The sequence below is a fragment of the Halocynthiibacter namhaensis genome, from assembly GCF_000812685.1.
Taxonomy (GTDB): Bacteria; Pseudomonadota; Alphaproteobacteria; order Rhodobacterales; family Rhodobacteraceae; genus Halocynthiibacter; species Halocynthiibacter namhaensis.
The window spans coordinates 401,847-517,189 of the sequence record NZ_JWIF01000056.1 but is presented as its reverse complement, the minus strand read 5'-3'; the positions used below and the strand labels follow the sequence as shown (position 1 = coordinate 517,189).

The window sequence follows — 115,343 nt, the reverse complement described above, 5'->3', positions numbered from 1 at the left end:
CAGACCATTAACTGTTGAAGACAGCCAAAATGATCAACACAACAATGCTGGCAATTGCCACGCGTGTGCTAGCAGTAATGAAACCTGCGTATGCTTGTTCTTGAACAGATGTGTCCATAGAGCCGTGTTCATGTTTAGCCATTATTTTCGTCCTATTGAATAACGTTTGTGACGGTTTAGACGATTTCACAGGCGCTGTCACCACCTGGGAATCTCACAATCCGAAGGAATTTACCCTTTGGAAGTTTCGTCTTTCACATCGTCGTCCAATTCGGCAGCCAAACGGAAACCAATACGATTGGGTTCGGCTTGATCAACTTCTTTTGGCAGGGCGCGCAGCATCACATTCAGCTGGCTCACATGCTGTACCAATTGGGTCTTGGCACCAGATTGATCCGTCCCGTGATAGGTGATGATGTCAGGGTCAAAATAACCAAGACCTTCAATGCGCATCACGCCCGCTTCCCCACCGGCAAATCCCATGGCCGCTTCGTGCTCGTTGTCCAACTGCTTTTCAAAATTTTGGATATATAGAATCACACGTTCATAGGCCCATTGCGCCGGGCTTTTCTTGGCCACAGACGCTTTTGCAACTTTCGCAGGCAAGGCTTCTTCACCAGATGAAATAGACCCATCCGGATTGCAGCGCGCATTGTAAAGACGCGGCAATACATCGTTTTCAGACGCTTCTGCCGAAGTTTCAATTGGCTCAGCCATGTTTGCGCTTTTCTCAGACATCACGTTTCCCACCTGTTAACTCGTTTGGAAAACATAGGCCCCATCTTCGCACATTTCGCAAGAGGCTTCACCCAAATGCCAGAGATGTGATGTATGCGCCATGGCCTCAACCAAGGCCAAACCATACTCAGCAGCCCCAATTTTTCGTTTAAACAACGGGGGGAAACACTCATGTGCCGTGCGCGGCGTTTTCAGGTAATCCCGCAAACGCTCAAGCCCGCCGTGGTGGTTTTCAACCAGCTGACGCATCCGCGTGGGCAGCCCCGTGAACGGCAACTTATGCCCCGCCAATACAAAATGATCTTCGCGTGCAAGCCCGCGCAAACGTTCACAGCTTTCCAACCATTCGCCAAGCGGATCTGCCAAAGGTTCCGTGGCATACAGCCCAACATTAGGCGAAATCGAAGCAATAATCTGATCGCCTGCAATCACCAGATTATCATCCCGGGACCAAAGGGTTGCGTGACTTGGCGCATGACCATTACCAATATGCACGTCCCATTCCCGGCCACCAATGGTCACCACTTCGCCCGCACGGATGCGCCTATATCCCAAGGGCAATGGTGAACAGACATCCGCGAAATTGAAGGGACGCTCATTCAAACGCCGATCCAGCGTTTCTGCATCCATCCCACAACTTTTCCAGAAGGTGACGGTCTCCGCGCTTGGGCGATCTTGCGCATCTAACGTCAGCATCCTGGCGGTCAGCCAGGCGGTGCGGGTCATCCAGAGATCCGCGCCAAAACGATCCATCAGCCAACCCGCAAGCCCCACGTGATCGGGGTGGTGGTGTGTCACAATGATCCGACTGATGGGTTTACCTTCCAGTGGACCTGCCAGTAAATCTTCCCATTGGGCACGCGCTTTGGATGTATCAAAACCAGTGTCTATTACAGTCCAACTGTCGCCTTCATCAAAGGCATAGACATTCACATGATCCAGGCGCATGGGCAGGGGCAGACGCATCCAAAGCACGCCGGGTGCGACAGTGATCGCCTCGCCAGCCGCGGGTGGGGTTTCATGCGGATAGCGAAGCGGTTCGGTCATGCTGAAAGGTCTTCCACAGTCAAAGCGTAAAGGTCAGTGGCACCCGCACGGGCCTCGGCCAAGGCGGATTCATATTCGGGCAACATACGCGTGATGTAGAAACGTGCAAGGCGTGTACGGGTATGATCAGGCCCCGTCACCATGGCGGCACGTAAATGCGCACATCCGCCCAACACACGCGCAAAGGCAAACAGGAAGGGCACAGCGCCAGCAAACCGGTCATTCATATCGGTCTGCGCCACCATCCATTCCGTGGCTTCGCGCATGCTTTCCGCCGCAGACCAAACCGCGCCCGCCATTTTTGGATAGGTCGCGCGGGCCTCTTCTGCGCATTGTTCGACTTCCTCCAAGATACGGAAGGCCATCTCACCGCCGTCCATCATCTTGCGGGCAACAAAATCCATCGCCTGGATACCATTGGTTCCCTCATAGATCTGGGTCACACGCACATCGCGCACGAATTGGGCCGCACCTGTTTCTTCAATAAAGCCCATTCCCCCATGCACTTGCAGGCCAAGATTGGCAACATTACTGCCCGTATCCGTGCCAAAGGCCTTGGTGATTGGCGTCAAGAAAGCAGCGCGAGAAACCTGTGCAACATCGCCCGTGGCCTTGGCAAGATCTAGCGCCACAGCCGTCGCCATTTCAATGGATCGCGCGACAAAAATCTCAGCTTTCATCCGGCTTAACATCCGACGCACATCAGCGTGATCCGCGATTGTACCTGTGCCACCTTCAATAGGACTGCGACCTTGTTTGCGATCCAGCGCATATTCCAACGCCTTTTGATATGCGGCCTCAGCCACACCAACACCCTGGGTGCCAACCCCAAGGCGTGCGTTGTTCATCATGGTAAACATAGCCTTCATGCCGCCGTGTTTTTCACCAACGATCCAGCCCGTCGCACCGTCAAAATCCATCACAGCCGTAGGCGATCCATGCAGGCCAAGTTTGTGTTCCAAGGACACGGGGCCAAGGGTGTTGCGCTTACCTGGATTGCCATCCGCATCCGGAATGAACTTTGGCACAAGAAACAGGCTGATCCCTTTGGTTCCCGGCGCAGCATCCGGCAAACGGGCCAGAACCAGGTGGCAAATATTTTCGGAAAAATCATTATCCGCCCAGGAAATAAACACCTTCTGGCCCGTGACCGCATAGGTGCCATCGCCATTGTCCGTCGCCTTAGAGGCCAGCGCACCCACGTCTGATCCAGCATGCGCTTCGGTCAGGTTCATCGTGCCACACCATTCACCCGAGGCCAATTTTGGCAAATAAAGCGCCTTCATCGCATCAGAGGCGTGATGTTCCAACGCTTCGATCTGTCCCTGGCTCATCAAGGGGTTCAACTGCAGTGACAAACACGCACCTGACATCATGTCATTGACCGCCGTCGACAATGTCACGGGCAAGCCCATACCGCCGAATTCCTCAGATCCAGACATGGAAACCCAACCGCCTTCAGCCAGCGCCTTAAACCCATCCGCAAATCCAGGACTTGTCCGCACAACGCCGTTCTCAAGCACAGCCGGTTCCAGATCACCTCCGCGCTGTAGGGGGGCCAGGACTTCATCGCAAATTTTTGCAGCTTCGGTTAGGATCGCGTCGGTCACATCCCCATCCGCATGCGCAAACATTTCGGTCTCACTCACATCGCTGTAAGTTACAATATGATCACAAATAAAGCGAAATTCGTCCGAAGGGGCACGGTAAGGCATGGCGGCTTCCTTAATATGTTGGCGCAAAGCTGGCGTCGATCACCGGATCGGCGTACAGAATGTATAAACCACAAACAAGCGTGGATGTTGTCCCAGAGTTATCCCTCTGTTAGGACCCTGCAACTGAAACGCAACGTCACCAGATACAGTAACCCTACGGTAAGTCCAATGTCCCTGCCTCGCCCCGATCTGACAACTGAACGCCTGCACCCTGATGACGCGGGAATTGCGCGTGGTGCTGAGATATTGCGCGCAGGCGGGCTTGTGTCTTTTCCAACGGAAACGGTTTACGGGCTTGGCGGCGACGCCTGTTCTGAAACAGCGGTGGCGTCGATTTTCGCCGCAAAAGATCGCCCGTCGTTCAACCCCCTGATTGCCCATGTATCAGACTTGGAAATGGCGCGGGCCTATGCGCATTTTTCCGACTTGGCCCTGCGTTTGGCGATGGCGTTTTGGCCGGGACCACTGACGATCGTTCTACCGTTGCGCAAAACATCTAAACTGGCTGAGCTCACGACATCAGGCTTGCAAACCGTCGGCATGCGCATGCCCGACCATACCACTGCGCGTCGCCTCATTTCGGCTTTCGGCGGCCCTGTCGCCGCCCCATCGGCGAACCCTTCCGGACGGATCAGCCCGACCACGGCGGATCATGTGATTGATGGCCTAGACGGGCGCATTGATGCGGTGATTGATGATGGGAATTGCCCTGTTGGGGTCGAAAGCACGATTGTTGGGTTTGACGGCGATGATGTGATCTTACTGCGCCCTGGCGGTCTGCCGATTGAGAATATTGAACGCTGCCTTGCACGCAAATTGAAACACCCAACCTTCGCCATGCAGGAAGGGGATCAACCGATTGCACCGGGGCAATTGACCTCGCATTACGCGCCGCAAGCCACCGTCCGTTTGAACGCGGACCACGCCCTACCCCATGAAGTTCTGTTGGGTTTCGGCCCCGTCAAAAACGCCGCTGAGAACCTATCACAAAACGCGGACCTGCAAGAAGCCGCAGCGAATCTATTCACGATGCTGCGCCGTTTGGACGCCACGCGCAAAGCAATCGCCGTGTCGCCCATTCCAGATCATGGCCTGGGGCGTGCGATCAATGACCGTCTGAACCGCGCGGCAGCCCCTCGGGGTTAAGCTTGGTCGTGTAAGATCGTCTCTTGGCCGTTTGCCAGTCGATACACACAGCCCTGCACGGTAGGCAACACCGCCAGTCCCTCCATGCTAAGACCCAACCAAAGTCCACGCAAAACAACCGATGTCACCCCATGTGTCACAATGATCGCTGGACCCGTTAGGTCATCCATGAACGCCCGCACACGCGATGCCATATCGGCAAAACTTTCACCACCAGGGCTTTGAAAAAACCATTGATGGTCATCAAAATCACCGGTGATTTGGGTCTTGATATAACTGCGTGTCATGCCTTCCCAATCGCCAAAAGCAACTTCCGCCAAACGAACATCCTGCGCGACTTCAGATTGGCCCAAAGCGATTTTTGCTGTTTCATATGCCCGGGTTTGCGGGCTTGAAAAATGATCCGGGAAATTTCCGCCATGCACGGATAAAATACTGTTTTGTTGCCGCGCTTGCGCACGACCAAGTTCTGTCAAATCTGAATTTTGCCGCCCCTGAAAGCGCCCGGCAAGGTTCCATTCAGTTTGACCATGGCGCAGGACAAGTAGATCGGGCCAATTATGGGTCATGCATGTCCCGCACTGACAGAAAGCATCATGGGGTCGACACCAAGGCTGTGCAGCGCCGCGACCCATTGATCTTCGGGCGTCGTATTAAACACAAGATCCGGGGTCGCATCGCATGTCAGCCAACCATTCGCTAGGATCTCGTTCTCAAGTTGCCCCTCACCCCAGCCAGAATATCCCAACGCGAGGATTGATTTTTCGGGGCCCGTTCCAGCGGCGATATCGCGCAGAACATCCAAAGTCGCCGACATAGAAAAATCATCATCCACCGCAATCATTCCGTCATCGGCGTGATATTCAGGCGAATGAAGCACAAAACCGCGACCCATCTCAACGGGGCCACCAAAGTGCACTGCAGGTTCGTGGTCGCGCGAAATATGAGTGATCTTTAGCTGCTTTAGCAGTTGCGTAAACTTCACCGCATCCGAAGGCTTGTTCAGGATAAGCCCCATCGACCCTTCCTGGCCATGCGCACACATGTAGATCACTGATTTCTCAAAGCGCGGATCCTCCATACTGGGCATCGCAATCAACAATTTACCACACAGATCGGCGGAGGTTTCTTCGGAAATACTATCTTTTTCTGAATGCGTCATAGTTAAGATATGACTTTGCACAGCACCTGGTGCAAGGGGCGATTGGCAGAAAACTGTTGGCTTTCGCTGCTCGCTTGAATGTGAGTTCCCTTTGCGGTCATCTTGGCTATGGTGTCCTCATGAAAAAGCCAAGTTTCCATACCCTTGCCGCCGTCGCCGCTCTGGCGATCAACATGTGTTCTCCGATCAGCGCACAGGCGCAAAATTTTGAAAGCGTAAAAGATTCTTCCGTGTTGGAAGGTTGGCGCACAAGTTCCGGCACCCAGATGGCAGCATTTCGGATCGAGTTGAATGATGGCTGGAAGACTTATTGGCGTGCCCCTGGCGAAACTGGAATTCCTCCCCAGTTTGATTGGTCCAGGTCGCACAATGTCGCTTCGGTTCAATTTCATTGGCCGCGTCCGGGTCTCCATGACAACGCCGGGGTCCGCACAATTGGATATAAAGATGAACTGGTGCTGCCCGTCGAAATCACTCCCGTTGATCCAAAACAACCGGTTCAACTTGACGTGCAAATGCGCCTTGGGGTTTGCGAAACCGTTTGCATCCCACTGACCTTAAATTTCGACGCAAATCTGGACGAAAACGCTGGTCCCGCGCAGGCACAACAGCACATACGCAAAGCCTTGGCCCAACAGCCGCAATCCGGCCAAAGCCTTGGTATCACCAGCGTGCGTTGTGAGGCCAAGCCAATCGCAGATGGTGTCAGCTTGACCACATCCCTGCCCGCCGGGCGGATCGGCAACAATGATGTGGTGGTGTTTGAGCTGTCCAATACGGAAATCTGGGTAAGCTCAGCGCAAATACGCCGTGAAGGTGGCCTTGTTTTGGCACAGGTAGATATGGTCCCCCCTTCGGCAACGCCGTTTGCCTTGGACCGTTCAGACGTGCGCATCACCGTGATTGGCGATGACCGCGCAATCAACATTCAAGGCTGTCACGGCTGACGTCGCCCCAGACGACACCCCAAGCACCAATGGTCGTCACAGTGCTTGCAAGCATGAACAGCGCGAATGCCCCGACAGCCGGTGAAGAACCAACTCTGGGCAGAAATACAGGTAAATCGCCCGTAAAAGCGACCCATCCAAACGTCAGGCCAAAAACCACCGCCAGTATGCCAACGCAGCTCAGCAGGATGGGGTGCAAGCGTGTTCCTGGCTTACCCAAGCCACGACGCAGGGCCGTGAATTGACGTTTCAGGTCAAGTTGCACGGTCAAAAGCGCCGGCACCATGATCAGCACAAGCACCATCCCAAAGCCCAAACCATAGACCAATGTGATCACGGTTGGCTTCAAGAATTCTGCCTGTACGGACCCTTCAAACAACAACGGTGCCAGCCCCAAAACCGTGGTTAATGTGGTCAGCATAACCGCCCGCAAACGATCACATGTGGCTTCTATAATCGCGCTGATGCGATCCCGCGTCAGTGAATATTCCTCAACCGTGGTCACCAGCACAATGGAATCATTGATGATAATCCCCGTCATCCCAATCAGCCCCACAACCGAGAACATCGACAAAGGTACCTCGTGAAATGCATGGCCAAAAATCGTGCCGATCAGCCCAAAGGGCACAATCGCCAAAACCACCACCGGGCGCATCCAGCTTGAGAAAATCCAAGCCAATGTCAGATAGATCCCGATCATACACAGGCTAAATCCCAAAAGAGCATCAGACAGAAACTCTTGTTCTTGCTCTGCCAATCCGGCGATGCGGAATGCCACCTGATATTCGCTTTCAATTCTCGGCAATATTTCAGTGCGCAACGTGTCATTGATCAGGGCGGCCCTGGCGGGGTCATCTTCTGAGATATCTCCCTTAACCGCGATCAAGCGAATACCGTTTTCGCGACGGACTGTCGAAAACCCTTTGCGATGCTGGACGGTCACGATGTCCGCCAGCGGCACATATTGTCCGGCATTCGTGCGCATCAAGGAACGTTCTAGGAAATCCGCCGTAAGTTCACCGGTTGGCAACTCGACACGGATGGAGGCAGAACGCGGGCCATCAGGATATGTCGCCGCCTCAATTCCACCAAGCCGATTGCGCAGAACACGCCCCATTTCATCAATGGTAAAGCCAAGAGCCTGGCCCTGTGGCGTCAATTCTAAGATCAATTCTTCCTTGTCATAGGCAAGTGAATCTTCCACGGCGGACACTTCTGAGAACGGCAAAAGCGCGATTTTCAAGGCTTCTGCAGCGGCTTTCAGGCCTTCAGGTTCTGCACCGAAGAACTCAACATGTAGTGAATCACCGCCTGGCCCAGAACTAGACCGTCGGAAACTCACCGTTTCTGCCCGGGGGTGATTGCGGACTTCTTCTTGAATATCGGCGACAAATTTATATGCCGACCACGGACGTAAATCGGCGTCGACCAATTCAATCGCAATCGCACCCAACTGATCCGGCGTCTTGGTATCCGTCCCAGAAAGACCACGGCCCGTGTTTCCGCCGATCTCTGCCAGGACGTAATCCATCGGCCAAGCACCGTATTCCACCTCGTAGCGGCGACCAACCGTATCTGCTGCACGCTGTAGTTCGCGCATCATCTCAAGGCTGTCTTCGCGCGAGGCCCCAGCAGCCATTGCAAAATTCCCCGAGACAGAAGACCGCTCAGGGGCATTGAAAAATCGCCATTGCACGTCGCCACGCAAAAAGACTGCGACTTGGCTGGCCAACAGAAAAATCACACCTGCCAAGACAGCGTATCGCGCTTTGACAACGATATGCATCAAGGGACGAAACCCTGCCTCGCGCACCCATCGAAAGCCTTTATTCACCTGCCGATTGGGCCAATCATACCAATGCTCTTTGGCCGTGTGAGCCAATGCATGGGCCATGTGGTTGGGCAGAATCAAAAAACATTCGATCAATGACGCAGTCAACACCGCAACCACGGTAAAGGGGATATCGGCAATCAAATTGCCAAAACGCCCCCCGACGGCGACCAAGCCAAAAAAGGCAATAATTGTGGTAATCGTCGCAGAAAACACAGGCGCAGACATACGGATCGCGGCATTTTCCGCCGCCAACATCGGATTCTCAGACAGGCGACGCGCGCGAAAATCCGCGTGTTCCCCAACAACAATCGCGTCGTCCACAACGATGCCCAGGGTGATGATCAACGCAAACAATGAGATCATGTTGATCGTCAAACCAAAGGCATACATCAAAGCAATCGTCGCCAACATCGCGACGGGGATACCGGCCGCGACCCAGAACGCTATGCGCGCGTTAAGGAACAAAAACAGCAACAACAAAACCAACCCAAGCCCCATCAGGCCGTTGTCCATCAGGATATTCAAACGGCCTGAGATTGCCTCGGCGCGGGTGCGGATCAGGTCAACTGAAACGTTTTGGGGTAAGACTTCGCGCAGCTCTGCCACCACCCGTTCGACGTCGCGCTGAATTTCAATGGCATCCCCCTGTGCCGAACGATCAACACGCAGGGAAATTGCTGGGTTTTCGCCCGAAAAATAGGCGCGCTCCCGATCCACGCCTTCCCGCGAGATATGGGCAACATCGCCAATTTTTAGACGTGACCCATCGTCATTCACTCGCAAGACGATGGCTTCGATGTCTTCGACAGATCGGGTGGCCGTGCCGGTGCGCACACGTGTGTTCGTCCCTGTTACATCCCCCGCGGGGTCAGAATTCACCTCGCCCGCGATTGCCGCCGCGACTTGCGCCATTGTGATGTCATAGCGGATCATCGCCGCCATCGGCAATTCAACCACGGTTTCGGCGGCGGCGACCCCGCGTATGGTCGTTCTGGTCACGCCGACGGTAAACAAGCGCGTTGCCAGCTCGTCTGCGAAACGCCCTAACTGCGCCACATCTACGGGGCCCGCGATTACAACATCGGTGACACGGTCACTCCAGCTGGCGCGGCGTACGTTCACGTCTTCTGCGTCCTCGGGCAAAGTCGTGATCGCGTCGACCGCCAGTTGTACATCATCAGCTGCGCGCGCCATATCGTGACCGGGTTCAAATTCCAACCAAATGCTGGCGCCCCCTTCGCGCGAGGTCGCATCAGACGAGATCACCCCGTCCACAGCCAAAAGCACAGGCTCCAAGATCTGGACAATCGCACCATCGACGTCCTCCGCACCTGCACCTTTCCAAGTCGCCGAAACAGAGATGCTGTCCACGATGACATCCGGGAAAAACTGTGCGCGCATTTTTGGCAAAGCAGACAAGCCTAAGGCAATCATCATCACCAAAAGTAAATTCGCAGCGGTTTTATGGCGGGTGAAATAGGATAGGATCCCGGCTGGTTTAGGACCCATCGCTTAGCCCCCCATCCGGGCTTCGATACGTTCAACAACACGCGCGGGCACACGGGGTTCTGCAAGTTGGCTCAAAACACGATCGCGCGCGTCCTTGGGCATACGTGTGTTGGCTTCAACAAAGGCGACCAAAGCCGCACGCCGCACGTCTGTAAGCTCGATCAGTTCTTCGGATTCCGCTTGATTTGAACCATCGTCTGACACCAATTTCACCTGAATACCCGCCCCCAAAAGCGGCGAGCGTTCCGCAACAATCTGACGCGCTGCAATCCCATCTGCTGTCAAAATGACATCATTTCCCTGACGCCGCAAAAGATCCGCCGAGATGGCTTCAAGCCGGTTCTCGCTGTCGACCGCCAGAACGTTCCCCACAGCATCCCAAGCCGTGGAAGGCAAGCGAACCACATTGTGCAACACCGGTTCTTCTACTTTCACGGTTACAAAATCATCAGGCCTAAACCCGGCAGGTGTTTCAAGGCGGGCAAACAACAAACGTCCGGTTTGCCCGGTGCCAACAGTGCCGCTTTCACGCGTCACCACCCCGGTCGAGATCAGATCAATGCCCAGAACATCCAAGGTCACTTTCACTGGGGAATTACGCAATGCACCTTCACTGTTCAGCAGACGCGTATATTGTGCTGTTGAGACACGAAAGGACACTTCCAGCTGACTTGGGTCCGTGAGAATCGCAAGGCGCTCATTCGTCGACAAGAGCCCACCCTTCACGATGCTAACGTCGCCCAAAGTGCCATCGAATTCCGCGTATATTTCAGTGTCTTTAAGTCGACGTTGCGCATCCGATACCGCTAAGTTCTGACGGGTCAAGCCGGTGGTGGCTTGATCAAGCTTTGCTTCCGCCTGAGCCAGAGATTGGCGACGCGCGACAACCGCTTGATCTGCTTGCGAGGCCGCAAGCTCTGCCGTTTCCACACTGGCCGCTGTCCCAACACCACGACGTCGCAAATCTTGCTGCCGTTCCAGCGCCGTTTTGCGTAAGTCACGCTGCACCTCGGACGCGGCAAGATCTTCCTGCGCCAATACAAGCCCACGTTCGGAATCACGCAAATTCGCTTGCGCTTCCGCTTGCGTGTTGATGGCACTCTCTAACGCAGACCGCGCTTCAGCCGGATCAATTTGGACCAAAAGCTGTCCCACCGCGACTGCGCCACCGTCAACAAAATTGTCGGAAATTTCAATCACTCGACCAGATGTGGCCGCCCGCAAATCCAAACTGCGGCGCGCACGCACTTGACCGAAAACGGTAAGTTCCGGGCGCAGGTTTTCGGCCTCGGCGGTGATCACATTCACCGAAAACACCCGTTCCCGACCGCCAGCCCCGTACCGTTCCCCACCGCCGCGCGATTGCAGCGCAGACAGAATTGTCAGCCCAGCCATCGCCAGAAACCCAAGGGTCAACGCAAGCATAAAAAGTCCCGTGAGACTACGTGTGAGAAATCGCATTGCGATCCTTCCGGCGTGGCTGGTCCCTGACACATCAGGGAATTTCAAACATGTTCCGGGATGATACGGTCGCCGGATTTATTTCCGTCGCTCAGTTTCGGTCAGGCGTGGAAAAATTTCCACAAAATTGCAAGGCATATGGCGATAATCCAACTGCGCTTCCAAAATTTCATCCCAACCGTCTTTACATGCCCCCGGACTTCCCGGAAGTGCGAACAAATAGGTGCCGTTACAAACACCGCCCGTTGCCCGACTTTGCACCGCAGATGTGCCGATTTTCTTGATCGACACAATGGTGAACAAAGTGCCGAACGCTTCGATCTCTTTTTCATAGATGTCGCGATGCGCTTCCACGGTCACGTCACGCCCCGTTAAGCCGGTGCCACCAGTTGATATCACCACATCGATTTCAGGATCATCACACCAGGATTTCAATTTCGCAGCAATATCAGCACGATCATCTGGAATGATGTCACGCGCGGCCAAAACATGACCGGCTTTCTCCAAACGTTTCACCAAAGTGTCGCCCGAACGGTCATCCGCCAAAGAACGGCTATCAGACACGGTTAAAACTGCGATGCGCACGGGGATAAATTCACGATCAGACATAGGCCCTCACTTCAATTCGTTTAGCTTTTCTTGAATATTCAACAGGTCGTTCCACGCGTCACGCTTTCCTTCGGGTCTGCGCAGCAAATCGCTGGGGTGCAACATCGGCATCACGGGCGTGGAAAACGCATCCCCCCAAGTGCCGCGCATGCGTGTGATGCCACGTTTCCCCAGCAAAGCGTCGCAAGCCACGTTGCCCATCGCAATGATGATATCTGGTTGAACCAGTTCAATATGACGCTGAACAAAGGGGCGCATCATCGCGATTTCAGAGGCCTGTGGAACATGGCTTTGCGGCGGCCTCCAAGGTAGGACGTTGGTCACGTAAACCGCTTGTTGTGTATCTGTGGCATCACGCGCCATATCGATCGCCGCCAACATGTTGTCCAACAACTGCCCGACCGCCCCAACAAAGGGCTTGCCTTGACGATCTTCGTCGCGATCAGGGGCTTCACCGATCACCATCACGCGTGCGTTCGGATTGCCATCACCAAAGACCAGATTGCGCGCACCACGCTTCAATTCACAATGTTCATACATCGCAAGCGCACGCTCCAAACCAGCAAGATCCTGTGCTTGATTGGCGGCGGCTTTGGCCTCGGCTGCGGGGTCTGGCCCAATCACTTCAACGATCGCAGCAGGTTCAGCCACTTTTTTTGACTTTACAGCCGCAGCAGGTTTCGCGGGCATTTCATAGCGATTGACCGGCGCATCCAAAAGCGTTTCATCCGCCCCCAGTTCGACCTGCCATTCAAGGGCCGCGCGCAATTGCCAATGATCCATAGATTCGAGCTTCATAGCCCAAAGTTACGCCACCCCCGCGCGGAAGGGAACCAGCCATTTCGCCCCAAATCTGCAACTGTTGATCCCTCACGGGTCCACACCCCCTTGCCCCAAACCACATGACGCCCTTATAAGCGGGAAAATCCTGATGGAGAGACCATGACCATCCGTGCAAAACACCTGCTGGGGATCGAAAATCTCGCCCCTGATGAAATCACCACCATCCTTGATTTGGCGGATCAATATGTTGATCTGAACCGTCGCCAACAAAAGCATTCAGATGCGTTGGCGGGGCTGACCCAAATCAACATGTTCTTTGAAAACTCCACCCGCACGCAAGCCAGTTTTGAAATCGCAGGCAAACGCCTTGGGGCAGATGTGATGAATATGGCGATGCAAGCGAGTTCGATCAAAAAGGGCGAAACCCTGATTGATACAGCGCTTACGCTTAACGCCATGCACCCAGATATTCTGGTCGTCCGCCACCCCCATTCGGGTGCTGTGAACCTGCTGGCGTCAAAAGTGAACTGCGCTGTTTTGAATGCCGGTGACGGCAAACATGAACACCCAACACAAGCCCTACTTGACGCTTTGACCATTCGCCGCAAAAAGGGCCGTCTGCATCGCCTTTCCATCGCGATTTGTGGCGATATTGCGCATTCCCGTGTGGCGCGATCAAATATTCTATTGCTTGGGAAAATGGAAAATCGCGTGCGCTTGATTGGCCCACCGACCCTAATGCCATCCGAGATCAAGGAACTTGGGGTCGAGGTCTATGACGACATGCGCGAAGGTCTGAAAGACGTCGATGTCGTGATGATGTTGCGCTTGCAGCGTGAACGTATGGATGGCGGCTTTATTCCATCGGAACGTGAATATTACCATCGCTACGGCTTGGATGCGGAAAAACTGTCTTACGCAAAAGACGACGCGATTGTCATGCACCCAGGTCCGATGAACCGAGGTGTTGAAATTGACGGCACCATCGCGGATGACATCAACAGATCCGTGATCCAAGAGCAGGTCGAAATGGGTGTTGCCGTGCGCATGGCCGCGATGGATCTGTTGGCACGCAATCTGAAGTCAGGGTCTGGTGATGACGCAGCAATATACGCCTGAACTGCCCGCAGATGAACCCATCATTCGGCTTATTCGTCCCAGCGTTACCGCATATTTGCCGCGCTACATCATCTGGCTGATCGCTGTCATATTTTTGTATCACATGGGTACGTTGGGCGAAACGGCACCCGAAATCCTTCTCAAACTGATCGGCTCGCTGATTGTTTTTCTCGGGATCGAAGCTTGGCTGTTAGGGGAACCCTTTTATTGGTTCATCGCCCTGCGGAAACGTTGGTACCTCACACCATATCGCATCCATCTGGGCACCCCTAAGGTGCAAGAGGTAATCGATTTATACGACGTGGACAGCATCAAAATCTGGATGGTTTGGGGCATTCGCGTCTATTGCGATGACGGGATTGTGCATAAGCTGGATTACATTTGGAACCCTTGGGACATCCGTAGTCTCATCTTAAACGCTCGTGATCAAATGGAAAGACTTGAATGAACTCCTTTTACCGCAGCCTCACACCCACGGCCACATTGAATAAAGATGAGACCGTGATCACAAGCTTCACCGGCAATAAAAGAACCTATATCCGTGACCATATTTGGCTCGCGGGTTTCGCAATGCTGTTTGGCATGGCGGCGCTTTGGTTGTTTGGAAATGCCCATATCTGGACCGGCGCGGTTGGTGGTTTTTTCGCAATAGCCATACGTGGATTTTATCTGGCATCGGATGATCTGAAAGCGCGTTGGGACCTCACAAATCAGCGCATTATGGGCCCTCAAGAACGCATCGCCGATCTGACAGAAATCGTGGAAATGAAGGTGATCATCAGTTCCGTTCAACTGATCACCCAATCTGGTCTAAAACACCTGATCCGCTTTCAGGTCGATCCCCAAGACACAATCGCACAGATTGAAAAAGTCAAAGTGCAACAAGGAGCAACCCGATGAAAATATGCCTCACGGATGCCCGCCTCATTGATCCCGAACTGGGAACTGAAACCCGTGGGTCGCTCATAATCGAAGACGGGGTGATCATCGCAGTTGGTGCCGATATTGATACACAGACTGCCGATGAGATCATTGATTGTCGCGGCAAATGCCTGGCACCTGGTATCATCGATATTGGTGTAAAGATCGGCGAACCAGGCGAACGTCACAAGGAAAGCTTCCGCACGGCCGGGTTGGCCGCCGCAGCCGGTGGCGTGACCACAATCATCACGCGTCCAGACACGACCCCCGCGATGGATACACCCGAGGCGCTTAGTTTTGCCAGCCGCCGTGCATCTGATGTAACGCCCATCAATGTGTTGCCTATGTCCGCACTGACCAAAGGGCGCGAAGGACGTGAAATGGTCGAGATGGGCTTCATGAAAGATGCGGGCGCCGTGGGCTTCACCGATTGTGACCATGTCGTGCGTGACCCCAAAGTGTTTTCCCGTGCGATGACCTATGCAAGATCGCTCGGCGCCTTGGTCATGGCCCATCCGCAGGAACCCGATTTGTCCAAGGGTGCCGCAGTGACCAGCGGAAAATTTGCGTCGCTGCGTGGTCTTCCAAGCGTATCACCGATGGCGGAACGCATGGGGCTTGAACGCGATCTGGCCTTGGTCGAAATGAGTCGGGTACGATATCATGCGGATTGCTTGTCATCCGGGGCCGCTTTGCCCGCTTTGCAACGTGCCAAAGACGCGGGCCTTGATGTGACGGCGGGGACCTCGATCCATCACCTCACTCTGAATGAATTTGACGTCGATGATTACCGCACCTTCTTTAAGCTGAAGCCTCCGCTGCGGTCTGAAGATGATCGTCAAGCGATGATCGCCGCCGTGGCCAGTGGTTTGATCGACACGTTATCGTCCTTTCACACACCTCAGGATGAGGAAAGCAAACGCCTTCCCTTTGAGGAGGCCGCGGCCGGCGCAGTTGGGCTTGAAACCCTACTGCCCGCCGCAATGCGCCTGTATCATGCAGGGGATTTGACCTTGCCCCAACTGTGGCGCGCTATGGCTTTGGCCCCCGCAAAACGCCTTGGGCTTGCGGCGGGTCGTCTGTCTGTGTCCGCCCCTGCTGATCTTGTGCTGTTCGACCCAGAAGCCCCCTTTGTGATGGATCGCTTCAAGTTACATTCAAAAAGCAAAAATACCCCCTTTGATGGCGCGCGTATGCAGGGCAAAGTACTGATGACTTTGGTCGCCGGACGACCCGTGTTTCAGAAAAATTGTTTTCCAAAAGGACTGCCCTAAATGCCCTATATTGAAACATCTCAATCTATGTTGCTGCTGGTTGCAGTCCTGTCATACCTTCTGGGATCCGTGCCCTTTGGCATGGTGGTCACGCGGATGATGAACCTTGGAAATCTACGCGACATCGGGTCGGGCAATATTGGCACCACCAACGTCCTGCGCACTGGAAATAAAAAAGCGGCAGCCCTGACGCTGATCTTTGACGCTGGGAAAGGCGCCTTGGCGGTTTTGATCGCCCGCGCATTATTTGCCGAGGACGCCGCCCAACTTGCCGGTCTCAGCGCGTTCCTCGGGCATCTCTTCCCAATCTGGCTAAAGCTTCACGGCGGTAAGGGCGTCGCCACATTCCTAGGTCTCATGCTGGCTTTGAATTTTTGGATTGGTTTGCTGTGTTGCGCCACTTGGTTGGTCGTCGCGGCCATTCTACGGATTTCGTCCATGGCAGCACTGGTCAGTGTCGCCACATCCCCCATATGGATGATCATGCTTCAAGACGGGGGCATGCTGATTTTGAGCCTAATCCTAACGATCTTGATTTACGCGAAACATTGGCCCAATGTTCGACGTTTACGTGCGGGCACAGAACCCAAAATCGGCGCGAAATAATCTAATTGGGAGAGACCCATGAATTTTACAGACGCGGTCAAAACCTGCTTTAAGAAATACTTCACCTTTTCCGGGCGCGCCGCTCGGTCAGAATTCTGGTGGTGGGTCCTGTTTATATATGCCGCCGGTGTTATTCTTAGTCTTATCGACTATGGTCTTTTTGGAATTCCCTTTCGCGGGCTCCTGCAAATCTCATTCAACTTAGACTTCAGCTCTATCTCCAACGTCTTCTCAATCCTTGTATTTATTCCCAGCATTGCGGTTTCCGTGCGCCGCCTGCACGACTCCAATCGCACCGGGCTTTGGCTGTTAGGGTGGATCCCCGCCATTGCGCTTGCGTTCGTCGTTGTCGCCCTTGGTGTGATTCTGTTGTTGGTTGGTGCAGTGGCCTTACTCATTTGGTACTGCCTTCCAGGAACCTCCGGTGCCAATAAATACGGACCTGATCCACTTGGTGGGCCCGCAAATGACGTCTCCGTTTTCGAATGAAATAGCGATTTACGCACCCCCCAAATGCAGCACATAAACTTCTAGGATATCGCGCTATACATTGGGGCATTTCTGCGGCATTAGTCGCCTCAGAAATTAATTTTCAAAAAGGAAATAGTCATGACTTTTGGTCAATCCGTCAAATCAGTCTATTCAAAATACGTCACATTCTCTGGACGCGCTCCCCGTTCTGAATACTGGTGGTTCATGCTGTTCTTTAATATCATCTATCTAGGCCTATACGCAGTGATGATGGTAGTCACTTTCACCCTGTACGCCTCAAACCCAACTGGATCGCCAAGCATGGCACCCATCATTTTATCTTCCAGTTTGCTGACTGTTTTCGTACTTGGGTCTCTTCTACCCTCCATATCAGTCATGGTGCGTCGCCTACACGACGTTAACCGTTCTGGCTGGTGGTATTGGATCGCTTTGGTCCCATTGGTTGGTATCATTTTGCTGCTTGTTTGGTTCTGCACCAAAGGTACTGATGGACCGAATGATTTCGGATCTGATCCCCTTGGCGGTGGAAACGCAGACGTTTTCGAATAAAAGTTCACTCAATAAAACTGACATAAGGCGGTGCATTTGCGCCGCCTTTTTTGTTGCGCCCGGGGCCTATTCTTCCGTCAGGCGCCCTAGATATCGCGCGAATTTGCTCATGTCGTATGGATATTTGCACATACACATTTAGTTGTCTTGTAAGTGAACCGATCTGTAACGAAATTCAATTCATGAAACGGCACATCCCTGTTCGTCTCACTCAAAGTTCCAGCTCACCCCTACGGGTTCAACCAAAGAAAGTTACAACATGAATATCTTCAAAAGCGCCCTAAGCGGCATCGTAGCCTCTGTCGCAATCGCCACCTCCGTATTCGCAGCGGGCAACGACGTAAATGCAACCCCAACTGGCTTGGCCCTTCAAGGCTATGACCCAGTTGCATATTTCACTGACGGCGAGCCCACAAAAGGCGACTGGGACATCAGTTCTGAATACAATGGCGCGACATACCGTTTCGCAAGCGAAGCTCACAAAGCCACCTTTGACGCTGACCCAGAAGCATACGCACCAGCATACGGCGGCTACTGCGCATTCGGTACTGCGATGGGCTTCAAATTCGACGGCGACCCAACACTTTGGAAAATCGTAGACGACACATTGTACCTGAACCTGTCCCCTGCCGTGCAAGAACGCTGGTCAGAAGACATCCCAGGTTTCATTGAAAATGCGGACACCAACTGGACCGACATCGTAGACGCGGACCCTGCCGTTCTACTGGCGAACTAAGCCAACCTAAGACTGGAAAACGGCGATGTGTCTTTCATCGCCGTTTTTTCTTGCATTGCGAGGCGGTTTCATTTATTTCTGCCATAACAGAAATTAAAGGAATCATCATGCAACTGACCCCTTCCATGCAAAACTTCATCCTTCACTGGGGTGAGATGGGCTCAAAGTGGGGCGTGAACCGTTCCGTTGCACAAATCCATGCGCTTCTGCATATTGCGCCTGATCCCATGACCGCTGACGAGATCTGCGAAACCCTCAACCTTGCGCGTTCCAATGTCTCCAACGGTATCAAGGAATTGCAAAGCTGGAAGCTGGTCCAATCCAGTCGCAAGCTTGGCGACCGTCGGGATCATTTCACATCAATCCGCGACATGTTTGACCTTGTGGATATGGTGATAAAGCAGCGCCGCGAGCGCGAGTTTGCGCCCACGATTGTAGCACTTGAAGCCGTCATGAATGAAGCAGATCAAGATAACACCCCCCCCAAAGTCCGCGAACGCATGGGCGAAATGTTGCGTGTTATGAAAATGTTTGACGACTGGTATCTAGATTTCTCATGCCTACCCCGTTCCGTACATATGGCCGTATTGAAACTGGGTTCCAAACTTGCCCGCTTCATCCCAGGTGGACGTTCCGCCGACTAACACACCTTAGCGTCAAAAAAATTTGCGAGGTAATTTCTCAAATGACGGAAACAACAGTAATTAGTGGATCGCCACTATTCCCCACACCAAAGGACGTTCGATACATCGTTGATCCTGTCGCGTTTACAATTGCCATGGTCGGGGGGCCGATCTTGGTTGGCATCCTTGGTAGCCCCCTTCTAGCACCCATTTTTGCAACTGCACTTGGCGGGCCCCTCTACCTTATTCTCGGCGTTCCTGTGATGTTGTACAGATTACGCATAACAGCTGGATCGCCGAAATCATTTGCCGCTGCCGCCTTTTGCACAAACGCTATCGTATTGGCCGCGGTGCTTCTCTACCGGTCGCTCGTAGCCACACCTGAACTTTGGAAGCACTATGACTTACATGTTACATTTTTGGCCATTGGATTGATTTTCGCGCCCTTATGGGGAGCAGTCAGCGGTTGGATCTACACAGGTCTGCGCAAACCCTTCTACGCATCTTCACACAATATTTAGGAAAGGATCAGACAATGATCATCACCATGTCCACCTACTTCGCCCTCGCACTTATTCTGACATTCGCCCTGTCTTACATGATTATGAAAATCGGGACTCTGTTGGGAAACTGCCCCGCTAGCGGGCAAGCCACGCGCGCCGCAGCGGTCACAATCGCGACCGGATATTGCGCAATCGGATTTGGCGGCGTAATTTTGGTCGGGGCGTTATTCGTTGGATCTAACACTATCGGGTTAGCCGGGTTATTCGGCGCACTGGGCTTTGTCTCACTCTGCCTTGGTCTTGGCTTCACCCACGCAATTGGCACCCTGCGTGCGGTCGTCGCCCAAGCTGTCCCGCCCACTCAAATGAACGCAATCCCAGCTTAAACGAAAACGGGGCGCAACTTGCGCCCCACTCCAATTAATAACTATGCGCCTCGTAGATCTTTGTCAGATTCCCATCCCACTCGCCGTGATATTGCTCAAGCAACTCATCGGCAGGGGTTTTTCCGGTTTCAAGACTGTCTTTCAACGCGTTCAGGAAATGCGTTTCATCGGGGACCATGCCGCCAGCGCCGGAACGGGCGCGGGCTTTTAGGCCGGCTTCGGAGATGCCAACCACTTCACGCGCCAAGTCATGCATATTGATGCCGTCAACCTTGGCCTGAAGCCCATCAACCGACGCCGCAACGCGCAAAGCTTCGCGTTGTTCCGCAGACCAGCCCTTGACCAGATCCCAAGCCGCATCCAATGCCGATTGATCATACATCATACCAACCCAGAACGCGGGCAGCGCACAAAGGCGACGCCAAGGGCCACCATCGGCACCGCGCATTTCCATGTATTTCTTGATACGTGCCTCGGGGAAAGCGGTGGTCAGGTGATCGGCCCAGTCAGACAGAGTTGCGATCTCGCCCGGCAAAGCTGGCAGTTTACCAACCATAAAATCACGGAAGGACATGCCAAGCGCGTCGATATATTTACCGTCGCGATAGACAAAATACATTGGTACATCCAAGGCATAGTCGACCCATTTCTCGAACCCCATGCCGTCCTCAAACACCCAAGGCAACATGCCCGTACGTGCCGGATCAAGATCACGCCAAATGCGCGAACGCCAGGATTTATGACCGTTTGGTTTACCTTCAAAGAAAGGTGAATTGGCAAAAAGCGCGGTCGCAACAGGTTGCAATGCAAGCGCAACACGCAGCTTTTGAACCATGTCGGCTTCGGATGCGAAATCAAGGTTCACCTGAACCGTGCAGGTCCGGCGCATCATGGAACGTCCCATGGTGCCGACCTCGCCCATATAGGCGTCCATCAATTTGTAACGCCCCTTCGGCATCAATGGCACATCGTCATGCTGCCAAATCGGCGCGGCCCCAAGACCGATGAACCCCACACCAATTTCATCCGCGATATCTTTGACTTCGCGCAGGTGAACATTCACCTCGTCGCAGGTCTCATGAATGGTTTCCAAAGGCGCGCCGGACAATTCAAGCGCCCCACCTGGTTCAAGCGAGACATTGGCCCCGTCTTTTTCCAAGCCGATCAGATGGTCGCCCTCACGCACTTCATTCCAAGCATGGCGATCACGCAGACCTTCCAACACTGCAACGATAGAGCGTTTACCTTCAAACGGCAGAGCCTTCAGGCTGTCTTTGCAATAGCCGAATTTCTCGTGCTCGGTGCCAATGCGCCAATCTTCTTTCGGCTTACAACCGGATGACAGATATTCAGCAAGCTGATCGCGATGTTCGATCATTCCTCCGCCGGACTGGGGGATAGACATAGGCATTTCCTTTCCTGCGGGCGCGTAGGTTCTTGCGCGGATCATAAGCACTTAATCGGTAACGATGAAATTACCAGTGTTCAATCGCGTTTTTGCCATATCAGAAAGCGATCACAGATGGTTGATGACGACGCTTTAATGACGTTTTCGTAGTCCGCATCGGGAAAACCGGCCAGTAAATCAACGATAGACGCGCCTTTTGCGGCCGAACCCCCAACTTCATGGCAGCTGCCATCCACCAACGTGAAATACCAAAATAGATCTTCCGCAACAGGCCCTTGGTCATTGGTTTCAATTTCGACCTTTACCACGTCATCAAGTGAAAACCGTGTGCCGCCATCCGCCGTAAGCCAACTGAATTCACGTTCAACCACTTCCACAACACCCGCGCCACCTTCGCGCCGAACGATCCGGGCCAATTTGATTTGGAACCATAGAAAATACCCGCTGGCCACACTGCCGATCCCGCCGACCATCATCCAAACGACGTTCCCTGAGAACAGCAAACGCAGGAAAAACATCAAAAGCAAACCAAGCATCGCCGGCGCCAACCACCGTATCAAAAGCGACGCGACTTCGGGCCGGATGAAGCTCATCCCCAATCGCCCAATTGCGTTTGCCATAGGGTTAATGCGGCAATCGCGGCCGTGTCCGCGCGTAAAATGCGGGGGCCAAGGGAAATCGCATGTGTGTTTGGATGGGCGCGCAGTAGGTCGCGCTCCGCCTCAGAAAACCCACCTTCGGGGCCGATCAGAACGGCCCAAGATGCATCTTTGTCCACGGGAAGATCTTTCAAAGATGTCGCCTCGCCAACCTTGCTTTCATCACAAAACAAGATCTGACGTTCAGCCGGCCAATTGGCCAGAACATCCGATAGTTTTTCCATCATCTCGATACCCGGCACATAGGTGCCGCCGCATTGCTCAGCTGCTTCGACCGCTTGCAAATCCATTTTATCCCAACGGATGCGGTCAAAGTGTGTGTAATCGGTCATCACCGGGACAATTTCACGCACGCCCATCTCAGTGGCTTTTTCCACGATAAACGCGGTGCGGTCCTTTTTCACTGGCGCAAACATCAGCCACAGGTCTGGCGGTAAAAGCAATGGCTTCACCTGATCTTGGCAAACCAAAATACCGTTTTTCTTATTCGCCACCACAATATCCGCCAAATATTCGCCGTCACGACTGTTGATCAGCGACACCTGTGTGCCCGCTTCCAACCGCATTACGGCAAAAAGATAGTTTGATTGCTCTCGCGTCAGCGCAATGGATTGCCCCGAGGCCAGATCATGGTCTACATAAAGTCTGATTTTTGAACCTGTCATAAGGCGGAACATATGTCCGGGAACGACGGAATGCCAGAGGGCACAGAGACTGAAGGTCAAGTTGCCGACGCTTACACCGGAAATTGGGTTGATTCCTATGCCCCCGCATGGACGCGACCCTATCTTCGTTTGTCACGCGCAGACCGCCCCATTGGCACCTGGCTTTTGCTGTTGCCCTGCTGGTGGGGTTTGACCTTGGCAGGTGCCATGGATGGGTTTGTCCTGTTTGATCTTTGGATCGCTATTGGTTGCGGCATTGGTGCGTTCTTCATGCGCGGCGCGGGCTGCACCTGGAATGACATCACGGATCGCAATTACGACGGCAAAGTGGAACGCACGAAATCACGCCCGATCCCTTCAGGCCAAGTCAGTGTGAAACAGGCCCTTGTTTGGATGTTTTTGCAGATGGTGATCGGGGGATTGGTTCTGATCACCTTCAACGTCACTACGATTATTCTTGCGATTTCATCCCTTGTGCTGGTCGCGATTTATCCCTTCGCAAAACGTTTCACCTGGTGGCCGCAAATGTTCCTTGGGCTTGCATTCAACTGGGGTGTGCTTGTCGCCTGGACCGCACATCGCGGCACGCTTGAAGCACCTGCCATCCTGCTTTACATCGCGGGCATCATCTGGACCCTATTTTACGACACGATCTATGCCCATCAGGACAAAGAAGACGACGCAATGATCGGCGTTAAGTCCACTGCGCGCCTGTTCGGCGAAAACACCGCCAGTTGGTTGCGCAGGTTCTTGATGCTATCGGTCACCATAATGGCGCTTGCAGTGATTGGCGCCTTGCTGCCCAAGGGGAATATTTTATCGTTGGTCATCGCCTTGGGCGGACCATGGGCGTTCGGAATGCACCTGATGACACAAATTCGTCGCCTCAATATCAACGATCCAGACGCGTGTCTTAACCTTTTCCGCGAAAACCGGAACACAGGCGTCATCCCTGCGCTGTTTTTCGCCGTTTCAGCCATGCTTTGATTGAACCCAAGGCCGCGCAGGCGTAAGCAGAGATGAAGCAAGAGAGAGATCGGATGCAGCTTAAGTCCATCGTAGCCATTTTTTCCATTTTTACCGGCGCCGCCGCAGTGTCATTGTTGGCTGCAAATCTGTCCGTTGATCGCATTGAACGCAGCTCCGAAGAAGGGGTGCGCAGCGCCTTATTGCTGCAAGGCGAAGATTGGGCCCAAGTCGAAGCGGAAGGTTTACACCTGCGCCTAACCGGCATTGCCCCCCGCGAATCTGCACGCTTTCACGCGCTAACCATTGCTGGTGAAGTCGTGGATTCATATCGCATCCGCGATGATATGCAGGTTGAGGCAAGTGCGGCGTTTATCCCCCCTGATTTCTCGATTGAAATCTTGCGCAACGATGATCAGGTGTCCTTGATCGGCCTCATTCCGACATCAACCGACCGCAGCCAGATCGCAGACACCATCGCCGATCTCACCGGTGACACAAGCGTCTCTGACATGCTGGAAGCGGCTGATTATGACGCCCCCCAAGGCTGGAACATCGCGATGGCCTATGCCGTAAATGCGCTGGCCACTCTGCCGCACAGCAAAATTTCCGTACATCCTGGCCGCGTGATCATCGAGGCCAATAGCGCCAGTACAGACGACCGCAGTCGGCTAAAACGCGAACTGGCGCGCACGGCACCAGACGGGCTGGACGTACAACTTGATATCTCTGCCCCGCGTGCCGTTGTTTCCCCATTTACCTTGCGGTTTTTGCGTGAAGACGGGGAAGGTCGTTTTGACGCCTGCTTCACGGACACCGACGACAGCCGGATCGAAATTCTTCTTGCCGCTGAACAGGCTGGGCATAACGGGCCTGCCAATTGCTCAATCGCGCTTGGCAACCCATCGCCCAAATGGGGCGAAGCGGTTAGCTTGGCTTTGAAAGCATTGGCCAAAATTGGCGATGGATCGGTCACCTTCTCTGATGCAGATATCACCCTTATTGCCGCAGAAGGCAGCGACGCGGATATATTCGAAACCGCCACCGCTGAACTGGAAGCCGACCTGCCCGATGTGTTTTCCTTGCACAGCGTTTTCCCGGTTATCGCAACAGAAACTGAACAGCAGCCACCAGAATTTACAGTCACATTAAGCCCTGAAGGCCAGGTCCAAATGCGTGGACGAATGACGGATGAGCGCACAAAAACTGCCGTCGAAAGCTATGCAGCTGCCCGCTTTGGGGAAGAACAAGTTTACGCTGCAACCCGCCTTGATTCCGAACTGCCCGAAGGTTGGCCCATTCGCGTATTGTCTGGCATCGAAGCTCTGGCTATTCTCGAAAGCGGATCGGTCTTAATCGAAGAAAACCACGTCTCTATCCGCGGAAAAACAGGCAACCCGGACGCCAACGCTGACATTGCACGCGTGTTGTCAGAAAAGCTTGGCACATCAGAAGATTTCGCAATTGAAGTCGAATATATCGAGGCCCTTGATCCCAATTCAGACCTGCCAACACCAGAAGAATGTGTCAGCAACATTAATGCCATATTGGGGGCGACAAAACTTGCTTTCTCACCTGGATCCGCAAATATTGCAGCCGGAAGTGGCGATACTTTGCGGACAATTGCAGAGATCGTGAACACCTGTTCTCACGTAAAAATGGAGATCTCGGGTCATACAGACAGCCAAGGTCGCGAAGCGATGAACTTACAGCTTAGCCAATCGCGCGCGGATGCTGTTTTGAACGCATTGATGGCACGCCGCATTCTGACAGCGGGCCTAACCGCCAAAGGCTACGGCGAGGAAAACCCGATCGCCAGCAACGACACTGACGCAGGGCGTGAAGCCAACCGACGCATCGAATTTATCCTGATTGAAGAACTTCCCGTGGAAGACACAGCCGAAGGTGAAACACCTACGGACCCACCGGCAGAGAACACCGAGGAAAGCAATGAATAACCGTACCGAACTGATCCTTATCATCGCAGTGATCCTCTTTGTGACCTTCCTATTGGGCTGGTTCGCACATTGGTTGGTCAACAAATTCACACGCGTATCCCAAGGCGATTTGGGCGAACTCGATCAAATGGCCCAATCTCTACACGACGCAGAAGAGACCCGCGATCAGGCCATCACATGGGCCCATCAGCGCGAAGCCGAAGTCACAAGCCAATTGTCCCAAACCGAGGCTGAATTGGCGGCAGCAATGGACGGTCTAAGGGCCGCACGCCAGGAAGCCGAAGAATTGCGCAGTTGGATCGAACGCCAGAATCAAGGTTGATATGAACGGGCCAGTCACCAGAAAAAAGCAGACCCGTTTTCTGTTTGGCCTGTTTTGCGTTTTTCTAATTTCGGTGGCGGTACTCACTTTTTCCACCTCAGCGTTTTGGAAGGCGTTCGGGTCTGGGCTGGGCTTTCCCGGGGCTGGTTTTTTGTTATCTGTGTTTGATGACGGCGGGTTACGGTGTTTCGGTCTTCCAGCATGGATGGGTCATCTCGCCGCCTTCCTTGTGACACTCGCGATCTTCGGTGCATCAATCGTGTTCTGGTTCGGTGCTGGGAATATCATTCTTCCACCTTTTATCTGGGTGGCCTCAGCGTATATTTCCGCATGGCTTAGCCCCACAGCATACTTGGATTTGGGCCCAATTCAGACGTTCTCCGGCCCGATTTTATTGATCGGCTTTGCGTTGCTTCCAATCTGCAAACGTTCCGTCAATTCGCCAATGTCACCACCACCGGCCTTTACCTCCCCCAAAGAAAATCCACACGAACCACTGACCGATGAAACGCTTGCCCTGACCCGGTTCGCATTGGATCGCGCATTGCAACCCGTCGAAAAATTTGATGGCTTTCAGTTTGTTGACCAGTTTCAAACCGCCGCCACCCGCTATCAGATTGCGCAAACAGGCTATGCGTTATCACTGCTGAACGCGCGCCTTCCTGCCTTTCGAGGGTACCTACGCTCAGCTCAGGAAAACTTAATCCTAAAACAAACAGATCCACGCATTTGGCGATACTGGCAATTCGAAAATGCTTGGGGAAATTTTGACCTGAACTCAGACCCAATCGCGCGTGACAATATCATGTATACGGGGTTCCTTGCGGCCCAGATTGCGATGTTTCAGGCCGCGACAGGTGACATGCAATTCAGCACGGAACACGCCCTAATATTAGACAACGGAAAACGGCGGTTCACCTATGATCACCCGAGCTTGATCAACGCCCTGTATCGAGGGTGGAACCAGTCAGAATTCACCCTTATGCCATGCGAGCCCAACTGGATATACCCGTTGTGTAATGCCATCGGCGCAAGCGCCGCGATTGCACATGACCGCAAAAATGGAACCTCAGCTTGGGCGGAAATTCAAGGATCCTTTCGCGCCTCTATTGATCATGAATTCACAGCAGCCGATGGGCGTATCCTTCCGTTCCGCTCTTCTCGTGCAGGCATCCCATCACCCCATGTCGGTGGTGCGGTTGCCGAAGCCTATCCGTCTCTGTGGTGGAACACATCTTTCCCCGATATCGCGCAACAGCAATGGGCAATCGCCAGACACAAATCCATTGAAGGCGGTCAGCTTAGACTGTCTCATTTCTGGAAAATCGACACGGGCGACTATCGTTTTTCGCGCGCTGCAAGTCTTTCGGGCTTTGCCGCGGCCGCCGCAGAGATGGGGGATCGCGAAGCGTGTGAACTCGCACTCCAAATGCTTGAAAATGAGTGCCCATCCACGCTCAACGGGGCCACATTGATGCGCAAACAGGCCTCGGTTTTTGCACATATGACGGAATTGATCGCCCGCCTAAATCAAGGGAATGCCCTACGGCACCTCATGCTTCATCCCCTTGCCGCCCACAGACAACTGACCTTGGAAACCAGCGAATATGCACACCTAAATGTCAGCAAGGCAGAACACGCCGATGGGTATCTTCAGGTGTGTCTACACCCTGTCGCACCTTGGAAGGGCGATCTACCCGTCAACATCGGAAATGCGCAACCCCATGCGGCCATCACCTGGCTTGGGGACAGCTCTGGCACGTCAACAGCAGATCACGCTGGCATGGCCCACATCCCATTATCGCCAAGCTTAGCAACGAAAGCGTCTATCACACTCAGGATTAAGGAAACCCCATGACCTGTTGTATTTTTCTCGCCGCATTTCTCGGTGGCCTTCCCGGTGTAATACGATATCGAAGCCGCAAATCGGCGCTGGCAATTTCTTGGACTTTGCAGAAAAAGGTAAATGCATGACACTCATCACCCAGTTCATCCTTAGTCGCCTGCGCAGCATTCGGTTTGCGCTAGATGGGTTGTGTTTCATGCTGAGAACCCAGCACAACGCACGGGTACATTTGGCCTTAGCCGTGATCACCGTTATTCTGGGCCTGGCCAGCGGCATCGCGCGCGGCGACTGGCTATGGATTTTCCTGATGATCGGATTGGTCTGGTTCGCAGAGGCAATGAACACTGCTTTTGAGCACCTATGCGATGTCGTTTCGCCTCAATTTTCCGAAGACGTACAGCGCGCAAAAGATGTGGCCGCTGGCGCAGTTTTTATCTGCGCGTGCCTTGCTGTCATCACCGGTCTGATGATTTTTCTACCTTATTGGATGTGATCCCAGCGACTTAACGCATCTTCATCCTCGGGTTTGCTTTCAACCCAAGATGTGTTGTCTGCTGTGATTTCACGCTTCCAGAATGGGGCGCGGGATTTCAGAAAATCCATCAAAAATTCCGCGGCTTCAAACGCATCTTTACGATGCTTGGAAGCGGTTGCAACCATCATAATCTGATCGCCGGGACGCATCGCACCAAAACGGTGAATGATCAGACTGCCTGACAATTCCCACTGTTTTGACGCATCTTGAGCAATTTTTGCAAGCGCCCGTTCCGTCATGCCGGGGTAATGTTCGATCTCCATTACATCCAGCGGGGTTCCGGGCAAATCGCGCACGAGCCCTGTGAACGTCACAATCGCGCCCGCACCGTCCTGCGCATCGGAAAAAGCTTGGGCCTCGGTGCCGAAATGAAACGGCTCTTCTTGAACGCGGATGTCCATGTCAGCCGCCTGTCATGGGTGGGAAAAACGCAACTTCGCGCGCGCCCTTCAGCGACGCGGTGAAGTCTGTCAATTCTTGATCTATGGCCACGCGTAAGGATGACATGTCAGCAAATGCCAGGGCATATCGTTCGTCTTTAGCCACCAGTTCAGCGACGAGATCCGCGACTGTTTCAACGTTGGTTTCAACAACTTCCCGTGGTTCGCCAACGCGTTCCCGCAGCCATGCAAAATATAGAATATCAAGCGTCATCATCGTTTTCTTTCAAAAAAGGACGTGCCTTTGCGAAGTAATCCCAGCCGGTGATTAAGGTCAGTAAACCCGCGCCCCACAGCAATGCGACGCCCGCATGCCAAGTGACAAATTCGCCCCAATAAGCACGGACGATGTTGAAATCATCTTCGATTTCGCCTGCAAAAATCTGATCAACAAGTGCCGCATCCATACCAGCCACGCCAGACACAAGAGAATGTTCAAACATACCGCTTGCGAACAACACTGCAATCGCCACCATCTGCACCGTGGTCTTCCATTTCGCCAGCTTTGTAACCTTCAAAAGCCCCGCTTTGGCACCCAAAAACTCGCGCAAACCCGACACAAAGACTTCGCGAAAAATGATGATAGTCGCGGGCAGCAAGATCAAAGGGTTCATCCCGGAAAACCCTGTGATCACCAAAAGTGCGATCACCACCATCGCCTTATCCGCGATCGGATCAAGCATCGCGCCGAACTTGGTTTCCTGCGCCCAAGCGCGCGCCAGATAGCCATCGACGAAATCGGTGATCGCAGCCGCTGAGAACAGCAAAAGCGCGAACCAATCCGCCCAAGGGCGGTTAAAGTACAAAAACATCACGGCAACCCCAGGGGCTGCAAAGAGACGCATAACGGTCAAAATATTTGGTATGTTCCAGATCATAGGGTCTTTGTACTCGCTTCATAAACCGGGGGAAAGGTCACAATAATACGCAGTCCCCGCAGACTTCCGTCGTAGCATAACAGGGTTAACGCGCGGGTCAGCCTTTTTCGTGGAAATGCCCATAAATCACCTCGGCCAAAGCGCTGGAAATGCCATCCACCGCTTTCAGATCCTCAAGCCCGGCTCTGCTGACTGCCTTCGCAGATCCAAAATGGGCCAGCAATGCACGTTTTCGTGTGGCTCCGACGCCTGCGACTTCATCCAATGGGGTGGCACCGATGGCTTTTGATCGTTTTGCACGGTGGGTGCCGATGGCAAAACGGTGAACTTCATCGCGCATCCGTTGAATGAAATATAAAACAGGATCATTGCGCTGCAGGGCAAAGGGCCGCTTTCCCGTGCGGTAAAATTCTTCCTTGCCGTGATCCCGGTCAAGGCCCTTAGCCACCCCCACCATCGCAATATCTTCCACGCCATATTCGCGCATGATCTCACGTACTGCTGACACCTGACCAGCCCCGCCATCAATCAACAGCAGATCCGGCCAAGCCTCAGTTTCGCGATTTGGGTCTTCCTTTTGCAAGCGCTTAAAGCGTCGTGTCATGACCTCTTTCATCATGCCAAAGTCATCGCCTGGTGTCAGGTCTTCGCCCTTGATGTTGAACTTGCGATACTGGCTTTTCACATAGCCTTCAGGCCCCGCAACGATCATCGCACCAACCGCATGCGCGCCCTGGATATGCGAGTTATCGTAGGCCTCAATGCGTTTGGGGGGCGCTTTCAAATCAAAGGCTTGTGCCACACCGCGCAACAATTTCGCTTGGGTCGCGGTTTCGGCCATTTTACGCGCGAGACTTTCGCGCGCATTGCGCATGGCATTGTCGACCAGATCCGCGCGTTCCCCCCGCTGCGGCACGGAAATCTCGACTTTTCGGCTGGCTTTCTGCGTCAGCGCCTCAGCTACCAGATCGGGGTCATCCACTGCGTTCGAAATCAACACCAACCGTGGAGGTTCGCGATTGTCGTAAAATTGCGTCACAAAAGCTTGCAGCACTTCGCTTGGATCCGCACCCTCATTGCCTTCACCACCTTGACCCGTGCGCGGATAGAAATCCTTATTGCCCCAGTTCTGATTGGCGCGAATGAAGAACACCTGAACACAGGCCTGGCCGCCTTCCATATGAAGGGCGATGATATCGGCTTCTGCCACGTTTTGCGGATTGATCCCCTGTGCTTGCTGCACCTGTGTCAACGCGTTGATCCGATCCCGAAAGGCGGCTGCGCGTTCAAATTCCATGGCGTCACTGGCGGTCTGCATTTCCTTCGCCAAATTGGCCTGAATACCACTGGTACGCCCCCGCAGAAAATCCCGCGCATCCGCAACACTGGCTGCGTAATCCTGTTCAGTCACCTTACCAGTGCACGGGCCGCTACACCGCTTAATCTGGTATTGCAGGCAAGGTCGCGTGCGACTGTTAAACATGCTGTCGGAACAATCGCGTAACATGAAAACACGTTGTAATTGGTTCAGGGTTCGGTTCACCGCCTGCCCGGACGCGAACGGCCCAAAATAGTCACCCTTGGCCTTGCGCGACCCACGGTGTTTCTTGATCTGCGGATAATCGTGATGCCCGGTCAGCATGATCATCGGAAAGCTTTTATCATCACGCAGAAGCACGTTGAAATGCGGCTTTAACTGCTTGATGAGGTTCTGCTCCAACAACAGCGCCTCGGTCTCGGTGCGGGTTGTTAAAAACATCATCCGCCGGGTCTGGGAAATCATACGCAGAATACGAGGCGTATGGCCGTTGGGGTTGGCATAATTGGACACGCGTTTCTTTAGGCTGCGTGCCTTGCCCACATATAGAATTTTCCCCTGCTCATCCAACATACGATATACGCCAGGCGAGTTATCCAACGTCTTTAAATAGCTATGAACACAGGCATGGCCGACAAGGGCGGTTCCGGTCTCATCGACGGGGAAATCTGTATTTTCAGGCTCTGTCATTGGGCTTTTCGTGATTCTCTATTGGCTGCAATCTTATCAACCCTGTGACAAGAAGAAACATATCAACCGTTTCTGTGGATAACTACGTGGGTAACTTTCTTAGGGCAGGGCCCCAGCGAAGAAAATAACGGCTTTCACCAAGTTGCCTGTTTTTTAGGCACTTTTGCAAGGTATTGATTTTAAATGGAATTTTAACAACGCCCAGCAACCCCCTGATAACATTAGTATTTTAGTTACACTTTTGTAACGGCTTTGCGAGCAAGTGCACAAGTTCTCAAAATACCTCCGTGCAATGCCTAAGTTTACAAAGGATTTTGCCCAAGATTGGGAACAAACGCGGCGACTCAGATCAGGATAGAACCGATATAGGCCGCATATAACCCACATAGGACAAAGCCCCAGCCCCGCGTGATATTCCATCGCAAAAAGACGAAAGGCGCGAGGATCAAAGATGCCCCCAACATCACCCAAAGGTCGAACCGTAGGAATTGCTGATCGACCGGGATATCTCCAATGATAGAAGCCACACCGATGATCGCCAGCAAGTTAAACATGTTAGAGCCTATGACATTGCCCAGCGCCACATCTGCTTGACGACGCAATGCAGCCATCACGGTTGTCGCAAGTTCAGGCAAGGATGTTCCAACAGCGACCAACGTCAGGCCGATCACCGCTTCACTGATACCAAATGTCCGCGCGATATTCACAGCCCCATCAACCAGTAAACTTGCGCCAAGGGGAAGCCCAATCAGGCCCAACATCAAGTAAAGGCCAATCTTCCATCCCTGCATATCCGCGTCAGCGCCCTCGACGTCTTCAACATCCGCATCAGAGCAACAGGGCATACAACTTTGCCCAGATTTACGATGACGCAGAACCTCGCGTGCCTGATCAGTTAGGACATATGCCAAAACAATCAACAGGCCGACACCATGCACCCAAGTCAACGGGCCAGCAAAACTGGCGCCAATGAAGATGAACGTCGCAAGGATCATGTAGATGTATGTTTTACGAATATTACATTCGCTGGACTTCAGCCCTGTCATGATCGCAGGCACACCTAGAACCAGCAAGATATTGGCCGTATTTGACCCCACAACATTGCCCATCGCAATGCCCGGCGCTTGATCGGCAATCGCCTCAATCGCAATCAAAAGTTCAGGTGCTGAGGTTCCGAAGGCCACAATCGTCAAGCTGACAATCAACGCGGGAATACCCAAACGCAGTGACAGGTTTACAGCACCTTTTACAAGTACATCACCCGCCAATAGCAAGATAATCAGGCCAAGCCCCGCATAGATCCAATCCATCAGTCGTCAGCCCTTTGTCTTTTCACATGCACATGGTCCACGACCAATGCGAAAGCGCCCGCAACGCGGACATTTCTGTTTCTCGATTGCCGCCTGCCCTGGAAAACGCAGCTTGCCAAACATGGCCAGCACCATCATTCCCACCAGAAATAAGACAACAACCTTAACAATCATTCATCACAGCCCATAGCGCGTGAATTCAACACGTTCCTCGACCGCACCGATCATTCCGTCGGCAGCACTGGCACCAAAACGGCTTAAAAGCCCACGTTTTGCACCATAGTTTCGGAAGTTACATTTTTCGCCAAACCGCTCTTTCATAACGGTTTTCATATGTCCAAGGCCGTCGGCAAGCCCGGCTTCAACAGCCTTGGCACCAACCCGGACCTCGCCGTTAAACAAGTCTTGGGCTTCGTCCAATTTTCCGGAACGGCGCACCTTCACATGATCAATAAAAACCTCGTGAATTTGCTCCAAAATGCCCTTCAAACGATCTACATCTTCGGGGTTCTCAGCTTTAAACGGATCCAACATCGATTTCGATGTACCCGCCGTGTAAACACGACGGTTAACACCATGACGCTGAATGAAATCTTCCAGTCCAAATCCGGCAGAGATCACACCAATTGATCCCAACACCGAACTTTGGTCGGCATAGATCTCGTCCGCAGCTGCGGCCAACCAATATCCGCCGGATGCAGCGACATCTTCCACAAAAGCGAAAACCGGAATACCTTTTTCATCGGACAAACGACGAATACGCGCCCCAATCAACGAGGACTGCACAGGCGATCCCCCAGGCGAATTGATCACCAATGCCACAGCAGCAGGCTTGCCTTTGGTGAACGCGCGTTCAAGCACAGGGCCGATCTTTTCATCAGACAAGCCCCGGCCACCCGCTGCGATCACACCAGACAGGCGCACCACGGCAACGGTTTTCTCAGTTTTTAAAAAAGGGATCCAGCGTTTCATTCCTTCCATGTAGGCTGGGCCGCGCTTCGGAACAAGGTTCTTTGCCATTCGTCTGCGTCAATATGTGGCGGCTTCGCCACGCCAAGCCATAATTTCACGATGAACCATTTGGTTTCGCCATCCAGCCTTCCCAAGCTTCGGGGGTGTCAAGATCCACCACAGCACCCTCGCCAAATGTTGTGACATACTCTATACACCGTTGTTCTTGCTTCAAAATATCCCGCGCACCCTGATCACCCTTGGCCTGGCATAACCTTTCGAACCATCCGCTCCCAAACAGCACAGGATGCCCAACCTGCCCCGCATCCGTGACGGCACGTAAGATCTGATAGTTTTTTTCACCCCGCGCCGTGGCATTGAAGCGTTCCATCAACCTGCGATAGTGCTCCGCCCCTATGTCGGGCATATCCGCAAGCGTAACAATCACCGCCGCCGCATCATCTGGCAACCCAGAGACACCCGCCCGCAACGAAGCCCCCATTCCCTCTGCACACTCTTCGCAGACGGTTATCGATACGTTCATATCCGCCAAACAGTCTGCCCGAGGGCCATCCCGCGACGGCAAAACCACATGCACCCCATCGGCTCCGCTTTGAACAGCGCGGCACACGGAACGCTCCAACAACGAGACGCCCTGGATTTCACGCAACAGCTTGTCCTCGCCGCGCATCCGACGTGACGCGCCTGCTGCCAACATCAACACATAAATGCCGCGCGTCACTTTGACGAACTCGGGTTTGTCCGACGACGCGGCTCTCCGCGTTCTGGCACGTCCTTTAACAATCCCCCAACGCCCATGGCTGCAAGATCCACGTCGTCAATAGAGATATCGGCTGCGATCCGTTCCAGGATCCAATCCGCACCGTTTAGTGCCAAAGATCGCGCACACCCCGGCAAGCCAATTACCGGACGCCCGTCCAATTCCCCAAGAAACAACAGGTTCCCAGGATCTACGGGCAGCCCAAATCGCGTCACCCGCCCCCCACAGCGCGCCACCCCAGAGGGTGCGACATCCGCCCGATCCGACGTGGCAGAGCCCGTCAATATCAAGATGACATCCGTGGTCTTATCCCCGCTCAAACCGCTTAAAGCGCGCGCCAATGGGCCTTCCCGATGATCCACCGTTTCGACCGAAACCAATGTGCCGCCAAGCCGTTCAACCCGACGACGTGTCGCGGCCTCTGCCTTCGTCAACAGGCTGTCTTTCATGCCTTCAACCTGCGTTAGAACCAGGCCCCAGCGCAAAGCCCGAAAGGGGGATAACGATAATAAAGGCGGGGTTGCTTGTTCGATCTCAGAAATAGTTTTTCCTGCAACGAAATACGGGATCATTTTCGCGGTCGCCACCAATGTGCCCGCCGAAACACGGCTAAAAGGTTGCAACGTTGCCAATGTCACAGCCTCATCCACTAAATTTAACGCCGTCACACCTGACGTGTCCACGCGCAAGACACCGTCCGCCGTTGCCACCAGGTTCACGCGGCCATGTATCGGGGCCAAGTTTTTAAGCCCGGCGCCAGAAATCGCCTGCGCCACACGCGCCGCAGCTTGATCTTCACCAACATCACCATCATCCGGTTGCGCAACCGGCAGCTCTGTCACGCCAGCGTCAGACAGGGCCACGATGTCTTGATTTCGCAAAACCGATCCTTTTTTCAACAGCCCCCCTGAGACCTTCAAGCCGTGCCCCAAAATCGCGCCCTCTGCTTCAGCAACAGGAATATTTCCAAATTTCATGAACGCCCCCTCTAGAAATCGCCACTTGCTAAACGAGACAGCAGTTCCGTTACATTTCTGACCTGAAGTTTTTTCAACAAACGCGCCCTTACATCCTCTATTGTGCGCGGTGACAGCCCCAACACCAAGGCAATTTCCTTGCTGGTCTTGCCCTGACTTAAAAACACGACGACCTCTCGTTCACGCGGGGTTAAACGCACGCCTGAAGATACATCCGAGATCGCCGCATAGGTCATCACAACACGCGCCAACGGATCAGCCGGGGTCAGTGTACGGGCGCGAAAACGACACCACGTCGCCACCCCGCCTTGCTTCGCCAACAAGCGTTCATCTGAATAGGTTTCACCACGTTGCAAAGCTGCCATGCCGATGTCGCGAAAGTCATCAAACTCGCGTGGACTGTCATAAAGCTCACGAAACGACAGACCCTGCAATGCGTCCTTACGACGTCCAGTCAGTCCGGCGAACACATCATTCACGACGCGAATTACGCGCTGTTCCGTCAGTACAATTCCAATCGGAGCCATGTCGAACGCCACAGAATTTAGATCCGCAAACTCAACCATTTCACCCTCATTTGATTGCGCCGTATTGATACGGTATTGATACCGTATCACTTCTGCGGCAGCCTGCAAGTCCCAACCGCTACGACAGGACCGATCCCTTGACCACAGCTCTTTCCCCAGACACATCCGCCCAGCTTTCTCGGGAAATCGAACGTCGTCGTGAGGAACTCATCGCACTCACCCAAGACCTGATCCGCATCCCAACGCTCAATCCCCCCGGCGAGAATTACCTGCTGATCTGCGAATATCTCGAGACCCGCCTCAAACGCCAAGGCTTCCACGTTGAGATGATCCGCGCCCATGGCACCCCAGGCGACAGCGACAAATATCCGCGCTGGAATATGGTTGCCCGGTATGAAGGGAAATATCCTGGGGAATGCGTACATTTCAACAGTCACACTGACGTGGTTGAAGTCGGAAAGGGTTGGACATTTGATCCGTTCGGCGCGGAACTGCATGACGGAAAAATCTATGGGCGTGGCGCATGTGACATGAAAGGCGGGCTTGCCTGTTCCATCATCGCAGCCGAAGCTTTCATTTCGGTTTTCCCGGACTTCGCCGGCGCGATTGAAATCTCAGGCACCGCCGATGAAGAAAGCGGTGGTTTTGGTGGCGTGGCTTATTTGGCTGAAAAAGGCTTCTTCAGCCCACAACGCGTCCAGCACGTCATCATCCCCGAGCCCTTGCAAAAAGACCGTATTTGCCTGGGCCATCGCGGCGTTTGGTGGGCGGAAATCGAAACCCACGGTGAAATCGCGCATGGTTCCATGCCCTTCCTTGGCGACTGCGCAGTACGCCATATGGGCGCCGTGGTGAATGAAATGGAACAAAGCCTATTTCCCGCCCTCGCCCAAAAACGCACGGATATGCCCGTGGTTCCTGTCGGGGCACGCCAGTCGACCATGAACATCAACTCTATTCACGGCGGCCAAGTCGAACAGGATGCCGATTTCACGGGCCTCCCCAGCCCCTGCGTGCCCGACAGCTGCAAAATGATCGTAGATCGCCGTTTTCTGATTGAAGAAGACATCAATGATGTTCAGCGTGAAATCACCGATGTTTTGGACAAGGTCCAAGGTGAACGTGACAACTTCAGCTATGACATTCGTGAGATGCACCGCGTCTTGCCGACCATGACCGAGAAATCCGCACCTGTCGTTGCAACCGTCGCGCGTGCGATTTCAGATGTGATGGGCAAGGACGCGGAATATGTTGTCTCGCCCGGCACCTATGACCAGAAACATATCGACCGGATCGGCAAGCTGAAAAACTGCATTGCATACGGCCCGGGCATTCTGGAACTCGCCCATAAACCGGATGAATATATCGGCGTCGATGACATGGTCGAAAGTGCGCGCGTCATGGCGCAATCGCTGGCGGAACTTCTGCCAAGACCTGACGCCGGTTAACCTATGCGCGCCCGATCACCCTTGCACCGGCACCTCTATATTGTCGATCAACCGCACCCCCGCCATCCAGGCGGCGGCAAACAAACGTGCGGGGCGCGTCGCGGTATCAAGCAGGGTGAAATCATCGCGGGCACGCATTTCAAAATATTCAACCTCAGTGAAATCCGCAGCCTGCAACCGCGCCATCGCGCGGGCCTGCAAGGTCGCAAAATCCGCGCCCATCGCCAGGGCACCTACCGTGTCGGTCATCACCTCATGCAGGGTCGCAGCTTTCAACGCCGCACGATCAGACAGCAACAGATTGCGCGACGACATGGCAAGACCCGTCTCTTCACGGATGGTCGGGCAACCCACAACATCGATATCAATATCCAGGTCACGCGCCATGCGAGTCACGATCATCAGCTGCTGAAAATCTTTCTCCCCGAAGAACGCCTGATCCGCTTTGGTTTGCAAAAACAGTTTCGCAACCACCGTGGCAACCCCATCAAAGTGACCCGGACGATGCGCGCCTTCCATCACATCGGTAAGCCCACCGACGGACACATTCGTCGTGAAATCAGTGGGATACATCTGTTCCCCACCGGGAACCCAGATCAAATCGGCACCAATGGGCGCCAGCTTGCCCGCATCTTCAACTTCGGTTCGGGGATAATTGGCAAGGTCTTCGGGGTTGTTGAACTGTTTTGGGTTCACAAAGATCGTCACGATCACCCGGTCACACCTGTTCCGCGCCGCCTGCGCCAGCGACAGATGTCCATCGTGCAGCGCACCCATGGTTGGCACAACGCCAATGGTTTCGCCTGCACGTTTCCAAGCACGGGTGATCTCGCGCAGCTCAGCCAGCGTTCGGATGATTTGGGGAGGGGGCGTTGATGTCATATCCGTCATTTCTTTCCAGGGGCTTGATCAGCGAAGATATGTTCTTGTGCCGGGAAATCACGGGCGCGAACTTCACGCGCGTATTGCGCGATTGCGGCTTCACCCGAGACGCCCAAGTCAGCATACCGCTTCACAAATTTCGCCTTAAACGCCGTGAACAGACCCAGCATGTCATCCACCACCAGGATCTGTCCGTCACAGCCGGAAGATGCGCCAATGCCAATCGTCGGGATCGCGATCTCTGCGGTGATTTGATCCGCGAGACTGGCCGGAATTTTCTCCAACACAACCGCAAAAGCACCTGCATTAGACACTGCTTTGGCATCCGCCATCAAAAGGTCAGCTCCCGCATCGCGCCCCTGCACTTTATATCCACCCAGCGTATTCACCGACTGCGGCGTCAACCCGATATGCGCCATGACTGGAATGCCGCGTGCGACCAGAAACGCAATCGTTTCCGCCATATGCGCCCCGCCTTCCAGCTTGACCGCGCCCGCGCCCGTTTCGCCCATCAAACGGGCGGCATTGCGAAATGCTTGCTGCGGGCTTTCTTCATAACTGCCGAACGGCATGTCGATCACCATCATCGCGGATTGCAGCCCACGCGCCACGGCTTGGCCATGCATAATCATCATGTCCATCGTCACACCCAGCGTCGAGGGCAAGCCGTGCAGCACCATACCAACGCTGTCACCGACCAAAACGAAATCGCAATGGGCATCCATCATCTGCGCCATCGGCGTGGTATAAGCCGTGAGGCTGACCAAAGGGTCGCCCCCTTTTCGCGCCCGAATATCATCAGGAAGCGGGGCGGTTTTTTGGGCGGTTGCACTCATGGACGTCTCCTGGGTTTCGCTGCGTTGCAGAAACCATATAACATCGCCAATACAGTATTTCTACGGTATCGCGAAAATAAGACGTCGGGGAATACATCAAAGACCGGGACAAGGCTTGAAACCTTGGAGAAACGGATGAACACTAAATTCAGATGTGGCGGTCGATTGACCAGCCCCACCCCAAAACGCGCAGGGGATATGGCGCGGCACAATAAGGGAGAAGAACATGTCACTTCGTAAACTCACCACGGCCGTTTCAATGGCTGCGCTGATCACCGGCACAGCCCATGCGGCGCAGACCGATATCACCGTTGGCTTGCAACTTGAGCCACCACATTTGGACCCGACCAGCGCCGCCGCTGGTGCCATCGATCAAGTGGTCTATTCCAATATTTTTGAAGGCCTTACCCGGTTTGGCTCTGACGGTTCCGTAAACCCTGGCCTTGCCAGTTCTTGGGACATTTCGGAAGATGGTCTGACCTGGACGTTCCATCTGGTTGAAGGCGTTAAATTCCACGACGGCACTGATTTTGAAGCAACTGACGTGGTGTTTAGCCTTGATCGCGCCCGCGCTGAAGACAGTGTAAACGCGCAAAAAGCCCTGTTTGAAGGCATCGAGTCCGTCGACGCCGTCGACGCACATACCGTCAAGATCACCCTATCTGCGCCCAATGGGAACTTCCTGTTCAACCTCGCTTGGGGTGATGCCGTGATCGTTGCACCTGAAAGCATTGAAACCATTACAACAAAACCTGTTGGAACAGGTGCTTTCACCTTCGCAAACTGGGTACAGGGCGATGCGATCACCATCACACGCAATGCCGATTATTGGGGGGATGCCCCCGCCCTTGAAAGCGCGACATTTAAGTTCATTTCTGAACCTTCCGCCGCCTTCAACGCGGTCATGGCCGAAGATGTAGACGCGTTCTCAGGCTTTCCAGCGCCTGAAAACCTTGCGCTGTTTGAAGCTGATCCGCGCTTTCAGGTTCTCGTCGGCTCGACCGAGGGTGAAACGATCTTATCGACCAACAACAAGATGCCGCCCTTTGACAATGTGAAGGTACGCGAAGCCCTGGCCCACGCGATTGACCGCCAAGCGATCATCGATGGCGCAATGTTCGGGTTTGGCACACCGATTGGCACGCATTTTGCCCCCCACAACCCGGATTACGTCGATCTTACGGGTGGCTCAGAATATGACCCAGACAAGGCACGTGCTTTGCTGGCCGAAGCTGGCTTTGCGGATGGGTTTACCACCACATTGAAACTGCCACCCCCGTCTTACGCACGACGTGGCGGCGAGATTATCGCAGCACAGTTGCGTGACGTTGGTATTGAAACTGAGATCACAAACCTTGAGTGGGCCCAATGGCTTGAAGAGGTTTTCCGCGGCAAAGATTTCGGCCTGACCATCGTCAGTCATACGGAACCTTTCGACATCGGCATCTATGCGCGCCCGGAATATTACTTCCAATATGACAATGCGGACTTCCAAGCATTGATGGACGATCTGACGGCTGAAACCGATCCTGCAAAACGCAGCGAAATGGTCGCGACCGCACAGAAAACCATCTCGGGTGATTATGTGAATGGCTATCTGTTCCAGTTGGCGTCCCTGTCCGTCGCGAATGCGAAAATACAGGGGCTCTGGGCCAATGCACCGACCCAAGCAACTGATCTGACCGGCGTAAGCTGGACTGACTGAGACCAACCCTGACCTCCCCCGGCGGCACATGTTGCCGGGGGCTTTTCCAGCGCCGGACCACCCAATGCTTCGATATATTCTCAAACGGCTTCAGGCCCTTTTGATCAGCCTGGTGGTTGCCAGTCTTGTGATCTTTTCCGCCGTCGAAATCGTACCCGGCGATCCAGCATCGTTCATGCTTGGGATCAACGCCCAAGAAGATACAATCATGGCATTGCGGGAACAATTGGGGCTAAATGTGTCTCTAACACAGCGCTATTTCACTTGGGTCACAGGAATGATCCAAGGCGATTTCGGCACCTCATACACCTATCGGACCCCGGTTTCTGATATGATTTCGGAACGCATGGTGATCTCGCTTCCCTTGGCGATTTACGCGTTAACGCTTTCGACATTGATCGCCTTCCCCGCAGGCATCATCGCCGCCACACGTCGGGGATCTGTCGCGGATGTGTCTGTCATGGGCGTCACACAATTGGGCGTCGCTATCCCAAATTTTTGGTTCGCCATGTTGATGGTGGTGGTCTTTGCGATCAATTTGCGCTGGTTCAGCGCAGGTGGTTTTCCAGGTTGGGACGCTGGATTTTTTGCCGCGATGAAGGCCCTAACCCTGCCCGCGATCGCGCTTGCCTTACCGCAAGCATCAATCCTTGCGCGTGTCATGCGATCCAGCCTGCTTGATACGTTATCGGAAGATTTCATCCGCACCGCCCGCGCCAAGGGTCTAACCCGCAGACAGACTCTTTGGCGTCACGCATTGCGCAACGCATTGATCCCGGTTCTGACCATCATCGGATTACAATTCGCCTTTCTTTTGGCCGGGGGCATAATCATCGAAAAAGTCTTCTTCTTGCCTGGCCTTGGACAACTTATTTTCCAAGCCATCACCCAACGCGATCTGATCGTCGTAGAAAGCGTTGTCATGTTGTTGGTCTTTGCCGTGATCCTTGTGAATTTCACTGTGGACCTGGCCTATGGCCTGGCAGACCCAAGATTGCGGAGATCCAGATGAACGCCGCACATTTCCTTCGGTCGCGCAGCTTTATGTTGGGCCTTATTTTGACGTTGATCTTCGTTTTTGCAGCCTTGATCAGTTTTCTTTGGACCCCCTATGAGATTGACGGCGTGGACATCCCCAACAAGCTGCACGCGCCTGCTTGGCCGAACCTTTTGGGCACCGATCAATATGGCCGTGATGTTTTGTCGATGATCATGGTGGGGGCGCGCGTGTCCATCGCTGTCGCCCTGGTTGCAGTCACGATTGGCATGGTCATTGGCGTGCCTTTGGGCCTGGCGGCGGCGGCGAAAAAGGGCACCTGGTGGGATGAGATCATCATGCGTGGCAACGACCTTGTGTTTGCCTTTCCATCCCTTGTTATCGCCATCCTGATCACCGCGATTTTTGGAGCCTCAGCGATCAATGCGATCATCGCGATTGGGATCTTTAACATCCCAGTTTTCGCCCGTATCACACGCGGTGGTGCGCTGTCATTATGGGAACGCGATTACATCCTATCTGCGCGTGTTGCAGGTAAATCCCCCGCGCGCATTTCCATTGAACACATCTTGCCAAATGTCATGAACCTGTTGATCGTTCAGGGGACGATCCAGTTCTCACTTGGGATTTTGGCCGAGGCGGGATTGTCCTTCGTCGGATTAGGTGTGCAACCGCCAACACCCAGCTGGGGACGGATGCTCGCGGATAGCCAAACCCTAGTCTATTCCTACGCATATCTCGCATTATTCCCAGGTCTTGCGATTGTGTTAACAGTATTGGGGTTGAATTTGATGGGTGATGGATTGCGCGATATTTTCGACCCCAAAGTCAGGAAATCACGCACATGAGTTTGCTGACGATCAACAATCTGTCGATGAAAATTGGCGCAGTCGAAATCCTACGTGATGTGTCTATGTCGGTTGATCCGGGGCAAATCCTTGGGGTCATCGGGGAAAGCGGATCTGGGAAATCGATGACCGCATTTTCTGTGATGCAACTCCTGCCAGAGGGTGCGACCTGCACGGGAGAAATCACCCTTGGTGATACCAATATGTTGACCGCGCCCGAACCCGATCTTTGCGCCATTCGGGGCAATGATGTGGGCATGGTGTTTCAAGAACCCATGACCGCTTTGAACCCAGTCAAAAACATCGGCGATCAAGTGGCCGAAACCATTCGCATTCATGAACCGAGCGTCAGCAAAGCAGAGGCCTTATCGCGTGCGCGCGCCGCCCTTGATCGGTGTGAATTGCCCGGAGATCGGTTTCCCCTAACCCGCTATCCCCATGAGATGTCGGGCGGCCAACGCCAACGCGTCGTCATCGCCATGGCCATTGCACGTCACCCAAAACTGTTGATCGCGGATGAACCCACAACCGCCCTTGATGTCACCACCCAGGCCGAGATCTTGGATCTGCTCAAACGCTTGGTGGTTGAAGATAACATGGGTTTGATGATGATCACCCATGACCTTGCGGTGGTGTCTGATCTAGCCGATCACATTGTGATCATGAAACAAGGCGAAGTTGTGGAGCAAGGTGCTGCCGCGACCTTGTATCGTGATGCCGAACATCCTTACACAAAGGCGCTTTTTGCCGCCTCATCGCATCAACCGGATCGCTCTGCGCCACAGCATGCCCTTCCTTTGCTGCAAGTGAAAAACCTTGTGCGAGATTACAGTTTGCCACGCACGAAATTGTTCGCCCCAGCAGGCAAATTTCGGGCCGTGAATGACGTTAGTTTTGAAATCAAACGGGGTGAAAGCCTGGGCCTTGTCGGCGAATCTGGATGCGGGAAATCGACCCTAACACGGGCGATTTTGGGTCTTGAGGCCCTTCAGGGCGGAGAGATCCTTCTGGATGGGAAAGCCCTTGTTACTGGCGGGCACATCAGCCGTGCCGCGCGGCGTAAAATGCAAGTGGTGTTCCAAGACCCTTACGGATCCTTCAACCCCCGCCACAAGGTTGCGCGCCTTATCACAGAGCCCTTTCATCTGCTGGACACGCCCCCAACGGGCCTTGCGCATGACCTAGCAATTGATCAAGCTTTGATCAGCGTCGGCATGGCCCCGGATGACAAACATAAATACATTCACGAATTTTCCGGCGGGCAACGGCAACGCATCGCCATCGCGCGCGCGCTGATCATCCGCCCTGAATTGATCATTTTGGACGAGGCCGTATCTGCCTTAGATGTTTCCGTGCGTGCGCAGGTTCTTGATTTGCTTGCGGCGCTTTCAGAAAAACACGGGCTGACATATTTGTTTATCTCGCATGACTTGTCCGTTGTGCGTTCCATCACCGACCGCGTTTTGGTCATGAAATCGGGTGAGATCGTTGAACAAGGCGAGACTGAAACCGTCTTTGAACACCCCACCCATCCCTATACAAAAGCGCTTATCAACGCGGCCCCGCGCCTGCCTGATGACATAAAGGAAACCGCATGAGTCTTGCTCAGGACCTTTGGTTCAACACCGAAAAATGCTTCATCAACGGGGCTTGGATCGCACCCATCTCGGGCGGTACGTTGCCCGTCGAAGACCCATCCACCGGCCAAATTACAGGCGCAATCGCACGCGGTACATCCGCCGATATTGATGCCGCCGTCGACGCCGCTGAAAGTGCACTTACTGGTGAATGGGGCCGGATGAGCGCGCTTGAACGTGGGCGCATTTTGGCGCGGATTGGGCAGCTTGTTCTCACCCGCGTAGATCAGCTTGCCCGCATTGAGGCCCAAGACGTTGGCAAGCCGTTGACGCAAGCCCGCGCCGATGCCGTCGCCTTGGCCCGATACATGGAATTTTACGCGGGGGCTGCGGATAAAATTCATGGCGAAACGATCCCTTACCTTGATGGGTATACCGTTTACACCCTGCGCGAACCTCATGGGGTGACGGGGCATATCGTGCCGTGGAATTATCCGATGCAAATCATTGGGCGTTCCGTTGGTGCGGCCCTGACCATGGGCAACGCTTGCGTTTTGAAACCCGCAGAGGAAGCCTGCCTGACGGCCCTCGCCTTTGCCGAAATTGCCCGCGAAGCTGGTTTGCCTGCTGGGGCGTTAAACGTGGTTCCCGGCCTTGGGAACGAGGCCGGTGCCGCGCTGTCATCCCATCCAGGCGTGCATCATATTTCTTTCACCGGGTCCGTGGGCGTGGGCAAGTTGATTCAGAAATCGGCGGGTGAGAATGTCGTACCTGTCACGTTGGAATTGGGCGGAAAATCCCCCCAACTTGTGTTTGAGGACGCCGACATTGACGACGCCCTGCCCTTCTTGGTCAATGCTGGCATACAAAACGCGGGCCAGACTTGTTCTGCGTCCTCGCGCATATTGGTCCACCGCAGCCGTTTTGATGAGGTCTGCGAAAGAATGGCCCAATCCTACAGCGCTTTGAAAGTCGGTCCTGCTTTATCTGATCTCAACGTCGGCCCGCTGATTTCTGCGCGCCAAAAAGAGATCGTTTCAGGGTTTCTAAATGCGGGTGCGCAGCTTGAGAAGATCGGCGAAGGGGTGATCGTTTCTGATGCGCCGCAGTCTGGGCATTACATTGCCCCAACCTTATTTGCACCGGTTGATGCCAACCACAGCCTTGCCCAAGACGAGATCTTCGGCCCGGTTCAAGTGGTCATTCCTTTCGACAATGAAGATGAGGCCGCGATGATCGCCAATGGCACCGACTTTGGCCTTGTTGCATCTATTTGGACAGAGTCTGGCGCGCGCCAAATGCGACTGGCAAAGCGCCTGCGTTCGGGTCAGGTGTTCATCAATAATTATGGTGCTGGCGGGGGTGTTGAGCTGCCCTTTGGTGGGGTTGGGAAATCAGGTCACGGGCGCGAAAAAGGGTTTGAAGCCCTATACGGATTTTCAACATTAAAAACTGTCGCTGCGAAACACGGGTAAGGAACAAGATAATGAAATTAGACGGGAAAACAGCGATCATCACGGGTGGTGCATCTGGTTTTGGCCTTGGGATTGCGGAAAAGTTTTTGGCAGAAGGCGCAACCGTTTTGATTGCCGATATCGATGGCGCCGCGGCTGAGGGTGCCGCACAGGGCATCGGTGCGTTCGCGGCGCAATGCGACGTCTCGAAGGACGCTGATGTTGCGGCCTTAACTGCCACCGCAATCGCCAAAATGGGGCGCATCGATATCCTCGTGAATAATGCGGGCGTGACCCATTTACCAGCCGCGATGGAAGATGTCTCTGAGGAGGATTTCGACCGTGTTTTGAACGTTAACACCAAATCGGTTTATCTCGCAGCAAAGCACATTATCCCCTTGATGAAAGCCCAAGGATCAGGTGCTGTTTTGAACGTTGCATCCACCGCCGGGGTTAGCCCGCGCCCGCGTCTAAGCTGGTACAACGCATCAAAGGGCTGGATGATCACAGCGACCAAATCTATGGCGGTGGAACTGGCCCCAGCAGGCGTGCGCGTCAACGCCATCAATCCCGTCGCAGGCGAAACGCCTTTGTTAAAATCTTTCATGGGGGAAGACACCCCTGAGATGCGCGCAAAATTTGTATCCACCATCCCAATCGGACGTTTCTCCACGCCGCAAGACATGGGCAATGCAGCCGCATTTCTGTGTTCAGATGAGGCATCCATGATCACGGGCGTCGCGATGGAGGTCGATGGTGGGCGCTGTATCTAAAACAATGCAACCAGGACCGCGCAATCTGATCACAGACGTAGCAGGTTTGCGTGTAGGCAATGCCGATGACACAGCCCTAAAATCTGGCACCACTGTATTGGTTGGCGACGCGCCTTTCGTGGCCTCGGTCGATGTTATGGGCGGGGCTCCTGGCACGCGCGAAACCGAGCTGCTTGACCCGCAGCGCACGGTTGGCGAAGTCGACGCCCTCGTGTTGTCAGGTGGGTCCGCGTTTGGCCTTGATGCACCATCAGGTGTGACAGATGGATTGCGCGCACAAGGGCGTGGTTTTCAACTTGGGCCTGCGGTCATCCCTATTGTTCCTGGGGCGATCGTTTTTGATCTGCTCAATGGTGGCGACAAGGGGTGGGACGAAAACCCCTATCGCACCCTTGGTCGACATGCCTTTGACAACGCGTCAGAAAATTTCAAACTGGGCAGCCACGGCGCGGGCAAAGGCGCTGTAACAGGGAATTTGAAAGGTGGGCTTGGATCTGCCTCAATCGTACTGCCATGCGGGGCGACAGTCGGGGCCTTGGTCGTGGCCAACCCCATCGGCAACACGGTGACGCCCAACGGATTATTTCACGCCGCACCCTTTGAAATCGACGCTGAGTTCGGCGGTTTGGGCCCTGACCCGAAACCTCATGGATGCCTTCCGTTTCACAGTGAAAAAGTCGCGCAAATGATGGCTATCGCTGCGCAGACTACTACCCCGCCACTTGCGAACACCACCATCGCAATTGTCGCGACAGACGCAACGCTGACCAAGGCGCAGTGTAAGCGCATGGCGGTGATGGCACAGGATGGTTTGGGGCGCGCGATTATGCCCGCACATTCGCCCATGGATGGCGATTTAATCTTCGCTGTCAGCACCTCAAACTGCGCATCGCCCGACCTTGCAGGTCTTGGGCATGCCGCTGCCATGTGCCTGTCACGCGCCATCGCACGCGCGGTGTGGGAAGCAACGCCAGAACCAAATGATCTGTTGCCATGCATCCGCACTTGATCACATTTTTGTTCTAAAAAAATCCTGGGCATGTGGGGGTGCGCCCCTACACCCAGCGTAACTTATGAAGCCTTTGAGTAAGTTCCCGCATCGCGCGTATAGGCGTCATAGCGACTGGCGATAATCCGGGTCAAAGGGCGGCCATCTTCTGTGATGCATATCCTATCACCCTGCCGTTCAACATAGGGTGAAAATTCCGACAGCACAGCATCATGCAGCGTGTTCAGGGTCGCCGCTGAGGCAAAAACAGTGTCTAACGCGGATAAATCGACCTCAAAATTGCACATCAGACCGTCAATCATCGTCTTGCGCAACAGGTCGTCATCAGTGAAACGATGCCCACGGGACCCGGTCAAAATACCGGCCTCGACCCTGCCAGTCCAGGCGGCGGTTGCGGGTGCGTTTTGCAACCATCCTTGCTTGAACGAGGAAATCGAAGACGCGCCGATCCCGATCAATGTGTCGCAATGATCGGCAGTGTACCCTTGGAAATTTCGGCGCAAACGACCATCGCCTAACGCGACGGACAGTTCATCTTCAGCCTTGGAAAAATGGTCGATCCCGATCGCTTGGTATCCGGCGTCGCGAAACATTTCGCCGGCAGTTTGCGAGAGGATGTAACGATCCATATCACCCGGCAAGGTTTCTTCTTTGATCAGCTTTTGACGCTTTGCCATATGGGGCACATGGGCATATCCAAACAGCGCAAGACGGTCGGGATCAAGCGCCAAAACCTTATGAACGGTGTCGCGCATATGGGCCACAGATTGGTAGGGCAAACCATAAACCAGATCGGCGTTCAGGGAATGAATGCCCGCGGCGCGCAGCATATCTACGCAGTGTTTCGTGATGTTCCAAGGTTGATGACGTCCAATGGCTTCTTGCACGTCCTCTGCGAAATCTTGGATACCAATTGAGGCCCGGTTCATGCCTTCAAGGCGCAGGGCTTCGATCTTATCCGCATCAACCATCGTCGGGTCAATCTCAACGGAGAACTCAAATTCATCGGCAGGTGGAAAGACAGATTTCACCGCTTGCGCAAGCGCGTGGATCATCTCGGGCAGCAGGATAGTCGGGGTGCCACCGCCCCAATGTAGACGCCCCATTTTCACGCCCTCAGGCAGGCGCGCTTTGATCTGCAACAACTCAGCCTTCAGGGTTTTGACATAGCCCGCAACTGGCGACATGGTTTGCGTGCCCTGGGTGCGACAAGCGCAGAACCAGCACAGGCGTTCGCAAAACGGCACATGCACATAGACTGATACGGGTTCAGCAGGATCAAGCGATGCCAAGCATTCCGCGTGAAATTCAGCGCCGAAATCTGTCGAGAAAACGGGTGCGGTGGGGTAACTCGTGTAGCGCGGCACACGGGCGTCAAACAGGCCGAGACGGCGAAGATCATTGATGCGTTCCATTGGCGCGGTCTACATGTGCGCCAATGGGTTTTCTTTGCGCTGGATCAAACCTGATTAAGAGGCACCCCAAGTATCCGATAATTTATACCCACCCGGCCAAGGATCACTTGGGTCAAGCATATGCTGATGCGTGCCGGTGATCCAAGCACGCCCAGAGATTTCTGGGGTGATTGCCGGGCGCCCGTTCAGGTCAAACTGTTCGACAATGCGACACCGAAACTCACTGTCGATCACGGAACGCGCATGATAGTGATCTGTCGCCTTCATCTGCCCTTTTGCCAACAAAACAGCCATCCGCGCAGAGGCACCAGTTCCACAGGGGGAACGGTCCAATTTACCCGGCTTAATCGCCACAGTATTTTTACCCGTCAACACATCGCCATTGCGCGTCAGATCACCGGTGATTTGACAGAATGAGATATGATTCCAGCTGTTTGCAGGGTGATCAAATCCCAACTGTTCATTCGCTGCATCTGTGATTTTGGAACCAGTACGGGCCAGATCAGCGGCTTCATCTGGGCTTAGGGTAAAACCCAAATCTTTCGCATCGACCAGAACAAAACTATCGCCCCCAAACGCAGTATCAACCCGCAGAGAGCCAATGCCAGAAACCTCAATCATCGCGTCCAACTTATCGGCAAATGAGGGCACATTTTGCACGTAAATCCGTTCCGCCTTGCCATTTGCACATTCCGCCTTCACCCGCACAAGACCACCTGGCGCTTCCAGCACCATTTCGGTGATGGGTTCCTGCATTGGAACGATACCGCTATCCAGCAAAACCGTCGAAACACAGATCGAGTTTGACCCCGACATAGGCGGTGTATCTTCGGGTTCCATGATGATCCAAGCGGCGATGGCTTCGGGGTTTTTCGGTGGCACCAACAGGTTCACATGCCGAAAAACACCGCCCCGTGGTTCATGCAACATAAAGTCCCGCAAAGTTCCATCACTGGCGATAAACTCGCGATGTTCCCAGATGGTGTCACCGGGAGGCGGGGCAACGCCGCCGACGATCACATCGCCAACTTCGCCCTCGGCATGGCATGAAACAACATGGATGGTTTTGCTGCTGCGCATTTCTCAATCTCCAAAAATGTCGACACCCGGACGGATCGTCGATGCTCTTGCATTGATGAGATAAAACTGTCGCCAAGGCAAATCTACCTTGATAGCGACGAAAAGCCTTCAACTTTCCACATAACAGATGCGCAAAGATGTTTTTTATCGCACAGCGTGCTCAGAGTTCAGCTTTTTGGACCAACATGGCTTTCGCCGCGTGCCTTTGACAAAGCGATCTGTTTTTGGCGTTCGCGGAAGCGTGTTTTGCGATCTTCTGAAGTCTCATCCACGCAAAGATGACAGCTGACGCCTTCTTCATATTCCACGCGTTCAAGATCTTCAGGCATGATCGGCCGGCGGCAAGCGTGGCACAAATGATGCGGGCCTTCGACAAGGCCGTGACCAATGGAAACGCGTTGATCAAAGATGAAACATTCGCCTTCCCAGGTGCTTTCTTCCTGAGGCACTTCTTCCAAATACTTCAGAATACCGCCCTTCAGGTGAAACACATCTTCAATGCCTTGCCCCATCAGGTAATTCGTTGATTTTTCGCAGCGAATGCCGCCCGTACAGAACATCGCGACGCGTTTATTATGGAAACGATCCGCGTTTTTTTCCCACCATTCGGGGAATTCACGGAAGGATTTTGTCTCGGGGTCAATCGCACCTTTGAACGTGCCGATCGCAACCTCATAATCATTGCGTGTATCAATCAACACCACATCATCCTGCGTGATCAGATCGTTCCAATCCTCAGGTTCAACGTAATTCCCGACAGCTGCGGTCGGATCGACATCGGGTTTCCCCATAGTGACGATCTCATTCTTAAGCTTCACCTTCATGCGATTAAACGGCATTTCCGAGGCGGGGCTTTCCTTGTGGATAAGCTCAGCACATCCAGGAAGGGCGCGAATATACGCAAGCATACGATCCAGACCAGCACGCGTTCCCGCGACTGTTCCGTTGATGCCTTCTTTCGCAAGAAGAAGTGAACCTTTGATCCCCTCTTCGTCACACAAGGCCTGAAGCGGCCCTTGGACGGCAGGTGGATTATCAAAGCGGGCGAAGTGATATAGTGCAGCTACTGTTGTCATATGCGCGAAATACGCCTCCTTTTCGGCGAAGGCAAGATGCACAGGTGTCACAGGGGGGCAAAGACCATAGCAAAAGCACTTATTGACCTGTGGCCTACACCCCCCTACCAATTCACCATCAAGGGAGAAGCCACCATGCGCGCAGCCAACGAAGCACTGATTGTTATTGATGTTCAAAATGATTTTTGTCCCGGTGGTGCGCTTGCCGTCGCTGATGGAGATGCCATCATCCCTGAGATCAACGCGCTGATGGATGATTTTTCCACCGTGGTTCTGACCCAAGACTGGCACCCAGCGGGGCATTCTTCTTTCGCCACGTCTCACACGGGAAAGACGCCTTTTGACATGATCGATATGCCTTATGGGCCTCAAGTTCTTTGGCCTGATCATTGTATTCAGGGCAGCACCGGCGCGGAATTCCACAAGGATTTGCGCCTAGAACCTGCTCATTTGATCATTCGCAAGGGCATGAACCCGACGATTGATAGCTATTCGGCTTTCTTTGAAAACGATAAGGCGACCTCTACGGGTCTTGTTGGGTATCTTAAAGATTTGGCAGTTTCGGATGTCACTTTAGTTGGATTGGCCACAGATTTTTGCGTCCATTTTTCCGCTATTGATGCCGCGACCCAAGGTTTCAACGTGACCCTGCGCGAAACTGCATGTCGTGGGATCGACATGGATGGTTCCTTAGGCGCTGCTCTGCAAGCGATGCGCAACGCGGGTGTTACCATCGCGTAAATTACGCGAAATACGGTTTATTAAGAAGATACTGACATAGATGTCAGGTGCATGAGCACCCAAGTCTGTGGCAAGTATACATGAGTAGCAACAACGAATCCGCACAAGAAGCCTTGATTTGCTTCGACCTTAGGAACTCTAGCGATGGTTTGTTCTTACGGTATGCGCGTGGGTATTTGGCCGCGCTTCCGATCCGAATCGTGATGTTTACCCTTGCGGGAATATTGTTGGGTTTGATCACAACCCCCATGCTTGCGATTGTCTCTTACACAGTTGTCATCTTCGGCGAAGGCATACACAGTCTCAGCCTGCTCAAAGAGCGAAGCATTCCGATATCCAACTATCGCGGGTCTCGAAATCAACGCGACGTTCAACGCGCAACCGCGGCATTTCAAGCGATTTGCTCCTCCATTGGCGTCGCAATCATTTGGACTGCGACAGATACCGGCGACACCCGTTTTTTCGCCTTTGTTTGCGTTACAACCTTGGTGATACACGCAAGCATTACCCTCCCATTCTTCCCTTGGGGCAGCAAACTTAGACTAGGCATCTATAGCTTGCTGCTTTGCATCCTTGTCTTGACGGATTTGATGCAAATGGAAGCCTTTCAAACCGGGCTTGGGTTTGATTTGTCTGCGATTATTTTGTTCAGCTGCATGGCCACAATGTTGATGATCAGCCGGCACAAAAATTTTCGCAACACACAGGCTGCAAAGCGCCAACTTCTGCATGAAAAATTAGAGGTCGAAGAAGCACGAGATCGCCTAATAGAAAGCGAGAATCTGGCACGCCAACTGGCTCTCGTGGCGCGGAACGCAAGCGACATTGTTGTCATCACCGAACCAGACGGAACGATAACCTGGGTAAACAACGCTTTTCACAACTCTACGGGGTTCGCGGATTCAGATGTCATTGGCAGAAATGTTCGCCTGCTCAATGGCCCCCAAACGGATACAAAAATCATCCAACAACTGGTCCAAGCTCGGGCGAAAAGCCAACCCGTTCGCGTCGAAATTTTAAACTACAATAAACACGGCGAAACCAAGTGGTACGAAATCAGCGTTTCACCCATTTTTGATGACATGGGAATAGTGACCCATTTCGTGTCGATTGAACGCGACATCCACGCGGTTAAACAACGCGAGACTGACCTTGCCTCTGCAAGAGAAGCCGCAGAACAAACCGCACGTGCTAAAACTGAATTTCTTGCCACAATGAGTCACGAGATCCGAACACCGATGAACGGTATTATTGGCGTCTCAGACCTGCTGCTCGAAAGCCACCTCAGCAAAGATCAACGCCATCTTACGGAAACGATTTCAGAAGCTGCGGCGGCATTGCTGACGATCATAAACAACACCCTCGATTTAACACAGCTCGACGCGAACAAAATCGATTTAGAAACGCATGAATTTGATCCCAAATCGCTTGCCGAGAAAACCGTTGAACTTCTGCAACCGATTGCGACGGGAAAAGGTGTGGCCCTCAAGTTGAACTGTGACAAAAACGTCCCTCAAACAATCCTCTCTGACTCAGGGCGTTTACGGCAAATCCTGTTAAACTTGGTTGGGAACGCATTGAAATTTACGTCCGAGGGGCAAGTCACATGCCACCTACAGCATGTCAAAACGCCAGATCAGTGCAAGATTCTGATCGACATATCTGACACTGGAATTGGGATCGCAACAGACAAATTGAATTCCATATTTGAGGAATTTTCTCAGGCCGATTCCAGCGTCTCACGACGATTTGGCGGAACCGGCCTTGGCCTTAGTATCTCGCGCCAACTCGCACGTGTCATGGGGGGCGACATCACCGTCAGCTCACAAGAAGGCACAGGTTCAATATTCACGCTGGCCCTACCCTATAGCCAACATCAGCCGTTGGGATTGCTCAAGGATGACCATGAGGACGTCCAAATTCAGTTCGCAGGAAAATCGGTCCTCATCGCCGATGACAACAAAACCAACCGATTTATCCTCAGCCGTCTTTTGCAAGAAACTGGCATCAGCCTAGAATTTGCCACCGATGGCTTCGAAGTTGTCAATCAGTTTCGCCATCACAAACCAGACCTAATCCTTATGGATGTCTCTATGCCTGGCAAGGACGGACTAGAAGCAACGCGCGAAATTCGCGAATTGGAAAAAACACAAGATTTAGGCACTGTTCCGATCTACGCACTGACTGCCAACGCATTCTCAAGCCATCGAGACGACTGCGTTAACGCCGGTATGAATGGTTTTCTTACCAAACCAGTTAAACGGGATGTGCTGGTAGGCACACTCGAAGAAATATTCGCTACAGGATCTGGCCATTCTTATCCTTCCTGAGTTACGGTCCCGTCATGAGATTTTATCTCGGGCTGAACGCAGGGAAGAAAAATGGTTGATATCGCGACACGTGTGTATAATCACAAATGGAAAATCGACCCGATCGTGCGGTCACTTATCGACACAGATTTTTATAAACTATTGATGTGTCAATCAATTTTCAGAAACAAACCCGATACAACAGTCACCTTCAGCCTGATCAATCGTTCAAAGTCAATCCGACTGGCAGAACTTATTGACGAAGGCGAACTGCGTGAACAACTTGATCACGTTCAGTCACTGTCCCTTTCACGCGGTGAAAGCACTTGGCTTCGCGGCAATACATTTTACGGAAAACGTCAAATGTTTCGCCCGGATTTCATGGAGTGGTTCGAAGGGATGCGCCTGCCGGACTATCACCTTGAGAAACGCGACGGCCAATACGAACTTACCTTTGAGGGAACTTGGCCTGAAGTTATGCTTTGGGAAATTCCGGCCCTTGCCGTTCTCATGGAATTACGTGGACGTGCAGTTCTCAACGATATGAAAAAATTTGAACTGCAGGTTTTATACGCCCGAGCGATGACAAAGCTATGGAAAAAGGTTGAAGCATTGCGCAGCGTCGAGAACCTGCGCATTGCCGACTTCGGAACACGTCGCCGGCATTCCTATTTGTGGCAAGATTGGTGCGTCCAAGCCATGATGGAAGGGTTGGGCGAAAAGTTCGTTGGGACTTCAAATTGTCGCATCGCAATGCAACATGACATCGAAGCCATTGGAACGAATGCGCATGAATTGCCCATGGTGTATTCTGCCTTGGCCGAAAATGATGCGGCCCTCGCCCAAGCCCCATATCAGGTGCTTTCAGATTGGCAGCAAGAACACGACGGAATGTTACGCGTTATGCTGCCTGACACATATGGCACCCAAGGCTTTTTGGATCGTGCACCAGCTTGGCTAAACGAATGGACAGGTATTCGCATTGATTCAGGTGACCCAGCTATGGGCGCCGAGACTGCGATCAATTGGTGGAAATCCCGAGGTGAGGACCCCCGGGAGAAACTGGTGATCTTCTCTGACGGCTTGGATGTAGAGAAGATACGTGAGTTAAACGCCCAATTTCAGGGACGAGTTCGGGTTTCATTTGGCTGGGGCACTTTACTAACAAATGATTTCCGCGGCTTGGTTCCAAATGACGCGCTCAGCCCGTTTTCCATGGTCTGCAAAGCCGTGAAGGCCAATGGGAAACCCACGGTCAAACTGTCTGACAATCCGAACAAGGCAATGGGGCCAGACGACGAGATCGCCCGTTACAAACGTGTTTTCCAAGTCGGCGCACAGCATGCTCAGAAAGTTATCGTCTAGGCCTCGACAATCGCCAAATGCATCTGGTTAAAACAAAAACGAACTCCCGCTTACCTTATGAATTTCCCCACAATTTTAATTGTTAAGGGGGGCTTCACCTTGTGTCGCTATTCCTGAATTTGGGTAAATTTGAGGTGGTGAGATGAGTACGGATGGCTTGGCCCCCGTCATTATCAAAAAAGTCAAAAAAAGCGGCGGCGACGGGCACCATGGCGGGGCCTGGAAGGTTGCATATGCTGACTTTGTGACGGCGATGATGGCGTTTTTTATGCTAATGTGGCTATTGAATGCGACGACTGAAAAACAACGCAAGGGTATCGCTGATTATTTCAGCCCTACAATTCCTGTGCACCGGGTGTCCGGCGGCGGAGATGGCATGGGCGGCGGAAGTTCCGTCTTTACCGAGGAAACCCTAGCGCAAAACGGGACCGGTGGATCAATTGCCTCACCTTCTTCAGAAGAGGAAGCGGCAGGGGCAACCGTTGGAGACGCCCAGGGCGCAGCGCTTCAAGAGGGAGCTGACGAAACCGAAGAAGTCCAACAAATTCTGGAAGAGCTATCCGGCAATGGGGGGGAAAGCCTCGCCATTGAGAATGCCATGAAGCACGTATTAACGCGTGTCACGGATGAGGGGCTAATTGTCGAGATTTTCGACACCACCCAAGAGCCGCTGTTCACAGCCCAAACTTCCGAACCTACGGATGTTCTCGTAGAAATCGCCGGAATACTGCAGCGCGTCTTTCAACTTGTTGACAACGAACTTGCGATCAACGGGCACATCCGCGCGCACCCAATTGTGCTTGCTGATAACCCGGTCTGGGATCTTTCATCAGCCCGGGCATCACAAATGCGCGTGCTCTTGGAAGTCTCTGGGTTTGACAGTGCACGGATGCAACGCATCACAGGTTTCGCAGATAGGAAACTTGTCGCGGTGGATCCGATGTCTCCCCGCAATAATAGGCTCGAACTTATATTGTTGCGATCTCAGCCGCCCAACTCTTAAACGCCAGGCTGTTTGGCGTTTAGTTGTTTGAATTTTAGACGTTAGGCGAATGTTAAGGCGCAGCCTGTAGTCATAAGAAAATCACAGGGATTGATGCAGCAGAAAGGCGCACCATGACAATATCTTCATCGCTGAACGCAGGCGTAGCTGGGCTTTTTGCCAATGCGACAAAGCTTGCCACCATTTCCGACAATATCGCCAACTCCAACACCTATGGCTACAAACGCGCCATGGCGGATTTCGATTCCTTTGTCATTACACAAAGCTCATCATCGGGCACCTATTCGGCCGGCGGTGTGCGCGCAAGCACAACACGTTTGGTAGAAGAACGTGGCCCCATTGTTTCCACATCCAACGCAATGGACATCGCGATTGCGGGTCGCGGCATGCTTCCCGTCACCACGACAACATCAGTCGGTTCTGCCTCAGGTGGTCAACCACTTATGATGACAACAACGGGTTCATTCCACACCGATGCAAATGGCATTTTACGAACGAAATCAGGGCTTGTTCTGCTTGGCGTTCCGGCCAATGCAGATGGATCCATTGATACGTTTCCACGCGATACCTCTGCGGGCCTCGAACCCGTGCGCATCAACTCCAATCAAACAGCAGGCGATCCAACAACGCGTATGAACCTCGGGGTTAATCTTCCCGCCACCGAAACGGAAGTCGGCATGCCGGGAACTGCCAAGCCACTGTCGGTCGAATATTTTGGGAACTTGGGCACGTCAGAGACTCTTGATATCACTTTCACGCCCACCATCCCAACGCCCCCATTAACTGGCTTCTCCAATACATGGACTATGGATATCACGGATTCTGCCCAAGCGGGCGCCAGCATCGGCACTTACACACTGGTGTTCGACGACAGCCAATCCAACGGTGGTACCTTGGCTTCGGTATCAGAATCTCCGCTTCCACTCCCTCCATTGCCTCCTGCCCCCAGTTATAATGCTACGACAGGCGAACTTTCACTTAACGTGGATGGCGGGCCGATGACTGTAACGATTGGGCGATTGGGCGACACAAATGGATTAACCCAACTGTCAGACAGTTTCGCACCGACATCCATCACCAAAGATGGTTCGCCCGTGGGCAATTTAACATCTGTTGAAATCGACGAGAACGGCTTCATCAATGCCACCTATGACACTGGATTCATCCGTCGCTTGTATCAGGTTCCTCTGGTCGATGTGCCAAGCCCAAACAACCTAACCGCGATGAACAATCAAGCATATCAAGTCTCACCAGAAAGTGGTTCATTCTTTCTTTGGAACGCAGGCGATGGCCCAACCGGAGCCGTTTCTGGATACGCTCGAGAGGGTTCCACCACAGATGTCGCTGGAGAACTGACCGCACTTATCCAAACACAACGTGCCTATTCGTCAAACGCAAAGGTAATCCAAACAGTGGATGAGATGTTGCAGGAGACCACCAACATCAAACGTTAATCCACAAATCCAGGTCCAGAAAGGTAACCAGGATTCCATATGAGCATCACCGGTTCAATCGCAAATGCACTGTCCGGCTTAAACGCCACCTCACGTCGCGCAGAAATCGTGTCGGCCAACATTGCGAACGCCAACACCCCCGGGTACGGCGTCCGCAAACTGGACGTGTCGGCCGCCACCGTGGCAGGTGGAGGGTCTGGCGTACGCATCGATGGAGTCAGCCGTTTGGTTGATAATGGAATTATTCAAGATCGGCGTTTGGCAGATGCCAGCCTTGGGGACAGCACCACCCGATCTGCATTTTTCGCACGTGTCGAGAAATCCATTGGAATTCCAGGGACAGCAGGTTCCCTATCGGGGCGTGTTGCCGATCTTGAAGCGTCCTTGATATCCGCCGCAAGTCGCCCCGATTCAGAACCCCGCTTGCACGACGTCTTGAACGAAGCCCGAGGTATCACCAAGCATCTCAAAACTGCTTCTGACGATGTACAGACCATCCGTGAGGAGGCCGATCAAGACATCGCCAGCAATGTGAAAAGACTAAATGGCGGTCTTCAACAGGTCCGGGAAATCAACATTGCGATCGCCGCCACCCAAGCACGGGGATTAGATGGTGCCAGCTTGGAAGATCAACGACAGCAAATAATCGATGGAATTGCATCGATTGTACCTATTCGCCAAGTGCCACGCGATAACGGAACTGTTGCTTTATTCACCCCTGGTGGCGCTGTTCTTGTCGATAGCAAAGCTTCAGTGTTTGAGTTCCAGGCGACCGGCGTCATCACACCAAGTATGACGCCCAGCGGACTTCTGTCGGGCTTAACGCTGAATGGCAATCCAGTTGACACATCATCTTCCAACAGCATGCTGAAGAGCGGCTCCTTGATCGCCAACTTTGCGGTTCGCGATGAATTAGCTGTCGAAGCACAATCGCAGCTGGATGCAGTCGCACGTAACTTGATCGAGCGTTTCCAATCACCCACTGTTGACCCCACACTGGGGCCACTTGACGCTGGTTTGTTCACCGATAATGGTGCACCTCTCGATCCAGCAGCCGAACTTGGGCTGTCCGCGCGGCTACAGATCAACCCCGTTACTGATCCTCAAAACGGCGGTGAGATCCGAAGATTGCGCGATGGCCTTGGGGCTACAATCCCCGGAAACGTCGGTTACTCCACCCAACTTCAGCGGCTCACTAGCGCATTACAAAACCCGCAACCCGTGACGTCTGGGAGTTTTTCAGCCGCCGAGCGAGGGATGAGCACGCTCGTTTCGGATCTACTTTCTGAATACGGAACCGCACGCCAAGCCGCAGAAGCGGATGTTGCATATAGCAACGTCCAGCATCAAACATTTAAAAATCTTGAACTGCAGTCAGGCGTGGACACCGACCGTGAGATGCAGGAATTGCTTTTGGTCGAACAAGCTTACGCGGCAAACGCGCGCGTACTTCAAACTGTGGACAAACTCATTCAAACTTTGATCGGATTGTAGAATGCCAAACTTTCTTTCTGTTGGAGATCTCTCACAAAGCTTTTTGATGAACCGCAACAATACCGCGTTAAAAACAAAGTTGAACCAATTATCTTTGGAACTCACCACCGGTAAGGTTCAAGATGTTGCGGCCCACCTGCGCGGCGACTTTTCACCTGTGACCAGCATTGACCGCACACTCACGACACTTGCAGCGTATAAAACCAGCAACACTGAAGCCGCCCTACTGACCACCAACATGCAGGACTCGCTTGAGGCCGTTCAGGGATATGTTTCGGAGGCTGGGCCTAATTTGATCATGGCGGGCGAATCCGGAAACTTTCAAATGTTGAAGCCAGCTGCGGGGGACGCGAAGCAAAAATTCGACGCCGTAATATCAACGTTGAACACCCAAACCGCAGGGCGAAGCTTGTTTTCCGGCACAGCAACAGATCGCACGCCACTCGCACCATCCGCGACGATCCTGAACGCACTGAATGTTGCCGTTGCAGGAGAAACCACCGCTGCGGGTGTGCAAGCAGTTGTCGATACCTGGTTTGCCCCGGGCGGCGGTTTCGACGCTGTTGCCTACAAAGGGTCTGTCAACAATATTGCGCCTTTAAGGATTGGCGCGAACGAAACATCCTCGTTGACCGTTCGGGCGGATGATGGTGCCTTTCGCGAAAGTTTGAAGGGCCTAGCCGTCGCGTCTCTCGTAAGTGACGGGGCCCTTTCAGGCAGTGTATCCGAGCAAGCAGACTTGCTTTCTTACGCGGGCGAAGTCCTGCTGACCGCCGAAAGTGCGGTTCTGGACATCCGTAGCAACGTCGGCGTGATCGAAGCCCAGATCGAACAGGCGTCTGTTCGTAACACAACAGAAACCAACGTTCTAACGATTGCGCGCGCAGGGCTTCTTGAGGCGGATCCTTACAAAACTGCGACCGAACTCCAAGCTGCTCAGACACAATTGGAAACCTTATATACCCTAACCGCACGCCTCTCCCAACTTTCATTGTCGAGGTATATTTGATGCATAAATTCATACGCCAAGTTCTGATATTCTTTATCTTAAGTTGTACCTTTGCCCAGGCGACGCCCATTCGGATCAAAGACTTGGTCGAGTTCGATGGTGTGCGCGGGAATGATCTTGTCGGCTATGGGTTGGTCGTCGGATTAAACGGCACCGGTGATGGGATACGAAACGCGCCGTTCACCGAAGAGATCATGTCCAATATTCTTGAACGCCTGGGCGTCAACATTACGGGAGAACAGTTTCGGCCCAAAAATGTTGCAGCTGTATTCGTCACCGCGACGTTGCCACCATTCTCGCGCGCAGGTAGCCAAATTGACATCACGGTTTCAGCCATCGGCGACGCAAAAAGCCTGTTAGGTGGGACATTGGTGATGACCCCGCTGAACGCCGCAGACGGGGAAATATATGCCGTAGCCCAAGGCACGATCATCGCCGGCGGGATAAGTGCGGAAGGTGATGGCGGAAGCGTGACGCAAGGCGTACCAACCGCCGGCACCATTCCTTCTGGCGGTCGAGTGGAACGCGAAATTGAGTTCCAGCTTTCGTCTTTATCAACTGTACGCTTGGCCTTACGCACTCCAGATTTCACGACAGCTGGTCGCATCGAACGTGCGATCAACGAAAATTTTGGACGTGCGGTATCGGTCATGATTGATGCAGGCACAGTGCAGATCAACATCTCGTCGACGCGGATGGCTTCCACTGCACATGCGTTGGGCCGAATAGAAAATATTTTGGTCACCCCAGAAAGACGTGCACGCGTTATCGTCGATCAACGATCCGGGACAATCGTCATGGGCGAAGATGTGCGCATTTCCCGTGTTGCCGTGGCCCAAGGAAATCTGACCTTACGCATACAAGAGAATCCGATTGTCGTTCAACCCAATCCCTTTTCCCCGGGGGAAGTGGTTGTCGTCCCCCAAACGAATATCGCCATTCAGGAAGAGGAGGGAACAGGGCTTGCGGAAATAAACGAAGGGACCTCACTGTCCGAGGTCATCGCAGGCCTCAACGCATTGGGGGTATCGCCCCGCGACATGATCGATATCCTAAAAAGCATCAAGGCCGCGGGTGCGTTACATGCCGAATTTATTGTTCGCTAGATTGGGCGCAAACAGATCACCATACTCTGAACGCAGGCTGTTTTTCTGAACTTTCCCCATCGCATTTCGAGGCAAAGCATCAACAACAACATATTTGCGCGGGTGCTTGAAACGCGCAAGGTCTTGGACAATAGCTGTTTCCAATTGCTCACAATCAGGTTCTTGGCCTTGTTGCCGTGCCACCACTGCCACGACGGTTTCACCAAAATCCGCGTGCGGAACGCCAATGACCGCTGTTTCCAGTACCCCAGGCTGGGCATCCAAAACCAATTCCACCTCTTTGGGGTAGATGTTGAAGCCACCAGAAATAATCAGGTCCTTCCCGCGACCGACGATCTGCACATAACCATCTTTATCTTTTGAAACCAAATCACCCGTGATGAAAAATCCATCGTCGCGCAGCTCTTCTTTTGTTTTCTTGGGCATATTCCAATACCCCGCAAACACATTGTCGCCACGCACCTCCAAAACGCCGATCTCACCGTCACTGACATGTTTTCCCGTTTCTGGGCACGTGATCCTGATCTCAACGCCGGGCAATGGAAAACCAACGGTGCCTGGACGTCTCTCACCATCATACGGGTTTGATGTACTCATATTGGTTTCCGTCATCCCATACCGTTCGAGAATGCGATGCCCCGTGCGATCTTGGAACTGCATATGTGTTTCTGCCAGAAGCGGTGCGGAGCCAGAAACAAACAAACGCATTTTTCCGAACACATCTTTGGTAAACCCACCCGCATCCAAAAGTCGGGTATAAAAGGTGGGAACACCCATCATTGTCGTGGCTTTTGGCATCAACGCGCAAATCGCATCCACATCAAATTTGGGGAGAAATATCATTGATCCACCCGCGGCAAGGGTCGTGAATGTCGCAACAAATAGCCCATGTGTGTGATAGATTGGCAGAGCGTGTAACAACACATCATCTGCGCTAATTTGCCAAAGCTCTTTGAGGGCCTGAGCATTGGACGCTAGGTTTTTATGGGTCAGCATCGCGCCTTTAGATCGCCCGGTCGTGCCCGAAGTGTACAACAATGCTGCAAGATCATCAGCAGCCCGGTCAGCCACATTTGCCGTGTTTGCCTGCCGGTCGGCCATTTGATTTAATGATCCACAACCGTCTGGCTGAAGTGTAAGCAGCGCAGCCTCGCACCGCTTCGCGATGGGCTCCATGTCCGATCGTTTCGCGTCGGTACAAATCATGGCTTTGGCGCCGCTATCTTCAAGGAAGTATGCGACTTCGGACGCCGTGTATGCTGTATTCAGAGGCAAAAACACGATGCCTGCTTGGATACATCCAAGATATAACGCGAGCGTTTCATCAGATTTATCCACCTGAGCGGCCAATCTGTCACCAGCCGCCAGGCCCAACGCGGGCATCGCGTTCGCAAACTGGGCTACTCTGCGAAAGAAAGCCTTATGCGAAATCACCTCCCCGTTTTCCATATGCAAAAACGGCGTATCAGCGAATAACCACGGTCGCATCAGTGAATCAAAAATCAGATTGGGCATAAGTCACACCTTTGTTAAGACGATACCCTTCATTCGCAGAATGCACGCCTGAGGTAAACACATTGGCAATGTGCAAGTTCGAACGGGCCGTCAGCAACACCTTGCCTATTTAAAAAGCTGTGGGGTGAAACTCGCGTCCGCTAGTTCTATATCTAGGTTATGAAAAAGAAATTGTTCCTGACCCCCGCTCTGCTCCTCGCGATGGCTTTCCCCGCTGCGGCAGAGATCATTTCCCTGACTGAATTGTCATCCTATTTAAATGGATTACGTACAGCTCAGGCAAGTTTCACACAGCTAAATGGCGATGGTTCACAATCGACCGGTACGTTTTACTTGCGCCGCCCCGGCCGTGCCAGGTTTGAATACAACAGTCCAGATGAGACATTGGTAATGGCGGGCGGCGGCCAAGTCGCGATTTTCGATGGAAAATCCAACACCGGCCCAGAACAATATCCGTTACGCCGCACACCGCTTTCAATAATATTGGCGCGCCGCGTCAATTTGAATGACGCAAATATGGTCGTAGATCATCGTGAAGACGGATCCAGCACGATTGTTACGGCGCGCGATCCAAGGCATGCGGAATACGGGAATATTCAGCTGGTTTTTTCAGACAATCCTGTTCAATTGCGCCAATGGATTATCACCGATGGAAGTGGCAATCGCACGGTCGTCAACTTGGACAACTTGGTGCCACAAAACAGCCTGTCTTCCCTGCTGTTCTCAATCCCTCATGAGGTAAACAGACGCAACGGTGACTAACCTTGCGCCTGCTTCAGGGGTTTTTACAAGCAGCCTCGCAACTGTTGTTGATACCGATTTGCGCGGCTCTGCACTCGAGAAGCCACTTGAACCAACCAAGCCTTCGCGCGGTAACTTCCGCGCGAATATCCGCCGCGACCCTCATGATAGGCCAGATATTGATTGCGCGCGTCTGACAACGAAATGTTCAACTGATCGCGCGTGTCGGTCATATACCAACCAATAAAATCAGTTGCATCATCGATATCATCGCGTTTCGCACCACGTCGGCCAGTATCTTTACGATACTCATCCCAAGTAGCATCCAGTGCTTGACTGTAACCGTATGCAGAACTTTGCCGTCCCATCGGGATCACACCAAGAGCGTATCGCAACGGCGTGCGCGCGTTCCCGATGAATTTACTTTCCTGATAAATTGTTGCCATTTGCACATGTACAGGAACACCCCAGCGGCGTTCACTTCTTTTCATTGCCCGTTCAAATGTCGGGCGTTGATCAAGAATGCTGCAGGCATTATCAAGGTTGCGCGGGGCTGAATTATTGCTGCTGCCACAAGCAGCGACAAATCCCAACAGGACTAAGGTGCGGAGTTTTTTACTCATCTAAATCTGCTCATTTTTCTTTTTTTGTTTCCTCATGATACCCTATTTCATCCCCAACGAAAACGGGTGTTCTTCATTTTTCCCATCAGATCGATCAGTTGGAACAAATATCGCGATTTTCCGCTTAGACGGCATAGACTTCTGTTTGCTCGGATCATACCTTTGTAATTGAAGGAATCTCCCCATGTTACAAGCGCGCGCAAAATATCATTTAGGCCAAGTGGTCCATCATCGTATTCACCCATTTCGCGGTGTCATCTTTGACGTAGATCCTGAATTCGCAAATTCCGACGAATGGTACGATGCGATCCCAGAAGAAAGCCGTCCTGCCAAAAAACAGCCCTATTATCATCTGCTCGCAGAGAATGAAGAAAGTTATTACATTGCCTATGTATCCGAACAGAACCTTGTAGAAGATACATCCGGGGTGCCCGTCGGACACCCCGACCTTGAAGGGATGTTCGGAAAAATCACTGACGGGAAATATGCATTGGACTTTGAATTAAACTAGTCCGTTGTTTCAATCGGCAATCCCGCAGCCTTCCATGCTTTAAAGCCACCGTCCAATTCAGCAACGTTCTCAAGCCCCATATCTTGCAGGGTCTTTGCACTAAGCGCCGAGCGCCAAGCCGACGCACAAAACAAAATCAACGTTTTGCCATCGGCAAGTTGCGGCTTAAAATATGGGCTGTCCGGTGCGACCCAAAATTCTAACATGCCCCGCGGCGCATGAAAGGCATTCTCGATGCGACCTTCACGTTGCAATTCGCGGATATCACGAATATCCACAAGCAGCGCCCGCCCTTCGGCGACATCTTGGCGTGCCGCGTCTATCGAAAGCGTGGTGATGTTGGCACGTGCGTTATCCAACATGTCTTGAAGTGGTGTAATTGTCATATCTAACCCTTAATATCCGATAGCACAGCCATCTTTTCGTGGATCTGACGCACCTTCCAACACACCGGCTTCATGGTCAATCCGAATGGCTTGCCCCCCGCCCAATGGGCCGTCTGGCACAACCACTTTATGTCCAAGATCAGTCAACTGTGCGCGTACCAAATCTGAATACCCGCGTTCGACCTTCAGCACACCTTCGTCCGCAAAGCTGCGCGGTGCATCTAGCGCAGATTGTGGATCCAACCCGAAATCGACCATATTCGAGACAAACCTCGCATGGCCATTAGGTTGATACGCCCCCCCCATAACCCCGAACGGCATGATCACTTCCCCAGCCCGTTCCAACATTCCAGGAATAATCGTATGCATGGGTCGCTTGCCCGGCCCAGCTTCATTTGGATGGCCCTTTTCAAGGGTAAACCCAGCGCCCCGGTTCTGGAAGATGATCCCAAATTTGTCCGAACTCACCCCCGCACCAAATCCGTGAAAAATTGAATAAATTAGCGATACCGACATCAAATCTTTATCTACGACCGTAAGATATACCGTGTCTTTGTGCACCTGCTCCGAAATCTTATACGGGTTATGCATTGCACGTTTCGGATCAATCAACGCAGCAAGCTTATCCGATGTGGCCGTCGACAACATGTGGTCGACCTGCGAAACCTCGCTGGGGTCCGCAATAAATCGGTTGCGTGCGTCATATGCCAATTTACATGCTTCTGCCTCAAGATGCGCGCGTTCACTGCCCCATGGGTCCATATCTGCCACGTCGAATTGTGCCAAAATATTATTCATCAAAATCGCAGTCGCGCCCTGACCATTTGGTGGATGCTCAACCAAATCGACCGACTTGTAACTCCCCGAAATCGGCGTTGTGTAGTCACAAGTATTCTCAGCAAAATCGTCAAGCGTGTGACTACCGCCAAGGGCGCGCAGCGACGCGACTAAATCTTCTGCGACCTCACCCTCGTAAAATCCAGCACGGCCTTCCATCGCAATGCGGCGCAAAGCTTCGGCTTGCTTAGGAGATCGAAAAATTTGTCCCGGTCGAGGCGCCCTACCATCAAAAAGAAAATCGGATCTTGCAGTGCCGTTTAGGGCATCCGTAAGCCCCACCCAATCAAAAGCAGTACGCGATGCGACCGGAACACCTGCGTCCGCATAGTGAATGGCTGGCGCAAGACAGGCTTTCAACCCCAATCGCCCCCAATCCATCGACAAGCGGCAAAATGCGTCAACAGCCCCAGGAATTGTGATTGTTTCAACGCCCCGTACGGGAATGTTGTCCAGCCCCTGTTCACGCAACGCCTCGGCGTTCAGACCAGCGGGTGATCGACCGGAGCCATTCAACCCAACGGTTTCTTTACCTGGCCCGGGGTTGAGTAGAACAAAACAATCCCCCCCAATTCCGGTCATCTGGGGTTCGCAAATTCCAAGCAGAACGCCCGCTGCGATTGCCGCGTCAACGGCATTCCCCCCGGCTTCAAGAATCTGGATAGCTACCTTTGCAGCAAGCGGGTGCGATGTCGCACACATGCCATTGCTTGCAAAAACTGATGAGCGCCCCGGCAATTGAAAATCACGCATTAATCATCCCCCAGATGGCGGAAAGCATGCGCGGTGTCAAACCGAAGTGCAAGAGACCGGAGATAGGTTTTTATTTGTCACGCAAGATCGTGGGCATTCAACTGGTCAGGATCGTGCGTTCAACATTGAGCAGAAACGTTAGTTTGTTTTTATCGCCGTCGCGTTCGTATCCCAACTCGTCCGCCAATTCACGGATTAGCATCCAACCAAAGCCACCTTCCGGCAAATCTTCCCTTGAACAACTCAGATCATGCTGTTTTCCCATTGGAGGGTTTCCGTCTGGCATCGGCAGACCATCATCAATGACTGTACAAAATAGGCCTCGACTGGTCCCTGATATATGCAATTCAATGACACCCGAGCGCTCACCTGCATATGCGTGTTCCACGATATTGTTCATAACTTCCGCCAGCACCAGCTCAACAGTGCCACAGTCATCTTGATTCAGATCCAAGTGCCCCAGACCGCTTAGTATGCTTTCCAGCGCCCGGCGGACTGCAAGTGGTTCACTCTGAAAAAACAATCTCAGTTCTGAATATTGCCTAGGATTTGTGTCGGTCTCGGTGTTTTTGGAATATAAAGAACCGAGTTGGTTATCACGATGCATTTACCCGCGTATCCCCGTCAGTTGCATTGCTGGTGCGAATTTCAAAGACTGAATCCATTCGCGTCAGGCGAAACACCTTTGCGACCGTTGGTGTTAGGTCTAAAAGGCATAACGTCTTGCCCATTGGCAATTGCTTCATGGATGCGACAACTGCGCCCAATCCCGAACTGTCAATAAATTCAACACTTGCCAAATTCAGCTCAATCTTATCCGGTCCAAATTCCGTCAATTTTCGCATTTTGTCTTTAAAGTCAATTGCTCCGGCGGCATCGATTCGTGCACCAGACGCTGTAATGACGAGTGTCTCGCCATGTGTTTCGGTTTGCAGTTCCATTTTGCGCTCCGCTAAAGGGTCGTTACGTTCAGGCTAGACGACAAACCTTACCATCCGGTATGAAAATCATATCAAATGCAACTTATCATCGGAGAGCCCCCATGAGTCAGAGAACAGTCGTTATCGCAGGTGCTGCACGCACGCCCATGGGTGGATTTCAGGGCGATTTTGCAGGCAGTGAGGCATCTGTGTTAGGAGGGGCCGCAATTGCAGGTGCCCTCCGCGATGCAGGAGCAAAAGCCGAACAAGTTGAAGAGCTTATGATGGGTTGTGTCCTACCTGCGGGGCAGGGACAGGCGCCAGCACGACAGGCAGGTTTTGCGGCAGGTCTTGGCGAAGCAGTTCCGGCCAGCACGCTGAACAAAATGTGCGGATCCGGCATGAAAACCGCCATGTCTGGTTATGATCAAATCATGGGCGGCAGTGCTGACATCATGGTCGCCGGAGGCATGGAAAGTATGACGAATGCGCCTTATCTGCTGCCCAAAATGCGCGAAGGCGCGCGAATCGGTCATCAAAACGTACAAGATTCGATGTTTCTAGATGGTCTCGAAGATGCCTATGACAAGGGCCGCTTGATGGGTACATTTGCCGAGGATTGCGCCGAGAAATACCAATTCACCCGCGAAGCCCAGGACGAATATGCGCTGAAATCCCTATCCAACGCCTTGGAAGCGGAAAAAACCGGAGCCTTTGACGGGGAGATCGTACCCGTGACCCTGAAAACCCGCAAAGGTGATGTGGTGATCAGTACGGACGAGCAGCCATCAAAAGCCCGCCCTGAGAAGATTCCTCAGCTGAAGCCTGCCTTCAAAAAAGACGGCACCGTGACGCCTGCAAATGCGTCTTCGATTTCGGATGGGGCCGCTGCTTTGGTTATGGCGTCCGAAGATGCCGCAAAAGATGCTGGACTGAAGATCCGCGCGCGGGTTTTGGGGCATGCAAGCCACGCTCAGGCCCCGGCTTGGTTTTCAACAGCGCCCGTGCCTGCCGCGCAGAAACTGTTGAAAAAGCTGGGCTGGGTCGTGGATGACGTAGACCTGTGGGAAGTAAACGAGGCCTTCGCTGTGGTCCCGATGGCCTTCATGCATGAAATGGGGATTTCCCGCGATAAAGTGAATGTGAACGGTGGCGCCTGTGCCCTTGGTCACCCAATCGGCGCATCTGGCACACGCATTATCGTGACCCTTTTGAATGCGCTGGAAAAACGTGGCTTGAAGCGCGGTGTCGCTGCGATATGTATCGGGGGCGGCGAAGGGACCGCGATTGCAATAGAGCTTCCATGACACATGTGAATTACAAAGAGCTGGCGGCAGTGATCGCCAGTCTGACCGAAGGCGAAACAGATGCGGTGGCCTTGATGGCGACAGTCGCTTGCGAGGTGCATCATTCGGATGATCGTTTTGATTGGACCGGATTTTATCGCAGCGTCGGCAATGACACGTTGAAAATCGGCCCTTATCAAGGTGGGCATGGCTGCCTTGTGATCCCGTTCACCCGTGGTGTTTGCGGTGCTGCGGCGAAAACAGGTGAGGTGCAGCTTGTGCCTGATGTGGAAGATTTCCCCGGCCATATCGCCTGTGCCAGTTCCACCCGATCTGAGCTGGTTTTGCCTGTTTACAATGGGGATGGCGCGTTGTTGGGGGTGTTTGATTTGGATAGCGATCAGCCAAATGCTTTTACCCAAGATGATGCAGATGCACTGACGTCTATATTGTCAGATTGTTTTGCACAGGCCATCGCCTGAGTATTTTGGGAAAGACGAAATCCTGAACCGGCGGTGGGTTTGCCGCAGCGCGGCGTAAGATTTTTCTTGCGCCGACTCTGTTTTTCCAGCATTCGTGAAAAAAGGCGTGAAATTTTCACGACATTCTTCACGGCAGGATCCCACGTGCGTCACGAGAACCCGAACAACAGCCAAAGCCTTGGCGCCGATCTGCGCACTCTGCGCAAGTCGCGTGATCTTACACTTCAGGCTTTGGCTGATAAGCTGGGAAAATCTGTCGGGTGGCTAAGCCAGGTTGAGCGCGATAAATCCGAACCCTCAGTTTCTGACCTGCGTGAAATCGGCGCGGCGCTTGATGTGCCAATTTCCATGTTGTTTGGTCAAAGCCCCGCCCCTGTTGAGGAACAAGGATATGTTGTGCGCAAGGGCGCGCGTCGCCCGATTGGGTCACGTGTTGCGGGCCTTGTGGAAGAACTTCTGTCGCCTGACCTGACCGATGACTTTGAAATGGTGCATTCCGTTTTTGAACCCCATTCAGAAGTTTCCGAAATCGTCACACGCCCAACCCAAGAGGTAGGTTATGTGATTTCAGGCAAGCTCGACCTGTGGATTGGCGGGCGGTATTTCACCATTCACCCAGGCGACAGTTTTCGCATTCGAGGTGAGCCACACCGCTGGATGAACCCCCATGATGAACCCTGTGTTGCGATCTGGGTGATCGCACCGCCGGTCTATTGAGGGGGCGTGCATGAGCTTTGAAGCTTGGACAATCTTCGTACTTTTCTGGATCGTCTTCGTAACGACGCCAGGACCGAACGCTGTGAATTGCATCACAAACGGCATGACCTTGGGGTTCACCCGCGCCCTGCCTGGTGTGCTGGCAATCCTGACACAGGCGACATTGTTCTTGATCCTGTCTGCCGTGGGCGTCACTGCGTTGATCACAGCCTCGCCCACGGCATTCTTCATCGCGAAACTGATCGGCGCGGGGTTCCTGATTTATCTGGGGATCAAAGGTTTTCTTACAGCAAAGACGCCAGTGAAGGCAGCTCAACGTCCGGCAAAGCATATCTATCTACATGCCCTCGCGGTTGCGGTGATCAACCCGAAAAGTGTTGCCGGATATCTGGCCGCGTTTTCACAATTCATTCAACCCGGCGTGCCCATCTGGAACCAAATGATCGTCATCATGCCCACAGCCCTGACACTGACGGGCCTGTCATACCTTGGCTTCACGGCCCTTGGCGCAGGCATTGGTCGCGCGGCCCTGAAAGCAGTGTTCAACGTCTGGATTCGCCGCGTTATGGCGGCCTGTTTCATCATCTACGGCATACTTCTGGGCTTCAGCAACATTCCACAACCGGAGACATCATAATGCACAAAGGGTCCTGCCAATGCGGCGCCGTCACTTATGAAACCAGTGCTGAATTGCGCCCGGTTGTTGCCTGCCACTGCACCCAATGCCGCAAAACATCTGGTCATTTCTGGGCGGCAACGCAAGTCGCAACAGATGCGCTGATCATCACCAATGACGCTGGCCTGAAATGGTTTCGCGCATCGGAAACTGCGCGACGTGGGTTTTGCCAGGACTGTGGATCAAGCCTGTTCTGGCAAATGGACAGCGAACCCAACACATCCATCGGCGCGGGCACTTTTGACGGGGAAACCGGGCTGAAAACCGCGAAACATATCTTTGTCGAAGACAAGGGTGATTACTACGACATCTGCTGCCACGCGCAGCAAATTGATACATACTAAAAGGGACAGAAAACATGTCAGATTTCCCCAAAAAGGCACGTGTGGTTATTATCGGTGGCGGTATCGTTGGGACTTCCAGCCTCTATCACCTCGCCAAGAAAGGCTGGACCGATTGTGTTCTTCTTGAAAAGAACGAGCTGACCGCGGGCTCGACCTGGCACGCAGCTGGCAACGTGCCCACTTTTTCGACATCGTGGTCGATCATGAACATGCAGCGGTATTCTACTGAGTTGTATTCAGGCCTTCCGGAAGAAGTCGACTACCCCATGAACTATCACCAGACGGGTTCCATCCGTTTGGCGCATACAAAAGAACGTATGCAGGAATTTGAGCGCGCCTGTTCCATGGGGCGCTATCAAGGCATCAAGATGGAAATCTGGACGCCTGAGCAGGCGAAAGAACACTATCCATTCTTGGAAACACATGATCTGGAAGGTGTGCTTTGGGATCCATCCGATGGTGACATTGACCCGGCACAGGTCACACAGGCCTTGGCAAAAGGCGCGCGTGATATGGGTGCAAAAATCCTGCGCTTCACCCCGGCCACCGGCGTGACCCAGAAGGAAGACAAAACCTGGATCGTTCACACCGAAAAAGGTGATATTGAATGTGATTTTGTGGTGAACGCCGGCGGGTATTATGCCCAGCGTATCGGCGAGATGTTCAAACCATATGGCGGCCGCACCGTGCCGATGATGGTGATGGAGCACCAATATCTGTTGACCGAACAGATCCCTGAGATCGAAGCCCATGTCAAAGAAACTGGCAAAAAACTGCCCCTCATTCGTGACGTGGATGTGTCTTATTACCTACGCCAGGAGAAGAACGGCTATAACCTCGGCCCTTATGAGCCAAACTGTAAAGCCCATTGGGTGGATGCAGATGACGCCATGCCCGAAGATTTCAGCTTCCAGCTGTGGCAGGAAGATCTGGACCGGATTGAAGACATCATGGTTGACGCCATGGCGCGTGTGCCGCTGATGGAAACTTCTGGCGTCTCTAGCGTCATCAACGGCCCGATCCCCTACGCACCGGATGGTCTGCCCCTGATCGGTCCAATGCCTGGTGTGGAAAATGCGTTCGAAGCCTGCGTCTTCACATTTGGCATCGCCCAGGGTGGTGGTGCCGGTAAAGTCATGGCGGAATGGATCGTGGATGGCCATACGGAATGGGACATGTGGTCTGTCGATCCGCGCCGTTATACCGATTACACCGACCAAGACTATTGTAATCAAAAGGGTGTAGAAATTTACGGCAACGAATACGCCATGCACTTCCCACGCCACGAATGGCCAGCTGGCCGTGACAAGAAACTGTCCCCCGTGCATGAAATGACCAAAGCCAATGGCGCGGTTTATGGTGTCTATAATGGTTGGGAGCGTGCCAACTGGTTTGCCCAAGCTGGTGATGACACCTCCCTTGAAGCGACACACACATGGGGGCGTTCCGGCCCTTGGACGCAGCGCATCAAGGAAGAATGCGAAGCCGTGCGTGACAATGTTGGCGTTCTGGATCTGCCTGGTTTCTCACGCTTCAACCTTGAAGGCGAAGGTGCTGCCGAATGGCTGCGGGGCATGGTGACAGGTGGTCTGCCAAAGGCTGGCCGCATGAACCTTGTCTATTTCTCAGACGCGCGTGGTCGTATCCTGACAGAGATGTCTTGCATGCGTCACGCCGAAGATCACTTCACCATGATCACCGCCGGTACTGCCCAGTGGCATGACTTTGAACTGCTGAAAAACGACCTGCCTGTGGGTCTGTCCCTGACCGACCACACGACGGAATGGGGCACCATGATCGTGACCGGGCCAAAAACCCGCGAGATGTTCGAAGGTCTGGGCGTTGAGGCCGATCTGACCTCTGGTTGGCTGACGCATCAGGATGCTGTTGTTGCCGGTACGCCTTGCCGTTTGGTGCGCGTATCCTTCGCGGGTGAACTGGGCTGGGAAGTGCACTGCCTAAACGAAAACCAGGCCGCGCTTTACACAGCGATCACAGCTGCTGGCGCGAAACCGTTTGGCATGTATGCGCTCGACAGTCTGCGTCTGGAAAAAGGCTATCGTGCATGGAAAGGCGATCTATCTAGCGATTATTCCCTGCTGGAAGGGGGCCTTGGGCGTTTTGTGAAACTCGATAAGCCACAGGATTTCCGCGGCAAAGCAGCGATCCAGGCCGAGAAGCAACAAGGCGCTAAGAAAGGCTTTGTCACCCTCATCATTGAGGCCAGCGACACAGACGCACCTTACATGTCATGCATCTGGAAAGACGGCGAAATCATCGGTGAAACCACGTCCGGTGGCTGGGGATATCGTGTGAATGCATCCATCGCTTTGGGCATGGTGCGCGCGGATTTGGCGACACCTGGTACCGAATTGGAAGTGGAGATCTACGGCGAGCGCTGCAAAGCGGTTGTCCAGGAAGACCAGCCGCTCTGGGATCCAGCCAACGAACGTCTGCGGGCGTAAGATGGACGGGCGGTTTCAGGATATGGCCACCCCGCGTGCCTCTGCCCCCGCAGAGCACCCGGAGTGGCATGTCGACATTTTGCTGACCGAAGGCTTTGTTTTGACAGAGCTCGCCTCAGTTGTTGATGTCCTGCGCATTGCCAATCGCGTGTCCGCGCATCCGCTGTTTCATTGGCACTACCGGTCTCGCAAGGGCGGACCGGTGGGGTGCCTAGCGGGCCTCAGCACCGATACGACACCCTTCCCAAGTCGCCCCACAGCTGACTATGCATTCATTCTAGGCAACTCCGATCCGGACTGCCCAGAACTGTCCATGAGGGCCACCATATCAACCTATAATTACCGCAATATCAAAGTCTTGTTGATGTCCGAAGCCGCCAGTCGTTACATCGCGGAAACGGGCGAACAACACAGCAATCACACCACACATTGGGAAAATCGCGCCCTGCTGGATGAACGTGGCACCCCTGGTGAAGGGTCATATGCTTTGGCCGTGGATGACGGTAAACTCATGACCTGTGCGGGCATGGGATCCACTGTTGATGTGACGCTGTCCCTGCTGCGCAATCACATGTCTGCGGCCGCTGTTGCGACTGTGTCAGACATTATGTTGCACGAGAAAATTCGGGGGTTCTCAACCCTGCAACCTTTCGGTGGCAAGGCGCTTTCTATCACCGGTGATAGCGACCTAGATCAGTGTATTGAGTTGATGCAGAACAACATGGAAGAGCCCCTTCAAATCGGTGAATTGGTGGCTTTGATTGGTATTTCGTCGCGATCCTTGGAACGTAAATTTCGCCATGTTTTGGGATCAACCCCCAACACATATTACCGCGAACTGCGGCTGAACCGCGCCAATACTCTGCTGCTGAACACATCCCTATCCGTGCGTGAAATCAGCCTTGCATGTGGTTTCCCGAATGGGTTTTCCAGCCTATTCCGCAGCCATTTTAGCGTGACACCTTTGGCACGCCGAAAAAGTCGTTTCAAAGTACAAATCACACAATAAATATACTAAATACGTCAACTTTGGCGCATATCAAGTATTTACTTCCCATTTTTCGTGCCACTCCTGATGCAACTTAACAAGGAGATCCGCCATGAGCACCCTTCCAGAAAAAGCCCGTGTCGTCATTATTGGCGGCGGTGTCATTGGCTGTTCCGTTGCCTATCACTTGACCAAACAAGGTTGGAAAGACGTTGTTTTGCTTGAACGCAAACAACTGACATCCGGCACCACTTGGCACGCTGCCGGCCTGATCGCGCAGCTGCGTGCAACTGCGAATATGACCAAGCTGGCGAAATATTCACAGGAACTTTACGGCGCGCTGGAAGAAGAAACGGGTGTTGCAACAGGGTTCAAACGATGCGGGTCAATCACTGTTGCCCTGACAGAAGAGCGCAAAGAAGAGATCTATCGGCAGGCAGCCATGGCGCGGGCCTTTGGTGTTGAGGTTGAAGAAGTCTCAGCGGAGCGCGTGTCTGAAATGTACCCGCATCTGAACATCGAAGACGTGAAGGGCGCGGTCTATCTGCCGAAAGATGGTCAAGGTGACCCCGCCAACATCGCACTGGCGCTTGCAAAAGGTGCGCGTCAACGTGGCGGCCTGGTGAAGGAACGCATCAAAGTCACTGGCATGACCAAAAATGGGCGTAACGTGACCGGCGTTGATTGGGTCTCTGATGGTGGGTCTGAAAGCGGTCATATCGAATGTGATATGGTCGTAAACTGTGCTGGCATGTGGGGCCATGAGGTTGGTAAAATGTCAGGCACCAATGTGCCGCTGCATGCCTGCGAACATTTCTACATTGTGACCGAACCTATTGAAGGGCTTAAACAATTGCCGGTTCTGCGTGTTCCCGATGAATGCGCGTATTATAAAGAAGATGCGGGCAAGATGTTGTTGGGCGCATTTGAGCCAACGTCAAAACCATGGGCGATGGATGGCATCCCTGACACGTTTGAGTTTGATCAACTTCCCGAAGATTTCGACCACTTTGAACCGATCTTGGAAAACGCCTGTAACCGTATGCCGATGCTGGCTGAAGCCGGTATTCATACGTTTTTTAACGGCCCTGAAAGCTTTACCCCTGATGATGCGTATCACTTGGGTCTGGCGCCTGAGATGGACAATGTTTGGGTCGCTGCGGGCTTTAATTCCATCGGTATTCAGTCCGCTGGTGGGGCTGGTATGGCCTTGGCGCAATGGATGGAAGCGGGTGAAAAACCCTTTGATCTTGGCGACGTAGACATCAGCCGGATGCATCCGTTCCAGGGCAACAAACAGTATTTGTTTGAACGGTCCAAGGAAACTTTGGGTCTTCTGTACGCAGATCACTTCCCTTATCGCCAGAAAGCCACTGCGCGTGGCGTGCGTCGCACACCGTTCCACCACCACCTGTTGGAACAGGGCGCTGTGATGGGCGAACTTGGCGGCTGGGAACGTGCAAACTGGTTTGCGAATGAAGGCCAAGAACGCGAATATCAGTATTCTTGGAAACGTCAGAACTGGTTTGAAAATTCCGCCGCTGAACATAAAGCCGTGCGCGAAAATGTTGGCATGTATGACATGTCTTCCTTCGGCAAAATCCGCGTAGAAGGCCGCGATGCAGAGGCATTTTTGAACTATATCTGCGGCGCGAACATGTCGGTTCCAGCAGGAAAAATCGTTTATACGCAGTTCCTCAACTCTCGTGCGGGGATCGAAGCAGACGTCACTGTAACCCGGATGTCTGAGACTGTTTACCTGGTCGTGACCCCCGCGATCACGCGTCTGGCGGACCAAACTTGGATGCGCCGTCACCTGGGTAATTTCAACGTGGTGATCACCGATGTGACCTCTGGTGAAGGCGTCCTGGCCGTGATGGGACCAAATGCGCGTGATCTGCTGGAAAAAGTGTCGCCGAATGATTTCTCCAATGATACCAACCCGTTCGGTACCGCACAGGAAATCGAGCTTGGCATGGGTCTGGCGCGTGCGCACCGTGTGACCTATGTGGGTGAGCTTGGCTGGGAACTGTATGTCCCGTCCGAAATGGCCGGTCACGCCTTTGAAACCCTGCATGAAGCGGGCCAGGATATGGGGCTGAAACTGTGCGGTATGCATATGATGGACAGCTGCCGGATCGAAAAAGGCTTCCGCCACTTTGGCCACGACATCACCTGCGAAGACAATGTGATTGATGCGGGTCTTGGCTTTGCTGTGAAAATGGACAAGCCTGATTTCATTGGTAAATCTGCGGTTATCGCGCGCAAAGAAACCGGCCCAAAGATGCGCATGGTTCAGTTCAAACTGTCTGATCCAGAACTGCTGCTGTACCACAATGAACCAATTTTGCGCGACGGTGAAATCGTGGGTTACATCAGCTCTGGCAACTATGGTCACACGCTGGGCGCTGCAATTGGCATGGGCTATGTGCCGTGCGAAGGCGAAAAACCAGCCGATGTTTTGGCATCCACCTATGAGATCGACGTCATGGGCACGCGGGTGAAGGCAGAGGCGTCCTTGAAGCCGATGTATGACCCAAAATCAGAGCGCGTGAAGGTCTGATCTAAACAAAGTTAACAGATCACAAATATTGAGGCGGGGTGAGACAACTTACCCCGCTTTTTCTTTGCATCATCATCCGTGATCCAGCGCCCCACAAAACCCTCCTTTCCTTCACACAGATACCTGCCATAAAGGCCGAAAGAGGAACACGCGATGACAACCGAAGATAAAGACACCCCAAAAGGTTTAGCCTTGGCAATCACGGTATATCTATTGTGGGGGTTCCTGCCGCTTTACATGAAACTGTTGTCCCACATCCCGGCGGCAGAAGTGGTGGCACATCGCATCATTTGGTCCTTGCCGATTGCGGGCCTGGTGCTGATCATCGCGGGCCGCACAAAAGATCTGCGCGTGATCCTGCGCGACCCTAAAACCCTGATGATGGCCATGGTGCCGGCGGCACTTGTATCGCTGAATTGGGGGATCTACGTCTGGTCGATAACATCTGGAAATGCGCTGGATGCAGCGCTGGGGTATTACATGAACCCGCTGTTCAGCATCTTGTTGGGCGCGGTCCTGCTGCGCGAAAAACTGACGCCTTGGCAAAAGATTGCAGTGGGAATCGCCGGTATTGCCGTCGGGATTTTGGTGTTCTCGGCCGCAACCATGCCATGGGCGGCCTTTGGCATGATGCTGACCTGGGGCTTCTACGCATTTTTCAAGAAATCCCTACCGATTGGACCGAACCAAGGTTTTCTGCTTGAGGTGATGTTGCTGACACCGCCAGCCATGCTTTACCTGATCTGGGTGCATTTAAACGGCGGTGGGTTCATGCTGACATCCATGAACAATACATTGTTATTATCGGGGTGTGGCGTGGTCACAGCGGTGCCTTTGCTGATCTATGCCAACAGCGCAAAACTGCTGCGCCTGTCGACAATCGGGATTTTACAGTATATCGCACCGACGATGATTTTCTTGACCGCAGTCTTCCTGTTCGGAGAGGAAATTGACCCCGCGCGACGCATGGCCTTCCCCCTAATTTGGCTGGCGTTGTTGATATATTCCGTGCCGCTGATCCGGCAAATGAGAGCAAAATGAGCGCAGATTACAACCCGCCAAACGACCCTTTGGTGGTCATTCACGCTGATCACCACTTGCTGTTGGTCGACAAACCCGCCGGGCTTTTGTCGGTGCCAGGCAAGGGCGAACATCTGGCCGATTGTTTGATTGCGCGGGTACAAACCGCCTTCCCCGAGGCCCTGCTTGTGCATCGGCTTGATCGCGATACATCCGGTGTGATGGTCTTTGCCCTGACCCCGCATGCGCAGCGCCATCTTGGCCTGCAATTCGAGAAACGTCACATGAAAAAAACTTACGTGGCAAAGGTTTATGGGACATTAGAGCCGAAAGAAGGCACGGTTGATCTGCCGCTTATCGTGGATTGGCCGAACCGTCCTTTGCAAATGGTCTGCCATGAAACGGGCAAGGCAGCGCACACCGACTGGCGGGTTTTACGCCATGAGGACGGCACAACACGCGTGCGGTTGTTTCCCAAAACCGGGCGTTCGCATCAGTTGCGGGTGCATATGTTGGCGTTGGGTCATCCGATTTTGGGCGATCCATTTTATGCCACGGGTGAGGCCCTTAATGCGCCACGCTTGATGTTGCATGCAGAAACACTGCAATTGCGTCACCCGGATGGGGGCAAAGGTATGCGCTTCACAGCAAAGTGCCCGTTTTAAGCTGACGCCCCAATTGACCAAGGGTAAAGCTTGAAAATACGCGACAATCCCCGCATGTTCACCCATGGATTGAGAGGGCACTATGTATAAAGCGGTTATTTCCGGCACGGGCGTATTTACCCCGGAGAATGTCATCACCAATGCTGAGTTGGTCGTGACGTTCAACGCGTATGCGGATAAGTGGAACGCAGAAAATGCGCCTGCAATTGAAGCCGGTGATGCAAAACCCATCGGCCATTCCAGCGAAGAATTTATTGTTGCGGCATCGGGCATTCACCAGCGCTATGTCATGGATAAGACCGGAATTTTAGACCCAGAAGTAATGCATCCTCTGCTGCGTCAACGCGATGACACTGAACCTGGGATCATGGCAGAAATGGCGGTTGATGCCTGCAAAAGGGCGCTGGCTGCGGCGGGTAAGACCGCAACTGACGTGGATGCGGTGATTGTTGCAGCCTCCAATATGGAACGCGCCTATCCGGCGATTGCGATTGAGGTGCAAACCCTTCTGGGCGTACAGGGATTTGGTTTTGACATGAATGTCGCCTGTTCGTCTGCCACCTTTGGCATGCAGGCGGCAGCGGACATGGTGCGCGCGGGGACGGCGCGCGCAATTCTGGTTGTAAGCCCCGAGATTTGTTCCGGGCACCTTGAATGGCGTGACCGCGACTGCCACTTCATTTTCGGGGATGTGGCCACCGCGATTTTGGTCGAACGCGATGATCTGGCACAGGCCGGAAGTTTTGAAATTATATCCACCCGTTGCGCGACCGACTTTTCGAATAACATACGCAACAACAACGGATATTTGCGTCGCTCTCGGCCAGATGGGGTCAGGGATCGCCGCGATATGCAGTTCATGCAAAACGGGCGAAAAGTGTTTAAAGAAGTACTGCCCATGGTCTCGAAACACATCCTTACACATTTGGCAGACGAGAGCATCGCAGCCGACGATCTAAAACGTCTCTGGCTGCATCAGGCCAACAAAGCGATGAATGATTTCATCGGAAAAAAAGTGCTGGGGCGCGTACCAGAAAATGGGGAGCAACCTAATATTTTGCAGGATTACGCCAACACAAGTTCGGCTGGATCAATCATCGCCTTTAGCAAATTTTCGGATGATTTAGCCCCTGGCGACCACGGGGTGATCTGTTCATTTGGCGCAGGTTATTCCGTGGGATCCGTGATTGTAAAACGAACCTGAGCCTTCTCATCTTTCAAAAAATACTCAAATAAAAACGCCCGCGAAAGACGCGGGCGTTTCTGTATTCCAGATCGGGAGGATTAATCCTGCCAACCAGATACGGATTTGGTTTCAAGGAAGTCCTCGATGCCCCAATGGCCGCCTTCACGTCCGATGCCGGACTGCTTGTAACCACCAAATGGCGCACCTTGGGCACGACCAACACCGTTGATTTCAACCATGCCTGAACGCATCGCACGGGCCACGCGGATCGCACGATCTTTGTCTTGGGTCTGCACATAGTTGGTCAGACCGTAAACCGTGTCATTGGCAATCGCGATCGCTTCTTCTTCCGTGTCAAACGGGATCATCGCCATGACCGGGCCAAAGATTTCTTCACGCGCGATGGTCATCTCATTGTTCACATCAGCAAATACAGTTGGGCGAATGAAATAGCCACGATTCATGCCTTCTGGGCGACCAGTGCCTCCAGCAACGACACGTGCACCTTCATCGATGCCCTGCTGGATCAGATCTTGAATCTTATCGAACTGAATCTCAGATACGACGGGCCCAATGTGACGACCCTCATCGGAAGCTTGGCCAATCGTGACCTTGCCAGCGGTCTCAGACGCAATTTCAACGGCTTGATCATAGTATGACCGCTCAACCAGCATACGTGATGGGGCGTTACAGCTTTGACCCGTGTTGTTCATCATATGCAAAACGCCGCGCTTAACGGCTTTTTCATCGGCATCTGCGAAGACGATATTTGCGCCTTTGCCACCAAGTTCAAGCGCAACACGTTTGATGGTATCGGCAGATGCTTTGGTGATCGCGGTGCCCGCGCGGGTGGAGCCGGTGAAGGACACCATATCAACATCGGGATGCACAGAAAGTTGCGACCCAACACCCGGGCCATCACCATGCACCATGTTGTAAACGCCGTTTGGAATGTCAGCGGCATCCATGATTTCTGTGAAAACGATGGAAGACAGCGGCGCAACCTCAGACGGTTTCAAAACCATGGTACAACCCGCAGCCAATGCACCGGCAACTTTCAACATGACCTGGTTCATAGGCCAGTTCCAAGGCGTGATCAGCGCGCAAACGCCAATCGCTTCGCGCAGAATACGGTCATTCGGGGCATCTGCACGCAGCATGCCGTCAAATTCGAACCCTTCAAAAGCGTCGATGAAACCCTGCAAATGCCACGCACCTGCGCCGGTTTGGGATGTGCGCGCCATGGAAATTGGTGCACCCATTTCCATAGAGATCGCTTGTGCCATATCTTCGGCACGATCATTGTAAGCGGCCAAGAGGCGTTCCAAGGCGGCCATGCGGGCTTCTTTGCTGGTGGTGGACCAAGCTGGGAAAGCTGCTTTGGCAGCTGCGACAGCTGCATTGGTATCCGCTTGACCACCAAGTGAGATCACGGCGCAAACTTCCTCATTGGAAGGGTTAATGACATCACAGTCATTTGCCGCAGCAGGTGCCACCCAGGCACCATTGATGTAGAAATCGCGTTTTTCGAGCATGGGACAGACTCCATTGATAGATTTGCGTCACCCTTGCATTTGATCAAATTCTTAGCAAGCCGGAAGACGACATTAAATCGCGCGATTTTGCACACTGGAAACAAGCCCTGCGCATACCTATAGTTAAAGTAGAAGCCGGGCGTTCAGTCGCGGCATATTACCGGAGGACGTGCCCATGGGGTTGCGCATTAACGATGTAGTTCCTGATTTCAAAGCGCAAACCAGCGAAGGCGAGATCAATTTCCACGATTGGATCGGCGACAGCTGGGCGATTTTGTTTTCACACCCAAAAGATTTCACCCCTGTGTGCACGACTGAATTTGGGGCCGTAGCCCAGTTGGCGGATGAATGGGCACGTCTTGGCACCAAAGTGATCGGTGTTTCTGTCGATGGCGTGGATGACCACAAGAAATGGATCGGCGATATCGAAAGCTATTCCAAAGCAGATGTGGGTTTCCCGATCATCGCAGATGAAGGTCTTGCGGTTTCAAAAGCTTTCGACATGCTTCCCGCAGAGGCTTATTTGCCCGATGGACGTACACCTGCGCACAGCGCGACCGTGCGTTCTGTATTCATCATCGGACCCGACAAACAGCTAAAACTGTCAATGACTTACCCAATGTCAGTGGGCCGTAACTTTGCAGAGATCGTGCGTGCGCTGGAAGCCTTGCAAACCACGTCAGCCAAAGGTGTTGCGACGCCTGCGAACTGGGTGTCTGGCGAAGATGTGATCATTCCGCCAACCGTTTCCAATGAAGATGCAAAGGCGAAGTTTGGCGAATTTGAAACCATCTTCCCTTACCTGCGCACAACAAAAGAGCCGTCCTGATTCCCCAGAACGGCTCTCTCGTGGTGGCTTAGCCCGCAGTGAATGCGGGCGGGCCGTTACGCTTTTTCTTCAGCTTCTGCAGCCTCAGCTTCGATCTCAGCTGGGGCTTCTTCTTTTGCGTCCAGAAAGCCGGATTTAAACAGAAGGCCAGCTGCGATGCCGCCGATCACTGGTGCGATGATGAACATTGGCAGTTGCAACAATGCTTTGTCATCAAGGGCGAACAGAGCTGGGCCAATGGAACGCGCCGGGTTCACAGATACGCCGGTGACCTGGATGCCCACTAGGTGAATCGCAACCAATGTCAGACCAATCACAAGGCCAGCCATTGCCGCAGGTGCGCCTTTGCCTGTGGCTCCAAGGATCACAACAACAAACAAGAAGGTTGCAACAACTTCAAAAATGAACGCTGAGAAGAAATTATATTCGCCAAGGTAACCCGCGCCCCAGCCATTCTGACCCAGACCGCCTTCATAGCCAGCACCACCAAGCGCGATGATTTTCAGCAGGAATGCCGCAGCAACTGCGCCTGTAACCTGTGCAATGATGTATTTGATGGCTTCCGTTTTTTCCATACGACCAGCCGCAACCGCACCGATAGAAACCGCCGGGTTAATGTGGCAGCCAGAAATCGGCCCGATGCCGTACGCCATGCCAACAAGGGCAAGACCAAAGGCCAAACTGATGCCAACTTGGCCAATTTCCGGGGCCAATACTGCCGTACCACAGCCAATAAGCACAAGGGTGAACGTGCCGATGAATTCTGCAATTTGTTTGTTCATACTGATTACCTTCCAATCAAACCGGGGGTTCCGGTGTCTGGAGATACCCTAGAGAAGCACAAAAACTTGAACACGGGGAATATCCGCGAATTTCACGCAGCTGTGAATTCAGCGAAAATCCACGGGAACATATTTGAACCCCGGAATAATGTCTCTAATCACCCTACGAATTTGCATAACAACACGCATAATCTCTCTGTAAACCAATGCGATACCCTGAGGCCTATTTCTTTGGGTGCGGATGCGGCGCCCCTGGGCCAAACTAGATTCTTTGGCGGCATCGGGTAGAAATACCTTTTTATAAAATTGCTGCTGCACGCACAAGGCGGGTACAATTTGCTTGGGTTCAAACCCAAAATCCAACTCAAACATGAAGATATCAAGCGGTGCGGTAACTTTTTGTGACTTCTTTAACATGTCCATCGCTACGTTCTTTGAAAGAACATAGCCCGCCGCCCCTAAATGTGTCGAATGTAACGGATGCAGCTTTCTTGTTTGAAACAGATCAGCCTCAGGGGCGCCAAGCTTAACCTTTAAACATGTTGTTTCAAATCTAATCAGTCCGGTGTTTTCTGGGATCCAGTCTGTCGTTTCTAGAAACTCTTTGATCCCCGGCGACAACAGAATATCATCTTCAAATATCACCCCGTATTCTTCGTCCCCTTCTGCGATCTTTTCCCAGATATTGCGGTGGCTTAAAAAACAGCACAACTCTGATTTTGTGATATTATGCGTTGAATCTTGCCAGACAGATGCCTCTGCATCCGACAGGCTATTGGCATCGATTGCAGAAAACCTCTCAACGGTAAGATCTAAATCCAGAAGATGTTGTTGCATATAGGCGCGGCGTTCTGGGCGGTTATCAAGGTTAATATACCAAGCAGGAATAGTCATCAAAGCCTCATAGTTTGAAATTAATTTTGCAAACCATGACACGCGTTAAATTGCTGAGAATATTATCAATACATAAATGGAAATTCAACATAGAAAAAGCCCCGGCGTTTCCACCGGGGCATTCAAATTCATTCAGTTAGACGCAGCTTAGTCTTCTTTGGCTTCTGGCTTCACTTCTTCGCCAGTTTCCTGATCAACCACTTTCATGGACAGGCGTACTTTGCCGCGATCGTCAAAGCCCAAAAGCTTAACTTTCACATCTTGGCCCTCTTTGAGGACGTCAGATGGGTGGTTCAAGCGACGGTTTTCGATTTGTGAGACGTGCACAAGGCCGTCACGCTTACCGAAGAAGTTCACAAACGCACCGAAATCAACGATTTTCACAACTTTACCGTCGTAAACTTGGCCTTCTTCAGGCTCAGCCACGATGGAATAAATCATGTCATAGGCTTTCTTAATTGCTTCACCATTTGGAGATGCAATTTTGATCACGCCGTCATCATTGATGTCGACTTTCGCGCCGGACACTTCAACGATTTCACGGATGACTTTACCGCCAGAACCGATAACTTCACGGATCTTGTCGGTTGGAACCTGCATGGTTTCAATGCGTGGGGCGTGTACTGAGAATTCAGCAGCACCCGTCAAAGCTTTGCTCATTTCATCAAGGATATGGATACGCGCGTCTTTGGCCTGTGCCAGCGCTTTTTCCATGATCTCAGGTGTGATACCTGCGATTTTGATGTCCATTTGCAAAGATGTGATACCGTTTTCAGTACCCGAAACTTTGAAATCCATGTCGCCCAGGTGGTCTTCGTCACCCAAGATGTCGGTCAGGATTGCGTAGTTGTCAGCATCTTCCAGGATCAGACCCATGGCGATACCAGCAACGGGTGATTTCAATGGAACGCCCGCGTCCATCATGGACAAGGAACCACCACAGACAGACGCCATGGAGCTTGAGCCGTTTGATTCAGTGATCTCAGATACAACGCGCACGGTGTATGGGAAATCAGTCGCAGCAGGCAGAACAGCCTGAAGCGCACGCCATGCCAGTTTACCGTGACCGATTTCGCGGCGACCGGTGAAACCAAAGCGACCAACTTCACCCACAGAATAGGGTGGGAAGTTATAGTGCAGCATGAAGTTTGATTTATACGTGCCGTGCAGCGCGTCGATCATTTGCTCGTCGTCTCCGGTGCCCAATGTGGTCACAACCAGACCTTGGGTTTCGCCGCGTGTGAACAGGGCAGAACCGTGGGTCCGTGGCAGCAGGCCAGTTTGAGACGCAATCGCGCGAACAGTTGTGGTGTCACGACCGTCGATACGTTTGCCGGTTTTAACAACGTCACCGCGCAGGATAGAGCTTTCCAGCTTTTTCATTGCGGAACCGAGGTTCTCATCGCCAAGCTGTTCTTCAGTCAAAGCAGCAGTGATGGTCGCACGAGCGGCCGCAACAGCAGCAACACGTTCTTGCTTGTCAGTGTTGGCGAAAGCAGCGCGCATGGCGTCTTCACCAGCCGCTTTAACAGCAGCGGACAATTCAGAGTAATCAGGTGCAGCAAAGTCGAATGGTTCTTTTGCAGCGTCTTCAGCCAGATCAATGATTAGGTCGATAACTGGCTGGAACGCGTCATGCGCGAATTTAACCGCACCCAGCATTTCAGCTTCAGACAGCTCATATGCTTCGGATTCAACCATCATCACAGCGTCTTTGGTACCGGCAACAACCAGGTCCAAACGTTGATCAGGATTGTCACGCAGCTTGTGCATGTCGTCGATTGTTGGGTTCAGAGCGTATTCGCCGTCTTCAAAACCAACACGTGCCGCACCGATTGGGCCCATGAATGGCGCGCCAGACAGGGTCAAAGCAGCAGAAGCCGCGATCAAGGCAACGATGTCAGGATCGTTAACAAGGTCGTGGGACAGAACGGTACAGATGACCAGAACTTCGTTTTTGAAGCCTTCAACAAACAGTGGACGGATCGGGCGATCGATCAAACGGCTTGTGAGAGTTTCTTTTTCAGTTGGGCGTGCTTCGCGCTTAAAGAACCCACCAGGGATCTTACCAGCAGCGTAGTATTTTTCGTTGTAGTGCACGGTCAGAGGAAAGAAATCCTGACCCGGCTTTTGTGACTTAGCGAATGTCACGTTTGCCATGACAGAAGTTTCACCAAGCGTGGCAATCACGGTGCCGTCAGCTTGACGTGCAACTTTGCCAGTTTCGAGTGAAAGCGTTTCTTCGCCCCACTCAATCGATTTTTTAATTTCGTTAAACATCATCGTTTCCTGATAGGGAGCAACCCAGCCTTCCGGGCCTCCCGTTTACATGGTGGCCGCATTGCCACCGACCCAAATTATCATTCTTTGGCGCACCAGGGTCCAGGCACACCGTCTCAGATGGCTGGGCCATACAGGAAAAAAGGGCCGTTGGGAAGGAAAACTGTGTCGTTGAGTGCCTTGAAGGGTTTTAAGTGCTGAAACGCGATCGCAGGCCACGCAGCATCCTATTGACGATCAACTTATGGCCGGGGCCAACCGCAAACATATACTCATGCCCAAACCAATTATGCACCACTACAGAGGACGTGATCGTCAGGTCAGGCGCTCGGGAATTATGCGATCACAGACTGTTGACGGAAATATGATGATGGGGCAGTTTGGGTAAAACTTCAGGAAATATGAAAATGCATAAAATCCTCTTATCAACTATCAGCTTTTGGGTCGTGCTAGGCATTGGCTTTTCTACAAGCTTTGCCAGTACACCCTGTGAGGTATTGGTAGGTTCAGTTCCTCAGTTAGGACGCACGAAAGAGGCATTTGCTGCAGGGAGGTATAACGAGTTTTTTGAGTTTACGGACCATATTGCAAAATCACCGACCGGTTCAACTACAGACCAATCGATAGATCTTCTTCGCAATACATTCCCCGTTGGCTTCAGTTTATACTCAACCATTATGTCAAAAAAGATATCTGAACGGTTTGTGTCAGAAATCGTAGTTATGCAAGATGATCAAGGCCAAGCGGTGTTCCTAGGCTGGGATGCAATCAATACCAATGGAGCTTGGAGCATAGCAAATTATTATGTGTCAGGTGACTTTACGGAAATCAGGGAAACTTGGGGAAATTAAATGGCTGCTAACTGGTCGAAATAGTAGGACCACCTCTGCTAGAGGTATGATAGGCGAAAATTATGCAGTATCAGGACGTAGGTGTATATTATACTTAGCTTAATTCTTAAATTACCAAATGGTAAAATTTCAACTGGCGCGCGTGGGTTTTTTAAATTTATATGCCGTTTGTTTAACGTGATGTGCGGAAGGGACTGTTGCATTAATTTCACTGGCTTCTGAAGAGCGTTACTCTTCCGCGATCAGGCATCGATTGAGAACAAACCACTGAGAATCTCTAACCGCTCAAAGTAAACGCCCACCGTAAATGGCAGGCGTTTTGTAGTTCGGAATCTTAGCGGCGCAGGCCGAGACGTTTGATCAGGTCTTGGTAACGTGCTTCGTCTTTGGAACGTGCGTAATCCAAAAGTTTACGACGCAGAGCAACCATTTTCAAAAGACCACGACGACCGTGGTTGTCTTTTTTGTGGGTTTTGAAGTGCTCAGTCAAAGTCGCGATACGCGAAGACAAGATAGCAACCTGTACTTCAGGTGAACCAGTGTCACCTTCTTTGGTTGCGAATTCTTTCATCAAGCGTGCTTTTTCTTCAGCAGTAATCGACATCGGGGTCTCCTTAATAAGAGTTAAAAGAATGGCGCAGGCCGGGATGTCGTCCAGCACAGGCCCATGGAGTGTCCAGTGATTCTTAAGCAAGGATCAGCGGACAGCTGCACATAATAGATTTTGCAACGAAAGAAAAGGAAAATTGGTGCGGGCGGTGGGACTCGAACCCACACGGGCACAAGGCCCAACAGATTTTAAGTCTGGTATGTCTACCATTCCATCACGCCCGCGCCGGGCTAGGTCATTGACCTTGGGCCGACAATAATTTGTTTTGCGCTGGGGGCAAGTCGATAACAGCGGCAGAACGCCTGCCGCTGCATTTTTTTCAAATTGCGATCAACGCAGCCAAATAGCGCCAGATTCACAAAGCGCCTTACAATCGCTTGCATCGCGACCAAGATCCTCAAAGTTCAAGATGCTGTGCATCGCGCCACCGGTGAAACGTGGGTCGTCACATTCATTGTCATTGGCATAACTGCCTTCGTTGGTGCCGAAATTCACCTCAGCGCAGAGCGCGGCAGGAAATTCAGCCTGCGTGCGATTCACGCGCAATTGACCGATTTCGAACAAATGCCGACAATCGCTGGCATCTTTCCCGTTGTTCTCCGCATCTGTAGAGGTCGCAACCCCCCAACCGATAAAGCGGCTGTCATCACATTCCCAATCCCCAGTGAAGGGACCGGAATCATCGCCAAAATCAACGGTAGACAAAAGATCAACGGATGGTGGCAACCCAAAGGCCTTGGGGGTTTCAGCCACCGCAGGCATGCCCAAAATCAGTGAAAGAGTCAGCCCAGAAATAATTATAGCAGAACGCATGTTATGTTCCTTATCTTAACAAGTCATCACAGAGCTGTGAACCACATCACCACCACCCATGCAATGATTTTTGCGCTTAAATGCCGTCGTCTTTCACCGCTTGCATGGCCACATATGTTGAAGTGCTGCCAACATGGGGCAATGTCGAGATCTTCTCAGCCAAGACCCGCCGATAGGCACGCATATCTTTAGCGCGGATTTTAAGAAGATAGTCAAAATTAGCGGCCAACATATGGCACTCTTCGATCTCAGCGATTTGCAACACGGCTGCGTTAAATGCCGACAAAGCCGCTTCGCGGGTATCCGTCATGCGCACTTCGACAAAAGCCACGTGATCTAAACCAAGGCGCACCGGATCAAGCAACGCACGATATCCACGAATAATTCCTGTCTGCTCCAAGCGCTTCAGGCGGGTTTGCACCGGAGACTTCGACAGACCAATCCGTCGTGCAAGTTCAGTGACATTCATACGACCATCCGTGGCGAGTTCATCCAAAATCTTGTGATCAAATGAATCAAGCTCAAAAGCCATATCGCCCGTAAAATCAGACATCTTCAAACCTTTCGTTCGACATAGCATTCATATTCAGCCGGATAGACCAGTATTGACTTGATATGCTGGAGGAAATCAACCCTCACTTTCGCAGGTCAAACATGTCCCACGCCTCACTGTCCGCCCTCCGCCAGACCATTGACGCCCAGAAATATGCCGACGAGGCCAAGGTGCTTCCGGTTCTGATGCAAGAAACTGGCCTGTCGTCCGAAGACCGCAATCGTATCTCAGCGCGCGCCGCCGGCCTTGTGCGTGATATTCGCGGATCGGCACAGCCTGGCTTGATGGAAGTGTTTCTTGCGGAATATGGCCTATCTACGGACGAAGGCGTCGCGCTTATGTGCTTGGCTGAAGCCCTGCTGCGTGTCCCCGACGCTGACACAATTGACGCTTTGATTGAAGACAAAATCGCCCCTTCTGATTGGGGTAAACATCTTGGTGCATCATCATCATCCCTGGTCAACGCGTCCACCTGGGCATTGATGTTGACTGGCAAGGTATTGGAAGAAAAATCTCACGGGCTTGCAGGCCACTTGCGCGGTGCGGTCAAGCGTTTGGGCGAACCCGTCATCCGCACGGCCGTGTCACGTGCGATGAAGGAAATGGGCCGCCAGTTCGTGTTGGGCGAAGACATCCAAGCCGCCATGAAACGGGCAAAAGATTTGGAAGCCCAAGGCTATAGCTATTCCTACGACATGTTGGGTGAAGCCGCCCGCACGGAAGCCGACGCAAAGCGGTACCACCTGTCTTATTCCCGCGCAATTTCCGCGATCGCCACCGCGTGTACCCACGACAACATTCGTACCAACCCCGGAATTTCGGTCAAACTGTCGGCGCTGCATCCACGGTACGAAGAGGCAAAACTTGAACGTGTCATGACCGAATTGGTGCCGCGCGTGCGGTCCCTTGCATTGATCGCCAAATCTGCAGGCATGGGGTTCAATATTGATGCGGAAGAAGCAGATCGTTTGTCCCTGTCTCTCGATGTGATCGAAGCCGTTCTGGAAGCCCCCGGCCTTGAGGGTTGGGATGGTTTCGGCGTGGTGGTACAAGCCTATGGGCAGCGTTGCGGGGCCACAATTGATTGGCTTGCGACCCTGTGCGAACGCTTAAACCGCCGCATTATGGTGCGTTTGGTGAAGGGGGCCTATTGGGACACCGAAATCAAACACGCGCAAGAAATTGGCGCGCCGGGCTTCCCTGTTTATACCCGAAAAGCATCAACCGACCTGTCTTATATCGCCAATGCGCGCAAGCTTTTGTCGCGTACTGATGTTATTTACCCTCAGTTCGCGACCCATAATGCCCACACAGCCGCAGCCATTTTGGACATCGCGAAATCCGAGAACTGCACAACTGATGATTATGAATTTCAACGACTTCACGGCATGGGCGAACGCCTGCATGACATCGTTTTGGAAGCAGAAAAAACCGGGTGCCGGATCTATGCGCCAGTCGGTGAACACCGCGATTTGCTTGCATATCTTGTGCGCCGATTGTTGGAAAACGGCGCAAATTCATCCTTTGTAAACCAGATTGTTGACGAAGACGTCACCCCGGAAGAAGTCGCCTCTGATCCGCTGTCCGAGGTTGAAACATATATCACGGCGCCGCTCAGCACTGCATTGAAAACACCGGATGCCTTGTTTGGCGATCGCGCAAATTCACGCGGCTGGGATATCGCACATGCGCCAGAATTAAACGCCTTGGATCAACAGCGTGAGAAGTTCCGCAAACACAGATGGACGGGCACGCCATTGCTGGCGACAGACACCAACGCGGAAGCAGCGAAACCCGTGTTAAACCCCGCCAATAACGACGATGTTCCAGGGATGATTTCAGCAGCATCTGACGAAGATGTAAGGACCGCGATAGACGCAGCAACCCCATGGAATGAAACGCCCGGTCAACGCGCAAAGATCTTGCACAAGGCCGCAGATCTATATGAGGCACACCATGCTGAACTGTTCGCGTTGTTGACGCGCGAAGCCGGAAAAACCTTACCAGATGCAATTTCGGAACTGCGCGAAGCCGTTGATTTTCTACGTTTCTACGCTGATGAAGCCGTCAAGCGCACGGGCAATGCAGCGGGTGTATTCACCTGCATTTCACCTTGGAACTTTCCTTTGGCGATTTTTTCGGGTCAGGTGGCTGCGGCGCTTGCTGCGGGCAATGCAGTTCTGGCCAAGCCCGCCGACCAAACCCCTTTGGTGGCCTTTCGGGCGGTCCAATTGCTGCACGAAGCCGGCGTACCGCGCGCAGCCATGCAGTATATTCCAGGCCCCGGATCACGTGTTGGCGCAGCGCTGACTTCGAATCCAAAAGTGGGCGGGGTTTGCTTCACTGGATCAACCGCCACCGCCCTGCGCATCCGCCGTGCAATGGCCGAAAACCTAGCGCCCAACGCGCCATTCATAGCTGAGACCGGCGGCTTAAACGCGATGATCGTCGACAGCACTGCCTTGCCTGAGCAGGCCGTTCAAGCCGTCATCGAAAGCGCCTTCCAATCCGCAGGGCAACGCTGTTCGGCCCTAAGATGCCTATATATTCAAGAAGATATCGCAGATGGCTTCCTGAAAATGTTGCATGGCGCAATGGATGAGCTTGCACCGGGCGACCCTTGGAACATTACAACAGATACAGGCCCCGTCATCGACGAGGCAGCCCGAAAATCAATCGCAGATTACGTCACTGACGCGCGGAACAACGGACGTATCCTGCATGAATTGAAGGCGCACGACAGTGGCAATTTCATCGCCCCCACAGTTCTGTCTGTAAATGGCATCGCGGAAATGACCCGCGAGATTTTCGGGCCCATCTTGCATGTTGCGCGCTTCAAATCAATAGAATTGGATCAGGTGATTGATGACATCAATGCCACAGGATACGGTCTAACATTTGGTCTGCACACACGCATTGATGACCGGGTCCAACATGTGGTTGAGCGCATTCACGCGGGCAACGTTTATGTGAACCGCAACCAAATTGGCGCGATTGTAGGGAGCCAACCCTTCGGCGGGGAAGGGCTTTCTGGTACGGGGCCAAAAGCTGGTGGGCCTATGTATCTAAATCGCTTCTATGCGACAGACACACAATTTACAGATGCGGCATCCGCCGAGAAAACCGATGTATCTGATCTGCAAGCTGCGCTGCAAACCCAAACCCGCATGGCGACTGATGCCGAAGACAGCACCGCCTTGCCCGGCCCAACAGGTGAAAGCAACCAGCTGTCAACGCATGTGCGGGATCCGCTGCTGTGCATGGGGCCAGGCTTTGAGGCAGCACAACAACAATTGGACGCGGTTCAGGCCGCGAAAGGGTGTGGCGTGATTGCGCATGGGCTGTCCCCGCTCGAACTTCAGGAACTGTCTGGAATTTCAGGCGCAATTTTCTGGGGTGATGAAGCAACAGCGCGCACATATGCAACGGCTCTGTCCCTGCGCGAAGGCGCTATTTTGCCTTTGATCTGCGAGATCCCCGACGAAAGCCGGACGCTGCTGGAACGCCATCTTTGCATCGACACGACCGCGGCGGGTGGCAACGCCGCTTTGCTGGCCGAAGCCGGCGACAGCTAAACACAAGGCAGGCTTGACCTTATTGGGCGCATGGGTAACCGTGCGCCCATGCTTATACCCATCCGCGATCATAATCCATCGACCCAAAAACCCTATGTCACTTGGGGACTTATGGGTATCAACATCCTGATATTCATGGCATATTGGGGCCGAATGGACGATATTAACGTTTTTGTCCCGCTCTATAACACATGGGCGTTACAGCCGATTGATGTATCCCACGGCAGCGAATTCTATACCCTTCTCAGCTATCAATTCCTGCATGGCGGCTTTATGCATCTCGCAGGGAATATGTTGTTTCTATGGATATTTGGCGACAACCTTGAAGAAGAGCTTGGCCATCTTGGCTTTCTAGGTTTTTACCTGATGTCCGGTGTCGCCGCTGGCTTGATGCAGGCCTTGGCGGACCCCGGCAGCTACATCCCCATAATAGGTGCCTCTGGCGCAATAGCTGGGGTGATGGGCGGATATATGCTTTTGTTTCCAAAGGCAAAAGTAGACGTTCTGCTGTTGATCATCATCTTTTTCAAAATTTTCAGTTTTCGCGCCTGGTTGGTTTTGGGTGTATGGTTTGGGTTTCAACTGTGGTCAACGTTTACGGGCGGCGACAGCGGGGTCGCTTGGCTGGCCCATGTCGGCGGGTTCATCGCCGGAGCCACCTTGATGCTGCCCATTTGGTGGCGCAAGGGTGGGTTCGATTTTTGGCAGCGAAGCCAAGGGCATCCCGACCACCCCGAAACGAAATACGGCCCATTGACCCGCAGCTCGATCCCTAAAATTCGGAGAACCAGATGACTTTGCCAGAGATGAAATATCCGTTGAAGCTGACCTGCCATTGCGGCGCGGTTGAACTGGCCGTGACCCTATCCGATGGCCTTGCGTCTGCGCGGCGCTGCGACTGTTCCTATTGTCGGCGACGCGGTGCCATTGCCCTATCCGCCCCTGTGGACGGAGGTATCGTGATCAAGAAAGGTGCTGACAATTTATCGCTTTATCAATGGGGTACCGGACAAGCCAAACATCACTTTTGCAAAACTTGCGGGATTTACACACATCACCAGCGGCGGTCTGATCCAACGCAATATGGGGTAAATGCCGCCGCGATTGAAGGTCTTAATCCATCCGAGATGGGGGATATTCCTTGGGCTGACGGCGTCAATCACCCAAAAGACCGTGGTGATCAATAGAACAGCGGGCCAGCCCCCACCCACCTGCGATAGCTTCCCCCGGCATGTTTGCCGCAAGCCCATCGTCAGCTTTGTCACATAACTGTCATGTTCACGCGCTATTCTGGAGGTACAACTAGAGAACATAAAGGAGGCTCCGATGACCTCTCTCAATACTCAGCTATGGGAGCTGATTTCGAATTACAAAATGCCTGCAGATGCTTCAGGCCTACCATTTACAGAACAGTTGATGGCCGAGAACAGTATCTCACGTGAAACCGCCGACGTAGCGATCACTGAATATCGAAAATACATGTACCTGTGTGCCACCCGGGCAGAACGCAACGTTCCCTCTAAGGCAGTCGACTTGGTTTGGCATTTGCATATGCAACACAGCCGCGACTATTGGGATGGGTTCTGTAAGGCGCTGGGCAAGCAGGTTCACCACACCCCCGGCGGTCAAGGCTCCCAGCATTTAGAGGATTATAAAGCCACTCTTGCGGCATACAAAGATCTGTTTGGAAGACCCCCAAAAGGCATTTGGAAGCAAAACAGTAAGGTTGGGGCTTTCTTTACGCTGATATTCTTAACGGTGTTTGTTTTCTTCAGCAGCAATGCAATTGCACAGGGTGAGAATACTCTGCTTGGAATACTCTTTCTGGCCATCCCGCTCTACACGATCATAGCAACGCTAAACAGCCTAACCACCAAAGGCGAATTCACCTTGATTTTCGGGGGCAACGATCCTTTCGCTGATGATGACGCAGGTGACTGTGGTTCAGGAGATGGCGATGGCGGCGGTTGCGGCGATTAAACCCCGCCCCCCCATTCTGAGGCCGCACATCTCATCAAGCCGACACACAAAAACCCGACACGATTTAAGCGCCGGGTTGAATGCAATTTTCTAGATCCTATGGATCACTGAGGCAGATTAGCCTTCAGTAACGTCCGCAAGGTCGCGATCGCGGATCACTTTGGAGAACCGATCAAAGATCGCTTCATTAGACGCAACCACATGGCCGGTTTCCAGAATTTTCTGTTCTTCGCGAATAGGTTCAGCAAAACCGCCCGCTTCACGCACGATGATCAAACCAGCCGCAACTTCCCATATTTGCAAGCCACGATCCCAAAAGCCGTCAAAGCGACCCGCAGCCACATAAGCGAGGTCAAGCGATGCCGCACCCCATGACCGTACGCCTGCACAAGCTGGCGCCACACGCGCAACATCTTGCAGGCAAGCAGGAAGGTATTTGCCACCAGCGTGCGGAACGCCCGTTGCAAAGACACTTTCAATCATACGATTGCGGCCAGAAACGCGAAGGCGGCTTTCGTTCACCCAAGCACCCTGACCTTTTTCAGCAAAGAACAATTCGTCTTTGGCTGGATCATAGATCACGCCTGATACGATTTCACCTTTGTGTTCCAAAGCGATGGAAACCGCGAAATGTGGCGTGCCATGCAGGAAGTTTGTGGTGCCACCCAGCGGATCAACGATCCAACGGCGAGTCGGGTCTTGGCCCGGGATTTCTTTGCTTTCCTCGGCACACCAACCATAGGTCGGGCGTGCATCCATAAGCTCCTCTTTCAAGATCGCCTCGGCGGCAATATCAGCGCGCGACACAAAGTCACCTGCGCCTTTCATAGACACCTGGAGGTTCTCGACCTCACGGAAGTCTTTGGCGAGGGAACGGCCTGCCTTGCGGGCGGCCTTCATCATGACGTTAAGATTTGCGCTGCCTTGCATCAAACGGACTCCTTTGGCTCAGGGGCGGCGTATACGCCTTGCAGCCCTCTTTGCCAAGGGGTTGCGACGCATTCGCCACTAAATCATCGGATCATAAGACCACTGTAGCAAAGCTTGGCGTTGGCGAGGCCTGCAAAACACGTCACCAACATCACAATTCGCCCGAATTTGTCCCGCGTGTCGGGCAAAGCCCTTCCAACGTTTGATTTGGATTTCATCAATTGCGGGCAATCGCCGCCCCAGCCAATACCGGCAAAACCACTGAAACCAACCGCGCGGATCAGGCCCGTAAATCCAGCCCTTATCACGCCAAACTGACAGGGGCTGGCGGCTTTTGATACCAAAATAGTTCACATCCGGGTTCGCCTGATCTGACAGTTGTGCCGCTACAAACCAATCAGCAGGGAATTCAGCCCGGCAATCATTCAGATACCGGCCTTCAAACACACCCATCTCAAGCATTTTGGCCGGGCTGAAGAATGGGTTGAATTCCACAGAAAAATCCGTACCTTCCTGTGCCTCCAAAGCGTAAACATAACCCTGCTGCATTCGATCATTTACGGTAATTATCATCGCTCATAACATGCCAGGAACGACCTGATCAGGTGGACGGTGACCATCATCAAACGTCTTGATGTTGAGCAAAACTTTTTCACCCATCTCAAGGCGACCTTCCACAGTCGCCGACCCCATATGTGGCAGTAAAACAACGTTATCGAGCTCACGCAGCCGTGGGTTCACATCTTGGCCGTGTTCATAAACATCTAGACCGGCACCTGCGATTTCATGATTGCGCAACATCCGTGTCAGGGCGTTTTCATCAATCACCTCACCCCGAGAGGTATTAACGATCACCGCATTGGGCTTCATCAACTTCAAACGGCGCGCATTCATCAGGTGAAAGGTTGACGGGGTATGCGGGCAATTGACCGATATCACATCCATACGGGCAACCATCTGATCTAGGCTTTCCCAATAGGTCGCCTCCAGTTCAGATTCGGTGTCAGCATGCAAACGCTTGCGATTGTGGTAATGGATCTGCATTCCAAACGCCTTGGCGCGACGCGCCACCGCCTGTCCGATACGCCCCATGCCCAAAATACCCAGACGGCGACCACCAATACGCCCGCCCAGCAATGCCGTTGGGGACCAACCCTCCCAATCGCCCGTCTGCATCACAGCAAGGCCTTCGGGAATACGGCGCGTTGCCGCCAACAAAAGCGCCATCGTCATATCCGCCGTGTCATCAGCGGAAACACCAGGTGTGTTTGACACCAGAATGCCGCGCCTACGGGCCGTTTCAACGTCGATATGGTCGACGCCTGCACCAAAGTTCGCAATCAGCTTCAAACGTTCCCCCGCCCGCGACAAAAGCCGGGCATCAATTTGATCGTTGATGGTGGGCACCAAAACATCAGCGTTTTGCATTGCCGCAGCCAATTCGTTGTCAGACATAGGCGTATCGTCATCACGCAGCGTGACATCAAACAATTCAGTCATGCGAGTCTCTACCGCCTCGGGCAACCGTCGCGTCACGACAACACTTAACCGTTCCTTTTGCATCGATTTACTCCCGGATCTTTTCTTTGCAATCTGTTAATGCCAAGTTGACCGATACAGACGCAGGGCACAAGAACTCTGCCGGGTCAGATCGCAATTTTCCGACCTTTTTGAGAATAAAGCACAAGGGCAAGCCGTCGCATGGCACGTATCTTATCAATTATATTGGCATTATCGCTTTCGACCGGCGTGTTTACAGGACGTGTCCAGGCACAGGATACCCAAGAAACCGGGCAAGTCACCAACCTGCCAATTCCGCGTTTCGTGTCGATGAAAGCATCAGAGGCAAATATTCGCCGCGGCCCCGGCTTAACCCATCGGATCGATTGGGTTTTTCAACATCGCAATATGCCTCTGCAAATCACGGCTGAGTTCGCCAACTGGCGGCGCGTCGAAGACATCGATGGGGTGGGCGGCTGGGTCCATTATTCACTTTTGTCGGGCACCCGCACGGTGATCATACGCGAAGACCTTCTGTCTATGCGGGCCAGCGCCACTGAAAATGCACGTGAAAATGCCCGCATTGAAGGCGGCGCCATCGCACGCCTGATGGAATGCACCATAGATTGGTGCCGCATTTCTGCCGACGGCTATCGGGGCTGGGTGCCGAAATTTTCCATCTGGGGCGTCGCCGAAACAGAGCTAAGAGAATAATCTCCCAGTCTCTGTTTCATCTTGCCTGAAATACTTCGGGGGTGTGGGGGCTGGCCCCCACTGTCCATAGATCACGCCAAGCCCCGCCCTTTCAAAAGTGCGGTCGCATCTGGCATCCGCCCACGGAAGGCTTTGTACAGCACATCCGCTTCTTTTGAGCCGCCCGCTGACAGAATATTATCCTCTAGGCTTCTGGCCAATTTCGGATCAAACGGACCATCCGCTTCTTCAAAAGCTTCAAACGCATCCGCATCCATGACCTCAGACCACATGTAGCTGTAATAACCAGATGAATATCCATCACCCGTGAACACATGGGCGAACTGCGGGGTCCGGTGGCGCATTTCTATGGCTTCAGGCATGCCAATGCTTTTCAAAACATCTGCTTGTTTTACCATAACATCATCCGCTGGTGTGCCTTCATGGAACGCCAGATCCACAAGCGCTGAGGCGACGAATTCAACGGTTGAGAACCCCATGTCATAGGTCTGTGCATCCAGAAGACGCTGCAACATGTCTTGCGGCATCGCCTCGCCAGTTTCCGCATGGACCGCGTATTTCGACAGGACTTCGGGCACGCTTAACCAATGTTCATATAGCTGGCTTGGCAGTTCCACAAAGTCACGCGCAACAGAAGTGCCCGAGATGGTTTCATAACGCACATCCGACAACATTTGATGCAACGCATGGCCAAACTCATGGAATAGCGTCCGGGCGTCATCAAATGACAAAAGCGCCGTTGCACCGGGTGCTGGTTTGGCGAAATTACAGACATTCACCACATGGGGCGCCGTATCGCCACCCAGTTTTTTCTGCGCGCGCATCGCCATGCACCAAGCCCCAGATCGCTTTGACCCACGTGCAAAATAATCCCCGATGAACACCGCGATATGTTTTCCGTTACGGGTCACGTCCCAAGCACGCACATCTTCATGATACATATCCGCATCAAGCGGAGCGAATTCCAAACCGAACAGACGCGTGGCACAATCAAAGCTGGCTTGGATCATCTTCTCAAGCTGCAGATATGGCTTCAACTCAGCCTCGTCCAGATCATGTTCGGCTTTGCGACGACGTTCAGAATAATGATGCCAATCCCAGGCCTTCAAATCACCGTTGATGCCATCTTCACGCATCATTCCCTCAAGAATGTCTTGGTCTTTCAACGCCGCAGCCCGTGCCGGTGCCCAGACCTGCATCAGCAAATCACGCACATTATCCGCATTACCCGCCATTTCGGTTTCAAGCTTATAGGCGGCGAAATCCGCATAGCCCAACAATTGCGCACGTTCATGGCGAAGGGCCAAGGTTTCCGCCGCTATGCCACGATTGTCGGTAGAACCACCATTCGCCCCACGTGCGGCCCAAGCCTTATAGGCCCCTTCACGCAGATCGCGACGGGTGGAAAATTGCAAGAACGGCACGATCAAGGATCGCGACAAGGTCACGACATGTCCGTCCAGGTTTTTTTCTTTTGCAGCACCCTGCATGGCCTCAAGCAGAAAATCGGGCAACCCACCCAAGTCATCCGCGCCCAACTCCATGAACCAATCACGTTCATCCGCCAGCAGGTTCTGTCCAAATTCGGTGCCCAATGTCGCAAGACGCGATTTCACTTCGGTCAAGCGATCGCGATCATTCCCTTCAAGATCCGCACCAGAACGGATGAAATTGCGATGATATAGATATAGCAAACGTTGTTGCTGTTCATCCAGCCCGTCTTGGTTTTCCCAAAGGGTTTTGATCCGCGACCAAATCTGCGCATTCATTGTCAGTTCAGACCCATAGGCCGACAATTTCGGCGCAAATTCACTTTGCAGTTTTTCGCGTGCCGCATTGCTGTCAGCCCCTGCAACACCATAAAATGTGCCCAAAACGCGGCCCAAGCTTTCGTCAGTCAGTTCAAGTGCTTCAATCGTGTTGGCAAAACTTGGGGCATCTTTGTTTTCGGCGATCTCAGTGATCCCTGCGCGACCTTCGGACAAAGCCGCATCCATTGCGGGTGCAAAGTGCTCGTCTTTGATGTCCGCGAAGGGCGGCAGTTCAAACGGCGTATTCCAGGGGGCGAGAAGCGGGTTGGTCATAAAGATCTCCTTTGAAAAGGAAGCTATGTCCCGCCAGCGCAATCGTCCAGAGCCGAAGTCAGATCAGGGGTATTTTCCGCGCATCTTTGCTTCAAGTTTTCGTAATAACAGCGACAACGTGACCGTCAGCGTCAAATATAGCATTGCGACGACGTTATAAGTCTCAAAATAGCGAAAATTGCCCGCCGCTGTGACCTTGCCAAGCTGGGTGATATCAAGAACCCCTAGCACAGAAACAAGTGATGAATCCTTGATCATCGCAATGAAATCATTACCCAAAGGCGGCATGATCGTGCGGATAGCTTGTGGGAAAATGATATGTCGAAAGCGTTGCCAGCCGTTCAAACCCAAAGCCTCAGCCGCTTCGATCTGGCCTTCTTCCACCGACAAAATTCCCGCGCGAAACACTTCCGAGATAAACGCCGAATAGCCAATGGTCAGCGCAATGATCGCACGCCATAAAAAGGTAAAATCGCGCGTGCGAATAGGGTCAATTCCGATACTTTCAGCAAGAAAGTTCCAGCCCTGAACGATACCAGGTGCCACAACGAAACTGACGTAAAGCAAGATCACAAGGATCGGAAGTCCGCGAATAACTTCGACGTAAAAGCGCGATAATTGGCGTAATATTTGATACTTAGACAGGCTTGCCACCGCCAACATCAGGCCAAAGATCGACGCCAAAAGGAACCCAATAAGCGTCACGAATACCGTGATTTTGACGCCCTTGAACAGCTTCCCAGCCACCTGTTCATACAGGGGGTTCCCGACGACTTGGAACACGAAAAAAGCCGTGAACGCGATGATCGCGACCAGCCACCAAGGGAAATCGGGTTTGTCTTCAGAAGGTCTGGGGGTCATCTTGGAAAAAATTATAAACGTAAGAAAAGCGCCCCGGTGAAATGCCGGGGCGCTGCAAGCAAAGCGTTATTCGCCGGCTTTATATTCCAAGAACCATTTGGTGTTCAACGCATCCATGGTGCCGTCAGCCTGCATCGCAGCGATCACGGCATTCATGGGTTCAACCAAGTCAGATCCTTTGGGGAAGATGAAACCAAAGTCTTCGGCACCCAGAGGTTCACCAACCAATTTCAGCCCGCCGTTTGACGCCGCAACATATCCGTTGCCACCTGTGCTGTCGGTCAGAACAAGATCAACATCCCCGGTTTTCAGAGCTTCAACACCTGCACCAAAGGTCTGAACCTGTTGAATACGTGGGTTGGCTTCATCACCGTCCAACACTTCATAAACACCAACGTAGAACGGAGTCGTACCAGGCTGCGCCGCCATCAAAAGATCGGCATCCGCGGCAAAACTTGCAGCATCGTTAAACCGTTCTTCATCGCCACGCACCAGCATGACCATTTCAGAACGCATATAAGCATCAGAAAAATCAACGACTTCTGCGCGATCTTCGCGAATGGTGATACCAGTCATGCCCATGTCGAATTGACCATGGGACACGGAAGAAATCATCGCATCCCAGCTGATATTTTCATAGGTGATCGCAATATTTAGACGTTTGGAAATCTCTTCCATGGCGTCATATTCCCAACCAACAGCGTCGCCCGCAGCATTCACAAACTGCAAAGGTGGATAGGCGTTCTCGGTTACGATCACGACTTCCTTGCCGCCCAGATCAGGCACATGCCCGTCCGCCAGCGCAGAAGTGGTTACGAAAGCAGCCGCACATGCGGCCAGAATGGATGTGAGTCTCATTGTTAGCTCCGTTTTTATAATGTTTATACATCTGTCACAATCTTGGCCCTACTATGTACAGACCAAGTCACGATGCAAGCTGACTTACGATTTTGGCCCGCAAACCGGGCAATCAAAGCCTTTTTGCAACCTTATCTTACGCGTCTCGGCATATTTTGCGTCATAGATCAACATTTCACCGCGCAAGGCTTGGCCCGCGCCCGTAATCACCTTCACCGTTTCCGCCGCCATCATCGCGCCAACCACGCCGGGCAATGGTGAAAGCACCCCGGTTGTGGCGCATGTCGGCGCATTGTCACCCATCGGAGCTTCGGGGAAAACGCATTTGTAACAGGGCGTTCCATGCGCCGGATCAAAGACCGAAACTTGCCCTTCCCATTGACTTAGTGCACCTGAAATCAACGGCTTACCAAGATTTGTACAGATCTCGTTCACTAGGTAACGGGTTTTGAAATTGTCGCAACCATCCAACACGATATCAACGCCAGAGATCAGCGCATCCGCGCTGCGATCATCTAGCCGCATCTCATGCGTAATCACATCACAATGGGAATTGACCTGCCCAATCCGCGCAGCAGCAGACGTGACTTTCGCCTGCCCCTGCGCATCTTCAGAATGGATCACTTGGCGTTGTAGATTAGACAATTCAACCACGTCATCATCCACGATCTCAATCGTGCCGACACCAGAAGCCGCCAGATACATCAAAGCAGGCGATCCCAAGCCACCCGCACCAACGACCAACACGCGCGCTTCTTTTAGCGCCTTCTGACCTGGACCACCGATATCGTGCAACACGATGTGACGGGCGTAACGGTCCAACTCTCCCGCAGCGAAAAGCGGGGCGGGTGCTGCCACCGTTTCCTCCACCGAAGTCACCACATTCGGCTGGCGGCGCGCCTTCAACCCCTGCACCCAGCGGGCATAGATCACGGCAAGTACTGCAAACATCCCCATCAACACCCAATGGGCAAAACTACCCCCGAAGGCCTGACGTACAGCATGGCTTTCCGGCAGAACAAGATGCGACAGCATGATCAAACCAAACAACCCGCCAATCATAATCCAACGATCTTTTTTTGGCGCTTTCATTGCAATGCCAACCAACCAAAGGACCGCCGACATGAAGAGAAACAGGATCATGCCACACCCGTTGAGCCGAATCCGCCCGTTCCACGTTCTGTTTCGGATAATGTTTCAATCAACTCAAACCGTCCCTGAACAACAGGCGCGACAACCATTTGTGCGATCCGCATCCCATGCGTGATTTCAAAAGGCTCCTCCCCGCCGTTCTGCACAATCACCCCCAAGGGCCCGCGATAATCACTGTCGATTGTACCGGGGCTGTTGGGCAGGGTGATGCCAAACTTTAGCGCCAACCCAGAACGCGGTCTGATTTGCACTTCAAAGCCCTGCGGAATTTCCAACGACAGTCCCGTTGGCACCAAAATTCGCGCGCCCGGTTCAACCGTGACACCAGCACGTGCATCTGGCGCAAAGTTCGAACGCAAATCCGCACCCGCCGCACCCGTTGTTTCATATTTAGGCAGGCCAAACGCAATATCCGCGCCCTCAAGCCATTTAAAACCAATCACTGGCGTGTTCATTTATGTTCTTTCATCTTGCTGAAAATACTCCCGCCGGAGGCTTACCCGTTGGCTTCAAGTGCCACAGAAATTTCGGCGGCCAACCGCTTTGCCACATCATCTTTATCCATGCGGGGCCAAGCTTTTGCGCCGCTATCAGTAATCACCACGACTTGGTTTTCTGCCCCTCCCATGATACCCGTTTCTGGGCTTACATCATTGGCAATGATCCAGTCACACTGCTTGCGCAATCGTTTAGATGTGGCATTGACGATCACGTCATCAGTTTCAGCCGCAAAGCCCACGACCAGACCTGGACGGCCCGTCTTCATCTGCGAAACACTTGCCAAAATATCAGGGTTCTCGGCAAACTCTAAAACAGGCAATTTCCCCGATCCATTCTTCTTAATCTTGCTATCACTGGCTGATAGAACTCGCCAATCAGCAACCGCTGCGGCGAAAACTGCTGCATCCACGGGTAAAGCTGACTGAGTCGCCTCAAGCATTTCATTCGCGGTTTGCACCTCAATGATCTCAACACCTTGCGGACGTTCAACATCCGCTGGACCCGTGACAAAAACAACATCAGCGCCCAGCGCAGCCAGTGCATTCGCAATCGCGGTGCCCTGTGCCCCAGAAGATCGGTTCGCGATGTAACGCACTGGATCAATCGGTTCATGGGTTGGGCCAGAGGTCACCAAAATTCGTTTGCCTTTCAAGGGACCATCGCGCAACGCAGCCTCAACCGCAGCGACGATGTCAGGCACTTCTGCCATGCGCCCGGGCCCGAATTCGCCACAGGCCATAGCGCCTTCATCGGGGCCGCAAACCAGAATGCCATCGCCTTGCAGTGTTGCCAGGTTGCGCTGTGTCGCGGCATGTTCCCACATGCGCACATTCATCGCCGGTACGATCATCACAGGTTTGTCCGTCGCCAACAAAAGGGTGGATGCCAGATCATTCGCCAATCCATTCGCCATCTTGCCCATCAGGTCCGCCGTCGCAGGTGCAACAACCACTAGGTCAGCGGCGCGAGACAATTCAATATGGCCCATCTCAGCTTCATCCGTCAGATCAAACAGGTCCCGATACACTTTTTGCGCAGACAGAGCAGAGGCAGACAAAGGTGTCACGAATTCCTCACTTGCTTTGGTCAAAACGGGTACAACTTCAGCCCCGCCATCGCGCAAACGTCGGATCAAGTCCAACGATTTAAACGCTGCGATCCCGCCACCAATGATCAGAAGTATTTTCTTACCTGCCAGCATTTTCAACCCTTTCTATCGCGCATTCGCGGTGTTAACATAGGTGTATGCCGCCTTTGCGGCCAACTCAAGCGCAACAGACTAAACCTGTGCAGGCATTCACAAACACATCACATAAATTGATGTAAGTTCATATAAATATTCATTATTGAAATGTCATTCCTCACGCTAAAGTGCCGTCATGACATATAAACTTATCCTTGGTGACCGAATTCATTCCAGCTGGTCAATGCGCGGCTGGCTGTTGGCGAAACTTGCAAACACAGAGATCGAAACGCAATATCTGCGCTTCGAAGACGCACCAGTTCGCGAACAACTAAAGGCCTATGGGCCCCAATGTACCGTGCCACTTTTGCTAACCCCCGAGGGTGTCGCCGTGGATGATTCCATCGCAATCGCAGAAGAACTGGCCGACCGTTTCCCCGCCAATTCCATCTGGCCACAAGACCCCGCCGCACGCGCTATCGCACGTAAATTGGTCGCGACCATGCACTCAGGTTTCACGACCTTACGAAACGAGTGCCCCATGGATTTGACGCGCGCTTACACCGATGTGCCTGTCTCGGATGCATTACAGGCAGAACTTAGCCAATTGGAAACCTTATGGTCCTACGCACGCAACGCCACCCAAAGCCCCAACGGTTGGCTATGTGGTGACTACAGCGCTGCGGATGCTTTTTACGCCCCCGTTGCGGCCCGTATTGCGGGCTTCAACCTGCCGGTCAGTGAAGAGACCCGCCAATACGTGCAACTGCACCTAGAGGATACGAATTTCCGTCAATGGCGCGCGATTGGCATGGCGACCGACACACCACTGGACCGCTACAGTCAAACCCACCCCCGACAAGCCTGGCCTATGCCAATGAATTTACCACCTGCGCGAAAGATCTCATTGGGAACGCCTGAGAACGAAGCCTGCCCGTATTCGGGTAAACCCGCGACTTGGCTCATGGAAATTGACGGGCGTGTTTTCGGCATGTGTAATCGTGTCTGTCGTGACAAAACCGTTGCCGACCCCGAGGCTTGGCCCGCATTCATGGATCTTTACCATTCGTAAACCATCTCTCGGATAACGTTAACCACAGTTAACAATCCCCGAGGCGCAAAATGGTTGCAGAAATATGGTAGCACGGGCTTTCACAGTCGCGTTTGAGGGCATCGATGCGCGCATTGTCGAAGTACAATGCGCGACCGCCCCAGGCTTACCTGGTTTCGCAATTGTTGGATTGCCCGGCAAAGCTGTTGCTGAAGCGCGCGAACGAGTCCGTGCGGCCCTAACAGCGCTTCAGATCGCACTGCCACCTAAAAAAATCACAATCAACCTATCACCGGCGGATCTGCCCAAAGCTGGGTCACATTACGACTTGCCCATCGCCTTGGCCTTACTGTCCGCCATGGGCATTCTTCCAAGCGAACGGGTTGAGAAAATCATAGCATTGGGCGAGTTGTCGCTTGATGGTACACTGATTGATGTGCCTGGAACCTTGCCCGCAGCTCTGTCCGCGGCCGAAACGGGGCGGGACTTGATCTGCCCACACGCATCCGGGCCGGGTGCTGCTTGGATCAATGCAAATGCTGTGTATGCGCCGAAAAACCTTCATGCCGTCATCCGACATTTGACGGGGCAGGCGCCCTTAGACACAGCAAAGCCTGGCACAGCCGAGGACATAAAAAGCACAAAGGATTTCAAGGACGTCAAAGGACAACACCGTGGCAAACGCGCCATGGAAATTGCAGCGGCAGGGCATCACCACACCTTTCTTTTGGGCCCACCTGGATCTGGTAAATCCATGCTGGCGGCGCGCCTGCCGGGCATATTACCCCCACTACTGCCCGCAGAAGCGCTTGAAACATCCCTTATTTCATCGCTGTCAGGACAAGGCGCATCTGACGGAATTTCTCGCCAGCGCCCTTTTCGGGAACCGCACCACACCGCATCGATCGCAGCACTGTCCGGGGGCGGGCGCGACGCGAAACCAGGGGAAGTGTCCTTGGCCCATAACGGCGTGTTGTTCATGGATGAATTTCCAGAATTTCCAAGCATCGCCCTTGATACCTTGCGCCAACCGCTTGAAACGGGGTCAATCAGCGTCGCGCGTGTAAATGCTCATGTGCGTTACCCTTGTCGTTTCATGTTAGTTGCGGCTGCGAACCCCTGTAAATGCGGGCATCTTCAAGACCTTGGGCGCGCTTGCAACAAGGCCCCGATATGTGGTGAAAACTATCTTGGGCGTGTGTCTGGGCCATTGATGGATCGCTTTGATTTGCGCGCCGAAATTCCGCCTGTCGCGTGGCAGGACCTATCCAATCAGGAAGAAGGCGAGGCCTCCGCAGAGATTGCGCAACGCGTCGCTCAAGCCCGCGAAATTCAAACCAAGCGCTATGAGGATCACCTTGGTGTTTCCACCAATGCCATGGCCGAAGGGCGTTTGCTGGAAGAAATCGCCGCACCCGATACGCCGGGTCGAGACTTACTGAACAAATTTTCTGAGAAATTCGGACTGTCTGCGCGCGGCTATCACCGTGTGTTGCGTGTCGCGCGCACCATTGCGGATTTGGAAGGCGTTCCCGATGTACAGGAACGCCATATTGGCGAGGCGGTAAGTTACCGTCTGATTGCCGCGCGCGAAAAAATCGCGTCTTAATCAGGCTTTGCGCGCTTCAATGGCTTCCCAGATTTTTTCGGCAATATTCACGCCGTCAAAACGTTCAAGCTCCTGAATGCCGGTGGGGGATGTCACGTTGATCTCTGTCAGCCAGTCACCGATCACGTCAATCCCAACAAAAACCTGACCCTTTTCCTTGAGAAGTGGCCCAATACGGGCGCAGATTTCAAGGTCGCGTTCGGTCAATTCGCATTTCTCAGGGCGACCGCCGACGTGCATATTGGAACGTGTCTCGCCTTTTGCCGGCACACGATTGATCGCGCCAACAGGTTCGCCATCGACCAAGATCACGCGCTTATCACCCGCAGACACCACGGGCAGGAACTTTTGTGCGATCAGCGGTTCACGGTTGATGCCCGAGAACAACTCATGCAGCGACGTCATGTTGCGATCATCCGGGCCAAGGCGGAACACGCCCGCACCGCCATTGCCGTAAAGTGGCTTTAGGATGATATCACCATGCTTGGCTTTGAACGCTTTGAGCGTTTCCAGATCGCGCGCGATCGTGGTTGGCGGGGTCAGGTCTGGGAAATCCAGAACCAGCAGTTTTTCAGGATAGTTCCGCACCCAGAATGGGTCATTCACCACCAATGTGTCGGGATGAATACGATCCAAGATATGGGTGGTGGTGATATAAGACATGTCAAATGGTGGGTCTTGGCGCAGCCAAACCACATCATAATCCGCCAGATCAACGGTGATTTCCTCGCCAAATGCAACATGATCACCCTGCACACGTTTTACTGTGAACGGGTAACCGCGCGCGGTGACTTTACCCTCGTCATAGGCCAGCTTGTCTGGTGTGTAGAAAAACAACTCATGCCCGCGGGCTTGGGCCTCTTCCGCCAGGCGAAAACTGCTGTCGGCATTGATATCTACGGAACCGATTGGGTCCATTTGGAAAGCGATTTTCATGAGGCGGTCTCTTTTGGCAGGGAATTACTGTCATGAATACATGGACTGCCCAGAAGGTGGGATCAATGGGGCGCAACAAAAACGTGATGATTTTGGTCAAAAATCAACTGTAATATTTTCGATCACTTCAATCCGACCAATTTGATCGACCAAGGCCGCATCTACACGCATATCAAGACATAGACCTTGTTTTGCGACATATTCCTCGGCTGTCGCCATGATACGGGCCAGTTGCGCAGGATATATCATCTCGGCGGCCCGCAGAAGGTTTTTACTTTTCTTAACCTCAACGAAAATCAACATGTCATCGGCGCGTAGGATCACATCAATTTCCCCACCTTCACCCCGCCAACGAGTTTCAAGGACCTTTGCACCGAGACGGATGTAATGACGCGCGACCTGTTCTTCCGCAGCAAGCCCCGCATAATATGCGCTTAGACCTTTTTGCGTTTTATGATCACTCGTCGCCCCCATCACGAATTTCCTTATTCATCGCAATCGCCAATTGATAGACATCGCGCCGCGCCACGCCATGCGCCGCCGACACCGCATCTGCGGCATCGCGCACCCGCATCGTCGTTAACGCTTGGCGTAGGCTATCTTCTAGCGTTTCAGCGTTAACAGAATCTGAACGATTGCGATCAATCACCACCACGACTTCACCACGGGCCTTATTCTCTTGATAATGCGAAGCAAGTTCCGACAGGTTACCTTTGCGGGCTTCTTCAAATTTTTTGGTCAACTCACGACAGACTGTTGCCTTGCGATCACCAAGCACCTCAGCTGCGTCAGATAAAAACGCAGCCAAACGCTTGGGCGATTCATAAAACACCAACGTGCCAGGAATTTCACGGGTTTCTTCAATGAAACCTTTGCGCGCCGCCGTCGTATTGGGCGAAAAACCAGCAAAAAAGAAACGATCCGTCGGCAAACCCGCAATTGTCAGGGCAGTGACCACAGCTGATGGCCCTGGCGCGGATGTCACAACAAAGCCGTTGTCCAAGGCATCCTGTGCCAGGCCATAGCCAGGATCGGCGACCAATGGCGTGCCCGCTTCTGACGCATAAGCAAGGATCTTACCTTCCTTCAGCAATCCCAAAAGGCGCGGGCGCACGGCACTGCCGTTGTGATCATGATAGGCAATCATCGGACGACCGTTCAGCGGGATGGCGTGAATATCCATAAGCTTGCGCAATGTACGCGTATCTTCTGCCACCAAAACATCCGCATGGGCCAAGATATCAAGGGCCCGCAGCGTGATGTCGCGCGCGGTTCCGATCGGGGTTGCGACAAAGATAATCGATCCCGCCTCGGCACTGATTTGTGTTCTGACAACATCTGTCATAAAATTCCCCCTTGTCGCGCGTTTACAGCTGGGTGGCGAAAGCATACCCTGCACACCTGCTTATCTTCTGTCCGAGGGAACGAGGAAACCCCATGTCTGCTGTTTTATCTTTTCTGCGCGCTCAACTCGCCAGAGCCACTGTTTTATTCACCCTTTTTGCGCTTTCGGCATGTATTGATGCCGGTCCTGGCCAAGGCCCGTCGGTCAACACCAACCGCGCGGTGCCGGTTGCGCTGCTGATTCCACACGAATCGCCCCGTGCGTCTGATGCAACCCTGGCACGTTCCTTGGAAAATGCAGCCCGCCTTGCGATGGCTGATCTGGATGGTGTGAACATCGACCTGCGCGTTTACGCAACAGGTGGTCAGCCAGAAATGGCCGCAGCCGCTGCAACGCGCGCGGTGAATGATGGCGCAAAAATCATCCTTGGCCCGGTGTTCGCACCAGCGGCCAATGCCGCTGGCGTCGCCGTTGCAAATCGCAACGTGAACATTCTGTCCTTCTCAAACAACACATCCATTGCGGGTGGTAACGTATTTGTCCTTGGCAACAGCTATCGCAACACCGCAAGTCGTTTGGCACAATTCGCTGTCGCACAAGGTCGTAACAAGATCATGGTTGTCCATGGCAACAACTCGAATGAAAGCCGTGGCCGTGATGCGATCACCTCGGCCGTTCAGGCCTCTGGTGGCACTGTCACCGCAACCGCTGGATTTGAACTGTCTCAAAACGGGGTAATCCAATCTGCCCCAGGGATCAGCCGCGAAGCACGTAATAACGGTAGCAACGCGATTTTCTTCACCTCTGGTGGCGCGGGGGCCTTGGGCCTGACGACCCAAATGTTGCGTGAAAACGGCGTCACCCAGCAAGAATTGCAGTTCATCGGTTTGCGTCGCATGGATCGTCCGGCCACGATGCTGACACAGCCTGGTGTGCAAGGTGGATGGTTCGCAACACCTGACGCGCGCATGCAGCAAACCTTTATTTCGCGATACACAGCGGCTTATGGTGGCGCCCCTCATCCAATCGCAGGCGTTGCATATGACGGGATGGCCGCTGTTGGTGCCCTGTTGAAAACGAGTCGTTCCGATGCATTGACGGTGAATTCCCTTACCCAGTCCTCAGGTTTTGCTGGTGTAAGTGGCGTGTTCCGCCTTTTACCTGATGGTTCCGCACAGCGCGCTTTGGCTGTCTCCACCATTCGTGGCGGTGTTTTAACCGAAATCTCACCTGCCCCGAGATCCTTCGGTGGCGCAGGCTTCTGATATGACAGGCGCGGGCGGGATCAACCTGCCTGCGCCTGCTGCCAAATCCCTTATCTGCGCGCCAGATCTGATCATTGACACAGAGGCCGCACAATCAATTTTACGCGACGCTTTAGCCGACGCTACTGACAGCCGCGAAATGCGCGCACGCGTGACCCATATTCTGCGCAGCCTGCTTGAAGCAGGGTCCGCCGTTATTGCCGAAGAATTCGCAAAAACCCCTCGCAATGCCCATGCCACTGTACGTGCACGCAGTTGGTTGATGGATGTGATCCTGGCCCTAGCCTATGACGTGGTCACCAAACGCTTGCACCCAAACCCACTGCCCACTGAAGGTGAGCGCCTGGCCCTGATTGCGGTCGGGGGGTATGGGCGCGGGGAAATGGCCCCGCAATCCGATGTCGACCTGCTGTTTCTCACCCCTTGGAAAATCACCGCTTGGGGCGAAAGCGTGGTCGAAAGCCTGCTGTATGTTCTCTGGGATATGAAGCTGAAAGTCGGCAATGCCACCCGCACCATTCGTGATTGCGTCAATCAAGGTCGTGAAGATTTCACCATTCGCACCGCTTTGCTGGAAAACCGATATATCACCGGTGATGCACGTCTTGCCCAAGAGATGCGCGACACATTGGACAATGAGTTATTCAAAGACACCGCCTCTGAGTTCATCGAAGCGAAGCTGTCAGAACGTGCGGCCCGCCACCTAAAGCAGGGTGGGCAACGTTACATGGTTGAACCAAATGTGAAAGAAGCAAAAGGCGGATTGCGCGATCTGCAAAGTCTGTTTTGGATCGCAAAATACGTTCATGGTGCCCACGATGTGTCTGATCTTGGTGCATTAAATCTGTTCACCAGTGACGAATTTGAGGCCTTCCTTGATGCCGAAAACTTCTTATGGGCGGTGCGATGTCACTTGCATCTTTTGACCAAACGTCCCACCGACAAATTGACTTTTGATCTACAGGTCGAGGTCGCAGATCGCATGGGCTATGTTGATAAGACCGGGCGCCGCGCTGTTGAGATATTCATGCAAGATTACTTTCGCCACGCCACACGTGTTGGCGAACTGACCCGTATTTTCTTAACCGAACTCGAAGCCAGCCATGTCAAACAAGCCCCCGACCTTCTAAAGCTTTTCCGCCATCGGAAACGTCTCATGAAGGGCTTAAAAATCGTTCAGAACCGCATCTCGATCAGCGATGAGACGACATTCCTGCAAGACAAACTGAACATTCTACGCCTGTTCGAAGAAGCTTTGCGCACGGGGTATTTGATCCACCCCGACACCATGCGTTTGCTGTCTGCAAACCTTGATCTCATTGACGATGACATGCGCAAAAACCCTGAAGCCGTGCGCATCTTCACGGGACTTCTGCTGAAACATGGCAACCCCGAACGGGCTTTGCGACGGATGAATGAGCTTGGGGTTCTGGCGGCGTTTGTACCTGAATTTGAACCAATCGTAGCAATGATGCAATTCAATATGTATCATTCCTACACGGTTGATGAACATACGATCCAATGTATTTCAAACCTCGCCCAGATCGAGCGCAAAGAATTGGTCGAAGAACTGCCCGTTGCCTCCAGCATCTTGGAACAGGGCATCAATCGCAAAACCATCTATTTCGCCTTGCTGCTGCATGACATTGGTAAAGGTCGCCCGGACGACCACTCTGTTTTGGGGGCAAAAATCACCCGCAAAGTTGCGCCCCGTCTTGGGTTGAACAAGAAAGAAGCCGAAACCGCTGAATGGTTGGTACGTCATCATCTTCTCATGTCCGACGTCGCTCAAAAACGTGACATTTCCGATCCCCGCACCGTGCGTGATTTTGCAAAACGTGTGCGTTCACGCCGTCGCCTTGATTTGCTGACGGTCTTAACAGTTTGCGACATTCGGGGCGTTGGCCCGGACACCTGGAACAACTGGAAGGCCATGTTGATCCGTCGTCTGCATGAAGAAACCGCAAACGCGCTTGAAAACGGTATCGAAGCCCTCACCACAAAAGCCCGATCAACCGAGGCCCGCAAAGCCCTGCGTACCGCCCTGCCTGACTGGTCGAAGAAAGCCCTTACCGCCGAAACAAAACGTCACTACGATCCCTATTGGCAGGGGCTTCGCGTTGGTCAACATGTTGCTTTCGCCAAGCTTTTACATGACATCCCCGATGACGAAATCCGAACTGATATTGTCGCCGACGAGGACCGAGACGCCACGCGCATCGCTTTTGTTATGGCCGATCACCACGGGATTTTTTCACGCATGGCCGGGGCTTTGGCCATCGTCGGAGCCAATGTGGTCGATGCACGCACCTATACGTCAAAAGATGGCTATGCGACGGCTGTGTTCTGGGTGCAAGATGGTGATGGCCACCCCTTTGCCAAAAGTCGGTATAAGCGTCTAAACCAGATGATCCATAAGATCTTTCAAGGCAAGATCATCGCACGTGATGCATTGAAAGATAAGGATAAAATCCACAAACGCGAACGATCGTTCCGGGTACCCACCAACATCAGTTTTGATAACGAGGGTTCCGAACTTTATACGATCATCGAAGTCGACACCCGTGATCGCAAAGGCCTGCTGTATGACCTCACCCGCGCACTTGCCGAGCTAAACGTCAACATTGCATCTGCGGTGATTGCGACCTATGGCGAACAGGTGGTGGATACATTTTACGTCAAAGATACCTTTGGTCTAAAATATCACGCAGAGACCAAGCAGCAGTCGCTTGAAAAGAAACTGCGCGAGGCAATTACACAAGGCGCCGAACGGGCGCGCACATAAGGGCAGATTACGCATGAAAATGGCGCGCGGTTTTTTCACGGTTGGGTTTTGGACATTGGCCAGCCGCATTTTGGGGTTTGCCCGTGATGTTTTGATCGCCTCATATCTTGGCACCGGCGCTGCCCACCAAGCTTTTGTGGCAGCTTTTGCGTTGCCCAACTTGTTCCGCCGCTTCTTTGCCGAGGGTGCGCTGAATATGGCCTTCGTGCCGATGTTTTCCAAAAAACTGGAAAGCGGTGATGACCCACGCGGCTTTGCATCTGACGCTTTCGTCGGGCTCACCGGTGTGGTTATTGTGCTGACACTTCTTGCGCAAATCTTCATGCCAGCCCTTGTCTGGTTACAGGTCTCAGGCTTTCACGGAACAGACAAATTTGACCTCACGGTAGATTTCGGCCGCATCGCTTTTCCTTATATCATCTTGATTTCACTGGCCGCCTTATTGTCAGGCATGTTAAATGCCATGCGCCATTTCGCAGCCGCCGCTGCTGCCCCTGTCTTGCTGAATATCGTTTTCATCTGCGCCATTGGGGTCGCCGCCTGGATGGGTTATGACATCGCACGCGCCCTGATCTGGTCCGTGCCGATAGGTGGCATCGCCCAGCTTGTACTGGTGTGGGTTGCCGTGAAACGTGCCGGTTTCGCACCGCAATTGCGTTGGCCCCGCTTAACCCCTGATCTGAAGCGCCTCGCCCTTATCGCGGCACCGGCTGCCCTTGCCGGGGGCGTTGTGCAGATCAACCTTTTGGTGGGTCGTCAGGTCGCCAGCCAAACCGACGGCGCTGTATCTTGGCTTTATAATGCGGATCGGCTGTATCAGCTGCCCCTTGGTGTGGTTGGCATTGCGATTGGCATCGTGCTTTTGCCTGAATTATCGCGCCGACTTGCATCAAATGATGACAAAGCGGGGCGTGAATCTCTGTCGCGTGCAGGGGAAATGGCGCTGATGTTAACCGTGCCTTGCGCCGTCGCGCTGGTCGCCATCCCCGCCCCTTTGGTTTCCGTTCTTTTTGAGCGCGGGGCTTTCGTGGCCCAGGACACCGAGAAAACAGCCTTGGCTGTGTTGATCTATGGTTTGGGTTTGCCCGCCTTTGTGCTGCAAAAGGTCCTTCAACCGCTTTATTTCGCCCGCGAAGACACAAAGACCCCATTCAAATTCGCCTTGGTGTCAATGTTCGTAAATGCGGTCGTCGCCGTTGGTTTGATGCCCATCATCG

At 53.1% G+C, this 115,343-nt stretch carries 111 protein-coding genes and 1 tRNA gene (1 of these 112 only partly in view); 58 read left to right on the top strand and 54 right to left on the bottom strand.

Annotated features, from left to right (window positions below):
- Nucleotides 1-7: 7 nt before the first annotated feature.
- From RJ38_RS10530 to RJ38_RS10515, 4 genes are all read right to left on the bottom strand, one after another.
- On the bottom strand, nt 8-142 hold the full coding sequence (locus RJ38_RS10530; protein WP_039018757.1) for an aa3-type cytochrome c oxidase subunit IV: 135 nt from the start codon (nt 140-142) through the stop codon (nt 8-10).
- A gap of 89 nt (nt 143-231) precedes the next feature.
- On the bottom strand, nt 232-717 hold the full coding sequence (locus RJ38_RS10525) for a DUF6173 family protein (protein ID WP_039018930.1): 486 nt from the start codon (nt 715-717) through the stop codon (nt 232-234).
- A 36-nt stretch (nt 718-753) separates the two neighbouring features.
- Nucleotides 754-1,785 carry an MBL fold metallo-hydrolase gene (locus RJ38_RS10520; RefSeq protein WP_039018756.1) on the bottom strand — a complete coding sequence of 344 codons (1,032 nt, stop codon included), beginning with the start codon at nt 1,783-1,785 and terminating at the stop codon, nt 754-756.
- Nucleotides 1,782-3,500 (bottom strand): acyl-CoA dehydrogenase family protein, encoded by a 1,719-nt coding sequence (locus RJ38_RS10515; RefSeq protein WP_039018755.1) that lies wholly within the window; start codon nt 3,498-3,500, stop codon nt 1,782-1,784. Before RJ38_RS10515 ends, RJ38_RS10520 begins: the two co-directional genes overlap by 4 nt.
- 168 nt (nt 3,501-3,668) lie before the next feature.
- On the opposite strand from RJ38_RS10515, the gene RJ38_RS10510 reads away from it, so the two are divergent.
- Nucleotides 3,669-4,646, top strand: coding sequence for an L-threonylcarbamoyladenylate synthase (locus RJ38_RS10510; protein ID WP_039018754.1), 978 nt, complete (start codon nt 3,669-3,671; stop codon nt 4,644-4,646).
- Here the strand turns inward: RJ38_RS10510 and RJ38_RS10505 are convergent.
- On the bottom strand, nt 4,643-5,215 hold the full coding sequence (locus tag RJ38_RS10505; RefSeq protein ID WP_039018753.1) for a histidine phosphatase family protein: 573 nt from the start codon (nt 5,213-5,215) through the stop codon (nt 4,643-4,645). The genes RJ38_RS10510 and RJ38_RS10505 overlap by 4 nt on opposite strands.
- Complete coding sequence (locus tag RJ38_RS10500; RefSeq protein WP_052245323.1) at nt 5,212-5,808, bottom strand: YqgE/AlgH family protein; 597 nt, start codon at nt 5,806-5,808, stop codon at nt 5,212-5,214. The genes RJ38_RS10505 and RJ38_RS10500 overlap by 4 nt, the downstream gene beginning before the upstream one ends.
- 119 nt (nt 5,809-5,927) lie before the next feature.
- Here RJ38_RS10500 and RJ38_RS10495 point away from each other — a divergent pair, with 119 nt between their 5' ends.
- The gene (locus RJ38_RS10495) at nt 5,928-6,755 is read left to right on the top strand and encodes a protein-disulfide reductase DsbD domain-containing protein (RefSeq protein ID WP_156121821.1); all 828 of its coding nucleotides are present in this window, start codon (nt 5,928-5,930) and stop codon (nt 6,753-6,755) included.
- Here the strand turns inward: RJ38_RS10495 and RJ38_RS10490 are convergent.
- The 4 genes from RJ38_RS10490 to RJ38_RS10475 form a co-directional block, all read right to left on the bottom strand.
- A complete protein-coding gene (locus RJ38_RS10490) occupies nt 6,730-10,098 on the bottom strand; it encodes an efflux RND transporter permease subunit (protein WP_039018752.1) in 3,369 nt (1,122 codons plus the stop codon). The two genes, RJ38_RS10495 and RJ38_RS10490, sit on opposite strands and share 26 nt — an antisense overlap.
- Nucleotides 10,099-10,101: 3 nt before the next feature.
- The gene (locus tag RJ38_RS10485) at nt 10,102-11,559 is read right to left on the bottom strand and encodes an efflux RND transporter periplasmic adaptor subunit (RefSeq protein ID WP_039018751.1); all 1,458 of its coding nucleotides are present in this window, start codon (nt 11,557-11,559) and stop codon (nt 10,102-10,104) included.
- 78 nt (nt 11,560-11,637) lie between these two features.
- Complete coding sequence (moaB, locus tag RJ38_RS10480) at nt 11,638-12,168, bottom strand: molybdenum cofactor biosynthesis protein B (protein WP_039018750.1); 531 nt, start codon at nt 12,166-12,168, stop codon at nt 11,638-11,640.
- 6 nt (nt 12,169-12,174) lie between these two features.
- Nucleotides 12,175-12,966, bottom strand: a complete 792-nt coding sequence (locus RJ38_RS10475; protein WP_039018749.1) for a uracil-DNA glycosylase — start codon at nt 12,964-12,966, stop codon at nt 12,175-12,177.
- Nucleotides 12,967-13,110: 144 nt separating this feature from the next.
- Between RJ38_RS10475 and RJ38_RS10470 the strand changes: the two genes are divergently transcribed.
- The 10 genes from RJ38_RS10470 to RJ38_RS10420 all read left to right on the top strand — a co-directional run bounded on the left by RJ38_RS10470 (nt 13,111) and on the right by RJ38_RS10420 (nt 20,160).
- Entirely contained in the window at nt 13,111-14,070 is a 960-nt protein-coding gene (locus RJ38_RS10470) for an aspartate carbamoyltransferase catalytic subunit (RefSeq protein ID WP_039018748.1), read from the top strand.
- A complete protein-coding gene (locus tag RJ38_RS10465; RefSeq protein WP_039018747.1) occupies nt 14,048-14,518 on the top strand; it encodes a hypothetical protein in 471 nt (156 codons plus the stop codon). The genes RJ38_RS10470 and RJ38_RS10465 overlap by 23 nt, the downstream gene beginning before the upstream one ends.
- Nucleotides 14,515-14,970 carry a hypothetical protein gene (locus RJ38_RS10460; RefSeq protein WP_052245321.1) on the top strand — a complete coding sequence of 152 codons (456 nt, stop codon included), beginning with the start codon at nt 14,515-14,517 and terminating at the stop codon, nt 14,968-14,970. Before RJ38_RS10465 ends, RJ38_RS10460 begins: the two co-directional genes overlap by 4 nt.
- On the top strand, nt 14,967-16,265 hold the full coding sequence (pyrC, locus tag RJ38_RS10455) for a dihydroorotase (RefSeq protein WP_039018746.1): 1,299 nt from the start codon (nt 14,967-14,969) through the stop codon (nt 16,263-16,265). The genes RJ38_RS10460 and pyrC overlap by 4 nt, the downstream gene beginning before the upstream one ends.
- Nucleotides 16,266-16,871, top strand: a complete 606-nt coding sequence (gene plsY / locus RJ38_RS10450; RefSeq protein ID WP_039018745.1) for a glycerol-3-phosphate 1-O-acyltransferase PlsY — start codon at nt 16,266-16,268, stop codon at nt 16,869-16,871. It abuts the gene before it with no gap.
- A gap of 18 nt (nt 16,872-16,889) precedes the next feature.
- Complete coding sequence (locus RJ38_RS10445; protein ID WP_039018744.1) at nt 16,890-17,360, top strand: DUF805 domain-containing protein; 471 nt, start codon at nt 16,890-16,892, stop codon at nt 17,358-17,360.
- Nucleotides 17,361-17,480: 120 nt separating this feature from the next.
- Nucleotides 17,481-17,912, top strand: coding sequence for a DUF805 domain-containing protein (locus tag RJ38_RS10440; protein WP_039018743.1), 432 nt, complete (start codon nt 17,481-17,483; stop codon nt 17,910-17,912).
- Nucleotides 17,913-18,171: 259 nt separating this feature from the next.
- Nucleotides 18,172-18,648 carry a YHS domain-containing (seleno)protein gene (locus RJ38_RS10435; RefSeq protein ID WP_039018742.1) on the top strand — a complete coding sequence of 159 codons (477 nt, stop codon included), beginning with the start codon at nt 18,172-18,174 and terminating at the stop codon, nt 18,646-18,648.
- Nucleotides 18,649-18,755: 107 nt separating this feature from the next.
- Complete coding sequence (locus tag RJ38_RS10430; RefSeq protein ID WP_039018741.1) at nt 18,756-19,292, top strand: GbsR/MarR family transcriptional regulator; 537 nt, start codon at nt 18,756-18,758, stop codon at nt 19,290-19,292.
- 514 nt (nt 19,293-19,806) lie between these two features.
- Nucleotides 19,807-20,160 carry a hypothetical protein gene (locus tag RJ38_RS10420; protein ID WP_039018739.1) on the top strand — a complete coding sequence of 118 codons (354 nt, stop codon included), beginning with the start codon at nt 19,807-19,809 and terminating at the stop codon, nt 20,158-20,160.
- A 34-nt stretch (nt 20,161-20,194) separates the two neighbouring features.
- Here RJ38_RS10420 and RJ38_RS10415 read toward each other — a convergent pair whose 3' ends face one another.
- From RJ38_RS10415 to RJ38_RS10405, 3 genes are all read right to left on the bottom strand, one after another.
- A complete protein-coding gene (locus RJ38_RS10415) occupies nt 20,195-21,565 on the bottom strand; it encodes a glutamate--cysteine ligase (protein ID WP_039018738.1) in 1,371 nt (456 codons plus the stop codon).
- Nucleotides 21,566-21,645: 80 nt separating this feature from the next.
- Nucleotides 21,646-22,161, bottom strand: a complete 516-nt coding sequence (locus RJ38_RS10410; protein WP_039018737.1) for a hypothetical protein — start codon at nt 22,159-22,161, stop codon at nt 21,646-21,648.
- Nucleotides 22,158-22,892, bottom strand: coding sequence for a 16S rRNA (uracil(1498)-N(3))-methyltransferase (locus RJ38_RS10405; protein WP_039018926.1), 735 nt, complete (start codon nt 22,890-22,892; stop codon nt 22,158-22,160). The genes RJ38_RS10410 and RJ38_RS10405 overlap by 4 nt, the downstream gene beginning before the upstream one ends.
- 12 nt (nt 22,893-22,904) lie before the next feature.
- On the opposite strand from RJ38_RS10405, the gene ubiA reads away from it, so the two are divergent.
- The 5 genes from ubiA to RJ38_RS10380 all read left to right on the top strand — a co-directional run bounded on the left by ubiA (nt 22,905) and on the right by RJ38_RS10380 (nt 28,477).
- The gene (gene ubiA, locus RJ38_RS10400) at nt 22,905-23,879 is read left to right on the top strand and encodes a 4-hydroxybenzoate octaprenyltransferase (protein WP_082005702.1); all 975 of its coding nucleotides are present in this window, start codon (nt 22,905-22,907) and stop codon (nt 23,877-23,879) included.
- A gap of 32 nt (nt 23,880-23,911) precedes the next feature.
- A complete protein-coding gene (locus RJ38_RS10395) occupies nt 23,912-25,816 on the top strand; it encodes an OmpA family protein (RefSeq protein WP_238321675.1) in 1,905 nt (634 codons plus the stop codon).
- Nucleotides 25,809-26,138 (top strand): hypothetical protein, encoded by a 330-nt coding sequence (locus RJ38_RS10390; protein WP_039018735.1) that lies wholly within the window; start codon nt 25,809-25,811, stop codon nt 26,136-26,138. The genes RJ38_RS10395 and RJ38_RS10390 overlap by 8 nt, the downstream gene beginning before the upstream one ends.
- A gap of 160 nt (nt 26,139-26,298) precedes the next feature.
- Nucleotides 26,299-27,996, top strand: coding sequence for a linalool dehydratase/isomerase domain-containing protein (locus RJ38_RS18170; protein WP_238321682.1), 1,698 nt, complete (start codon nt 26,299-26,301; stop codon nt 27,994-27,996).
- 112 nt (nt 27,997-28,108) lie between these two features.
- Nucleotides 28,109-28,477, top strand: a complete 369-nt coding sequence (locus tag RJ38_RS10380; protein WP_039018734.1) for a diacylglycerol kinase family protein — start codon at nt 28,109-28,111, stop codon at nt 28,475-28,477.
- Here the strand turns inward: RJ38_RS10380 and RJ38_RS10375 are convergent.
- The 9 genes from RJ38_RS10375 to RJ38_RS10330 all read right to left on the bottom strand — a co-directional run bounded on the left by RJ38_RS10375 (nt 28,465) and on the right by RJ38_RS10330 (nt 36,430).
- Nucleotides 28,465-28,920: a molybdenum cofactor biosynthesis protein MoaE gene (locus tag RJ38_RS10375; protein WP_039018733.1), complete on the bottom strand. Its 456-nt coding sequence runs from the start codon at nt 28,918-28,920 to the stop codon at nt 28,465-28,467. The genes RJ38_RS10380 and RJ38_RS10375 overlap by 13 nt on opposite strands.
- Nucleotide 28,921: 1 nt before the next feature.
- A complete protein-coding gene (gene moaD, locus RJ38_RS10370; protein WP_039018923.1) occupies nt 28,922-29,173 on the bottom strand; it encodes a molybdopterin converting factor subunit 1 in 252 nt (83 codons plus the stop codon).
- Nucleotides 29,163-29,837, bottom strand: a complete 675-nt coding sequence (gene pgsA, locus RJ38_RS10365) for a CDP-diacylglycerol--glycerol-3-phosphate 3-phosphatidyltransferase (protein WP_039018732.1) — start codon at nt 29,835-29,837, stop codon at nt 29,163-29,165. The genes moaD and pgsA overlap by 11 nt, the downstream gene beginning before the upstream one ends.
- Before the next feature lie 97 nt (nt 29,838-29,934).
- The gene (gene uvrC / locus RJ38_RS10360) at nt 29,935-31,845 is read right to left on the bottom strand and encodes an excinuclease ABC subunit UvrC (protein WP_039018731.1); all 1,911 of its coding nucleotides are present in this window, start codon (nt 31,843-31,845) and stop codon (nt 29,935-29,937) included.
- A gap of 344 nt (nt 31,846-32,189) precedes the next feature.
- Complete coding sequence (locus RJ38_RS10355; RefSeq protein WP_039018730.1) at nt 32,190-33,158, bottom strand: calcium/sodium antiporter; 969 nt, start codon at nt 33,156-33,158, stop codon at nt 32,190-32,192.
- Nucleotides 33,159-33,332: 174 nt separating this feature from the next.
- On the bottom strand, nt 33,333-34,127 hold the full coding sequence (locus RJ38_RS10345; protein WP_039018922.1) for a S49 family peptidase: 795 nt from the start codon (nt 34,125-34,127) through the stop codon (nt 33,333-33,335).
- Between the two features lie 94 nt (nt 34,128-34,221).
- Nucleotides 34,222-34,848: a nucleotidyltransferase family protein gene (locus RJ38_RS10340; RefSeq protein ID WP_052245319.1), complete on the bottom strand. Its 627-nt coding sequence runs from the start codon at nt 34,846-34,848 to the stop codon at nt 34,222-34,224.
- Nucleotides 34,845-35,864 (bottom strand): molybdopterin-binding protein, encoded by a 1,020-nt coding sequence (locus RJ38_RS10335; protein WP_039018728.1) that lies wholly within the window; start codon nt 35,862-35,864, stop codon nt 34,845-34,847. Before RJ38_RS10335 ends, RJ38_RS10340 begins: the two co-directional genes overlap by 4 nt.
- Nucleotides 35,865-35,875: 11 nt before the next feature.
- The gene (locus tag RJ38_RS10330; protein ID WP_039018727.1) at nt 35,876-36,430 is read right to left on the bottom strand and encodes a PAS and helix-turn-helix domain-containing protein; all 555 of its coding nucleotides are present in this window, start codon (nt 36,428-36,430) and stop codon (nt 35,876-35,878) included.
- Between the two features lie 98 nt (nt 36,431-36,528).
- Between RJ38_RS10330 and RJ38_RS10325 the strand changes: the two genes are divergently transcribed.
- Entirely contained in the window at nt 36,529-37,839 is a 1,311-nt protein-coding gene (locus tag RJ38_RS10325; protein WP_039018726.1) for an acetylornithine deacetylase/succinyl-diaminopimelate desuccinylase family protein, read from the top strand.
- Nucleotides 37,840-37,854: 15 nt separating this feature from the next.
- On the opposite strand, the gene panC is transcribed toward RJ38_RS10325, so the two are convergent.
- Nucleotides 37,855-38,721: a pantoate--beta-alanine ligase gene (gene panC / locus RJ38_RS10320; protein ID WP_039018920.1), complete on the bottom strand. Its 867-nt coding sequence runs from the start codon at nt 38,719-38,721 to the stop codon at nt 37,855-37,857.
- A gap of 5 nt (nt 38,722-38,726) precedes the next feature.
- The gene (gene panB / locus RJ38_RS10315) at nt 38,727-39,557 is read right to left on the bottom strand and encodes a 3-methyl-2-oxobutanoate hydroxymethyltransferase (RefSeq protein WP_039018725.1); all 831 of its coding nucleotides are present in this window, start codon (nt 39,555-39,557) and stop codon (nt 38,727-38,729) included.
- Nucleotides 39,558-39,816: 259 nt separating this feature from the next.
- On the opposite strand from panB, the gene RJ38_RS10310 reads away from it, so the two are divergent.
- From RJ38_RS10310 to RJ38_RS10280, 7 genes are all read left to right on the top strand, one after another.
- Nucleotides 39,817-41,262 carry an ABC transporter substrate-binding protein gene (locus RJ38_RS10310; RefSeq protein WP_420319418.1) on the top strand — a complete coding sequence of 482 codons (1,446 nt, stop codon included), beginning with the start codon at nt 39,817-39,819 and terminating at the stop codon, nt 41,260-41,262.
- Between the two features lie 64 nt (nt 41,263-41,326).
- On the top strand, nt 41,327-42,274 hold the full coding sequence (locus tag RJ38_RS10305) for an ABC transporter permease (protein WP_039018919.1): 948 nt from the start codon (nt 41,327-41,329) through the stop codon (nt 42,272-42,274).
- Nucleotides 42,271-43,107, top strand: coding sequence for an ABC transporter permease (locus RJ38_RS10300; protein ID WP_039018723.1), 837 nt, complete (start codon nt 42,271-42,273; stop codon nt 43,105-43,107). The genes RJ38_RS10305 and RJ38_RS10300 overlap by 4 nt, the downstream gene beginning before the upstream one ends.
- Nucleotides 43,104-44,705, top strand: a complete 1,602-nt coding sequence (locus RJ38_RS10295; RefSeq protein ID WP_039018722.1) for an ABC transporter ATP-binding protein — start codon at nt 43,104-43,106, stop codon at nt 44,703-44,705. The genes RJ38_RS10300 and RJ38_RS10295 overlap by 4 nt, the downstream gene beginning before the upstream one ends.
- A complete protein-coding gene (locus RJ38_RS10290; protein ID WP_039018721.1) occupies nt 44,702-46,159 on the top strand; it encodes an aldehyde dehydrogenase family protein in 1,458 nt (485 codons plus the stop codon). The genes RJ38_RS10295 and RJ38_RS10290 overlap by 4 nt, the downstream gene beginning before the upstream one ends.
- Nucleotides 46,160-46,170: 11 nt before the next feature.
- Nucleotides 46,171-46,911, top strand: a complete 741-nt coding sequence (locus tag RJ38_RS10285) for a glucose 1-dehydrogenase (protein ID WP_039018720.1) — start codon at nt 46,171-46,173, stop codon at nt 46,909-46,911.
- 4 nt (nt 46,912-46,915) lie between these two features.
- Nucleotides 46,916-47,920, top strand: a complete 1,005-nt coding sequence (locus RJ38_RS10280) for a P1 family peptidase (RefSeq protein WP_039018918.1) — start codon at nt 46,916-46,918, stop codon at nt 47,918-47,920.
- 62 nt (nt 47,921-47,982) lie between these two features.
- Here the strand turns inward: RJ38_RS10280 and hemN are convergent, their stop codons facing one another.
- The 3 genes from hemN to trhO form a co-directional block, all read right to left on the bottom strand.
- Nucleotides 47,983-49,335, bottom strand: a complete 1,353-nt coding sequence (gene hemN / locus RJ38_RS10275; protein WP_039018719.1) for an oxygen-independent coproporphyrinogen III oxidase — start codon at nt 49,333-49,335, stop codon at nt 47,983-47,985.
- Between the two features lie 54 nt (nt 49,336-49,389).
- The gene (locus RJ38_RS10270) at nt 49,390-50,415 is read right to left on the bottom strand and encodes a trans-3-hydroxy-L-proline dehydratase (protein ID WP_039018718.1); all 1,026 of its coding nucleotides are present in this window, start codon (nt 50,413-50,415) and stop codon (nt 49,390-49,392) included.
- Nucleotides 50,416-50,582: 167 nt separating this feature from the next.
- Nucleotides 50,583-51,491: an oxygen-dependent tRNA uridine(34) hydroxylase TrhO gene (gene trhO / locus RJ38_RS10265; RefSeq protein ID WP_039018717.1), complete on the bottom strand. Its 909-nt coding sequence runs from the start codon at nt 51,489-51,491 to the stop codon at nt 50,583-50,585.
- Between the two features lie 135 nt (nt 51,492-51,626).
- On the opposite strand from trhO, the gene pncA reads away from it, so the two are divergent.
- The 8 genes from pncA to RJ38_RS10225 all read left to right on the top strand — a co-directional run bounded on the left by pncA (nt 51,627) and on the right by RJ38_RS10225 (nt 61,972).
- Nucleotides 51,627-52,232 carry a bifunctional nicotinamidase/pyrazinamidase gene (pncA, locus tag RJ38_RS10260; protein WP_039018716.1) on the top strand — a complete coding sequence of 202 codons (606 nt, stop codon included), beginning with the start codon at nt 51,627-51,629 and terminating at the stop codon, nt 52,230-52,232.
- Between the two features lie 80 nt (nt 52,233-52,312).
- Entirely contained in the window at nt 52,313-54,562 is a 2,250-nt protein-coding gene (locus tag RJ38_RS10255) for a PAS domain-containing hybrid sensor histidine kinase/response regulator (RefSeq protein WP_052245318.1), read from the top strand.
- Nucleotides 54,563-54,613: 51 nt separating this feature from the next.
- Nucleotides 54,614-55,906: a nicotinate phosphoribosyltransferase gene (gene pncB / locus RJ38_RS10250; RefSeq protein WP_039018715.1), complete on the top strand. Its 1,293-nt coding sequence runs from the start codon at nt 54,614-54,616 to the stop codon at nt 55,904-55,906.
- A 142-nt stretch (nt 55,907-56,048) separates the two neighbouring features.
- A complete protein-coding gene (locus RJ38_RS10245) occupies nt 56,049-56,909 on the top strand; it encodes a flagellar motor protein MotB (protein ID WP_039018714.1) in 861 nt (286 codons plus the stop codon).
- 113 nt (nt 56,910-57,022) lie between these two features.
- Entirely contained in the window at nt 57,023-58,363 is a 1,341-nt protein-coding gene (locus RJ38_RS10240) for a flagellar hook protein FlgE (RefSeq protein WP_039018713.1), read from the top strand.
- Between the two features lie 39 nt (nt 58,364-58,402).
- Entirely contained in the window at nt 58,403-59,857 is a 1,455-nt protein-coding gene (flgK, locus tag RJ38_RS10235; protein ID WP_039018712.1) for a flagellar hook-associated protein FlgK, read from the top strand.
- A 1-nt stretch (nt 59,858) separates the two neighbouring features.
- Nucleotides 59,859-60,866, top strand: a complete 1,008-nt coding sequence (locus RJ38_RS10230) for a flagellin (RefSeq protein WP_039018711.1) — start codon at nt 59,859-59,861, stop codon at nt 60,864-60,866.
- Nucleotides 60,866-61,972: a flagellar basal body P-ring protein FlgI gene (locus tag RJ38_RS10225; protein ID WP_039018710.1), complete on the top strand. Its 1,107-nt coding sequence runs from the start codon at nt 60,866-60,868 to the stop codon at nt 61,970-61,972. The genes RJ38_RS10230 and RJ38_RS10225 overlap by 1 nt, the downstream gene beginning before the upstream one ends.
- Here RJ38_RS10225 and RJ38_RS10220 read toward each other — a convergent pair.
- Nucleotides 61,946-63,487: a malonate--CoA ligase gene (locus RJ38_RS10220; protein ID WP_039018709.1), complete on the bottom strand. Its 1,542-nt coding sequence runs from the start codon at nt 63,485-63,487 to the stop codon at nt 61,946-61,948. The two genes, RJ38_RS10225 and RJ38_RS10220, sit on opposite strands and share 27 nt — an antisense overlap.
- A 159-nt stretch (nt 63,488-63,646) precedes the next feature.
- On the opposite strand from RJ38_RS10220, the gene RJ38_RS10215 reads away from it, so the two are divergent.
- Nucleotides 63,647-64,249, top strand: a complete 603-nt coding sequence (locus tag RJ38_RS10215; RefSeq protein ID WP_039018708.1) for a LolA family protein — start codon at nt 63,647-63,649, stop codon at nt 64,247-64,249.
- Between the two features lie 23 nt (nt 64,250-64,272).
- Here the strand turns inward: RJ38_RS10215 and RJ38_RS10210 are convergent, their stop codons facing one another.
- A complete protein-coding gene (locus RJ38_RS10210; protein WP_039018707.1) occupies nt 64,273-64,851 on the bottom strand; it encodes a transglycosylase SLT domain-containing protein in 579 nt (192 codons plus the stop codon).
- Between the two features lie 184 nt (nt 64,852-65,035).
- Here RJ38_RS10210 and hspQ point away from each other — a divergent pair, with 184 nt between their 5' ends.
- Nucleotides 65,036-65,362 carry a heat shock protein HspQ gene (hspQ, locus tag RJ38_RS10205; RefSeq protein WP_039018706.1) on the top strand — a complete coding sequence of 109 codons (327 nt, stop codon included), beginning with the start codon at nt 65,036-65,038 and terminating at the stop codon, nt 65,360-65,362.
- Here hspQ and RJ38_RS10200 read toward each other — a convergent pair.
- The 4 genes from RJ38_RS10200 to RJ38_RS10185 all read right to left on the bottom strand — a co-directional run bounded on the left by RJ38_RS10200 (nt 65,359) and on the right by RJ38_RS10185 (nt 68,279).
- Nucleotides 65,359-65,748: a rhodanese-like domain-containing protein gene (locus tag RJ38_RS10200; protein WP_039018705.1), complete on the bottom strand. Its 390-nt coding sequence runs from the start codon at nt 65,746-65,748 to the stop codon at nt 65,359-65,361. The genes hspQ and RJ38_RS10200 overlap by 4 nt on opposite strands.
- A 9-nt stretch (nt 65,749-65,757) precedes the next feature.
- Nucleotides 65,758-67,338 carry a gamma-glutamyltransferase family protein gene (locus RJ38_RS10195; RefSeq protein ID WP_039018704.1) on the bottom strand — a complete coding sequence of 527 codons (1,581 nt, stop codon included), beginning with the start codon at nt 67,336-67,338 and terminating at the stop codon, nt 65,758-65,760.
- A 97-nt stretch (nt 67,339-67,435) separates the two neighbouring features.
- Nucleotides 67,436-67,945 (bottom strand): ATP-binding protein, encoded by a 510-nt coding sequence (locus tag RJ38_RS18165; protein ID WP_082005701.1) that lies wholly within the window; start codon nt 67,943-67,945, stop codon nt 67,436-67,438.
- A complete protein-coding gene (locus tag RJ38_RS10185; RefSeq protein WP_039018703.1) occupies nt 67,935-68,279 on the bottom strand; it encodes an STAS domain-containing protein in 345 nt (114 codons plus the stop codon). The genes RJ38_RS18165 and RJ38_RS10185 overlap by 11 nt, the downstream gene beginning before the upstream one ends.
- Nucleotides 68,280-68,380: 101 nt before the next feature.
- Here RJ38_RS10185 and RJ38_RS10180 point away from each other — a divergent pair, with 101 nt between their 5' ends.
- The 11 genes from RJ38_RS10180 (at nt 68,381) to RJ38_RS10130 (ending at nt 80,668) form a co-directional block, all read left to right on the top strand.
- Nucleotides 68,381-69,565 carry an acetyl-CoA C-acyltransferase gene (locus RJ38_RS10180; RefSeq protein WP_039018702.1) on the top strand — a complete coding sequence of 395 codons (1,185 nt, stop codon included), beginning with the start codon at nt 68,381-68,383 and terminating at the stop codon, nt 69,563-69,565.
- Complete coding sequence (locus RJ38_RS10175) at nt 69,562-70,026, top strand: GAF domain-containing protein (protein WP_039018701.1); 465 nt, start codon at nt 69,562-69,564, stop codon at nt 70,024-70,026. Before RJ38_RS10180 ends, RJ38_RS10175 begins: the two co-directional genes overlap by 4 nt.
- A gap of 144 nt (nt 70,027-70,170) precedes the next feature.
- Nucleotides 70,171-70,743: a helix-turn-helix domain-containing protein gene (locus tag RJ38_RS10170; RefSeq protein WP_039018915.1), complete on the top strand. Its 573-nt coding sequence runs from the start codon at nt 70,171-70,173 to the stop codon at nt 70,741-70,743.
- A gap of 10 nt (nt 70,744-70,753) precedes the next feature.
- Nucleotides 70,754-71,380: a LysE family translocator gene (locus tag RJ38_RS10165; protein ID WP_039018700.1), complete on the top strand. Its 627-nt coding sequence runs from the start codon at nt 70,754-70,756 to the stop codon at nt 71,378-71,380.
- Entirely contained in the window at nt 71,380-71,763 is a 384-nt protein-coding gene (locus tag RJ38_RS10160; protein WP_039018699.1) for a GFA family protein, read from the top strand. Before RJ38_RS10165 ends, RJ38_RS10160 begins: the two co-directional genes overlap by 1 nt.
- 14 nt (nt 71,764-71,777) lie before the next feature.
- Complete coding sequence (locus RJ38_RS10155) at nt 71,778-74,228, top strand: GcvT family protein (protein WP_039018698.1); 2,451 nt, start codon at nt 71,778-71,780, stop codon at nt 74,226-74,228.
- Between the two features lie 22 nt (nt 74,229-74,250).
- A complete protein-coding gene (locus RJ38_RS10150) occupies nt 74,251-75,237 on the top strand; it encodes a GlxA family transcriptional regulator (RefSeq protein ID WP_039018914.1) in 987 nt (328 codons plus the stop codon).
- 91 nt (nt 75,238-75,328) lie between these two features.
- Entirely contained in the window at nt 75,329-77,779 is a 2,451-nt protein-coding gene (locus RJ38_RS10145; protein ID WP_039018697.1) for a GcvT family protein, read from the top strand.
- A 153-nt stretch (nt 77,780-77,932) separates the two neighbouring features.
- Nucleotides 77,933-78,820 (top strand): EamA family transporter RarD, encoded by an 888-nt coding sequence (rarD, locus tag RJ38_RS10140; RefSeq protein ID WP_039018696.1) that lies wholly within the window; start codon nt 77,933-77,935, stop codon nt 78,818-78,820.
- On the top strand, nt 78,817-79,464 hold the full coding sequence (locus tag RJ38_RS10135) for an RluA family pseudouridine synthase (protein WP_039018695.1): 648 nt from the start codon (nt 78,817-78,819) through the stop codon (nt 79,462-79,464). The genes rarD and RJ38_RS10135 overlap by 4 nt, the downstream gene beginning before the upstream one ends.
- A gap of 82 nt (nt 79,465-79,546) precedes the next feature.
- Nucleotides 79,547-80,668, top strand: coding sequence for a beta-ketoacyl-ACP synthase III (locus tag RJ38_RS10130; RefSeq protein ID WP_039018694.1), 1,122 nt, complete (start codon nt 79,547-79,549; stop codon nt 80,666-80,668).
- A gap of 80 nt (nt 80,669-80,748) precedes the next feature.
- Here the strand turns inward: RJ38_RS10130 and RJ38_RS10125 are convergent, their stop codons facing one another.
- The gene (locus RJ38_RS10125; protein WP_039018693.1) at nt 80,749-82,185 is read right to left on the bottom strand and encodes an aldehyde dehydrogenase family protein; all 1,437 of its coding nucleotides are present in this window, start codon (nt 82,183-82,185) and stop codon (nt 80,749-80,751) included.
- 175 nt (nt 82,186-82,360) lie between these two features.
- Between RJ38_RS10125 and RJ38_RS10120 the strand changes: the two genes are divergently transcribed.
- On the top strand, nt 82,361-83,014 hold the full coding sequence (locus tag RJ38_RS10120; RefSeq protein ID WP_039018692.1) for a peroxiredoxin: 654 nt from the start codon (nt 82,361-82,363) through the stop codon (nt 83,012-83,014).
- A 56-nt stretch (nt 83,015-83,070) separates the two neighbouring features.
- Here the strand turns inward: RJ38_RS10120 and RJ38_RS10115 are convergent, their stop codons facing one another.
- From RJ38_RS10115 to RJ38_RS18500, 4 genes are all read right to left on the bottom strand, one after another.
- On the bottom strand, nt 83,071-83,796 hold the full coding sequence (locus tag RJ38_RS10115) for an aquaporin (RefSeq protein WP_052245317.1): 726 nt from the start codon (nt 83,794-83,796) through the stop codon (nt 83,071-83,073).
- 108 nt (nt 83,797-83,904) lie between these two features.
- A complete protein-coding gene (locus tag RJ38_RS10110; RefSeq protein ID WP_039018691.1) occupies nt 83,905-84,690 on the bottom strand; it encodes a glycosyltransferase family 25 protein in 786 nt (261 codons plus the stop codon).
- 147 nt (nt 84,691-84,837) lie between these two features.
- Entirely contained in the window at nt 84,838-86,970 is a 2,133-nt protein-coding gene (gene pnp, locus RJ38_RS10105) for a polyribonucleotide nucleotidyltransferase (protein ID WP_039018690.1), read from the bottom strand.
- 190 nt (nt 86,971-87,160) lie between these two features.
- A complete protein-coding gene (locus RJ38_RS18500) occupies nt 87,161-87,283 on the bottom strand; it encodes a DUF2867 domain-containing protein (RefSeq protein ID WP_272945943.1) in 123 nt (40 codons plus the stop codon).
- Between the two features lie 94 nt (nt 87,284-87,377).
- On the opposite strand from RJ38_RS18500, the gene RJ38_RS10100 reads away from it, so the two are divergent.
- Nucleotides 87,378-87,821: a hypothetical protein gene (locus RJ38_RS10100; protein ID WP_039018689.1), complete on the top strand. Its 444-nt coding sequence runs from the start codon at nt 87,378-87,380 to the stop codon at nt 87,819-87,821.
- A gap of 334 nt (nt 87,822-88,155) precedes the next feature.
- Here the strand turns inward: RJ38_RS10100 and rpsO are convergent, their stop codons facing one another.
- From rpsO to RJ38_RS10080, 4 genes are all read right to left on the bottom strand, one after another.
- Nucleotides 88,156-88,425, bottom strand: coding sequence for a 30S ribosomal protein S15 (gene rpsO / locus RJ38_RS10095; RefSeq protein ID WP_039018688.1), 270 nt, complete (start codon nt 88,423-88,425; stop codon nt 88,156-88,158).
- Nucleotides 88,426-88,568: 143 nt separating this feature from the next.
- Nucleotides 88,569-88,655: transfer RNA gene (locus RJ38_RS10090), tRNA-Leu, on the bottom strand.
- Nucleotides 88,656-88,761: 106 nt separating this feature from the next.
- Entirely contained in the window at nt 88,762-89,244 is a 483-nt protein-coding gene (locus tag RJ38_RS10085; protein ID WP_052245316.1) for a hypothetical protein, read from the bottom strand.
- A 76-nt stretch (nt 89,245-89,320) separates the two neighbouring features.
- Nucleotides 89,321-89,797, bottom strand: a complete 477-nt coding sequence (locus RJ38_RS10080) for an Lrp/AsnC family transcriptional regulator (RefSeq protein WP_420319416.1) — start codon at nt 89,795-89,797, stop codon at nt 89,321-89,323.
- A 101-nt stretch (nt 89,798-89,898) separates the two neighbouring features.
- Here RJ38_RS10080 and putA point away from each other — a divergent pair, with 101 nt between their 5' ends.
- The 4 genes from putA (at nt 89,899) to RJ38_RS18160 (ending at nt 95,352) form a co-directional block, all read left to right on the top strand.
- The gene (gene putA, locus RJ38_RS10075; RefSeq protein WP_039018687.1) at nt 89,899-93,372 is read left to right on the top strand and encodes a bifunctional proline dehydrogenase/L-glutamate gamma-semialdehyde dehydrogenase PutA; all 3,474 of its coding nucleotides are present in this window, start codon (nt 89,899-89,901) and stop codon (nt 93,370-93,372) included.
- Nucleotides 93,373-93,420: 48 nt separating this feature from the next.
- Nucleotides 93,421-94,167 (top strand): rhomboid family intramembrane serine protease, encoded by a 747-nt coding sequence (locus RJ38_RS10070; RefSeq protein WP_039018910.1) that lies wholly within the window; start codon nt 93,421-93,423, stop codon nt 94,165-94,167.
- Complete coding sequence (locus RJ38_RS10065; protein ID WP_420319415.1) at nt 94,164-94,559, top strand: GFA family protein; 396 nt, start codon at nt 94,164-94,166, stop codon at nt 94,557-94,559. Before RJ38_RS10070 ends, RJ38_RS10065 begins: the two co-directional genes overlap by 4 nt.
- A gap of 139 nt (nt 94,560-94,698) precedes the next feature.
- On the top strand, nt 94,699-95,352 hold the full coding sequence (locus RJ38_RS18160; protein WP_052245315.1) for a glycine-rich domain-containing protein: 654 nt from the start codon (nt 94,699-94,701) through the stop codon (nt 95,350-95,352).
- Nucleotides 95,353-95,469: 117 nt separating this feature from the next.
- On the opposite strand, the gene RJ38_RS10055 is transcribed toward RJ38_RS18160, so the two are convergent.
- The 3 genes from RJ38_RS10055 to RJ38_RS10045 all read right to left on the bottom strand — a co-directional run bounded on the left by RJ38_RS10055 (nt 95,470) and on the right by RJ38_RS10045 (nt 97,845).
- A complete protein-coding gene (locus tag RJ38_RS10055; protein WP_039018686.1) occupies nt 95,470-96,282 on the bottom strand; it encodes an inositol monophosphatase family protein in 813 nt (270 codons plus the stop codon).
- 78 nt (nt 96,283-96,360) lie between these two features.
- Nucleotides 96,361-96,855 (bottom strand): hypothetical protein, encoded by a 495-nt coding sequence (locus RJ38_RS10050; RefSeq protein ID WP_039018685.1) that lies wholly within the window; start codon nt 96,853-96,855, stop codon nt 96,361-96,363.
- 3 nt (nt 96,856-96,858) lie between these two features.
- Nucleotides 96,859-97,845 (bottom strand): 2-hydroxyacid dehydrogenase, encoded by a 987-nt coding sequence (locus RJ38_RS10045; protein WP_039018684.1) that lies wholly within the window; start codon nt 97,843-97,845, stop codon nt 96,859-96,861.
- 138 nt (nt 97,846-97,983) lie between these two features.
- Here RJ38_RS10045 and RJ38_RS10040 point away from each other — a divergent pair, with 138 nt between their 5' ends.
- Complete coding sequence (locus tag RJ38_RS10040; RefSeq protein ID WP_039018683.1) at nt 97,984-98,496, top strand: SH3 domain-containing protein; 513 nt, start codon at nt 97,984-97,986, stop codon at nt 98,494-98,496.
- A 71-nt stretch (nt 98,497-98,567) separates the two neighbouring features.
- On the opposite strand, the gene RJ38_RS10035 is transcribed toward RJ38_RS10040, so the two are convergent.
- The 6 genes from RJ38_RS10035 to coaBC form a co-directional block, all read right to left on the bottom strand.
- Nucleotides 98,568-100,580 (bottom strand): M3 family metallopeptidase, encoded by a 2,013-nt coding sequence (locus tag RJ38_RS10035; RefSeq protein ID WP_039018682.1) that lies wholly within the window; start codon nt 100,578-100,580, stop codon nt 98,568-98,570.
- 63 nt (nt 100,581-100,643) lie between these two features.
- Complete coding sequence (locus RJ38_RS10030) at nt 100,644-101,441, bottom strand: amino acid ABC transporter permease (protein ID WP_039018681.1); 798 nt, start codon at nt 101,439-101,441, stop codon at nt 100,644-100,646.
- Nucleotides 101,442-101,507: 66 nt separating this feature from the next.
- Nucleotides 101,508-102,299 carry a transporter substrate-binding domain-containing protein gene (locus RJ38_RS10025; RefSeq protein WP_039018680.1) on the bottom strand — a complete coding sequence of 264 codons (792 nt, stop codon included), beginning with the start codon at nt 102,297-102,299 and terminating at the stop codon, nt 101,508-101,510.
- An 84-nt stretch (nt 102,300-102,383) separates the two neighbouring features.
- Complete coding sequence (locus tag RJ38_RS10020) at nt 102,384-103,442, bottom strand: HesA/MoeB/ThiF family protein (RefSeq protein ID WP_039018679.1); 1,059 nt, start codon at nt 103,440-103,442, stop codon at nt 102,384-102,386.
- Complete coding sequence (gene dut, locus RJ38_RS10015; protein ID WP_039018678.1) at nt 103,439-103,906, bottom strand: dUTP diphosphatase; 468 nt, start codon at nt 103,904-103,906, stop codon at nt 103,439-103,441. The genes RJ38_RS10020 and dut overlap by 4 nt, the downstream gene beginning before the upstream one ends.
- 41 nt (nt 103,907-103,947) lie before the next feature.
- Nucleotides 103,948-105,153: a bifunctional phosphopantothenoylcysteine decarboxylase/phosphopantothenate--cysteine ligase CoaBC gene (coaBC, locus tag RJ38_RS10010; protein ID WP_039018677.1), complete on the bottom strand. Its 1,206-nt coding sequence runs from the start codon at nt 105,151-105,153 to the stop codon at nt 103,948-103,950.
- 178 nt (nt 105,154-105,331) lie between these two features.
- Here coaBC and RJ38_RS10005 point away from each other — a divergent pair, with 178 nt between their 5' ends.
- Nucleotides 105,332-106,207: a glutathione S-transferase gene (locus RJ38_RS10005; protein WP_039018676.1), complete on the top strand. Its 876-nt coding sequence runs from the start codon at nt 105,332-105,334 to the stop codon at nt 106,205-106,207.
- A 64-nt stretch (nt 106,208-106,271) separates the two neighbouring features.
- Complete coding sequence (locus RJ38_RS10000; protein ID WP_039018675.1) at nt 106,272-107,795, top strand: YifB family Mg chelatase-like AAA ATPase; 1,524 nt, start codon at nt 106,272-106,274, stop codon at nt 107,793-107,795.
- Here the strand turns inward: RJ38_RS10000 and gshB are convergent, their stop codons facing one another.
- The 3 genes from gshB to rsmI form a co-directional block, all read right to left on the bottom strand.
- Nucleotides 107,796-108,731 carry a glutathione synthase gene (gene gshB / locus RJ38_RS09995; RefSeq protein WP_039018674.1) on the bottom strand — a complete coding sequence of 312 codons (936 nt, stop codon included), beginning with the start codon at nt 108,729-108,731 and terminating at the stop codon, nt 107,796-107,798.
- A gap of 96 nt (nt 108,732-108,827) precedes the next feature.
- On the bottom strand, nt 108,828-109,205 hold the full coding sequence (locus RJ38_RS09990; RefSeq protein WP_039018673.1) for a YraN family protein: 378 nt from the start codon (nt 109,203-109,205) through the stop codon (nt 108,828-108,830).
- On the bottom strand, nt 109,189-110,076 hold the full coding sequence (rsmI, locus tag RJ38_RS09985) for a 16S rRNA (cytidine(1402)-2'-O)-methyltransferase (RefSeq protein WP_039018672.1): 888 nt from the start codon (nt 110,074-110,076) through the stop codon (nt 109,189-109,191). Before rsmI ends, RJ38_RS09990 begins: the two co-directional genes overlap by 17 nt.
- A gap of 92 nt (nt 110,077-110,168) precedes the next feature.
- Here rsmI and RJ38_RS09980 point away from each other — a divergent pair, with 92 nt between their 5' ends.
- The 3 genes in view from RJ38_RS09980 to murJ are tightly spaced (at most 13 nt apart) and all read left to right on the top strand, a layout consistent with a single transcriptional unit that may run on beyond the window.
- Nucleotides 110,169-111,341, top strand: a complete 1,173-nt coding sequence (locus RJ38_RS09980) for a penicillin-binding protein activator (protein WP_039018671.1) — start codon at nt 110,169-110,171, stop codon at nt 111,339-111,341.
- A 1-nt stretch (nt 111,342) separates the two neighbouring features.
- Complete coding sequence (locus tag RJ38_RS09975) at nt 111,343-114,126, top strand: [protein-PII] uridylyltransferase (RefSeq protein WP_052245337.1); 2,784 nt, start codon at nt 111,343-111,345, stop codon at nt 114,124-114,126.
- A gap of 13 nt (nt 114,127-114,139) precedes the next feature.
- Nucleotides 114,140-115,343, top strand: partial view of a murein biosynthesis integral membrane protein MurJ gene (gene murJ / locus RJ38_RS09970; RefSeq protein ID WP_039018670.1) — the 5' portion only. It continues 335 nt past the right edge of the window; 1,204 of the gene's 1,539 nt are visible here — the first part of the coding sequence; it begins with the start codon at nt 114,140-114,142; the stop codon falls past the right edge of the window.

What these genes read in the sequence shown, in the direction of transcription:
- RJ38_RS10530 (WP_039018757.1), bottom strand. Translation starts at nt 142, where the DNA reads ATGGCTAAACATGAACACGGCTCTATGGACACATCTGTTCAAGAACAA.
- RJ38_RS10525 (WP_039018930.1), bottom strand. Translation starts at nt 717, where the DNA reads ATGGCTGAGCCAATTGAAACTTCGGCAGAAGCGTCTGAAAACGATGTA.
- RJ38_RS10520 (WP_039018756.1), bottom strand. Translation starts at nt 1,785, where the DNA reads ATGACCGAACCGCTTCGCTATCCGCATGAAACCCCACCCGCGGCTGGC.
- RJ38_RS10515 (WP_039018755.1), bottom strand. Translation starts at nt 3,500, where the DNA reads ATGCCTTACCGTGCCCCTTCGGACGAATTTCGCTTTATTTGTGATCAT.
- RJ38_RS10510 (WP_039018754.1), top strand. Translation starts at nt 3,669, where the DNA reads ATGTCCCTGCCTCGCCCCGATCTGACAACTGAACGCCTGCACCCTGAT.
- RJ38_RS10505 (WP_039018753.1), bottom strand. Translation starts at nt 5,215, where the DNA reads ATGACCCATAATTGGCCCGATCTACTTGTCCTGCGCCATGGTCAAACT.
- RJ38_RS10500 (WP_052245323.1), bottom strand. Translation starts at nt 5,808, where the DNA reads ATGACGCATTCAGAAAAAGATAGTATTTCCGAAGAAACCTCCGCCGAT.
- RJ38_RS10495 (WP_156121821.1), top strand. Translation starts at nt 5,928, where the DNA reads ATGAAAAAGCCAAGTTTCCATACCCTTGCCGCCGTCGCCGCTCTGGCG.
- RJ38_RS10490 (WP_039018752.1), bottom strand. Translation starts at nt 10,098, where the DNA reads ATGGGTCCTAAACCAGCCGGGATCCTATCCTATTTCACCCGCCATAAA.
- RJ38_RS10485 (WP_039018751.1), bottom strand. Translation starts at nt 11,559, where the DNA reads ATGCGATTTCTCACACGTAGTCTCACGGGACTTTTTATGCTTGCGTTG.
- moaB (WP_039018750.1), bottom strand. Translation starts at nt 12,168, where the DNA reads ATGTCTGATCGTGAATTTATCCCCGTGCGCATCGCAGTTTTAACCGTG.
- RJ38_RS10475 (WP_039018749.1), bottom strand. Translation starts at nt 12,966, where the DNA reads ATGAAGCTCGAATCTATGGATCATTGGCAATTGCGCGCGGCCCTTGAA.
- RJ38_RS10470 (WP_039018748.1), top strand. Translation starts at nt 13,111, where the DNA reads ATGACCATCCGTGCAAAACACCTGCTGGGGATCGAAAATCTCGCCCCT.
- RJ38_RS10465 (WP_039018747.1), top strand. Translation starts at nt 14,048, where the DNA reads ATGACGCAGCAATATACGCCTGAACTGCCCGCAGATGAACCCATCATT.
- RJ38_RS10460 (WP_052245321.1), top strand. Translation starts at nt 14,515, where the DNA reads ATGAACTCCTTTTACCGCAGCCTCACACCCACGGCCACATTGAATAAA.
- pyrC (WP_039018746.1), top strand. Translation starts at nt 14,967, where the DNA reads ATGAAAATATGCCTCACGGATGCCCGCCTCATTGATCCCGAACTGGGA.
- plsY (WP_039018745.1), top strand. Translation starts at nt 16,266, where the DNA reads ATGCCCTATATTGAAACATCTCAATCTATGTTGCTGCTGGTTGCAGTC.
- RJ38_RS10445 (WP_039018744.1), top strand. Translation starts at nt 16,890, where the DNA reads ATGAATTTTACAGACGCGGTCAAAACCTGCTTTAAGAAATACTTCACC.
- RJ38_RS10440 (WP_039018743.1), top strand. Translation starts at nt 17,481, where the DNA reads ATGACTTTTGGTCAATCCGTCAAATCAGTCTATTCAAAATACGTCACA.
- RJ38_RS10435 (WP_039018742.1), top strand. Translation starts at nt 18,172, where the DNA reads ATGAATATCTTCAAAAGCGCCCTAAGCGGCATCGTAGCCTCTGTCGCA.
- RJ38_RS10430 (WP_039018741.1), top strand. Translation starts at nt 18,756, where the DNA reads ATGCAACTGACCCCTTCCATGCAAAACTTCATCCTTCACTGGGGTGAG.
- RJ38_RS10420 (WP_039018739.1), top strand. Translation starts at nt 19,807, where the DNA reads ATGATCATCACCATGTCCACCTACTTCGCCCTCGCACTTATTCTGACA.
- RJ38_RS10415 (WP_039018738.1), bottom strand. Translation starts at nt 21,565, where the DNA reads ATGTCTATCCCCCAGTCCGGCGGAGGAATGATCGAACATCGCGATCAG.
- RJ38_RS10410 (WP_039018737.1), bottom strand. Translation starts at nt 22,161, where the DNA reads ATGAGCTTCATCCGGCCCGAAGTCGCGTCGCTTTTGATACGGTGGTTG.
- RJ38_RS10405 (WP_039018926.1), bottom strand. Translation starts at nt 22,892, where the DNA reads ATGACAGGTTCAAAAATCAGACTTTATGTAGACCATGATCTGGCCTCG.
- ubiA (WP_082005702.1), top strand. Translation starts at nt 22,905, where the DNA reads ATGTCCGGGAACGACGGAATGCCAGAGGGCACAGAGACTGAAGGTCAA.
- RJ38_RS10395 (WP_238321675.1), top strand. Translation starts at nt 23,912, where the DNA reads ATGAAGCAAGAGAGAGATCGGATGCAGCTTAAGTCCATCGTAGCCATT.
- RJ38_RS10390 (WP_039018735.1), top strand. Translation starts at nt 25,809, where the DNA reads ATGAATAACCGTACCGAACTGATCCTTATCATCGCAGTGATCCTCTTT.
- RJ38_RS10380 (WP_039018734.1), top strand. Translation starts at nt 28,109, where the DNA reads ATGACACTCATCACCCAGTTCATCCTTAGTCGCCTGCGCAGCATTCGG.
- RJ38_RS10375 (WP_039018733.1), bottom strand. Translation starts at nt 28,920, where the DNA reads ATGGACATCCGCGTTCAAGAAGAGCCGTTTCATTTCGGCACCGAGGCC.
- moaD (WP_039018923.1), bottom strand. Translation starts at nt 29,173, where the DNA reads ATGACGCTTGATATTCTATATTTTGCATGGCTGCGGGAACGCGTTGGC.
- pgsA (WP_039018732.1), bottom strand. Translation starts at nt 29,837, where the DNA reads ATGATCTGGAACATACCAAATATTTTGACCGTTATGCGTCTCTTTGCA.
- uvrC (WP_039018731.1), bottom strand. Translation starts at nt 31,845, where the DNA reads ATGACAGAGCCTGAAAATACAGATTTCCCCGTCGATGAGACCGGAACC.
- RJ38_RS10345 (WP_039018922.1), bottom strand. Translation starts at nt 34,127, where the DNA reads ATGAAACGCTGGATCCCTTTTTTAAAAACTGAGAAAACCGTTGCCGTG.
- RJ38_RS10335 (WP_039018728.1), bottom strand. Translation starts at nt 35,864, where the DNA reads ATGAAATTTGGAAATATTCCTGTTGCTGAAGCAGAGGGCGCGATTTTG.
- RJ38_RS10330 (WP_039018727.1), bottom strand. Translation starts at nt 36,430, where the DNA reads ATGGTTGAGTTTGCGGATCTAAATTCTGTGGCGTTCGACATGGCTCCG.
- panC (WP_039018920.1), bottom strand. Translation starts at nt 38,721, where the DNA reads ATGACATCAACGCCCCCTCCCCAAATCATCCGAACGCTGGCTGAGCTG.
- panB (WP_039018725.1), bottom strand. Translation starts at nt 39,557, where the DNA reads ATGAGTGCAACCGCCCAAAAAACCGCCCCGCTTCCTGATGATATTCGG.
- RJ38_RS10310 (WP_420319418.1), top strand. Translation starts at nt 39,817, where the DNA reads ATGGCTGCGCTGATCACCGGCACAGCCCATGCGGCGCAGACCGATATC.
- RJ38_RS10305 (WP_039018919.1), top strand. Translation starts at nt 41,327, where the DNA reads ATGCTTCGATATATTCTCAAACGGCTTCAGGCCCTTTTGATCAGCCTG.
- RJ38_RS10300 (WP_039018723.1), top strand. Translation starts at nt 42,271, where the DNA reads ATGAACGCCGCACATTTCCTTCGGTCGCGCAGCTTTATGTTGGGCCTT.
- RJ38_RS10295 (WP_039018722.1), top strand. Translation starts at nt 43,104, where the DNA reads ATGAGTTTGCTGACGATCAACAATCTGTCGATGAAAATTGGCGCAGTC.
- RJ38_RS10290 (WP_039018721.1), top strand. Translation starts at nt 44,702, where the DNA reads ATGAGTCTTGCTCAGGACCTTTGGTTCAACACCGAAAAATGCTTCATC.
- RJ38_RS10285 (WP_039018720.1), top strand. Translation starts at nt 46,171, where the DNA reads ATGAAATTAGACGGGAAAACAGCGATCATCACGGGTGGTGCATCTGGT.
- RJ38_RS10280 (WP_039018918.1), top strand. Translation starts at nt 46,916, where the DNA reads ATGCAACCAGGACCGCGCAATCTGATCACAGACGTAGCAGGTTTGCGT.
- hemN (WP_039018719.1), bottom strand. Translation starts at nt 49,335, where the DNA reads ATGGAACGCATCAATGATCTTCGCCGTCTCGGCCTGTTTGACGCCCGT.
- RJ38_RS10270 (WP_039018718.1), bottom strand. Translation starts at nt 50,415, where the DNA reads ATGCGCAGCAGCAAAACCATCCATGTTGTTTCATGCCATGCCGAGGGC.
- trhO (WP_039018717.1), bottom strand. Translation starts at nt 51,491, where the DNA reads ATGACAACAGTAGCTGCACTATATCACTTCGCCCGCTTTGATAATCCA.
- pncA (WP_039018716.1), top strand. Translation starts at nt 51,627, where the DNA reads ATGCGCGCAGCCAACGAAGCACTGATTGTTATTGATGTTCAAAATGAT.
- RJ38_RS10255 (WP_052245318.1), top strand. Translation starts at nt 52,313, where the DNA reads ATGAGTAGCAACAACGAATCCGCACAAGAAGCCTTGATTTGCTTCGAC.
- pncB (WP_039018715.1), top strand. Translation starts at nt 54,614, where the DNA reads ATGGTTGATATCGCGACACGTGTGTATAATCACAAATGGAAAATCGAC.
- RJ38_RS10245 (WP_039018714.1), top strand. Translation starts at nt 56,049, where the DNA reads ATGAGTACGGATGGCTTGGCCCCCGTCATTATCAAAAAAGTCAAAAAA.
- RJ38_RS10240 (WP_039018713.1), top strand. Translation starts at nt 57,023, where the DNA reads ATGACAATATCTTCATCGCTGAACGCAGGCGTAGCTGGGCTTTTTGCC.
- flgK (WP_039018712.1), top strand. Translation starts at nt 58,403, where the DNA reads ATGAGCATCACCGGTTCAATCGCAAATGCACTGTCCGGCTTAAACGCC.
- RJ38_RS10230 (WP_039018711.1), top strand. Translation starts at nt 59,859, where the DNA reads ATGCCAAACTTTCTTTCTGTTGGAGATCTCTCACAAAGCTTTTTGATG.
- RJ38_RS10225 (WP_039018710.1), top strand. Translation starts at nt 60,866, where the DNA reads ATGCATAAATTCATACGCCAAGTTCTGATATTCTTTATCTTAAGTTGT.
- RJ38_RS10220 (WP_039018709.1), bottom strand. Translation starts at nt 63,487, where the DNA reads ATGCCCAATCTGATTTTTGATTCACTGATGCGACCGTGGTTATTCGCT.
- RJ38_RS10215 (WP_039018708.1), top strand. Translation starts at nt 63,647, where the DNA reads ATGAAAAAGAAATTGTTCCTGACCCCCGCTCTGCTCCTCGCGATGGCT.
- RJ38_RS10210 (WP_039018707.1), bottom strand. Translation starts at nt 64,851, where the DNA reads ATGAGTAAAAAACTCCGCACCTTAGTCCTGTTGGGATTTGTCGCTGCT.
- hspQ (WP_039018706.1), top strand. Translation starts at nt 65,036, where the DNA reads ATGTTACAAGCGCGCGCAAAATATCATTTAGGCCAAGTGGTCCATCAT.
- RJ38_RS10200 (WP_039018705.1), bottom strand. Translation starts at nt 65,748, where the DNA reads ATGACAATTACACCACTTCAAGACATGTTGGATAACGCACGTGCCAAC.
- RJ38_RS10195 (WP_039018704.1), bottom strand. Translation starts at nt 67,338, where the DNA reads ATGCGTGATTTTCAATTGCCGGGGCGCTCATCAGTTTTTGCAAGCAAT.
- RJ38_RS18165 (WP_082005701.1), bottom strand. Translation starts at nt 67,945, where the DNA reads ATGCATCGTGATAACCAACTCGGTTCTTTATATTCCAAAAACACCGAG.
- RJ38_RS10185 (WP_039018703.1), bottom strand. Translation starts at nt 68,279, where the DNA reads ATGGAACTGCAAACCGAAACACATGGCGAGACACTCGTCATTACAGCG.
- RJ38_RS10180 (WP_039018702.1), top strand. Translation starts at nt 68,381, where the DNA reads ATGAGTCAGAGAACAGTCGTTATCGCAGGTGCTGCACGCACGCCCATG.
- RJ38_RS10175 (WP_039018701.1), top strand. Translation starts at nt 69,562, where the DNA reads ATGACACATGTGAATTACAAAGAGCTGGCGGCAGTGATCGCCAGTCTG.
- RJ38_RS10165 (WP_039018700.1), top strand. Translation starts at nt 70,754, where the DNA reads ATGAGCTTTGAAGCTTGGACAATCTTCGTACTTTTCTGGATCGTCTTC.
- RJ38_RS10160 (WP_039018699.1), top strand. Translation starts at nt 71,380, where the DNA reads ATGCACAAAGGGTCCTGCCAATGCGGCGCCGTCACTTATGAAACCAGT.
- RJ38_RS10155 (WP_039018698.1), top strand. Translation starts at nt 71,778, where the DNA reads ATGTCAGATTTCCCCAAAAAGGCACGTGTGGTTATTATCGGTGGCGGT.
- RJ38_RS10150 (WP_039018914.1), top strand. Translation starts at nt 74,251, where the DNA reads ATGGCCACCCCGCGTGCCTCTGCCCCCGCAGAGCACCCGGAGTGGCAT.
- RJ38_RS10145 (WP_039018697.1), top strand. Translation starts at nt 75,329, where the DNA reads ATGAGCACCCTTCCAGAAAAAGCCCGTGTCGTCATTATTGGCGGCGGT.
- rarD (WP_039018696.1), top strand. Translation starts at nt 77,933, where the DNA reads ATGACAACCGAAGATAAAGACACCCCAAAAGGTTTAGCCTTGGCAATC.
- RJ38_RS10135 (WP_039018695.1), top strand. Translation starts at nt 78,817, where the DNA reads ATGAGCGCAGATTACAACCCGCCAAACGACCCTTTGGTGGTCATTCAC.
- RJ38_RS10130 (WP_039018694.1), top strand. Translation starts at nt 79,547, where the DNA reads ATGTATAAAGCGGTTATTTCCGGCACGGGCGTATTTACCCCGGAGAAT.
- RJ38_RS10125 (WP_039018693.1), bottom strand. Translation starts at nt 82,185, where the DNA reads ATGCTCGAAAAACGCGATTTCTACATCAATGGTGCCTGGGTGGCACCT.
- RJ38_RS10120 (WP_039018692.1), top strand. Translation starts at nt 82,361, where the DNA reads ATGGGGTTGCGCATTAACGATGTAGTTCCTGATTTCAAAGCGCAAACC.
- RJ38_RS10115 (WP_052245317.1), bottom strand. Translation starts at nt 83,796, where the DNA reads ATGAACAAACAAATTGCAGAATTCATCGGCACGTTCACCCTTGTGCTT.
- RJ38_RS10110 (WP_039018691.1), bottom strand. Translation starts at nt 84,690, where the DNA reads ATGACTATTCCTGCTTGGTATATTAACCTTGATAACCGCCCAGAACGC.
- pnp (WP_039018690.1), bottom strand. Translation starts at nt 86,970, where the DNA reads ATGTTTAACGAAATTAAAAAATCGATTGAGTGGGGCGAAGAAACGCTT.
- RJ38_RS10100 (WP_039018689.1), top strand. Translation starts at nt 87,378, where the DNA reads ATGCATAAAATCCTCTTATCAACTATCAGCTTTTGGGTCGTGCTAGGC.
- rpsO (WP_039018688.1), bottom strand. Translation starts at nt 88,425, where the DNA reads ATGTCGATTACTGCTGAAGAAAAAGCACGCTTGATGAAAGAATTCGCA.
- RJ38_RS10085 (WP_052245316.1), bottom strand. Translation starts at nt 89,244, where the DNA reads ATGCGTTCTGCTATAATTATTTCTGGGCTGACTCTTTCACTGATTTTG.
- RJ38_RS10080 (WP_420319416.1), bottom strand. Translation starts at nt 89,797, where the DNA reads ATGTCTGATTTTACGGGCGATATGGCTTTTGAGCTTGATTCATTTGAT.
- putA (WP_039018687.1), top strand. Translation starts at nt 89,899, where the DNA reads ATGTCCCACGCCTCACTGTCCGCCCTCCGCCAGACCATTGACGCCCAG.
- RJ38_RS10070 (WP_039018910.1), top strand. Translation starts at nt 93,421, where the DNA reads ATGCTTATACCCATCCGCGATCATAATCCATCGACCCAAAAACCCTAT.
- RJ38_RS10065 (WP_420319415.1), top strand. Translation starts at nt 94,164, where the DNA reads ATGACTTTGCCAGAGATGAAATATCCGTTGAAGCTGACCTGCCATTGC.
- RJ38_RS18160 (WP_052245315.1), top strand. Translation starts at nt 94,699, where the DNA reads ATGACCTCTCTCAATACTCAGCTATGGGAGCTGATTTCGAATTACAAA.
- RJ38_RS10055 (WP_039018686.1), bottom strand. Translation starts at nt 96,282, where the DNA reads ATGCAAGGCAGCGCAAATCTTAACGTCATGATGAAGGCCGCCCGCAAG.
- RJ38_RS10050 (WP_039018685.1), bottom strand. Translation starts at nt 96,855, where the DNA reads ATGATAATTACCGTAAATGATCGAATGCAGCAGGGTTATGTTTACGCT.
- RJ38_RS10045 (WP_039018684.1), bottom strand. Translation starts at nt 97,845, where the DNA reads ATGCAAAAGGAACGGTTAAGTGTTGTCGTGACGCGACGGTTGCCCGAG.
- RJ38_RS10040 (WP_039018683.1), top strand. Translation starts at nt 97,984, where the DNA reads ATGGCACGTATCTTATCAATTATATTGGCATTATCGCTTTCGACCGGC.
- RJ38_RS10035 (WP_039018682.1), bottom strand. Translation starts at nt 100,580, where the DNA reads ATGACCAACCCGCTTCTCGCCCCCTGGAATACGCCGTTTGAACTGCCG.
- RJ38_RS10030 (WP_039018681.1), bottom strand. Translation starts at nt 101,441, where the DNA reads ATGACCCCCAGACCTTCTGAAGACAAACCCGATTTCCCTTGGTGGCTG.
- RJ38_RS10025 (WP_039018680.1), bottom strand. Translation starts at nt 102,299, where the DNA reads ATGAGACTCACATCCATTCTGGCCGCATGTGCGGCTGCTTTCGTAACC.
- RJ38_RS10020 (WP_039018679.1), bottom strand. Translation starts at nt 103,442, where the DNA reads ATGATCCTGTTTCTCTTCATGTCGGCGGTCCTTTGGTTGGTTGGCATT.
- dut (WP_039018678.1), bottom strand. Translation starts at nt 103,906, where the DNA reads ATGAACACGCCAGTGATTGGTTTTAAATGGCTTGAGGGCGCGGATATT.
- coaBC (WP_039018677.1), bottom strand. Translation starts at nt 105,153, where the DNA reads ATGCTGGCAGGTAAGAAAATACTTCTGATCATTGGTGGCGGGATCGCA.
- RJ38_RS10005 (WP_039018676.1), top strand. Translation starts at nt 105,332, where the DNA reads ATGACATATAAACTTATCCTTGGTGACCGAATTCATTCCAGCTGGTCA.
- RJ38_RS10000 (WP_039018675.1), top strand. Translation starts at nt 106,272, where the DNA reads ATGGTAGCACGGGCTTTCACAGTCGCGTTTGAGGGCATCGATGCGCGC.
- gshB (WP_039018674.1), bottom strand. Translation starts at nt 108,731, where the DNA reads ATGAAAATCGCTTTCCAAATGGACCCAATCGGTTCCGTAGATATCAAT.
- RJ38_RS09990 (WP_039018673.1), bottom strand. Translation starts at nt 109,205, where the DNA reads ATGGGGGCGACGAGTGATCATAAAACGCAAAAAGGTCTAAGCGCATAT.
- rsmI (WP_039018672.1), bottom strand. Translation starts at nt 110,076, where the DNA reads ATGACAGATGTTGTCAGAACACAAATCAGTGCCGAGGCGGGATCGATT.
- RJ38_RS09980 (WP_039018671.1), top strand. Translation starts at nt 110,169, where the DNA reads ATGTCTGCTGTTTTATCTTTTCTGCGCGCTCAACTCGCCAGAGCCACT.
- RJ38_RS09975 (WP_052245337.1), top strand. Translation starts at nt 111,343, where the DNA reads ATGACAGGCGCGGGCGGGATCAACCTGCCTGCGCCTGCTGCCAAATCC.